Genomic DNA, 115343 nt, shown 5'->3' with positions numbered 1-115343 from the left:
TTGCTAAGCAGTGAACCGTTTAGCTGCCTGGATGCGGGCTGTGGGGAAGGTTACTACCTTCGCCAATTAGCTGACGCTGCGGCTAGCGCGCAGTCACTTTCGCTGATGGGGTTGGATATCTCTAAGTGGGCGGTGCTGGCTGCTGCCAGGCAAGATGCTAAGCAATCACCGCTAAGTAGTTGGGTGGTGGGTAGCAATGCGCACTTGCCGGTGCAAACAGGAACGCTGGATAGCGTGCTGTGCATGTTTGGCTTTCCTGTGGCTAGCGAGTTTGCTCGTGTGCTAAAAACGGGCGGTGTGCTGCTGCAAGTAGAGGCAGGGCCTGATCATTTGCGAGAACTGCGGGAGATTATCTATCCCACATTAAAACCCGAACGTTCGAGTGAGGTGGAAGCACCGGAAGGTTTTTCTAACCAAAGCAGCGAAAGAGTTAGCTACTCGTTAACACTGAAGGGAAGCGAAAAAATTGCCGATCTGTTGGCGATGACACCGCATTTTTACCGGGCCAGCGCCGAAGGGCGGGCTCGCGCGGCGGCGCTTGAGGAGCTAACAGTGACGGTGGATGTGCGAATATTGATATATGCGCGGATATAAGAAAGGGGGGGGGGGCTTAAGTTCCCAACGCAGCATACTCCAAACGCAACATACTCAAAACGCAACAAGGCCCGCATAAGCGAGCCTTGTTATCCGAACCTCGGGAGGTTCGAGCAAACTGCTAACAATAAATGTTAGGAGATTTGCTTGATGTTTGAAGCTTGAAGGCCTTTCTTACCCTGGGTAACGTCAAAAGAGACGTTAGCGCCTTCTTGCAGGGTTTTGAAGCCGTCTGCTTGAATTTCAGAGAAATGGGCAAACAGGTCATCGCCGCCGTCAGAAGGAGCAATAAAACCGAAGCCTTTAGTATCGTTGAACCACTTAACTGTGCCAGTAGACATAGTAAAATCCTTTCGCGCAAAGCGCATTGTAAAGTTCCTGGTATCACCCAGATTAATAGCGGATAAAACAAGGAATACAATTGCAGTCTTGCCGAAAGATTACGTACACGTCTATCTCGTACATTTCTAAATCTTTTTCGTACACTTCTGAAACCATGCTTGCTTGCTAACCAACTGACGCTACAGTGTCATGAATTCTAACGTGTGTCAAAGCCTTTCTGGATTATCTTACCTATGGGGTCAGTGAAAGACGCTATTACCAGCCCATTTTCAATACACTTTCGGTGAAGCCGTTGAAAGCTTCATGCTTTACCACTTGATAGATATCGCTGTGCCACACTAATAGGGTGGGAGGTACTATTAGACCTACCAATTTCCTCAAATCTTTAGGATCTCAAATGACAAGCATCTGGAAGGCCTATTCACAGGCATCATTGATTTTGCGCGTCACTATCGCGCTAGTGCTGGGCGTTGTGGTCGGGCTTGTCGGTGGTGAGGCAGTGGCTGCTTGGTTGGCGCCGTTAGGGGATTTGCTTCTGCGACTACTTACATTTCTGATCGTGCCTATAGTGCTATTCACACTGATGGTCGGGGTAAACCAGTCCCGCGAGGGCAGTGCCGGTCGTGTCGGCGGTAAGGTGTTCGTTTATTACCTGGCATCTTCGGGGCTTGCGATTATGGTGGGCTTAGCTGTTGCCACGCTGTTTAGCCCCGGCAGCGGTATGACCCTGGATGAGAGTGCCAGTTTCTCGGTGCCCGAAAACCCAGGCGTTGTCGATACGCTACTGAATATAGTGCCGGATAATATTATTGGTGCGTTTGCCGAACTCAATATGCTTGGCATTATTTTTACGGCGCTGGTGTTTGGTATTGCGCTGCTAAAAATGCGCCAGTCGGAGCGCCAGCATGCCATGGGGGAACGGCTTTATGGTGTGATTGAAGCTATGAACGAGGTGACGCTCAAAGTGATGTCGGGAGTATTGCACTACGTGCCTATCGGCGTGTTTGCGATTGTTGCAGAGACGGTGAGTCAGCAGGGTTTGGAAACGCTACTCTCATTGGGCGATATGGTGGTTGTACTGTATATCGCCCTGGCTACCCAGCTACTGATTTATTGCGGCATCATGCGACTGTTTGGCGTGAAGCTACGCACCTTTTTCCGCGAGGCCCGTACGCCGATGGCCACGGCGTTTGCCACCCAAAGTAGCTCGGGTACGTTACCGCTGACAGTTAATGCTGCCCACCGCTTAGGCATTGCCAAAAGTATCTATGGTTTCAGTCTGCCGTTAGGGGCTACTTTAAATATGGATGGGGCGGCGATTCGTATCGCCATCTCGGCGGTATTTGCCGCCAACGTGATGGGTGCACCGCTGGATTTCATCAGCATGGTGCAAATAGTGTTGATCGGCACGCTAGTGTCGGTGGGCACGGCGGGGGTGCCGGGGGCCGGTATCATAATGATTGCCACGGTATTTGCCCAAGTAGGCCTACCGATTGAGACCGTCGCACTGCTTACCGCGATTGATGCGCTAGTGGGAATGGGGTGTACAGCGTTAAACGTGACAGGCGACTTGGTCGGCACCTCAGTCATTGCTCGAAGCGAAGGTGAGCAGTTACAGGAAGCGCCCGAAGGCGAAACGCCAGCAGCAGTAAAAGGCTAATCAGCGCAAGTCGTTGAGTTAGTCGTTGAGTTAGTCGTTGAGACAGTCACTAATCCAGCGGAGAACCTACAATGGATAACCGAGAGCTTGGATATTTGACCCGTGCCGTTGAGCTAGCCGAAGAGGCCCTTAACGCGGGGGATGAACCTTTCGGTAGCGTGCTGGTAAGTGCCGAAGGGGATGTCTTGGCAGAAGACCGTAACCGCATTGCCGATGGGGACTCAACTCAGCACCCTGAGTTCTTCCTGGCGCGCTGGGCAGCACAGCATATGACGCCAGAGGCGCGAGTAAAGGCGACCGTTTATACGTCCGGTGAGCACTGCCCTATGTGCGCCGCTGCCCATGGCTGGGTAGGGCTTGGGCGTATTGTCTACGCCAGTTCATCTCAACAGTTGAGTCGCTGGCTTGACGATTTAGGTGTGTCCCCATCGCCAGTCGCGACTCTGCCTATTCAGCAGGTGGTACCTGGGCTCAAGGTGGAAGGCCCGATAGCGGAGCTGGATGAACGAGTTCACGCGTTGCATAAGCGGCGCCATGCCCGCCTGTCTTAATGACATAAAAAAGCCGCCCAAGCATTAGCTTGGGCGGCTTCGTCTTTACTCTACGTGGCTCTCAATAACCGGCTATTAAAACCAGGCTATTAAAACCTAGTGTTTCAATATTACATAAAACGCATGAATGATGCCCGGTACGAAGCCAAATAGCGTTAGAATAATGTTCAGCCAGAAATGCCCTTTAAAACCGACCTCAAAAAATACGCCGAGTGGGGGAAGTATTACGGCAAAAATCATCTTGATTGGATCAGTCGCTGTAAACGCCATGAAGCCTCCTTTGCTTTCATTGGGATAACTTGTACAAGTGTAGGCACGATCAATCTATTTATCCATGCCTTGGCTAGTTCCCTACGACTAGCCGAGTCGACAATCGTTCAATTCCGCCCTTTATTTCGCTCTACGCTGTTTGGGAGAGGCTCCGTGTTCAACCTGCCGTTAAAAGTAACTACCACATCTTTTTGCTTATTAAGCTGCCTTGGTGCAGGCCAAGGCTGGGCTCAAGAGAGTCCCACCGATAGCAATAGCTTGGCCACGCTGGAAGTGACGGCGCCGCGGCTATCGCGGGAGCTTTACGCTACGCCCGCTGCGGTTTCGACGCTTGACCATGAAGCGATTGCTCAGGGCCAGCAGCGGACACGGCTGGATGAGGCGTTAGTGCGCGTGCCAGGGGTGTTCTTGCAGAATCGCGATAATTTTGCCCAAGGCCAACGCATCTCCATACGCGGCTTTGGCGCCAGGGCGCCGTTTGGGGTACGCGGGATTACCGTGATGGTGGATGGTATTCCCTATACGCTGCCGGACGGCCAGGCGCAGCTGGATGCCATTGATCTGGACAGCGCAGAGCGCATCGAAGTGATCCGTGGGCCCTCTTCGGTGCTCTACGGTAACGCAGCGGGTGGGGTAATTGATATCACCACCGCCGATGGGCGCGATAACCCTGGCTCAAGTGTGCGCACCGAAGTGGGCAGCGATGGCTACCGTAAGGCGGTCGTGCAAACAGGGGGCGCTCAGGGGGATTGGTCGCACCATGTGAGTTTCTCAGCGCTCAATGTGGATGGCTACCGGGAGCAGAGCTCCACAGAGAAATACCTGCTGAATGCCAAGCTGCGCCGCGAGTTAGGCAGCGACCGGGCGCTAACCGCGATCATTAATCTGCTTGAAAATCCCCGCTCCGAAGATCCCGGCGCGCTGAACGCGCGTGAAGTGGCGAGTGGCCGTGATCAAGCTGCACCTAATTCGCTGGCGCTAGACGCAGGGCAGAACGTTGATCAGCAGCTTCTCGGATTACAGTACGAAGATTTGTCCGCCGGCACTGGCGAATTCTATTTAAAAGGCTTCGTCGCGCAGCGCGATTTTGAGCAGCAACTGCCCTACGTGGGCGATAGCCGCATCGGCTACCAGCGCGATTACCTGGGCGCGAGCGCCGAGTATCACCATGAAGTCAGCCTGGGTGGCCTGCCGTTGAGCTATATCACCGGTGTTGATGTGGCCCGCCAGGACGATGAGCGCTTTCGCAACGATGTAAACGGCCAAGGCGTTGTCGGCGAGCAGGTGGCGGAAGAGACGCAAACCGCGACCTCGGCGGGAGTGTTTGCCCAGGGTGATCTGGCGCTCACCGAGCAAGTGACGCTCTCCCTCGGTGCACGGTTTGACCGAGTAGAGCTGGAGGTAGATGACCGCTATCAGGACGATGGCGATCAAAGCGGCGAGCAAACCTTCAACGAATGGAGCGGCTCGGCGGGGCTTAGCTATCGTTACCGCCCGCAGCATCAGGCTTATATCAATACCGGTACCGCTTTTGAAACGCCGACGTTCTCAGAGTTTGCTAACCCCGCGGGGGGCGGTTTTAACCCATCGGTGTCGCCGCAAAAAGCCTGGAACCGTGAGGTGGGGCTGCGGGGTTATGTAGAGCCGCTGGCGATGGATTACGATCTAGCGCTGTTTTCAGTACGCGTACGCGATGAGCTGGTGCCTTATGATGACGGCGGCCGCACCTTCTATCAAAACGCGGGCGACACCGACCGGGACGGCATTGAGCTGGCGCTGGGTTGGCAGGTGGCCAGCCAGTGGCGGCTAAATAGCGCCCTGACGCTAGCCCGTTATGAGTTTGATCAGTTCGCCACCCCCACTGAAAGCTTCGCTGGTAACCGTATTCCCGGCCTGCCCGAGCAAACCTGGGTCAACCAGCTAACCTGGCAAGGCCTTGATGAACGTTTTGCTACTCTGGAAACCCAGTATGTGGGCGACTTGGTGGCGGACAACGCCAACGAGACAGAGGTCGATAGCTACTGGCTGGTAAACCTGCGGGTAGGGGATGGTTGGCAGTTGGGTAGCGATACACGGCTAAATGCTTACGTAGGTGTGCGCAATCTGTTTGATGAAGAGCACTACGCCAACGTGCGCTTGAACGGCACCTTTGGACGTTTCTACGAACCTGCTCCTGGGCGCAGTGTTTATGGCGGTTTAGAAGTACGTTTTTAAAAGGTGTTTTTCTAAAAAGCGCTTTTCTAAAAGAGAAGTTTTAAAGGCTTTATAAATAAAAACGGGCGGCGCTCATTGATGAGGCCGCCCGTTCTCGTTGGTGATGACTCTAAACTAACCGATTACTCCGGTAGCGCGTAGCCAATCACATAATCGCCCATCTTGGTACCAAAGGTGCCGTGGCCGCCCGCCGTGACGACCACATACTGGCGGCCATCTTGGCCAGTGTAGGTCATCGGGGTAGCTTGGCCACCTGCCGGTAGGCGAGCTTTATACAGCTCCTCGCCGGTGGTGATGTCGTATCCGCGCAGGTACTGATCCAGCGTGCCGCTCAAGAACGACACCCCGCCTGCAGTGGTCAGCGGGCCGCCTAGCGCAGGAACACCGACGTTCAAACCAATCGGCAGGTCAAACGGCATGCTGTCCCGTGTAGTGCCATTGCGGTGCTTCCATACCACCTCGGCACTTTGCAGATCGATACCGGCTACGTCGCCCCAGGAGGGCGCTTGGCAGGGCAGGCCCAGTACCGAGAGCAGCGGGCCAAGCTCAACGGCATAGGGCGCACCTTCATTAACTTGTAGCCCTTGCTCACTGGCAGAGCCTTGGCCCTCTTCGACTTCTTCGCGGGGCACCAGCTTGGAGACGAACGCCAGATATTTAGCCCCGGTGAAGAGCGCTTGGCGTTCAGGGTCAACCGCGACGCCGCCCCAGTTCATCACCCCCACGTTACCTGGATAAATGATGCTGCCTTCCAGCGAAGGTGGTGTGTATTGGCCTTCGTAGCGCAAGGAGTTGAACTGAATGCGGCACATCATCTGGTCAAACGGTGAAGCGCCCCACATATCGCGCTCGGTGAGCGGCGGTGGCAGCAGGTTAAGCGCTGAGCGCGGCTGCGTTTCGGCGGTCCAGTCGCCTTCCACGGCGCCTTGAGGTGCGGGCACCTCTTCGATGGGTACAATCGGTTCGCCGGTTTCGCGGTTCAATACATACAGGCTGCCTTGCTTGGTCGGCTGAATAACCGCGGGCTGGGTGCCCTCATTAGTCGCCAGATCAATGAGCACCGGTTGTGCCGGTGTATCCATATCCCATAGGTCATGGTGCACAAACTGATAAACCCACGCCACCTGTCCGTCATCGACGTTAAGTGCTACCAGGCCCGCGCTATAAGTTTCATCGTTCTCGGTGCGGTCGGCGCCATACTGGTCAGGCGTAGCGTTACCCATGGGCAGGTAAACGAGGCCTAGCTCTTCATCAACGCTGATCGGTGCCCATACGTTGGGAGAGTTGCGCGTGTAGGTTTCGTCTTCTGGCAGCGGATCGGTGTTGTCGGGATTGCCGCTATCCCAGTTCCACACCAGCTCGCCGGTATGCACATCAAAGGCACGAATAACGCCGGAAGGTTCGTCTGTGGAGCTGTTATCGGTGACGTGTCCGCCTAGAATAACCAGGTTCTCAGTGACCGTGGGCGGCGAGGTGGAGTAGTAGCCGCCTGGAGAAAACTCACCAATGTTGTTAGTAAGATCAATCTCGCCGTTATCGCCAAAGCTGGCACAGCGCTCACCCGTGTCGGCATTCAGCGCAATCAAGCGTGCATCCGCAGTGGGGAGGTAAAGCCTGCGTGGGCACATAACGTCAGTCTCACTGACCATCGTTGGCTGCGTGCTGCCGTTTTCCTCTTCTACACCAAACAGCAGTGACAAAAAGGAGAGATCCAGGCTGAAAATATCGCTGTCATCGAAGATATCGAAAGAGAGCGCTGTCGCACTGCCCGGGGCAACGTCGCTGTTCTCCGCCGCGTCGTTAGGCGTGCGTTCAGTAGCTGAATAGCTGGCCGCATCGTAGTAGGCGAGGCCACGGCAGGTCATATGCGCCCAGCCGGAGAAGTCATCGGCACCCATGGTGCTGATCTCGGGGTCAAATGCCCACAGGGTTTCGCCCGTTTCAGGAGATAGCGCCATCGCCCGACTGTGGGACGTACAGATATACAGGCTGTCGTTCACTTTTAGCGGGGTGTTCTGATTGGTGATCTCCGGGGGCGCGTTGGGGCCCGCTTTGTCACCGGTTTGAATCCGCCATACCTCTTCAAGCTCGGCGATGTTGTCCGGGGTAATTTGATCCAGTGAAGAGTAGTGGGTGCCCGCATTGGTGCCGCCATAGGCGGGCCAGTCATCGCCCGCCACCTGGGCAGGGTTGACGCTATCGGCTGATGTGCGGCTATTCGCCAGCGACCCTTCGATAGTGCCGGGGTCGTTAAACTGACTGGCAATGGCCACGATAACCGCGGCAGCAATGCTGGCCACTAGTGCCAGGCTGCCGCCTTTTGAATGCAGCGGTTTACGCCACCAGGGCAGAAGCAGCAGAATGCCGATTAAGCAGAGAATCGCGACGCGGGGCACTAACTGCCACCAGTCTAGGCCAACCTCCCACAGTGCCCATACTAAGGTGGCGAAAAGAATCAGCGCGTAAAGCCACAGTGCGGCGCCTCGGCGCAGAGCAAATAGAACGCCGCACGCAATAATACTAAGTCCGGCAATTAAGTAGTAGGCGCTGCCGCCTACGCTGACGAGCTTGCTGCCGCCAAAAGCGAGCGCCAAGCCGACAATAAGTAGTAGCAGGCCAACGACAATCGCTGGCCCTTTACCGTGATCGCGCGTGCTTTCTTCCATGAGGTGTCCCCTTGTAGCAACGTACCGACAACGCGCTTTAACCCATCGACAGCGCCGATGGGTTAAAACACACATTTCAGAAAAATGATTTTAATTATCAATTCGCCATTGGTCTAACGATTTGCTGATTATTTTTGGCGATTACCCTACCGCCACTTAGTTGACGTAGCGGCAGGGGGAGGGGTGGGTTTTATAACTTGACCAGCATTTTACCGGTGTTGGCGCCATCAAATAGGGCGAGGAAGGCGTCGGGCGTGTTTTCCAAGCCCTCTCTCACGGTCTCTTTATAGTCCAGCTTACCTTCCGCTACCTGAGGAGCGACTTCGTTCAGGAAGTAGGGGTAACTCGACCAGTGGTCAGCAACAATAAAGCCCTGCATTTTGGCTTTACGCATGATCAGTTGAGCGAGGTTGCTAGGGCCGGGGGTGGGCTCTTTGGCATTGTAACCATCAATCATGCCGCACACGGCGATCCGCGCGCCTTCATTTAGCTGGCTAAGTGCCGCTTCAAGGCAAATGCCGCCGACATTTTCGAAATAGACGTCGATGCCGTTGGGGCTGGCGAGCTTAATGGCCTCGCTAAGCTCGTAAGCGTCTCTTTCCCGGTAGCTGACAGGTTCGACGCCCAATGACTCAAGCCAGGCCAGCTTATGAGCAGCGCCCGCAATGCCGACCACATGACAGCCCTTCGCCTTGGCCAGCTGGACGGCAAGTGAGCCAACCGCACCGCTCGCCGCGCTGACTAAAACGTTGTCGGCAGGTTTGCATTCGGCAATCAGATTTAGGCCAGTCCAGGCCGTCATGCCGGGCATTCCCAATACGCCCAGATAGGCCTGCTCGGGAACGTCGATATCGGGTAGCTTCGTAACACCCTGGGTAGGCAGTTGGGCGATATCCCGCCAGCCGCCCATATGGCTGACTTTGTCGCCCACTTTTAGGCTTGAGTCATTGGTTTCGATAACCTCGCCAATGGCGCCGCCTTCCATGGGCTTGCCGAGCTCAAACGGATCCACATAGGTGCGAATACCGCTCATGCGACCGCGCATATAAGGGTCAACGGAAAGCCAGTGGTTGCGAATGCGCACTTCCCCCTCGGCCAGATCGGGGAGCGTTTGAGTCTCTAGCTTGAACAGCGCTCGGTCGGGTAAACCGTTGGGGTAATCGGTAAGCGAATAAAATTGTGACTGCATAAATGCCTCCTGCGAATACTTAACATGTGTCGAAGTCCTTGTAGCATAGAGACCATTAGCCTGCTTGCAAGTTCGTTAATGTATCGGGAAATGAGTCACATAAAAAAACAGGGCGATCCATTGCTGGTCGCCCTGTCTGTTTACTATCTTGTGTTAATGATGCTTCGTGTGCTGTCGCATTGATTAGGCTAAGGGGTATCACACAACAATCAAGGATGTGTTATCCGTTAATCCAACAGCGTTACCATCACTGGAGCTGTACCGCGGCGAATCATGCCAAGCTTGGCTGCCGCGCGTTTCGATAAATCAATAATGCGTCCTTGAATAAAGGGGCCGCGGTCATTGATCAGTACTTCTACTGCTTGCCCCGTGTCCGGGCGTGTCACCAACACCTTCGTGCCAAATGGCAAGCTCGGGTGGGCGGCGGTCAGTGCCTGCTGGTCAAAGGGCTCTCCACTGGCAGTGGGCGCTCCTTGAAAGCGGTCACTGTAAAAGGAAGCGACGCCTTCCTGTGTTTCTGTCTCGTGTGCAAAAGCACTATTGGCAGCACTACTTGCTATTACCGCTGCCAAACAAATCGTTCGGATCAGTCGTTTTTGGGCTCCCATAGGAGTACCTCGGTTTTGCGTGTTGCGAATCCCGCACTCATGATGAGGTGCCTGATAGGCCTGTCGATACTACCCGTGATACATCGAGTCAGCAAGCTTTGAGAAGATCGATGCAAATAGGTTCAATTTCAAGATTTTTTAATCTTTACCTATGTGGCCTTGGGTTTCAGTGACTTATCCGCCCAGGTATGAAGTGAATCAAGAAATAACTTTGTGCAATGCAGCGTTTTTCATTAAACGCTCACTTTAATGGAGTAAGCGTCTTATAATCACGAATGCTTAACTAATTAATATTTGTCATTGCGACTCAACAAGGAACCGCCCATGGCTAAATCTTCTTCGTTTGCGTTTGTATTGGTGGCGGTTGGTGGCGCCGCCGTTGGTTTTCTCGCCGCTCAAATTATTCCCATGCCAGGGCAGGCCGCCGATGAAGCGCCTGTCGAAAGCGCTGAGGTGACTGATCAAGCGTCGGTTGCCGAGGCGATTGTTGGCCTTGAAAAGCTCACCCTCGATGAGCGCCTGCGTGGTGAAATAACCTCGGCCAGCGAGCTAAACGGTAACGATGGTAGCCGCTTCATGCGCTATGCAATCGCGCTGGAAGAGGGGGAGATTGTTGAGATTTCTCTCAATGGGGCCTTGCAGGGCTTAGTGGCGCTTTATGATGATCAACTACAGCTGCTGGATAATGCCCCTATTGTTCGCCACCGTATCGAAGAGAGCGGCGACTATGTAGTGGTGGTTAGCGGTGCCGATGCCCACAGTTATGGCCCGTTTACAGTCAATAGTCGAACCGTCGAGCTGTCGGATGCCGACACAGTGGCAGTGGGGGAGCCCATCGATAGTTGGCTGCAGGGGGACGCCCGAGATATTACCTTGAACATAGAGGAGGCGGGCCTCTACCAGTTGGAAATGCGTTCTGATGACTTCGACGCCTACCTAGAGATTAAAGGCCCCAATGGTTACGCTCGTGAAGACGACGATAGTGCCGGTGATTTAGACGCGCGTATTGCCGATTTTCTGGAGCCCGGTGAATATACGCTCACAGCACGCAGCGCCTACGGTGATGGCAATGGCGTTTATACGCTTTCAGTAGAGCCTCACGAGTTACCAGGTAATGGTGAGCTGCGCAATGATGGAGCGCTCACTCCCGATGACTCCCTCAACGGTTGGTTTAGCGGTCAGGAGCTTAGCTACCAAGTAGAGGTAGAAGAAGCGGGCATGTACCAGATTGACATGCGCTCCAGCGACATTGACTCCTACCTGGTGCTTGAGGGGCCTAACGGTTACTACCGCGAAGACGATGACAGTGCTGGTAATCTGGATGCCAGTATCGCTGATTTTCTTGCCCCCGGTGAATATCAGTTAACGGCACGTACGGCCTATGGCGAGAGCAGCGGCATGTTTACGCTCTCCATGGAGCCGCGCGATATGCCCGATGTGGATCTACGTAATGAAGGCACGCTTAGCCCTGGTGAATCGCTCAACGGTTGGTACAGCGGTGAACCGCTGACGTACCAGTTGGAGGTGACTGAGAGCTCGCTAGTGACGTTGGAAATGCGCTCTGCCGATTTCGATACCTTTATCGAGATTAGTGGTCAAGGTGTTGCCCTCAGCGATGACGACGGCGCGGGAGGTACCGACTCGCGTCTTCAGGAGCCGTTGTTGCCTGGCACTTACACGGTAAGCGCGCGAGGCTTTAGCGCTGCCGGTAGTGGCTTGTTCGAACTAAGCCTGGAGATGGAGCCGACGAATATTCCCCCAGAGCTTTGATGATTAGCTTTGATGATTAGCTTTAATGATTAGCGTTAATCGATGATGCCCAACGCCCCTATCGCTTATCGTGATAGGGGCGTTGGGCTATTGGCCGGTGGTGAGGAGTGAATTGTGAGGCGTAAATTGTTAGGCGTGATGAGGTCAAATGGTAAGGGATTAACGGCCAGCTTTGAGGCAGCCTACCACCACCAGTACGGCCGCAGCGGGTAAGCGCCAGTCGAGCACGCTCATGCCTGCTAGCACCAGCAGCAGGGCGGCTAGGATCGGCACGCCATAGGCCAGGCTGCCCACCAGACTGGCGTGGCCCCAGCGGAGTGCTTTATCCCAAGCCACCATGGCCACCCCGTAAGGCCCTAACCCCAGGGCGATACCTGCCAGCAAAGCTTCCCCGCTGGGAAAAGCGAGCGAGCCTTCCAGCACCAGACTAGCGGCCACAGCAATAGCGCTGGCGATGAGCAGTAGTCGCGGCAGCAGTGGCGTTAACGCCACTGGCGCTGCTTGGCTTAACCATGAATAGGTCGCCCAGCAGCAGGCGGCCAACAACGCTAGCGCATAGCCCGTGGTGGCACCGCCCAGGCTCCCGCTGATGGCTTGAGGAACCAGCAGCAGCGCTGCACCCGAAAATGCAATCAGCGCGCCGATAACCCCTGCAATTTGCAGGCGGCCAAAACGGCTCCACTGGCTGAGTAACACAAACAGCACCGGCCAAGTGTAGGTAATCAGCGCCGCTTCGGCGGCGGGCGCTAACCGCATGCCAATAAAATAGGTACTGACGGCGCCAAAGATAAGCAGCGGGATACCCACCCAAACACTCAACTGCCAGCCTGCGCCGCAGTTGGCGACCTTAACCCGGCGGCTTAACGGCAGCGTTGCTAATGATCCTGCTAACAGGGTAACGGCGGTTAGCTGTAAGGGCGGTGTCGCTTTGGCAAACTCAGCCAGCAGCGGCGCCGCACTCCAAAGCATCACGGCCACTAACGCCGCACCAACACTGTACCAACGTGGCAATAACGCGGGGGAGTGAACGGGATGCATAAGCGTTCTCCTTGATTAGTAAATGTGCTGAGCAGCATACTCATGATCAACACATCACAATATCGATCTTTTATGATCGTTATCATCAAGGATGGTGATAAATAAGGGGTGATAAATGAAGGCTGATATATGCGCGCTCCCACGTTAGACCTGACGCTGCTGCGAACTCTGGTGGCCATTGCGGACACCGGCAGTGTGACCGCCGCCGCAAAACGGCTGGCGTACACCCAGTCCACCGTGAGCATGCAACTGCAGCGGTTAGAGGCGCAGCTATCGCTCACGCTGCACGAGCGGGAAGGGCGGCGAATACGCTTTACTTCAGAAGGCGAGCGCCTGCTCAGCCATGCCCGGCGGCTATTAGCGCTTAATGATGAGGCGTGGAGCGATATGCAGGCGCGCCAGGTCACCGGAGATCTCACCCTCGGCATCCCCGAAGATTACGCTTCGCTGCTGCCCTCGGTGTTTGCCTATTTTCATCAGCTCTATCCCGCCGTAGGGCTTAAGGTAATCTGCGGCACCAGCGCACATCTCGTCGAGCAGGTGAAAGCTAAAGAGTTGGATCTTGCCCTGGTGACCCGACAACGCAACTCACCGGGGGGCGATGTCATTCGTCGGGAACCTTTACTATGGGCCGTAGGGATGAATCAGCAGCCGCTGCTTAGTGATCCGCTGCCACTAGCGCTCTATTCGCCGGGGGCTGATGTGTTTCGTGAAGTGGCTGAGCAGGCATTGCAATCGGCCGGGCGTAGCTGGCGGGTTGCCTACACCAGCCAATCCATGGCGGGATTGGCGCCGATTGTGACCGCTGGGCTGGCCATCGTAGTGGTGACGCGTAGCATGTTGACTTCGGCGCTTAGGCCGCTGGATGAGAGCAGTGGGCTGCCGGCGCTGCCGATGATTGAATTGGCGCTTCACCGGGCGCCTCACCGTCCATCTGAACCTGGGCGCCGGTTGGCCGAGTTAATACGCGAACAGCTGGCAGTGCCTGAGCAAGCACTATAATCAAGGATTGCTTAGCGTTGATGACCGTGTAGTGCTTTAATCAGCGCAAGGGAGCGTTACTGGCTAGAATGAAGAGCAATTGAAGGCTTTTAGGAGCACTACATGCACGAACTGGATCACTATATCTACCCGCATCGGGTGCTGCACTGGCTGGTGGCTGGCGCGGTGTTGCTCTCCTTGGCAAGTGGCTTAACGTTAGGCTTTTTGGGCTATGAGCGCACCGTTGCTTTAGTCGGCAATATGTTCACAAACCTGCTGTATACCAGCCATAAAACGCTGGGGGTGTTGATACTACTGCTAATGACGTTACGTATTATTACCCGCCTTGCGTTTGTGGTGCCTGACCATGAGCCGCCCCTAAATGCCTTCGAACGGGTGGTGAGTACCAGCGTCCATCACTTGCTTTACATAGCATTGATTGTTATGCCTTTATTGGGTTGGGCGGCAACCGCAAGCGGCGGTTTTCCTGTGGAGTTTTTCCACTGGCATTTACCCGGTTTGATTGGCGAACGCGAGCAACTATCTGAACAGCTGTTTATGTGGCATGAACGTTTGGGATGGGCCATTTTAGGTTTGCTGGTGCTTCACATCGCGGGCGCTATATTCCATTGGAAAATCAAGCGCGATAACGTTATGAAGCGGATGAGCCTGTTTGATTAATGGTGCGGTTTTTTTGACCAAAAGCTAACCCGCCGAGCCGTAGCGGTAACACTCTACTGCTTGGCGCGATTTGACAGCGTACATATGGCTATCGGCTTCACGCAGCAGGCTCTCAAGCGTGGCGTCGTCGGTTCCCTGGCAAGTGCTTACCCCGATGCTCACACCAATACTGACTTGCTCGCCACAGGGGAGTTTGATTGGGGAGCGAATGGCTTCTCCGATACGCGCCTGAATATTTTCAAGCGTATCGTCGGGTTCAATGTTTTCCATGATAATAATGAACTCATCACCGCCAAAGCGGGCGCAGTGATCGCCAGTACGTGCCAGGTGGGCGATGCGCTTAGCTATTTGTTGTAATACAAAGTCCCCCGCCTCATGGCCGTAGTAGTCGTTAATAGGTTTGAAGCGGTCAAGATCGAGCATCAGTAACGCCAGGCGCTGGTTATATTGACGATTACGCTTCAGAACCTCTTCGGCACAGCGCGCCAGCCCGTGGCGATTTAATAAACCCGTGAGCATATCGCAGTTGGCTAATTGCTCTAGCGCGCTGGTGCGGGCGGCGACCTTTTGTTCCAGCACGGTTTCTTGTTTTTTAAGCGCGGTTAGCATGGCAGCCTGAGCCCGCTCTTTTTGCCGTTTGAGTTTGTTAAAGCGCGCTGCCAGCGCAAATGAGAGCAGTAACATTTCTAGCGCCGAACCAATTTGAATGCCGTGTAGGGTAATAAAATTAGCCGGCAGTATGCCCAGGTTGCGCAGCGCAAAGACACCAGCCCCTAACAGGAAGAGCGACCACGCAAATACAAACAGTCGAGCGCTGGGTATGCGTCGTAAGCTGCAGTAGCTGCCGCATATCAGCAGCAGTAAAGCCGCCATGAACCCTGTTACATCCATGATGTGCAGCGCTAGAGGTATCGGCAGCAACAGCGAAGCGATAACGGCCAGCCAGCAGTAGCTGCGAAAGGTGTTTAGTACCTGATGCCAGCGTGGGCAGTATGTTTCCGTGTTAAGGAAGCTCTGCGCAAACAGCGTGGCCATGGCGGAGGCAAAGGTGAAACCGAGTGCCACCAAGCGTGAGGTGTTTTCACCTAGAAAACTCCAGAATATCAGTGTGCCAATGCCGTTAAACGCCAGGATGGCAACCCCAAAGCCAGCGACAAATAGCGAGTAGTGAAGAAATACGCGCTCTTTGAAGCCAAAAAATAGCAGTAAGTTGTATAAACCCATCGCCAGCAGCATGCCGAAGTAAGTGGCCAGCCAAAAGTTATGGCGATCGTTTTGGGCATAAAATGTCTCTGGGGCTAACAAATTATAGCTAAGCATCTTGCTGCCTGAGGCGGCCACATGGGTATACAGAGTGACGGTCTCAAAGGCGGCCAACTCAAGGGGAAAAACCGCCTGGCGGTGGGCGAGCGCGCGCTGTTCAACGGGAACCGCGCTACCGCTGCGTTGCACCTCGCTAAGCTGTTGGCGAAAGGTGTAAAGGGTAACGTAATCCAGGAACGGATACTCAAACTCCACCACCCAACGCTGGGGATCCGGCGAATCGTTGTGAACCTGGGCGCGCAGCCACACATCGCCTCGGGTATAGCCGAAATTTAAATCTTGAGCGTCTTGGGTCGGCTGAAAAGATCGCTGTTGGGCGAGTAAATCGTTAATCGTTAAAGACGCTTCATTGGCTTGCCAGAACTCATTATGAGGGGCAAGTGAATAGCTCTCTTGGCTTGGCGATGCGGATAAAAGAGTATTTGCCTGGGCCCACGGCACAGAAAAAACCGCAAGCAGCAGCAATAAGCCGGTGTAAACACCCGCTTTCAAACGTATTGCATGCATTAGGGTATCGCTTTTTTAGTTTTTACCCCGCTCTCTGTTCCCTGGGTTCCCTTACCCACAGCCGGAGGGGCAGCTCGTCGCCGATCTAATGCACAACCCAATGAAAAAACACGAGTAGCTAACTTTTTATTCGATCCACGATAAGCTCTTTGAGTGTAGTCGGCTTTGGTAAATGGAAGCGTTTAAAACCCTCATACTTAATGAGTAACAAAACTCAAATGTTGGGTAAGTCGTTGAATGAGTTGTCCGCTATGACGCCAAAAATGCCAATAAAGAGGCACCGCTAAAGAGTGGCCGGGAGCAATACTGGTCAATTGGCCGCTTGCCATTAATTCACCGACCTGGAGCTGGGGCATCATGCCGTAGCCGATCCCGGCCACGGCTAAGCGCACAAACCCCTCTGAAGAGGGGCAAAGGTGGTAAGGAAAGCGGCCATGGTAGCCGCACTGGGCAAGGAACTGGTGCTGTAATTGATCATGAGGGCCGAAGACAATGGCGGGTGCCTTTTTAAAAGCCTCATCGCTGGGCCCAGCCGGGAAGTGCCGCGCCACATACTCGGGTGAGGCGAGCGGATGGTAGTGCATTTCGCCCAGCGCCACACAGCGTGCGCCGGCAATTGGCTGCGGTGTTGCGCACAGGCAGGCGGCTACATCGCCATCGCGCAAGCGCTTAAGGCCGACATCCTGGTCTTCGATCACCAGATCCAGCAGTACTCCCTCCTGCTGGCAGATATGTGCGACGGCCTCCGCCCACCAGGTGACCAGGCTATCTGCATTGATGGCGATCCGCAGTCGAGGAGCCTGGTCATCCAGCGTGGGCAGAGAGCCCCGCAGGTCACGCTCTAAAAGCTGTACCTGCTGATAGTGAGTCAAAAGCCGTTGGCCAGCTGGGGTGGGAGCAAGATGAGGGTGGCGCACCAGCACCGGCTGGCCAAGGCGAACTTCCAGCGCTTTAATGCGTTGGGAGACGGCTGATTGAGAGAGTCCCAATACATCACCAGCGCGCTCGAAACCACCGCACTCCACTACGGTCGCCAAGGCGTGAAGCAGTTTGTAATCCAGCATGGTGGTGTTCCCAGAACAGAATAAGTGACATACAGCAAAAAAAGGACGATTAACCCCAGTATTACTCTCTATTTAAACTTAAATAGGATTGAATCTCATAGGTCAATGAATTACATTTCAGGCATGGCTAGCGCACTCAAACTTCCCTGGTTGCCTAGCACTTTATGTGAGTAGTTTCTGTTACGCCACAGCCTAAAGGATACTGTAATGCCCGCCATCATGCTCCGTCGCCCCCTTGCAGGCATCGTTGCGCTTAGCGCGCTGACGCCTTTTGCCTCCGTTGCTTCTGACAAAGCTACTGCTGACAACGCAGCTGCTGACGGCACCGTTAGCGCCGACGCCGTGGTTACCCACTACGCCGACCTGGCTCATGCCAATTACGCCGATGCACTGAGTGCCGCCCAAGGACTGAACGAGCGCATCGACGAATTGCTGGCCAATCCCACTACTGAGACCCTGAACGCCGCCAAGCAAGCATGGCTGCAGGCGCGGGTGCCTTATCAGCAGAGCGAAGTGTTCCGCTTTGGCAATGCCGTGGTAGACGATTGGGAAGGGCAGCTAAACGCCTGGCCCCTGGATGAGGGCATGATCGATTATGTGGAAGGCGACGACTACCAGCATGAGCTGGGCAATGAAGGCGCTACCGCCAATATTATTGCCAACGAGCAAATCACTGTTGGCGGCGAAACTCTGGACGTCAGCGAAATTACCCCGGAGCTCCTCGCCGACCTAAATGAAATTGGCGGCTCGGAGGCTAACGTTGCCAGCGGCTACCACGCCATCGAGTTTCTGCTCTGGGGACAGGATCTAAACGGCTTTGAGGCAGGCAGCGGCGAACGCCCGGTGAGTGATTTTCAAACCGGCGACGATTGCACCCATGGCAATTGCGACCGCCGTCGCACGTACCTGGACGCGGTATCCGACCTGTTAGTCGACGACCTTGAGTGGATGGTGGCCCAGTGGGCACCGGAAACAGAGGGCAACTATCGCCAGGAACTGTTGGTGGAGAGCGATCAGGAGGGGCTGCGCCGCATGCTGTTCGGCATGGGCTCGCTCTCCCTGGGGGAGTTAGCGGGTGAGCGTATGAAGGTAGCGCTGGAAGCCAACTCATTTGAGGATGAGCATGACTGTTTCAGCGACAATACCCACAACTCCCACTACTACAACGGTCAGGGTATTCAGAATATCTACACCGGCACCTATCAGCGCCTTGACGGCAGTGTGGTCGAAGGGCCTTCATTGCAAGACCTGCTGGCTCAGCAAGATAGCGAGCTGGCTGATACGCTTGCTCAGCAGCTCGACGCCACGATGGCGCGCCTCGATGCTATCAAGCTGGCGGCTGAGGCGGAAAGCTCGCCGATGGCTTTTGACATGATGATAGCGCCGGGCAATGAGCAGGGCAGTGAATTAATCAATGCGGCAATCCTTACCCTGGTGGCGCAAACGGGATCCATCGAACAGGCCGCTGGTGAGCTGGGCGTGACGTCTCTGCAGCCTGATGATGCCGGTCACCAGTTCTAGACCGGGCTAGCGTCAACCCTGAGCCGCCGATAGTTGTACTGTCGAGCGGCTCTGTTGCTTTTTGTTGAATGGCTCGCATGCAGTATCATCCTTTTCAAGGTATCACCATGTACCGCTTACCCCGGTCTACTATCCTAGCCAAGTGGCTGCCTGGCACAATTACCCACACCAGTGTCATCCTGGCCCTGCTGGTAGCCCCCTTGCAAGCCGCTGAATCGCCTACCCAGTATCCCATTCAAACGACGCCCATGAGCGGCGGCGATGGCTCGGTGGAGCAGTTTGACCACAATGCCTATTCGCTGCCACTGGGTAATATGTCGATGACCAAGCGGCTGGATTTCAGCGTTGGTAATAGCTTCTTTCGTAACCCCTGGGTGGCGGCTCCCGCCAGCACCGAGGCTCGGGATGGCTTGGGGCCGCTGATCAATACCAATAGCTGCCAAGGGTGCCACCTCAAGGATGGTCGCGGGCATCCGCCCTCGGGGGATGAAAACCCTATTGCGCTCTTTTTGCGCCTTTCGCTCCCGGCTAGCCAAGCGGATCCGACAACGCTTGAACAGCGGGGCGCGCTTCCGGTGCCTAATTACGGCCTGCAGTTACAAACCGCGGCGATTTCCGGCGCACAGCCGGAAGGTAGGCTGGTGATCGAGTATCGCCCGCGAGAGGTCACGTTTGCCGATGGTCACAGCGTTACCCTGCAGGAGCCGCTCTACTCGATTTCTGAGCCCGCCTACGGGGAACTGCCTGCGGAGCTGCAAACCTCGCCGCGGTTGGCGCCGCCGATGATTGGCCTGGGGCTGCTGGAGGCAATTCCTGAGGTTGACCTGATGGCGGCCGCTGACCCAGACGACGCTGATGGTGACGGTATCTCCGGGCGCTACAACCAGGTCTGGGATCTGCGCAGTGGCACTACAATGCTGGGGCGTTTCGGTTGGAAAGCCGGTGAGCCCAGCATTGAGCAGCAGAGCCTACACGCCTTCGCCGGGGATATGGGGCTCACCTCCAAGCTAGTGCCGCAAACCGACTGCATGGAGAGCCAAGGCTGCGATGATTTTCCCAACGGAGGCACGCCTGAAGTCAGCGATGACGTGGCCGACTTCGTGACCTTCTACGCCTCCAGCCTGGCGGTGCCGATGCGCCGTAACCTGGATGACCCAGCAGTGAAGCAGGGTGCCGAACGGTTCAACGCCCTGGGCTGCGCCAGCTGCCATACGCCTCGTCATCGCACTGCGGCGGATGCTGACCGCCTAGCGTTGGCGGATCAGATAATATGGCCCTATAGCGACCTGTTGCTGCACGATATGGGCGACGCCCTGGCCGACCAGCGCAGCGAGTTCAAGGCCGATGGCCGCGAGTGGCGCACCCCGCCGCTGTGGGGGATTGGTTTGGCACAAACGGTTAACCCTCGGGCAGGTTTTCTTCACGATGGCCGCGCCCGTACCCTGGAAGAGGCGATTCTCTGGCACGGTGGTGAGGCGGAAGAGGCCACTCAGGGCTATCGTGCCTTGCCCGAAGACCAGCGCGCTGAACTCATGCGTTTTCTTGAATCCCTATAGGGGTTGTTGAATTGTTGAAAGGCTTGATCGCCAAGGAGTTTATGTGATCGCATCTTTTCGCCGCTTGGGGTTGCTGGCCTGTACGCTCCTGGCTGCACCGCTCTCTTTTGCTACGGACGCACCCACACCGCGGGATATTTGGCACGGCGCAGTGGAGCTGCAGTATGCCGAGCTGAGCGCCGCCACCGAGCGCCTGGAGACCAGCGCCGCGCGTTTCTGTCAGGGCCCCGACGCAGCACTCAGGCAGCGGTTGGAAAATGACTGGCTGGGCGCCTATCAGGCCTGGCAGACGGTGCGCTTTATCCAGTTTGGCCCGGTTGAGCAGAACAGCCGGGGCTGGCAGCTGCAGTTCTGGCCGGATCGCAAAAACCTGGTGGGCCGCAAGGTGAACGGATGGTTAAAAGCCGCCGACGCGCCGGATGCCGAGGCTATTGCCAGCGATAGCGTGGCAATCCAGGGCTTTCCCGCCCTCGAGTACTTGCTTTATGACGACGCGATGGACGAACAGGCCCTTCGCGATCCTGCCGCCTGCGACTTGATGCAGGCCATCACGACGCATCTCGCGGATACCACCAGTGCGCTGCATCGCGACTGGCAGGCCTTTGGCGAGCACTATCTTGATACCTCTGACTACACCGAAGCCACCCTGGCCAGCGCCATCCAGGCCCTTGAACTGCTTGAGGATAAGCGCCTTGGTGAACCCATGGGCCTTAAAGGCGCCCCCGCCAACGGCTACTTGGCGGAAGCGTGGCGTAGCGGCAACTCGATCCGTATGGTAGAGAGCAGCCTGGAGGGCCTGCGTACCGGCTTCCTGCCCGGCCTCACCGCGCTGCTTCGCGAGGCCGACGCGCTGCCCCTCGCCGAGGCGTTTCGTGATCAGTTGGACAAGACGCTCGCCCAAGCCAGCGAGCTGCCGCCGGGCTTGGTGGCCGCCCTGGACGACGAAGCGGCGTTTCGCGGCCTGCAATCGCTTTACCTTGATATTAGCCAACTGCGCCACCTGCTGGGTAACGAGATCGCAGGCGAACTGGGACTGGTGCGCGGCTTTAATTCCAGCGACGGGGATTAAGCCATGCAGCGGCGGCAAGTACTCAAGGTGGGCCTGGGCAGCGTCGCCATGGCGCTGACGCCGCTGAGTTGGGCGCTGCCCGCCCGTGAGGAGGTGGACTGGCTGTTTAGCGCGGTGGATGATCCCAGCGGCGGGCATTTCATCGCCGGTGTGGCGCTGGATGGCCAGGCCCGCTTTATGATTGAGGTGCCGGAGCGCTGCCACGGCGGTTGTTTGCGGCCCGCCTCCCGTCAGGCGGTATTGTTTGCCCGCCGCCCCGGTACACGGATGCACGTGATCGACGGCGACAGCCGCCAACTCGCCCATACCATTGCCGCCGGGGAGGGCTATCACTTCTACGGCCATGGCGTGTTCGACTTGAGTGGGCGCTACCTGTATGTCACTGCCAATCGCCTGGCGGAAAGTGCCGGGCTCGTGCGGGTTTACGACGCTGTCAACGACTACGCCCATGTGCACGACATGCCGCTGGAGGGGATCGGCCCTCACGAGCTTCGGCTGATGCCGGATGGTGACACCCTGGTGATTGGCTTGGGCGGCATTCAGACCCATCCCGACTACGGCCGGGTAAAGCTCAACCTGGACACCATGGCCCCGGCGCTGCTGCTGATGGATCGCCATAGCGGCGAAATTCTGGCCCGTCACGAGCCTTCGCATCACCAGCTAAGCTGCCGTCATCTGGACGTGGCAGCGGACGGCACGGTGATTGCCGGGTACCAGTTCGAAGGCCCCGAGTGGGAGTCCCATCCGTTGATTTGCCGGCTGGATGCCGCCGGGCACTTCTCAGAGCTGACGCTGCCCGATGAGGTCACCGCCAGCCTGCATCACTATATTGCTAGCGTCGCGTTTAGTCGTGTTTCGGCAAACGTGCTGATTACCGCTCCCCGCGGCAATCGGGTACTGCTGCTGGATGCTGAACAAGGTCGTCTGAACGCTAACCTGACACTGCCCGACGCGGCCGGTGCCCGCTGCGATGGTAACGGCGGCTTTCTGGTCTCCTCCGGCCAGGGCGGGCTCTACCGTGTAACGCCGGGCACGGCAGCGCCCGAGCTGCTCGCCAGCCTGGAACTCCGCTGGGATAACCATCTGACCTGATAACACGTAGCATCATTTTGATTAGCCATCTTGATTAACCCTGTTGCATAACGCTTTCTTGGCAAGAGCCGCTGCTGATAGACTTCAGCGCCCTTTACAGGAAGGCAAGGAGTCCCATGGAACTGCTGCGCTTAGTATTTCATCACTACCGTTGGCCCTTTTTAGGCGCCATTGCTTTAAGTCTATTGAGCGCTGGCTTAGGCGTGGGGGTGATTGCGTTTATCAATCAACGGCTTATTGAAGTAGGCAGTATGGCTGCGCTGCCGCAATTTCTAGGTCTGCTGGCGGTGCTACTGGCCGTTACACTAAGTACGCAATTGGCGCTGACCGTGCTGGGGCACCACTTCGTGTTTGACCTACGTTCGCGGCTGGTGAAGCGGATTCTCGATACCGATATTGAGCGCTTGGAGCAGTTGGGTAACGCCACCCTACTGGCCAGTCTGTCCAGCGATGTGCGCAATATCACCATTGGTTTTGTGCGCCTTCCAGAGCTGATTCAGGGTGTAGTGCTGACGCTCGCTTCGGTGGCCTATCTGGCGTGGCTTTCGCCACAAATGGTGGTGATCACCGTTCTGTGGATCGCGTTTACCATGGGTGTGGGCTGGGTGCTGGTGTCGCGGGTGTATCGCCACTTTCGCCTGGTACGTGAAAGCGAAGACAGCCTTTATAAAGACTTCCAGGCCGCCATAGAGGGGCGCAAAGAGCTGGCGCTGAACCGCGATCGTGCCCGGCGTTTTTATGGTGAGCGTTATACCGCCAATGCCCGCGACTATCGTCACCACATTATCCGCGCCGATACCTACCATTTGAGTGCCAATAACTGGTCCAACATTATGATGTTGGGCGCCATCGGCGTGGTGTTTTTCCTCTCTAATGGGTTGGGTTGGGCCAATACCACGGTAGCCTCAACGTTTGCGCTGACGCTGCTGTTCCTGCGCACGCCGCTGATTCAGGCGGTGGGCGCCTGGCCAACCTTAATTAGTGCTCAAGTGGCCTTTGATAAATTGAGCAGCCTGGAGCTAGCCGAGTACCAGTCAAGCTTTGCGGTAGACGATACGCTGACCGATTGGCAGCGCCTTGAGCTGGAGGAGGTTACCTACCACTACCCAGATACTGCCCAAGGCGAAGGTTTCCAGGTGGGGCCGCTTAATATGACCCTGGAGCGCGGTGAGCAGGTATTTCTGATCGGCGGTAACGGCAGCGGTAAGTCGACTCTGGCTAGGTTGCTTTCCGGCTTATACCGTCCTCAAAGCGGTACTATTAAGATTGATGGGCAGGTGGTCACTGCCGATCAGTGGGAAGCATTCCGCGCCCGTTTTGCCAGCGTGTTTACCGATTTCCACCAGTTCGATCAGACCATGGGCCCTGAAGGGCTGCCCGCTGACCCGCAGATTGTCGATACTTGGCTTGAACGGCTGCAGATGCAGCACAAACTGCAGTGGGAAGGGGATCGCGTTATCAACACCCAGCTCTCCCAAGGTCAGCGTAAACGTCTGGCGTTGCTGCTGGCGATTGCCGAAAAGCGCGATATCTTACTGCTCGACGAGTGGGCGGCGGATCAGGATCCGCAGTTCCGGCGGCTGTTCTACCGCGAGCTGTTGCCGCACTTAAAAGCCATGGGCAAAACCGTGTTCGCTATTAGTCATGACGACAGCTACTTCGTCCACGCCGACCGGTTGCTGGAGATGTCGAAGGGGCAGTTAAGCGAGCTGACAGGCGAGCAGCGTGCACGCGCGAGTGAAGATGCCGTCGCGCAAATAAATATTTAAACCGCTTTAACGCATAGCTGCGGTTGAGAAATACGTTTATTTAGCATATGACAATAATTCCTCTTTGATATAGCATTTGTTCTCGTTCTGCTGCTTATGTTGTTGCAGCGACTGTCAACTGCTTCTAATAATAGAGGAAACTATATGTCTCGGCCTTCCCCCTCCTGGCGTACGCTTACTTTTGTCGTGCTCGGCGTAGTGCCGTTGCCTGGAGTTGTTTGGGGGCAATCCTCTCCCAATGACGATGCCTCGCTTGAGACAGTCACGGTGATCGGTGAAGCCACCGCAAGCGGTGATACTCTGTCGCCTGTGTTTGCCGGTGGCCAAGTGGCCACGGGTGCACGTGTTGGCACCTGGGGGCAGCGCAATGCAGCCGATGTGCCATTCAATGTGATTGGGTTTACCGCTGAGCTAATCGACAACCAGCAGGCGGAGACGCTGGCCGATGTGCTGATCAATGATGCATCGGTACAAAGCGGTTACGGCTATGGCAACTACGCCGAAAAGTTTCAAATTCGTGGCTTTGAACTTGATGGCGAAGACATCGCTTACGGCGGACTTTATGGCGTATTACCCCGTCAGGTGGTCGCTACCAATATTGCCGAACGTGTGGAGCTGTTTAAAGGGGCCAATGCCTTTGCCAATGGTGTTTCACCCGGTGGCTCTGGCGTCGGTGGCGCTATCAACATTGAGCCTAAACGGGCCGCAGACGCTCCACTTAACCGACTGACTGCGGGGGTGACTGACAGCGGCTATGTTCAAAGTGGCATAGAGCTTGGGCGGCGTTTTGGCGATGAGCATCAGTTTGGCGTTCGTGCCAGTATTGAGCGTGGCCGGGGTGAAGTCGCGATTGAGGATGAAGAGCGTCGCGCAACCTCCGCCGTAGTGGGTCTGGATTACCGCGGTGAACGCGGTCGTGCCTCGTTGGATATAGGGCATCAAGCTCACACAGTGAATGGCGGTCGTCCGGTGGTCAGGGTTGGGGCTGGCCTGATGAGCATCCCCGATGCTCCCTCAGCAAGTAGCAACTATGCGCCGGAGTGGGTCAATACCGAGTTGAAGACCAATTTTGCGATGCTGCGCGGTGAGTACGAGGTTGCCAACAGTTGGACTGCCTATGCAGCGCTGGGTGGCAGCGACACTCGTGAAAGTGGTATGTATGCAACGCCTGTAGTGAATGCAGTGGATGGTTCCGCCATTATCGGGCAGATGGAAGTGCCTTATCGTGCTGAAAGTATTGGCGGGCAGGCCGGTTTGCGGGGCGCCTTTGATACAGGCGCGGTCAGCCACCAGTGGGACTTAGGCTATTCCAGCGTCTATCGCACTACGCGTTCGGCTTATGAAATGGCTTCGCCGGGTTTACCCACCAATATTTATCAGCCCACTGACGTCTCGTTGCGTGAACCTGTGTTTGCAGGAGGGGATATGAATAACCCGAACCTGCGCAGCCGTACTCGCAATAACGGCGTATCGCTGTCTGACACGCTAGGTTTTCTGGATGATCGGCTGCTGTTTACCTTAGGCGCCCGTTATCAGGAGGTCGACGTCAGCAACTATGATTACGACGGCAACTTTGATGTTAACTTTAACGATACACGTCTTTCGCCAGTATATGGCGTCGTAGTAAAACCGACCGGCTCCCTATCGCTCTACGCCAACCATATCGAAGCACTGCAACCGGGCGATACGGCACCCACCACGGCGGTTAATGCAGGGCAGAGTATCGGTTTGGTTGAAGCTGAACAGAACGAAATAGGCGCCAAACTCGATCTGGGTAACCTGGGCGGTAGTTTGAGCTTGTTTGAAATCGAACAACCCAATGCCTTTATCGACCCTGAGACCAGCATTTATGGCTATTATGGCGAGCAGCGCAACCGTGGCGTGGAACTAAGCGTTTACGGTGAGCCGCTGGACGGTCTGCGCCTGCTGAGTAGCGCAATGTGGATCGATCCTGAGCTGACCCGCACGGACGATGGCACTAACCAAGGCAACGACGCAGTGGGTGTGCCTGGCTATCGTTTAGTCTTGGGCAGCGAGTGGGATATTCCCCAGGCGCCGGGTTGGACACTCAGCGGCCGCGCCGTTCGTAATGGCAGCCAGTATTTAGATGCCGCAAACCAGCTTGAGGTAGGTGCCTGGATCCGCTGGGATCTCGGCGTTCGCTACGCGATGCCACTAAATACCAACACGCTCACTCTGCGTGCCAATATCGAAAACCTCACCGATGAGAACTACTGGGCTTCGGCAACCGGGGGATATTTGACCCAGGGCGAGCCGCGCACGGTTAAGCTCTCCGCTTCGCTCGATTTCTAAACTATCTTCTAAATTATCCCTGGCGGGCTAGCAGCGCTTCGCTGAGCAGTTCAGCGAAGCGCACCGCCGATGGCAAGCCCCCGAAACTCCATACGGCCGGTAGGCGAACGATCCGGTTTTCTTGCACCGCGGGTAAATGTTGCCATAACGCGTTGCTAGAAAAACCATTCTGCATGCCCACTGGCAGCGGCTCAACGACAACGATAGCCGCCTCTGAGTAAGCCAGCAGCTCTTCTAGAGCGGCCGTCGAAAAGCCCCACTGATTGGTGGGTTGTTGCCAAACGTTGGTAAGCCCCAGGCGTTCAATCACCGCCTGAAAAAGGCTCTGCTCGCCAAACACGCGTAAATGCCGTGCGTCGATAAACTGCACTACCAGCAACGGTGGCTGCTCCTCAAGCTGCGCTTTTTGTTGATCCAGGTAGGTTTCGACGGCGTTGATCAGCGTAGTAGCTGCCGCCTGGTTACCGCTTAGCTCAGCTAAGCTATGAGTTGTGTTCTGAAGACGTTGCCATAAAGGCTCGCCCAACTGATAGGTGATTAACCCGGTGACAGGGGCAATGGCCTCAAGCTGGTCGCTTAAGCGCATAAACAGCGGCGAGAGTAGGATATGATCGGGTGCCTGCTGGGCGATGAGTTCGCGGTTAGGCTGCGAGCGAAGGCCCACATCACGCACGTCTTCGGGTAACGCCTCTGCACCCGCCCAGCGCTGGTAGGAGGGAATTTCCGCTAAACCTACCGGTGGATTGTCGAGGGCGATCAGCGTCTCGGCGACCGTCCAGTCCAGGGTCACAACATCCGCTGAAGCCATAACTTGGCTGTTAGCCAGAAAACCGGCGCAGGCTAGCGCTAACAGCCTATTGGGCAGGTAACCTGTCATTGCGCGACGGCGATATTGTGCTCTCCGTTGGGGTGCTTCATGACCTGCATCGGTAGGCCATAAATCGCTTCTAGGGTGCTGTCGCACATCATATCGTTTGGGGTGCCATGAGCGAGCAGGCGACCGCTGTGCAGCGCCATCAGTTCGTCGCAGTAGCGCGAGGCCATGTTGATATCGTGCAATACGATAATAACCCCCAAGTTCAGTTCGTCGCACAGCTTGCGGATCAGCGCCAGCACTTCGATTTGATGGGCGATATCCAGCGCCGCTAGCGGCTCATCCAGCAGCAGGAAACGGCTGCCCTGAGCCAGAAGCATCGCCAGCCACACCCGCTGACGCTCACCACCGGAGAGCGTATCGACCAGGCGGTCGGCAAAGTCCTCGGTGTGGGTGAGGGCAATGGCGCGATCAATGGCATCTTTATCTTTCTGATTGTGGCGCCCCAGCAAGCCGTGCCAAGGGTAGCGGCCAAAAGCCACTAGCTCGCGCCCGGTAAGGCTTTCGGCACTGGGCAAATGCTGGGGCAGGTAAGCCACCTGGCGGGCGAACTCGCGGTTTCCCCAATCACTTAGCGGGCGCTGGTCGAAGTGAATCTCACCTTGGCTGGTGGGCTGCTGCTGGGCCATCAATTTAATCAAGGTCGACTTGCCTGAGCCATTGTGGCCAATCAGGCCGTAAACCTTGCCTTCATGAAAGCTGTGGTCAATGGGATTTAGAATCGGCTTGCCATTAATCTCAAAAGTGGCGCCTTTGACCTCGAACATGAATCACTCCTGGCAATAGGGTTAATAATAATGGCTCCATTCTAGTGCTAATAGTTCTCATTTTTAACAAAAAAATGAAATGATTTCCGTAAGAGAAGGAAAGTGAGGCTTGAGGAAAGCAGCGAAGTGGATAAGCCTCAGCCAGCTAGCCTTTGATTACCCATGGGGGCGTCGGAACGCGCATAGTGGCACTTCAGCCAAACCTCGGCACCGCTTCGCGCTGTTTCCGCGCCGGGCCGCCGCTGCGGGTGCGCCGTAGGCTTACCACACGCTACAAAAACCCATTGATTTAGCTCCGTGCACATCCCGTAGCGAGCGGTAACGAGAACGCGAGTTCAACGAGCGTTTCGAGGCACCCGCGGGAGGCGTCGGAACGACGCCCAGTGGCACTTCAGTCAAAATCCGGCACCGCTGCGAATTGCTCCCGCGGGGTGCAGCTCAAGGGGCGCCCCGCAGCGCACAGTTGTCATAGAAGGCAACTGTGGCGGGCCAATCGCTGAACACGCCGATGACGCCAACATCATTGACGAGGGCATCTAAGGTAATCAGCTTGTCGCCATCACGCTGAATAACATCTTCAGTGGTGCTGTGGTACCACTGGCCGCCTTCCTCCAACGGCCCTGAACGCTCAAGTGTCCAGGTAATCATGGCTAGGCCTGCTTCCCGGGCGCGGCGGGCGTAAAGTGAAGGTTGCAGTCGCTTCGCCTGTTCATCGCTTCCAAAGGCTGGATTTGCTTCGACCAGCATCCAGGTCGGCGGGGCGATGATCTGGACACCACTTTCCACCATCGACTGCATGCTTGGCTGCCATGTATCGGGGTTAGTGTGATCAAAGCCTTCATCGCTGTAGCGACCATCCAGATAAACTGCCTGATTACCAAACTCAGGCTCATTTTCAATCCAGTAACGGACATCGTCCAGGTTGAACGACTGCGGGAACACATCGCTGGGGGGAACGCCTGCCGCTTTGTACTCATCTATCATTTTTTGTGCATATGCCTGCTGCGTGAAGCCTTGTTTTGAATGGCCGGTAAACGGCATCTCGACTTCTGGCGCTTTTAGTTCTGGGGTCATCTGCACCCCAAGCTGCTGAAACAGAGCAATACTGTCGGCATGGCTCATCAATGTGCCGCGGGTAGCATAGAGCTCTGTGCGCCATTCGGGCGTGCCTGCCAGGTACTCTTCAAGGGTGGCGGCATCGGTGTCCACGCCCTCCATGGTGCCTTGCAGGCTACGAAATTCAGCTAACGTGATGTCGCTGGTACAGCAGCGAATATCTGCCGCATTGTTTAGCTCGCCGCTGGTTTCATCAAAAGTGGGAGGCACGCTACATTTTTCAGCTAAGTCGGTTTCGACGATGTTGGTGGTGGCGTGTAAATCGCACTGGGAGTGACGGCAGACAAGCTCCTCATCGGCGGTGAAGGCGACGTCACACTCCAGAATGCCTGCCCCACCTTGGGCGCCGGCAATATAAGATTCGAGAGTGTGTTCAGGAAACTGTAACGGCGCGCCACGATGCCCAATCGCCAAAGGAGACCGCTGCCACTGAGTTTGCTCAGCTGCGCAACTCAATAAGGAGGCTTTCAGTTCACGCTCGTGATCGTTATCCGTGCTCATGTCGTTCACCAGGAACAGTGGGCGCGGGCCCAGCGTTACCTGCTGTGCCGCCTTCACCAGGGCATCATCCCATAACTTTGCGTCAGGCTCTTCTTGAGCGACAGCGGTGTTAGCGGCCAGCAGGCCACCAATGAATAGGGTGGTAGTTAGAAAATCGGAATATGCCATCAGCGCAATTCTCTTTGCCGCGAAGTGGGTGTTCTGAGTGTAGGCAGGTTTTACGCGTTCATCGATGACAACCTTTACACGCTAATGAGAATCATGTTTAATTGATATGTTATCTTATATCAATGCTATTGAAGGAGTTGAACATGCGAAAGGGGATTCATCCTGCCTATGACTACGTGGTGTTTCGCGACACCAGCTGCGGCGCTACTTTCCGGATCCGCTCAACCTGCACCTCAAAGCAGACAATTGTCTGGGACGATGGCAACACCTACCCAGTGATCGACCTGGATGTTTCTAGCGCTTCTCACCCTTTCTATACCGGCGAGCAGCGCAGAGTCTCCGCAGAAGGTCGGGTGGCGCGTTTTCAGCAGCGCTTCGGTTCGGTTTCGCGCCGCTCTTCTGACGCTAAATAGAGGATATGGCGTGCAAGTACTTAGCTCACTCAAATCTGCCAAGAACCGCCATCCCGATTGCCAGGTGGTCAAACGACGCGGGCGTCTCTATGTTATTTGTAAGACCAATCCGCGTTTCAAAGCGCGGCAGGGAGGAAAGCACAAAAAATAAGCGGGAGATGCTTACAACTGTGACTAGTTACATCCGCGAAACATCGTGTGTGCTTTGAGGCCACGTTGATCGTTTATCAGCAGGCCTTTAAACACGCTAGCAGTTGTCCATGCCTCTCGGAGTGTGCCACAAGTAAGCTGTTCCATTGAGTGAGATTCGCCTCACCAGAGAGATCCGTGACGGTGTAGCCAGCCTCTCGGGCAATCACAATTCCGGCGGCGATATCCCAAAACTCAAGCGCCGCGCCTTGAGACCAAAAGGCATCAAAGCGACCTAGACTGAGATAGGCGATCTCCAGCGCCGCCGAGCCGGGGCTGCGGATGCCAGCTACTTGGGGCATGAGCACGGCGAGTTGATTCATGGCCGTCGTGCAGTCGCCTTTAGCGTGGTAAGGCAGGCAGGTGCTTACCAGCATCTCGTTTAATGGGCGCGGTGCTGGCGTAGTGAGCGGCGTCTCGTTGAGGAAAACGCCGGAACCAAGGCTTGCCCACAGCATTTCATCAAGCAAGGGTTGATAAACAACACCGATGATCAGCTCATCGCCCTTAGTGACAGCGATGGAGACAGAAAAGTGGGGCACCCCATGCAAAAAGTTGCTGGTGCCATCAAGAGGGTCAATGATGACGGTATAGTCGCTATCGGTGGGTGTCAGGCCGCTCTCTTCGCCTAAGAAAGCGATATCGGGAAACGCGCTGCTGATACAGTCGATAATGATGTTTTCCGCTGCCGTATCGTAGTAGCTGACAAAGTCTGACGCGCCCTTTTGCTCAAAGGCAATTCGGCCCTTTTGGGAATACCCCTCGCGCAGCAGGGTGCCAGCCTCATAGGCGGCTTGCTTTACCGTTTCGAGTAGGCCATTGCTGCTGTCGAGCATTGTGTTTCTCCTGAGCATTCATCGTGTCTTAGTGAATGGCGGTTATTTACCTGTTCAATGTAACTAACCATTCATGACAAGCCGATGACAGCGGCTAATCGCCAGCTAGTTAAGCCAAGGTCTCCACCTCAAACGCCACAACCTGGCGCTGGGCGCTGGAAAACTCCACGCCGATGAGATGAATGGGTTTGCCGGAGGCGCGGTGTTTATCGGCATAACCCTTGTGTTTAATCTGCTCCAGCGCTTTACCTTCCGGCAACTGTTCCACCACCTTGAACTCGAACAGGTAGATATGCCCGCCAAAGTCCACGCTCATATCCACCTTGCCATGGTGGCTGGCATCTTCCACCGTCACATCCAGCCCTAGAGCCGCAAAGTGGCTGTAAAAGACGCTCGCATAATGCCCTTCGTAGCGGGCTATCGGATTGTTTTTGAGATCGTTGCGGTACCAGTCGTGGGGGAGCTCGGCGTAGAGCGCTTTGAGGTGCGTTTCTAACCCGGCAAGGTCGTGCTGACTTAAATGACGGAACAGCGTACGGCGCTCTCGTGGTGCGTTCTCGACGCCCAGTGACGGCAGCAGTGCATGGTTGAGACTGGTTTCGACTTCGCGGTTAGGAAAGCCCAGGGTGTACTGGCGGTAGCCCAGTAAGGGCTCTTCTACTTGTTGAATGGTCAGGTAACCGGTTTGAAACAGCAGGCCTTCGGTGCTGATCTGGTCGACATCAAACTGGCTGAGCAATTCATACTCGGTTTCCCAATGATCCAATGAGGGGGTAAACACCCCGCGTTGCTTAAGGATGTCGACCAGAAACGTCGGCGTTGCAGACTCAAACCAGTATGGGCCGAACTCGCGTTTCTGAAACAGCAACAGTACGTCGAAGGGGTTGTAGACGGAGGTTACCGCACGTCCACCCCAACGATAACCGTTATACCACTGGCGGATCTCATCGCGATCAAGATCGGGTAGTTCCGGGGCGAAAACTGTATCGATGTCCTCGTCGGTATAGCCGCAAATTGTGCTGAAAGGGGCGTCCAGGGTGATATCGTTGAGGTTGTTCAATCCTGAGAAAAGGCTGACCTTACTGAATTTGGAAACGCCGGAGAGCAGCACGAAGTGCAGGTGGGGGTCGGCGTCTTTAATAACGCTGTAAAGGTTCTTCAGACCCTCGCGCAGTTCCCTGGCGCGATCGGGCACCAGGATATTGTCCAGAATTGGTTTGTCATACTCGTCAATGAGAACAACTACGGGTTGGCCATATTGCTGATGCGCTAGCTGAATAAGCTCCCGAAATCTGCCCGCGATAGTCGTGTTGTCCAGCGTTAAGCCCAGGCGCTTAATTTCGCCGCCCAGCAGTTCATGGATATGCTGGTCAAGTTCTTCACGGCTATGGATAACACCGTCTGAAAAGCTAATACGAATCACCGGGTAGCGCTGCTGCCAGTCCCACCGGTCGTGAATATAAAGCCCTTCAAACAGTGACTGGCGGCCTTCAAACAGGCAGCGCAGGGTGTCCAGCAAGAGACTTTTGCCGAAGCGGCGTGGCCGCGAGAGGAAGTAGTATTTGTTCTGGTTAACCAGACGCTCAATATGCGGAGTTTTATCGACGTAATAATAGTCGCCCTCGCGGATATCCGAGAACGTCTGAATCCCGATGGGTAGCTTACGGCGATGGGCATCCGTCACGGTGGCCTCCAGAGCAAAAGCAGCGATATAGTCAACAGTCTAGCATGGCTACGGTTTGTACTGAGCAGCGACGAGAGTATCAGCGGAAGGGGTGAGTGATTGCGGAAGGCTGAGGTTTAGTGCTTTAGGTAAAAACGCGAGTCACTGGCTTGTATCGGCAGAGGCACTATCAATGTTATCGCTTTCAATAAGGCGGCTAACAAGACTGTCGGCAAAACGCCGAGCGGCAGGTAGTCCTCCCCATGACCAATAATTGACGGGAATAATTGTGTAGTTTCCCTGTTTCACGCTTGGCAAGTGTCGCCACTGACCATCGGAGAGGAGTTGTCTTACGCCTCCGTCGGGGCCATAGGGGCTGTCAAGAAATACCAGCTTGGCGTCGATATCAAATAGAGGCGTTGCGCTGACGGTTGTCATCCCCCATTGGCCTAAATCTCCCTGCCAGGCGTTCTGAAGGCCAAGGCGATTTAACATCATGCCCTCAACGCTTCCTGCGCCATACACGCGGGCATGGCGCTCATCCATCAGGCGCACCAGCAAAACAGGTGAGTCGATACCAGTAAGCGTTCGCTTTAGAGATGTGAAGTGCTCGTTGGACTGCTCGATATAATTTTCCGCAGCGTCGGGTTGTCCAGCCAAATCGCCAAGCTGGCGCGTCAGCTCTTCGATCGTATCCCAGTCGTTATGAACGTCTTCAATATCGGCATGCCTATAAAGCGGGTACTCCTTTACATCAGCAATTTTTCTGAGCCTTGGTAGTAAGCTGGCATGAGCGGGCGGTGAAATCAAAATATGCTGTGGTGGATCGCTTGAAAGCAGTTCAAGGTTAGGGAGGTGACGATAACCGAGGTTAGTCGCATGCGGTAGAATCCCCTCTTGCCGTGAATATGTTTCGTACCCTTCAAGGCCCGACAGGAACTTAGGCGGATGACCAATCGCATTGAGAGTCTCCGCGATTGCGAAATCAAACGTTGCTAGTGGCACCTCACTATTTCCATCGCTGGCCCTCAATACGTTGCTCATCAATAAACTGATGAGCAACGTGATCGATAAGGCCATACTTTTATAACGTGCAGGGTGATAAAAAGGCCTATTTTGATATGTCACGATCATGCCTGTGTTTTGCGGATAAAGAAGCGCCATTATCACCACTGATAAGACGCCGTACCGACAAGACTGCGCGGTTCGCCGTAGAAGCACGCATAGGTGCAGGACTCGATGTAGGTTTCATCGGTCAGGTTGGTCGCATTCAAGGAGAGTAACCATGGGCCCGTCTCATAGCTGACCATGGCGTCCACAAGGGTAAAATCGGGCACTTCGCCATCAAGATGGGCATTAGGAAGCGTTGAACCTACATAGCGTACACCCGCACCCAGTTTTAGCCCTGGCAGACCGAAATCACTGAAGCGATAGTCACCCCATAGCGAGAACTGGTTGTAGGGTGCTTGACCGGTTCGTTCCCCGACTTTTTCGGGAGTGGCCGGGCTGCTTTTTGTGGTTCGGGCATCGGTGTAGGCATAGGCGGCGACCAGGTTGGCATTGAGGCCGATCTCTGTTTTGGCTTCCAACTCGACGCCGCGGGAGCGCACTTCGCCTATTTGTGTCTGGAAAGTGGTGTCGACCGGGTCGGCGACCAGCATGTTTTCCTGGGTCAATTCGTAAGCGGTGGCGGTTAACATAGTATCCCAGCCTTCTGGCTGAAAACGCAGCCCCAGCTCATACTGCTCGCCTCGGGTGGGCTCGAATTGATCGCCATTGCGATCAGTACCCGTTGCCACCTCAAAAGATTGACTAAAGCTGGCGAAAGGTGCCAAGCCATTATCGGCCAGGTAAACGAACCCAACACGGCCGGTGAAGGCCTCATCATCCTGCTGCTGCTCTTGAGAAGGGTCGAAATACCGAGAGGCTTCAGTATCCGTCCAATCCTGACGCCCGCCCAGCATGACGACCCATTTATCGGCAATCTTCATCTGGTTCTGAAGATACAGTCCAACCTGCTCCTTACGGCTCACATTGGAATATTGATTGGGGACACTCTCACCCAATTGTCCACTCCCATAGACAGGATTGTAGATATCCAGGGCAGGGGCGGTCTGCTGGTAACGTTCTGTTTCGTGGCGCTGGCGGACGTAGTCAAGGCCGACCAGGGATGTGTTGGTTGTTGCTCCGGCCTCCCAGTCATACTGCAAGGATGTATCAGAGGAGACCGCCCTGGATGCATCGCGGCGGTCATGGGCGGTTCTGGAAAACAGTCGCCCAGCGGCGCTTTGAGGTTGCTGAACAATACCGACGTTGTCGAAGTTTCTATCCGAGTGGAAACTGCGAAAATTGTGACTGAGTTTCAGGCGATTGGAAAAGTCATGCTCGAATAGGTAGCCGAGGGAGTAACTCTCATTATCGTAGTCATCGAAGCCAGGCTCGCCAACAAATCGCTCCCGAGGAATCTTGCCGTTGGGGTTGGGGAGAATGGTGCCGCTGGCGGGTAGTCCATAGACGTAAGTCGTCTCGTCCCGCTGATACTCGCTGAGGAGGGTCAGCGAAGTATCCTGGTTAGGTTGCCACTTAAATGCAGGCGCAATATAAGTACGATCATCCGGCACGTGGTCGATAAAGGTGCTGCTTTCACGGCGAAGCATGGTTAAACGGTAGGAAAACTCCCCATCTTCATCCAGGGCGTCGGAGAAGTCTGCAGAGACTTGGCGCCGATCAAAACTGCCTACCTGTAGATTAACTTCGCGTAAGGGTTCGCTGGTCGGGCGCTTGCTGACCGCATTGATCAAGCCTCCGGGAGACGCCACACCATAGAGAATCGACGATGGCCCCTTGAGAACCTCCAACCGCTCCAGGCCATAGAGCTCCTGCTGTGCATCGAAGACATTGGCTTGGTATTTGCTGCCATCCCGGTAGCCGTTATACACACTGAAACCGCGGATCATCATGCTGTCATGAGTTGTATCAGCCCCACCTCCGCCGTAAGCGCTCGACACTCCCGCTGTATAGCCCAGCGCTTGGTTAACATTTCGCGCGCCATAATTGCGGAATTCCTGACTACTGACCACGGAGATGGACTGTGGCGTTTCAATGATTGGCGTATCGGTTTTGGTGCCTGTCGCGCTGCGAGTGGCAGCAATACCATGCACAGGCCCTGTCGCTTCTTCATAAAGACGACTTTCTGTGACCTGCAGTGTAGGTAACAAGGTTGAAGATTCACTGCCTGACGATGCGCTCTGTACCGCAACCTGAGCATACACAGCCGTCGAAGCATTGCAGACAGCGACAGCAATGGCGATTGTCAGCCACCGCTTGCGGAAAGTGGGATGGTGCACGAATGTTCTCCTTGCGTTAATATTTTCTATTATTACGAATATTAATCCTTATCATTTGTATTATGAATGGCTTATGGGTGAAGTCAATGCATTGCGGGCATCAGGGGAGGGGAGGCCAAGGAGAAAACGCCTTACGCATAGGAAGGGCGGGGAGGGCTCTATGTAGCCGTTCTAACAACCAGCATATCGTTATAAAAAGTGGGTTAGCTCGCACCGGTTGACTTACTGCGGGTTAACGCAAATAATAATTGTTGCCATTTATTCCGTGGTGTTAATCAAGGCAGGAGGCCGTGCTGTGGATACCCAGACCTGGAGCGCTGAGTTAGAAGACATCTTCGTTAATCAGCGGCCTAGGCTCTGCTGTGTCGCTGCAAGAGTATTGGGCAGTGCTGATCAAGCCGACGATGTGGTGCAGGATGCTTATCTGAAAATTTCAGAAGCAACCACGCTTTTTGAGGTCAAGCAGCCCATATCCTACGTGTCAAGGGTGGTGCGCAACCTCGCCATTGACCGCTGCCGTCGTTCCGTGTTTGAGTCAGCGCTGTTTGCTAAAGAAGAGGAGGGGGATAACGCCTCTTACGCCTCACATTCACCTGAGGTGATTGCGATTGACCGCCAGGCCTTGGCCCAGGTGGTTGAAGCGTTGGACGAGCTTCCAGAGCGTACGCGCCGCGCCTTTGAGCTCTACCGTTCGGGAAGCCATACCCAGCGGGAAGTGGCGCTACAGCTAGGTGTTTCTACCACGTCAGTTAACTTTATGATTCGCGATGCGCTGACTCATTGCCGTCGGTCGTTGCAAGGGCGGTAACGTTATTTAGCGGTGCCCCCTTTGTTTCGCTTTGTTACACTGTTATTGAGTAGCTATAAAGTTGAAACTCTTGGTAGCTAGGTATTAGCAGTTAGATAGCAGTAGCGAGGCTGGACAGTAACGATGGAAAACAATAGCGGCGGCGACGATGCCGTTTGGCAAACAGCGCTAGACTGGCTGATGCGCGAGCATGAGCAGACGTTGAGCGACGCTGATCGCGAAGCGCTGCATACGTGGTTAGCGGCTTCTTCCCAGCATCGCCAAGTGTTTCGTGAAGCAGAGCAGCTCTGGCTGCTAACGGGTTTTATCCCTAGTGGTGATGAGCGCAACTGATACGCCACTGTTTTTTGCTCCTTTTTTTTAATCCCCCCTTAGATTGTCAGGCTAGCTAAATGTGCGCGAGCTAAAGCTGACGACCACCGGTGCCATTTTAGCTTGGCAAAGGTAATGCCGACGAACTGGCGCCCCCCTCCCTTTATTTTTCTATTTTCTTCCCTCCAACACTAAATTTTCTAACGTCTCACTCGTCGTTAAGTAATGAGAAGCAATTGCGTTTTATTTCTCATTCCTTAGGCAACGGTGAGGTTAGACCCATGACAAGCTGTTTTGATCGTGAAGATGGTGTTTTCCGCGTACTGGTTAACCATGAAGAGCAGTACTCCCTATGGCCAGAGTGGAAGGCGATTCCTGCCGGTTGGACGGATACCGGCGTGCTTGGCGATAAGCCAACCTGCTTAGCCTATGTCGAAAAGACCTGGACTGATATGCGGCCACTTTCGCTGCGCCAGTGGATGGATGAGCAGGCCAGCGCCGAGGCGGAGCAGGTGAATGCAGGTTAAGCGTTTAAGGCTGCTCTGCCTGCCCTGCGCCGGGGCCAGCGCCACCATGTATCTGCGCTGGAAACGCCAGTTGCCCGCCTGGGTCGAGGTATATCCCGTCGAATTGCCTGGGCGTGGCGAACGCCTGGGTGAGGCGCTGATCGACGACTTCGAAACCCAGGTGGTACGGCTGTGCGAAGAGCAGGCAACGCGGATGCGCGGCGACTTTGCCCTGTTCGGCCACAGTATGGGGGCGCTGCTGGCCTACGGCATGGCGGCACGCCTGCGCGATGTGGGGCGCCCTCAGCCACGGATGCTATTCGCCTCAGGCAGTGCGGCCCCTTCAATGCGCGACCCAGAGCGTTTGGCGGGGCTGGATAATGACGAGGCCTTAATCGCGGATCTGCGCCAACAGGGCGGTACCCCAGAGGAAGTGTTCGAAAGCCCCGAGCTGCTGCGCCTCACCCTGGATGTGTTGGCGGCGGACTATCGCCTTTGTCGCAGTTTCCGCTATCGCGGCGGTGTGCCATTCGACTACCCGGTCAAGGTTTTCGCAGGCTTTGGTGATGATATCGAGAAGGTGCGTCTGGAAGCATGGCAGCGCGAAGCGGGCGGGGCGTTCTCGCTGAGCTGGTTCGAGGGAGGACACTTCTTTATCCGTCAGCAGCAAGCGGAAGTGCTGGCGGCCATCGAACAGACGCTGACCCTGCGGCTAGAGGAGGTGCCCCATGCAGCGCCTGCGGTTAGCTGAAGGGGTGCCCGAAGGGCTTGAGGTTTGGTGCCTGGCGCTCGACCTTAACGCCCCGGTGGCCGACGACGATGCTCGACTGCTTAGCCGAGTCGAGTGGCAGCGCGCCCAACGGCTCCGCCATCACGCTGATGTCGTGCGCGCTGTGGCGACACGCGCTGCCCTGCGGCGGCTGCTATCAGCGCACACCGGTATAGCACCAGAAAAGCTGGTGTTTACCCGAAACGCCTACGGCAAACCAGCGCTGGAAGGCGCTGATGGGCCTGCCTTCAATGTCTCCCACTCTGGCAATGCCGCCTTGATCGCGCTTGCTCCTGGTGGCGCGGTAGGGGTCGATATTGAGCGTCGCCGACCCGAGGCCGAACTGGCGCCGCTACACGGGTTGGTGCTATCGCCTAGCGAGCAGCGCGACCACATTGGCGGCGCCACGCTGCCCTTTATGGAGCGCTGGGTGGTTAAAGAAGCGGTGCTCAAAACCTTGGGTTTGGGAATCGCTGACCACCTGCAGGCACTCTCGGTTAGCCCATCTTCAGTGCCACCCACTAGCTACTGCCTTGAGCACTCGCTTCCCGTTTTGTCACCTTTGCAAGCATGGCCGCTGCCCGCGCCGAGTGGCTATGCCGCTGCCCTGGGGTATGTCGATTCAGGCTATATCGATCAGGGCTATATCGATAAGGGCTATCTCGATACGGGCCATGCCCCCGCCACCCAGTGCTAACGCTACTTAACGACTTTTTAGGAGATTAATAATGGACAGCCAAAGCACAGCACCAACGCAACCAGCCAACACCATATCCAAACGTCAGGGGCCTGCTGATTCAGAGCTGCCCATTATGATTTCTCCCACCTACCCGGGGCAGCCGCTGCTGGAAGCCTTCGGCGATTTGCGTGCGGATATCGAGTCTCTGGTGACCAGGGTGGGCGGCGTGCTGCTAAGAGGTTTCGATGTTCCCTCCGTTGACGATTTTCAGCAGTTTGCCGCTGCGTTTGGTCATCCGCTGCTGAGTTACGAGTTCGCTTCCACGCCACGTTCAGCGGTGTCATCGGGCATTTATACCTCCACCGAATACCCCGCTCACCAACATATTCCCCTACACAACGAGCAGGCCTATACCCGCGAGTGGCCGATGAAAATCTGGTTCCACTGTGTCACCGCTTCCCCTGAAGGGGGAGAGACGCCGATTGCCGATAGCCGCGCCATTTACCGCCGTATGCCAGCAGAGATCCGCGAGCGCTTTGCCCCCGGCATTCTCTACGTACGCAACTACGGCGATTTCGATATGCCTTGGCAAAAGGTGTTTAACACCGAAGACCGCGCCGAAGTGGAGGCATTCTGCCAACGCGCGGGGATTCGCTGTGAGTGGAAACCCGACGGCGATCTGCGCACCACCCAGCTATGCCAAAGCATAGAGACCCATCCGGTCACCGGTGAACAGGTGTGGTTTAACCAGGGCCATCTTTTCCATGTCTCCAACCTGCAGCCAGAAGTGCGTGAATCGCTCGAAGAGCTGCTCGACCCCGAAGACATGCCGCGCAACGTCTTCTTTGCCGATGGCAGCCCCATTGACGATGCCATCTTCGATGAGATCCGCGGCGTACTGGCCGAAGAAACGGTGATGTTCCCCTGGCAAGCGGGCGATGTGTTGATGCTCGACAACATGCTGGTCGCCCATGCGCGCACGCCCTTTAAAGGGCCGCGCAAAGTCGTCGTCGCCATGGCAGAAGGCCACGGCAACCTCTCCAACGACTGAACATAACGCCTCACCCCACGGCCAGGAGCTCCAGCAGGTACGCATATGAATATTAGGCACGCTCAGACAGCTTTCAGTAACCCATCTTGCAACGACGCAAACTACAACGACGTTTTTAGAAGCTATGTCGAGCATTTAAGTCGACTGGCCCGGGAAAGGCCCAGCGACAGGGCGCTGATTGTGGTGAACGCTCAAGGTGAAATCACCCTCGATTATGCCACCCTGGAGCGGCGTTCCCGCGCTTTGGCCAGCGAGCTACAGCAGCGGTTCCCGGCAGGTGAGCGTGCCTTGATCCTGCTGGATAACGATGAGCACTACGTGGTGGCATTCTTCGCCTGCCTATATGCCAGGGTGATTGCCGTGCCGGTCTTTCCGCCGGAGTCGGCCAAACAGCAGCACCTGGCACGTCTGCTCGCCATTGCCGCCGACTCCCAGGCCGCCTGTGTGCTTACCTCTACGACGATTATCGATGTGGTCGCATCTGCCAGCAAGGGCTTCGGTAGCGCCGAATTGATCCCCGTGGATGCCGTAGATGAGAGCCGCGCGGAACACTGGGTCGAGCATCGCCCCAAGCGCGATGATATCGCCTTTCTGCAATACACCTCAGGCTCCACGGCTACGCCCAAGGGGGTGATGGTGAGCCATGGCAACTTAATGGCCAACGAGCGCGCAATCGAGACAGGTTTCTCGATTGGTGCTGACGATGTCTTCGTTAGTTGGCTACCGCTTTACCACGATATGGGGCTGATTGGCGGCCTGCTGCAGCCTATCTATCGTGGCATCCCCGCCGTGCTGATGAGCCCGACCTTCTTTCTGCAGCGGCCGGTACGCTGGCTGGAAGCGATCTCCCGCCACCGGGGCACCATCAGCGGTGGCCCCGATTTCTCCTACCGGCTGTGCCTTGAGCGCATCCGCGACGAACAGCTTGAGGCACTCGATTTATCCAGCTGGCGGGTCGCGTTCTCTGGTGCCGAGCCGGTACGCCACGCAACCCTCACAGGCTTTATTGAGCGCTTTCACCCGGCGGGCTTCGCCGCTGACACCGCAGCCCCCTGCTATGGCTTGGCCGAAGCCACGCTATTGGTCAGCTGTAATTCACGCGGTACAGGCGTGGTGGGTACGGCTTTTTCGCAACAGTCGCTGGCCGAGGGTAAGGCCGCCTCAGCGGTTGAAGGCAACACGCTGGTGGGCTGCGGCACGCCGGGGCCAGGTCACACAGTCGATATTGTCGATCCAGAGGGGCTTCACTCCCTGCCCGAAGGCGACGTCGGCGAGATATGGGTCAATGGGCCCAGCGTGGCACATGGGTATTGGCAAAACCCCGAAGCCACGGCCAAAACCTTTGTTACCCGGGATGGCGTTAGCTGGCAACGTACCGGGGCTCACGATAGCGACGCTCACGATACCAATGCACAGGGCCACGACGCCCAAGACGATCGCTGGCTACGTACCGGCGATCTAGGCTTTTTACACCAAGGGCAGCTGTATATCGCCGGGCGTATTAAAGACCTGATCATTCTGCGCGGCAATAACGTCTACCCCCAGGATATTGAGAGCGCTATCGAAGCCGAGGTGGAAGCGGTGCGTAAGGGGCGCGTGGCGGCCTTTGCCGTGACTACCCCGGAAGGCGCTGAGGGGATAGGCGTGGCGGCAGAAGTCTCCCGCGGTATGCAGAAGCTGGTGCCCGCCGAGAAGTTGATCGAGGCGCTTAGTGAGGCGGTAGGATCCGCCTGCCATGAGCCCCTTTCTGTCGCGATACTACTCAACCCCGGCGGCCTTCCCAAGACCTCCAGCGGCAAGCTACAGCGCAGCGCCTGCCGTCAAGGCTGGGAGGCGGGCAGCCTGGACGCCTACGCCATTCACGCCTTCGGGCATTTTGTCAGCGGTGGCGACGATGACGCCAGTGATCGAGAGGCATCGCAATCTAGCACAACAGTTGGGAGCGAAACGGAGCAGACGCTAGCGAAGCTCTGGTGCCAAGTGCTGGGCGACAACCAGGTAACGCCAATGGGGAGCAATGCCCACTTCTTTGCTAGTGGGGGTAATTCTCTGGCGGCGGTGAAGCTGGCTTCACGCATTAGCGAGCATTGGGCGATTGATTTCCCTACTAGAGCCGTCATGGAAAAGCCGCGCTTTGGTGATGTAGTTGATGAATTAGAGCGCCGGTTAGCAGATCCTGCGGCCTCCCATCAGGGAGGTGGTCAGAATCCACTGATACCGATTTCCCGCCATGTGGAGCTACCTTTAGCACCTGTCCAGCGTCGGCTCTGGTTAGTTGATCGCTTGGCGAGTCAGGCGGGTGACCGTGAGCGAGCCGCCTACAACCTTCCTGCGCTGTTTTCCCTGAAAGGGGAATTGAATATAGAGGTTCTGGAACGAACCGTTAATACCATCGTTGCGCGGCATGAAGCATTGCGTACCCACTACCCCGAAAGTGAGCGTGGCGATCCCATCGCGGTTATCGAAGATCATCTAAACATCGAACTGCCTGTTTTGGATTGCAGTGATCTTTCAGAGCAAGAACAGCAGCGATATCTGCAAGATACTTTCGCCGAGTATGCGAACACACCATTTGATCTTGCCACTGGCCCTTTAATAAAGGTGGGCTTGCTGCGTTTTGGCGCACAAGAGCATGCCTTGATGCTGACTATTCACCACATTGTGTTCGACGGTTGGTCAACGAGCGTTTTCATTCGGGAATTTGCCACTTTGTACGGGGAATTACTGGAAGGGAAGGAATCCGAGTTACCTGATCTGGGTATTCAGTACGTGGACTATGCCGCTTGGCATGAGAAAGCACTGTCGGGAGAAGCCTTTGAGCAAAGCGCAACCTTCTGGCGCCGCTATCTAAGTGATGCTCCTTCGCTCTCAACACTACCAGCGGACTTCGCCAGGCCCAGCCAAGTATCACATGCTGGGAGCTCCCTGCGCATGGTACTGAGTCCAGACCTATCACAAGCGTTGAACAAGCTTGCCGCGCAGCGTGGCACCACGCTATTTACGCTTCTATTGGCGAGTTTTCAGCTGTTGATGCACCGCCAGACCCGTCAACAAGATCTAGTGGTGGGAACCGATGTCGCCGGCCGTAGCCATCCCGATGTTGAGCCGTTAATTGGCTTTTTCGTCAATGTCATCCCACTACGATCTCGCTTGGCTGATGGCCAGATTGATTTCGATCACTGGCTTGAGCACGTACAGACCAGCGTGCTGGATGCCTTCGATCATCAAACTGTTCCTTTCGACCGGATTGTCGAGCTTTCGAGCATCAGTCGTGAGCGGGATCGTTCCCCCCTGATACAAACCCTATTCGTACTACAAAACACGCCAACCGAGCGGTTCTCACTTCCGGGGCTTGAGGTGGAGGTAATGCCTCAACCCAGGCAGGAGTCGAAGTTCGATATGGCGGTATTCGTTGATGAGAGTGATACCGGACTATCAGTCGAGTGGGTCTACGCAACTGCCTTGTACCGACACGAAACCATCGAGCACTTGACCGGTGCCTGGCAGTCGCTACTAGCGCAAATCGTGGAAGCTCCCAACATGCCCGTTGAGGAGTTTCGCTTACCCCTAATGGAGAAACACGCCATGCAAAACAAGCTTTCAAAAGGTTCCAAACTCAACAAGCTTGGCAGCCTGAAATCCCAGCCAGGTGCGCGACCCTCGACCAACAGTGACTCACCGATACGAACGGCATTGCTCGACGAGAAAAGAGTCTTTCCTCTCGTGATCGAAGCGACGGACGCTGACCTTGATGCAGTTGCCTGGGCCACCTCCCAGCGTGACTTTATCGAGCAACACTTACGCACGCATGCAGGCATTCTGTTCCGTAACTTTGGGCTGACTACACCGCAAGAATTTGAAGCCTTTGCCGAGGCTATCCAGCCGGGCCTTTACGGCAACTATGGTGACCTGCCCAAGAAAGAAGGGGGGCGCAATACCTACCGTTCAACCCCCTATCCCGAGCGCCAGATGATTCTCTATCACAACGAAAGCTCGCATTTGGAGCGCTGGCCGCGCAAGCAACTGTTCTTCTGCGAATTCCCCTCTCCCGTGGGAGGTGCCACACCGATCGTTGACTGCCGGGAGATGTTGCGCCAACTGCCCGCCGATGTGGTGGAGGAGTTCGAGCGCAAAGGGCTGCTTTATGTGCGCACCTTCACCCGCAACCTGGACGTGAGCTGGCGAGACTTTTTCAAAACCGATAGCAAGGAAGAGGTTGAGGCGCGGCTCAAAGAAGCGGGAATTGAGTGGCAGTGGTTGGGTGATGACGAGCTGCAGACACGTACACGCTGCCCAGCGGTAGTCACCCATCCAGTGACCGGTGACCGGGTGTTCTTCAATCAGGTGCAGCTCCACCACGTCAGCTGCCTTGAGCCTGATGTGAAAGAAGACCTGCTTGGCATGGTGGGTCAGGAGCGCCTACCGCGAAATGTCTACTTCGGCGACGGCTCCGTGATTAGCGACGAGATGATGAAGGTTGTCGGAGAAGCCTACGAAGCCTGTGCGGTGCGTTTCGACTGGCGCCGGGGCGATGTGGTGATGGTCGACAACATGTTAGCGGCCCATGCCCGGGATCCCTTCGAAGGGCCACGCAAGATTGTAGTGGCGATGGGAGACATCTATGAGCGCTCGGCGCTGGAAGAGGCCCAAGGGGCAAATGCCGATGCCGAGTTGGTCGGTCAATGAAGTCACGGGGTTTGGGAGTCAATAAATGAATGCGATAACGGAACAGCAGAGCCTTGCCCATTGGCCGCTTAGCCCTGAACAGCGCGCAGTGTTGGTGGCGGCAGAAGCTAATGAAGGTAATACCCAGCAGGCAGCACCGGCGCAGGCGAATGTCATGGTGGTCGATATTCAAGGGACACTTGATAGCTTGCGGCTGGAGCAAGCACTGAGCGACCTTAGACAACAGCATGAAGCCCTGTCTACGGCTCTGAAAAGCGTGGCGGGGTATCGCGGGCTGCGCCACCAAACGCTTGAAAACCTGCCTGCCATCGAGTGGCGGAATGAAGACTTACGCGGCAGCGATGACGAGGAGGCGCTGCTCAACGATGTTCGTGACTATAGCGAAGCACTAAAGCACCGGCCCATGGCTATCGAGAGGGGCGAACTGGTGCGTCCAGCGCTCCTGCGAACTGGCGAAACAACCTGGGTATTAGTACTGGCTGTTTCGGCGTTGGTGGCGGATCGTGGCAGTTTGCAGTCGCTGTGCTCAGCGTTGGTGGATGCTTACGGTCAGAGCGAGAGGGCCGATGATGAGTCGGCGCTACAGTATTCTCAGTTTATCGAATGGCGCGCTTCGCTTGAAAACGACGATGACGCCGAAGAGGGTCGTGAGTATTGGCAACGGCACCAGCAGCATGCCGAGCAGGCAGGAGCATGCCGCTTACCTGCCAGGCAAGCGAACCACCATGATATGCGGGCAGAACATGAATATGTGGCCTGTCAGCTTGAAGCGGATCTAGTGGCGCGTATCGATAGCCTGGCAGACGAGCTTCAAGTATCCGCAGAGGCAGTGCTGCAGGCGGCTTGGTGGGCGTTACTCGCCAGAATTAGCGGCAATGAAAGTGTGATAGGTGGTTGGCAACACGACTGCCGCCAGGATTACGAGGTGATGCAAGGGGCGATCGGGCTCTTCGACAAGGTGCTGCCGGTGCTGGTTGAAGGCGTCGCGGATAGCGACTTCTCTAGCTGGATTGCCCGTTTAGCAGAGCAACTAGAGGCGCATACTCAAGCCCAAGAGTACTGGTCAATTGATGCGCTGCCCGATAAGCGCCACCTCGCAGTGGGGTTCGCATTTTCAGAGGAAGTGAGTGAGCTAAAGTCGGCGGGTTTGCAGTGGCGCTTGCGAGAAGTGCCAGGGCCATCGGCAGAATTTGAACTTGCGTTGCACGTTGGCCGCAGTGAGAGCGGCGCAGTGGCAACTCTCTACACCGACCCATCACGCTATAGCCGAGCGGCGGCCCAGTGCTTGCTGGATCAGTTCCAGACACTGCTTCAGGCGGGTCTAGCCGATCCCGCGCAAAAGCTATTTTCGGTGCCGCTTATTTCCCCAGAGCAACAGCAGGGATTACTGTCGATTGAGGACAGTGTGCTCGACGTGGGCGAACGTAGCGTAGCTACCCATATCGCCGCTTGGGCTGCTTCGACGTCGGATGCTATCGCCATTGAGGAGCAGGGCCGCACGCTGAGCTACGCCCAATTAGAAGCCCGCATTAATGGTATCGCGGGGTGGTTGGATAATCAGGGCGTCAAACATGGAGATTACGTAGCGCTCAACCTGCCTCGTTCCACCGATTTGGTCGTGCTGCTACTGGCAGTATGGCGTGTAGGTGCCGCCTACCTGCCGCTTGATCCAGAGTGGCCCGCAGCCCGTAAACGTCGAGTGCTTGAGGATGCCCAGCCTGCGCTAGTAGTGAGCACTGAATATGGCGAGGCGGAACTCGCAGCACTGGCCTTTCCTGGCATCCGCAGTGTGAGGCTGCCAAGAGAAGTGGAAGGGGCGGGTAGTAGCGCATTGCCGTTTCCAGAGCCTGACCTCAGCGATGTGGCTTACCTTCTCTATACTTCTGGCTCCACAGGCACGCCCAAAGGCGTGGTAATTGAGCATGGTCAACTGCTCAATTACGTAGCCGGTGCCACCAAGGCTATGGGGCTATCGGCATGCCAGCGCTGGGCATTAACCGGGTCGCTGGCTACCGACCTCGGCAATACGGCGCTGTTCGGTGCCTTGTTCAATGGTGCTCGCCTGGTGATCGCTGAGCCTGACGATATGCAGGATGGCGATCACTTTGCGAACTTTATGTCGGCGGCCGATATCGATGCGCTCAAGATAGTGCCGTCTCATCTGGAGGCCCTGCTGGAGTGCGAAGCCCCGCGGTTGCCGAAAACGGTGATTCTAGGCGGCGAGGCAGCTTCTCCTGCCTTGCTTTCGAGCATTGCGCGGATCTCGCCCGATTGCCAACTATACAACCACTATGGCCCTACAGAAGCCACGGTGGGCGTTATGGTGCACCCGGTATCGCTGTCGCAAGATATGGCAGGCCCGCTGCCGCTCACCCAACTGCTACCAAACTGCCGCTATCGAGTGCTTGACGATAACTTGCACGCGACCCCCACCGGCGCCGTAGGTGAGCTGTATCTGGGCGGCGCCCAACTGGCGCGCGGTTATCTCAATAGCGATGCTTCGGCGTTTATCGAAGATCCCTTTATCGCCGGTGAGCGGCTCTATCGCACCGGCGATCTGGCGTGCGTGCTGCCCGAGGGAGGCGTACGCCTTCTTGGGCGAACTGACGACCAGATCAAGTTGCGCGGTTTTCGCATTGAACCAGCGGAAATCGAAAGCGTGTTGCAAGTACAGCCAGGGGTTAAGCAGAGCCTGGTTCGCCTGATGGGCAGGGGCGGTGATAACCAGGAACTCGTAGCGTTCCTAATCGCTGACGCCGAGGTAACGTCCGTTGAGGGTCAGGCCCAGCTTCGCGAGCAGCTCACTGTGCTGCTGCCTGAGCCCATGTGTCCTTCTCGCTTTATACCTGTTGAGCATTTCCCCCGCCTAGGTAATGGCAAGGTAGATACCTCCACGCTGGAAGCCTTGGCCCAAAAAAATGTGGAAAGAAAAAACTTGGTGAAACCCCGGGATGCCGTGGAAGCCAACCTGTGCCAAGCCATGGCCGAGCTGCTTGGTCGTGACGAGGTAGGCATTGATGACGATTTCTTCGAACTGGGCGGGCACTCATTGCTGGTGATTAAACTGGTGGCGCGCATCCGTAAGCAGTTCGGGATCGAGATAGCCCCCGGCGTGGTATTCGATCATCCCAACGCTGCCGAGCTGGGCGCAGCTCTACGTGAGAGTTGTGCTGAGGCCAGCACGAGCGGGCTAGTTGAGCTTGATACTAACTGAGATGCCAAGTTTGCCTAGCAACATCATTCGTAATGCAGTTCAGGAAGAGGGGGTATCGATGAAGGAAGTGGCTCATTCACAAGACGCAACATCACATGGGAATGACAGGGAAGGGCAGGATGGAATGCCTGAAGCAATACGTGAAGGTGATGTATTGCCATTGTCATACTCCCAGCAGCAGCTTTGGTTCCTGCATCGCTATTCGCCGGATATTACCGCCTACAACCAGCCGCGTGCTTATCAGCTTACCGGAAACGTGGATGCAGGGGCGCTAGAGCGCGCCTTTCAAGCACTAATTCAACGCCATAGTGTATTGAGAACACGATTCTTTGAGCACAACGGCGTGCCGCAGCAGGCGGTACTCTCCAGCGTCCCTTTTTCTCTACGTCAAGAAGACCTCTCTGAGCTGGCTGCACCAGAGCAGGACGAAAGGCGGACGCGCTCGATAGAGGAAGTCGCGCAGCATGTTTTTGATCTTGGTGCGCCACCGCTGCTAGTGGCTCGGTTAATCAAGGTGGATGAGCGCCGACACGTTCTGGTTGTTTGCCTTCACCACATCATTTCGGATGCCTGGTCAAACCGCATCATCGAATCCGACCTGAGTGAAGCCTATCGCCAGGCGTTGAGCCAAGACAGAAATGCAAAGCTTCCAAGCTTGCCCGTGCAGTATGGTGACTATGTTCTTCAGCAACATAAGAGAGTGGCGTCGGGCGAGATTGACAAGGAACTTACGTATTGGAATGAGCGTCTTGGAGACGATGTCCCACCGCTGGAAATCACCACGGATCGTATCTACTCCAAACAGCAAGAGTTTCGGGGGGGCGCAAAGCGTTTCGTGTTGGATCGCAGTCTCGCCAGCTCCTTAAAGGCCTTCTGTCACCAAGAGCGCTTTACTCCTTTCGTGCCACTCTTCGCGGCCTGGCAAGTAGTCTTGGCCCGCTACTGTGGACAGCAAGACTTCGCGATTGGAGTTCCGTCGTCAGGTCGCCAGCAAGAGGAGTTTCAGGAAGTCGTTGGCTTTTTCATCACGACACTGCCTTTTCGAGTACGAGTGAATCCAGGCATGACGCTGCGTGACGTATGCCGGCAGGTTAAAAAGGATGCAGTGGGTTCGCTCAATTATGCTGATATGCCGTTGGAGGTCTTACTCGAACAACGGAAAGTAAAGCGGGATCCCGTTCGACAGCCGCTGTTTCAGGTTATGTTTGGTCTCCAGTTCAGATCTGATGAGGAACAGCTTCAGTTAGATGAGGTGTCTATCGAACTGATCGATCTTCCTCAGACGAGTGCAAAGTTTGAGCTGTCTCTGGATATTTTCATCGAACAGGATCAAGTAGTTGGTGCTCTAGAGTTCAATTCCGATCTGTTCGATGATCAGACAATTCATCGTTTAATCGGTTACTACCAGAAAGTACTGAAAACTCTATTAGAAAAGCCGGAAACACAGCTCTCCTCTATCGAACTACCTGACAATGCGGAAAAAGCATTGCTGTTCGATTGGGGAGGCCGCGCAGCAACTGATAATCCGGTCGAACCCATCCATCACGTGATAGAGCGCCAAGCTGCGGCAACCCCAGAAGCCACGGCACTAGTATTCGAAGATCAGTCGCTCAGCTACGCCGAACTTAACATCCGTGCCAATCGTCTGGCCCACTATCTGATCGGTCTAGGCGTAAAACCCGAAACTCGAGTGGGTATTGCGGTTGAGCGCTCTATCGAGATGGTGGTAGGGCTGTTGGGTATTCTCAAAGCGGGAGGTGCCTATGTGCCGCTGGATCCGGATTACCCTGCCGAGCGGTTGACCTATATGGTCGAAGACAGCGGCATTGAGCTGCTGCTTACCCAACGGCACCTGCGCGATATCTTGCCGGTGGCGGGAAGCCTAAACGTTATTGAACTGGATCAGTTGGATGTGACGCATCATGCGTCAACCAACCCACAGGTGGCACTGCACGATGAACATCTCGCCTACGTGATTTACACCTCGGGTTCTACTGGGCGGCCAAAGGGGGCGGCCAACCGGCATAATGCGCTGACTAATCGCCTACAGTGGATGCAGGAAGCCTATGGCCTAACAGCCGACGATGCGGTGCTGCAGAAAACCCCGTTCAGCTTCGACGTCTCGGTATGGGAGTTTTTCTGGCCGCTGATGCAGGGGGCACGGCTGGTGATGGCCCCGCCAGGCGCCCATCGCGAACCGGCACAACTGGTCGAGCTAATCCGTACCCACAACATCAATACGCTGCACTTCGTACCTTCAATGCTTCAGGCCTTCCTGGCGCATGGTGAGGTAGAAGCCTGCACGAGCCTGACGCGTCTGGTATGTAGCGGCGAAGCGCTGCCGGCTGAACTGCAGAACCAGGTATTTGCTCGGCTGCCTCACACGGCGCTCTACAACCTCTATGGCCCCACCGAAGCGGCCATTGATGTTACCCACTGGACGTGCCAAGAGGATGGGCGCAACCAGGTAGCGATCGGTCAACCGATCGCAGGTATTCGTACCTATGTACTGGATGGCGATCTTAACTTGGCACCGCCTGGCGTCGCGGGGGAACTCTATCTTGGAGGCATTGGGTTGGCACGGGGTTACCTACACCGCCCAGACCTTACTGCAGAACGTTTTGTCGCTGATCCATTTGCGCAGGGGGAACGCCTCTACCGCACCGGTGACTTGGTGCGCTGGCGTGACGATGGACAGCTCGAGTATCTGGGCCGTCTCGATCATCAAGTGAAGATCCGCGGCCTGCGTATCGAGCTTGGCGAGATCGAAGCCGAGCTGCTCTCTCAGCCAGAGATCCGCGAGGCAGTAGTGGTCGTCCAAGAAGGCCCCAATGGTTCCAGGTTGGTGGCCTATGTGGTTCCCCAGGCTGATAGTGAACTCGACAGCACCTCATTACGTGAGGCGCTGGGGCAACGATTGCCGGACTACATGGTGCCGGGAGTTGTGGTCGCCCTCGATGCGCTGCCGCTGAATGCCAATGGCAAGGTGGATCGCAAGGCCCTGCCCGCACCTGATTTGGCCGGTAGCTCGCAGTACGAGCCGCCTCAGGGTGAGGTGGAAGAAGCGCTGGAGGAAATCTGGGCTGAAGTGCTTGGCGTCGGTCAGGTGGGTCGCCATGACAACTTCTTTGAGCTTGGAGGCCACTCTCTTTTAGCAACGCAGATATCGGCACGTTTCACACAGCGCTTTGGAGAGGTGTTGCCAGTACGGCTGATATTCGAATATCCGACGCTGGCGCATATGGCAATACAAGTCACGTTAAAACAGGTGAATGCCGATGGTGGTCGCGCGCAGCGGCTCTCCACTATGGATCAACTGCTCAACGAATTGGAAGGGTGAAGCATGGAATTGGACGAAAGAAAGATTGCTCAACGTTTTGCAGAACTTCAGTTCGATGCGCAGCGAAGTTTTCTGAATAAGCTGAGAAGTAGTGGGATCGATTTTCGTGAGCTTCCTATCGTGCCCGCTACCCGAGCTGAGCAATTTCCGTTGTCATATTCGCAGCGTAGCTTATGGCTCACATGGCAGCTTGATCCGGCAAGCCCGGCTTATAACATGCCCGGTGTGTTTCATTTGCAAGGCCCACTGGATGTTGCTGCATTCGAGTCGAGTGTGAATGACCTTGTGACGCGTCATGAAGTACTCCGCACAATATATCCTCAGAGCGAGGATGGAGAACCTCTGCAGGAGATTCTCAGTGGCTGGCAGGTGCCGGTATTACACGATGATTTACAGCACCACACCGAGTTAGATCAGGAAAAAGAACTACAGAGCCTCATTGGCGAATTCTCTCAGCGCCCCTTTGCGCTTGACGTTGAGCCGCCATTCCGCATGGCAATCTACCAACTGAGTACTAGCCACCATGCAGTTGCCATTGTATTGCACCATATTGCTTGTGACGGTTGGTCGATTCAATTGCTCATTGATGAGCTGTTCGAGTTTTATGAAGCCCGAATCCAACAACGTGATGCAGCACTACCTTCGTTACCCATTCAGTTTGGTGATTATGCGATATGGCAGCGGAGTTGGTTCGAGGCTGGTGAAATGGAGCGGCAGCTAAACCATTGGCGCCAACGTCTAGGAGACTCGCACACGCCTATCGATCTTCCTTTTGATCGCCCAAGAGGCACCCTGGAGACATCGAAAGCTGGCCAGTGTCATGTTCAATTATCTCGTGATGTGAGTTCTGGCCTTCGCCAGCTAGCCCGTGAGCATGGCGCTTCTCTATATATGGTGATGCTGTCACTGTTAAAACTGACGCTACATCGTTTCAGTGGACAAAGCGACATAAGGGTAGGTTCTCCAAGTGCTAATCGAAATAGAGCTGAAACTCATGGTCTGATTGGTTATCTGCTTAATGTTCAAGTGCTGAGAACCTTATTAGAGCCTACCAAGGGGTTTACCAGTTTATTAGATGCCGTTAAAGAAGCCGTGCTTGATGCGCAGGACTACCAGGATATTCCCTTCGATACTTTGGTAGAGGCGCTGCAGCCTGAGCGCCAGCCCAGCGTACATCCGTTATTTCAGGTCAAGTGTACTCAACAGAACGAGTTGGAAAGAGAAAAGAGCGTAGGTGACTTAAAAGTATATCTTGAAGGGCTCAGCGGCGGTGATGCTCACTTCGATCTAAGCTTTGATTTTACCGATAACACTGATGGAATTCGCTGCGTCTTCGCTTATGCGACAGCACTGTTTGACGAACAGACAATCAAGAGACTTGCCGAAGCACTACAAAGCCTAGCTGAGCAGGTGCTTAAAGAGCCAAATACATCGTTGGCGTCGCTCGAAATCCCCGCACCCACTTCGGCGCTTGAAGGCAAGCCAACCGCATTTTCTTACGGCAGCGTCACAAAGCTTTGGGATCAAGCCGTCGAAGAACATTCCCAACAACTTGCGATGCAAGATGCACCGGATCATGGCATCACTTATGCCAGCCTGGATGCTCAAGCCCAGCGTCTGGCACGAGCACTAATTGCAAAGGGCGTTGGCCCCGAAGTGCGTGTTGCCATCCACGCCGAGCGTTCGTGTGAATACATACTTGGTATTCTTGCTGTACTCAAAGCAGGTGGGGCCTTCGTGCCCCTGGATCCGCAACTGCCAACGGAGCGTTTGGCCTATCAATTGGCTGACAGTGGCGCCCGTTTGCTGCTAAGTAGTACGGCTTGCGACTGGAGCGATGACGTTCCGGTAATGGCGCTGGCGTTTGCCGATGATATTCCTGCGTCAGTTGAACACGAACTGCCCGTCATCCATCCCCAGCAGACCGCCTATGTGATCTATACCTCTGGCTCCACGGGCAAGCCCAAGGGGGTAGCGGTCAGTCACGGTGCGCTGGCCAATTACGTGCAGGGCGTTCTGGAAGCGCTGGCGCTACCAGAAGGTGCCCGCAACATGGCAATGGTCTCGACGGTAGCGGCGGATCTGGGGCATACGGTGCTGTTTGGTGCCTTGTGCACCGGGCGCACCTTGCATCTTATTTCCCCTGAGTGTGCCTTCGACCCGGATGCCTTTGCGGCTTATATGCGGGAACAGCAGGTGGATGTGCTGAAGATTGTGCCTAGCCACCTGCGGGCGCTGCTGAGTGCGGCAACTCCGGCCGATGTACTTCCCCACGAGCGCCTGATCCTGGGCGGCGAAGCGACCGACTGGGCGCTACTGGTGCGTGTCGCCGAACTCAAGCCAACCTGCCAGGTGCTTAATCACTACGGCCCTACGGAAACCACGGTCGGTATTCTCACCCAGCAAGCCGACATAGCCGATCGAGCTGCCAGCACCCTGCCGATCGGCACACCGCTGGCCAATGCTCAGGCCTATGTGCTCGACCCCTGGCTTAATCCGGTGCCGAAGGGCGTTGCCGGCGAGCTCTACTTGGGTGGCCCTGGGTTGGCTCAAGGTTATCTACAGCGGCTGGGGCAAACAGCGGAACGTTTCGTTGCCAGCCCCTTCCATGCGGGGGAGCGACTCTATCGCAGCGGTGACCGTGTGCGCCAACTGACCGACGGTAGCCTGGAGTTCCTTGGCCGTGTGGATGATCAGGTCAAGATTCGCGGTTATCGGGTGGAGCCGAGCGAGATCGCTGCCCTGCTGCGCGATCAGCCGGGTATTGCGGAGGCCGAAGTCGTCGCGCGGGAGAACGAAGAAGGCCGCGCGCAACTGTGTGCTTATGTGGTTATGGCCGCCGGGAGTGATGTCGATGACGCCGCGTTACTCGCGCAGCTTGGCGAACGCGTGCCTGACTATATGGTGCCCAGCGCCATAGTACGGCTAGAGGCTCTGCCGCTAACCGCCAATGGGAAGTTGGATCGCAAGGCGCTGCCCGAGCCGGTGCAAACCGGTGGTGGCAAAGCCTTTGAAGCTCCCCAAGGAGAAGCCGAGGAGGCGTTGGCAGCGGTTTGGGCTGACGTGATCGGCTGCGAGCAGGTGGGGCGTAACGACAACTTTTTCGAGCTGGGGGGCGACTCCATCCTCAGCTTGCAGATCGTCGCTCGCTCGCGCAAGCGGGGCTACAAGGTAACACCCAAGCAACTGATGGAAGGGCAGACCGTGGCCGCCGTGGCGGCGATGGCCACGCCCCTGGCGGCGGCCGCACCTAAACAAGCGGCTGCACCCGATAAAGTGGCTCCCTTTGCACTGTTGCCGGTGCAGCGCTGGTTCTTCGAGCAGAACTTCGCCGAGCCACACCATTGGAATCAGTCGTTGATGCTGGAAGCGGCCAGTGATGTAGATGCCGCGCTGTTACGGCGTGCCATTGAGGCAGTGGTAGATCTCCATGGCGCTTTGCGGCTGCGCTTTGAGCGCGTTGGCGACAGCTGGCAACAAGCCTATGGCAAGCTAGCCGACGATCTCTTCGAGCACGTGGATTTAAGCGATCATGCGGATCCGGCGCAGGCCATCACTCAGGCCGCCGATGCTGCACAGCGCAGCCTAAGCCTGGCGCGGCCGTTCCGTGCCATCTGGATGGAACTGGGAGGCGAGCGCGGTGGGCGACTGCTGCTAGTGGCTCACCACCTGGTGGTAGACGGCGTGTCGTGGCGCGTGATTCTCGACGACCTGCAAACGGCCTACACGCAGTTAAGTGCAGGCAAGACAATCGACCTACCACCGGCAACCACCTCGCTAGATGAATGGACGCACGCCCTGGCCGACTACGCCACATCGGAGGCGTTGGCTGAGCAACGCCCCTATTGGGAAAGTCTCGTCAAAGAGCCAGAGCCTAGCCTACCGGCACAGAATCTCCAGGGCAGCAACACCGTTGCCGATACCGCCTCGCTCGTTGGCAGCTTGTCTACCGAGGCGACCTCGCAACTGCTGGGGCCGGTGCATAAAGCCTACCGCACCCAGGTGGATGATCTGCTCCTCACCGCGCTGTCGAGTGCCTTATGCCAATGGGCTGAACGAGACAGTGTACTGATCGAACTGGAAGGCCATGGTCGCGAAGACCTGTTCGACGGTGTCGACCTCAGTCGCAGCGTAGGTTGGTTCACTTCCCTCTACCCGGTTCGCCTGACGCCGGGTAATGCGGAGCCTGCTACGAGCCTAAAAGCAATCAAAGAGCAACTTCGCCAAGTGCCTGAGAAGGGGCTTGGCTACGGCGTACTGCGCTATTTGAAAGAAGAGCCCGCGCTGGTGGGTGGCGCCTACCCCCAGGTCACTTTCAATTATCTAGGTCAGTTTGACCGCTCCCTGCAGGGCGATGCGGCCTGGCAGCTTGCCAAAGAGAACGCAGGGCAATCCCGCGCACCGCAAAGCGAGCGCCGTACCTGGATTGAGGTAATGGCCTGGGTTCAAGAGGGCCAACTGCGCTTTGACTGGCATTACAGTCGCGAGATTCACAGTGAGGCAGCGATGCATGCCTTGCAAGCAAGCTTCCAAGCGCAACTAGAGGCATTGATTGAGCACTGTGATAGCGGCGTTCGTGGCGCCACGCCATCGGACTTCCCGCTGGCGGGGCTGAGTCAAGCGCAGTTGGACGGTTTGCCTGTTGCCACCGATCAACTGGCGGATATCTATCCGCTGTCGCCACTCCAGCAGGGCATGCTGTTCCACAGCCTCTACGATGGCAAGGGGATGGCCTACCTCAACCAGTTGCAGGTAGAGATTAGCCACCTGGATGTCGAACGCTTCCGGCGCGCCTGGCAAAACGTACTCGTGCGCCATGAGATATTGCGTAGCGGTTTCCTGGAGCCCGCCGGAACGCCGCTGCAGTGGGTAGCACGCACCGTCGAGCTGCCTTGGTTGGAAGCGGATTGGCGTGAACGCGCGGATCTGTCAGCGGCGCTTGAGAAGCTGGCCGAGGAGCAACGGACGCCATTCGATCTAACAGCGCCGCCGCTGATGCGTTTGGCGCTGGTGAAAATCGCAGATACCCGACACTGCTTTATCTGGACGCGCCACCATCTGCTGCTGGATGGCTGGAGTACTTCGCAACTGATGGGTGAGGTACTGCGCTGTTACGCCGGGGAGGCGCTGCCACCTACAGAGGGGCGCTATCGCGATTATATCGCTTGGCTACAGTGCCGTGACGCTAAGGCCAGTGAAGCCTACTGGCGTGAGTATTTGCAGCGTCTTGATGCGCCTACGCATCTCGTCAGTGCCATGCCTAGACCCCATGAAGCGCAAGCTGGGCATCAAGAGATCACCCTGTCACTGAATAGCACGACCACTCAGCGACTGGAGAACTTCGCCAAAGCGACGCGCATAACGCTCAATACGCTAATGCAAGGCGCCTGGTCGCTGCTGGTGGCCCGTTACACGGGGCAAGATAGCATCTGCTTTGGTGCGACCGTCGCCGGGCGACCTGCGGAGCTACCGGCGGCAGAGCAGTTGATCGGCCCCTTCATCAATACCTTACCGGTCATTGTCTCACTGGATCCCTCGCTGCGTGTCGATAAGTGGTTGCGCCAGTTGCAGGAACAAAACCTGGCGAGTCGCGAACATGAGCATACACCGCTCTATGACATCCAGCGCTGGGCGGGGCAGGGTGGTCAGTCATTGTTCGATAGCTTGTTGGTATTCGAGAACTATCCCGTGGATGCAGCACTGGATCAGAACTTGCCGGGTGAGCTGACGTTTGGCGAGCTGGTCAACCGCGAGCAAACCAATTACCCCGTAACGCTGGTCGTCTTCCAGAAGGAAACGTTGGAACTTTGCTGCAGCTATTCACGATCAAAGCTGGACGATTCTGCTGCCGCGCTATTGATCCAACATCTGGTTAGTGCGCTTGAACAACTGAGCGATTCGGCTACTCAACGAGTCGGGGAAATCGAGTGGTTAAGTGATGAGGAGCGTCAGCAAATCGAGGCGTGGAGCGTCAATGATGAGCACTATACCAAGACCGACCCGATTCACCGTCTGATCGAACATCGTGTCGAGATAACACCTGAGGCCACGGCCGTAGTCTTCGAAGATCAGTCACTCAGCTACGCTGAACTCAATACTCGCGCCAACCAGTTGGCCCACTATCTGATCGGGCTAGGTGTAAAACCTGAGGCTCGAGTGGGCATCGCCATGGAGCGTTCCATCGAGATGGTGGTGGGGCTGCTGGGTATCCTCAAAGCGGGTGGTGCTTATGTACCGCTAGACCCAGATTATCCGAGTGATCGGTTGGCCTATATGGTCGAGGACAGCGGTATTGAGCTACTGCTTACCCAGCAACACCTTCGCGAGTCGTTGCCGGTAGGTGAAAGCCTGAGCGTGATTGAGCTGGATCAGTTGGACATTGCACATCACGTTTCTACTAATCCAGCGGTGGCGCTACACGGCGAGCACCTTGCCTATGTGATCTACACCTCAGGCTCCACCGGGCGCCCCAAGGGCGCAGCTAACCGCCATCACGCGCTGACTAACCGCCTACAGTGGATGCAGGAGACCTATGGCCTAACGCCCGACGATGCGGTGCTGCAGAAGACGCCATTCAGCTTCGATGTATCGGTATGGGAGTTCTTCTGGCCGCTGATGCAGGGGGCGCGGCTGGTGATGGCGCCGCCGGGAGCCCATCGTGAACCGGCACAACTGGTCGAGCTAATTCGTAGCCATAACATCACTACACTGCACTTCGTGCCGTCAATGCTGCAGGCCTTCCTGACCCATGATGAGGTCGAGACCTGCACCAGCCTGACGCGCCTGGTATGCAGCGGCGAAGCACTACCGGCTGAACTGCAGAACCAAGTATTGGCTCGGTTGCCTCACACGGGGCTCTACAACCTGTATGGCCCCACCGAAGCAGCTATCGATGTTACCCACTGGACTTGCCAAGACGATGGGCGCAACCAGGTAGCTATCGGCCAACCGATTGCCGGTATCCGCACCTACGTACTGGATGGCGACCTTAACTTGGCGCCGCCAGGTGTCGCTGGTGAACTCTATCTTGGTGGCGCGGGCTTAGCGCGGGGCTATCTGCACCGCCCTGATCTTACCTCAGAACGTTTTGTCGCCGATCCTTTTGTACAAGGAGAACGCCTCTACCGCACCGGTGACCTGGTGCGCTGGCGTGACGATGGCCAGCTCGAGTATCTGGGCCGTCTTGATCATCAAGTGAAGATCCGCGGCCTGCGTATCGAGCTTGGCGAGATCGAAGCTGAACTGCTCTCTCAGCCAGAGGTGCGCGAGTCAGTAGTGGTCGCTCAAGAAGGCTCCGGTGGTTCTAGGTTAGTCGCTTATGTGGTGCCCCAAGCTGGTAGTGAACTCGATACCGCCTTACTACGTGAAGCACTCGGTCAAAAGCTACCGGACTATATGGTGCCGGGAGTGCTGGTCTCGCTTGATGCACTGCCGCTGAATGCCAATGGCAAAATAGATCGCAAGGCATTGCCCGAGCCGGATTTGGCCAGTGGCTCCCAGTACGAGCCTCCCCAGGGTAAGTCGGAAGAAAAGCTAGCAGCGATTTGGAGCGAGGTGCTGGGTGTTGAGCAAGTGGGTCGTCACGATAACTTCTTCGAATTGGGGGGGCACTCGCTACTTGCTATGCAGATGGTGGCCCGCGTTCACGCTGATATGCGAGCTGAGCTCAACATATCTGAAGTGTTTAAACACCCCCTACTTCGCGACTTAGCAGAATGTATTGCCGTACTAAACAGCAAATACTCCTTTGAGCAGTCGCTCTCCGATATTGATTCCTTCATCGACAGCATGGATACCGTTCAATGAGTCACTTCGATACCCGTCGTATTGCGGAGCGCTTCACCGGATTGTCAGCCGAACAACGCCGTGTGGTTTACGACAAAATTCGTACTCAAGGGTTGGGCATTGGCCAGTTCCCTATTCTTAGGCGCCCTGATTCTCAATTGAGTACTTGCTCACCCTCCTATGCGCAACTGCGCCAATGGTTTCTGTGGCGCTTGGATCCCGAAAGCAGCGCTTACCATATTACTGGCGCTCTGAACCTGAAGGGGTCGTTGGATACTGAAGCACTGGGGGGTAGCTTCGCCGCCTTAATATCTCGTCATGAGGCATTGCGCACGGTGTTCCGTGACGATGGCGATGGCGAGGTGATACAAGTGCTTCAGGCTGAGAGCAACTTTTCATTGCATGAGGTCGACCTTGGCTATATGCCGAAGGGTGAACGAGAATCGGCAATAGAGAGTCAGGTTGATCAGCTTTGCAATGCCCCTTTCGATCTGGAACAGGGGCCGTTGTTGCGGGTGGGGCTACTACACTTAGCAGAAGAGAAGCACTTGCTGGTGGTGGTAATGCACCACATCGTCTCCGATGGCTGGTCGATGCAGTTGATCATCGATGAGTTTGCTGCGGACTACTCTGCTAGGGTAACGGGTGAGACATGGCAGCCGCCAGCCCTGCCGATTCAGTACGCTGATTATGCACTCTGGCAGCGCCAGTGGATGGAAGCTGGCGAGAAAGAGCGCCAGCTCGCCTACTGGCAGACAGAACTTGGCGACGAACACCCAGTGCTGCAGTTGCCGACCGATCGTCCGCGCCGCAACGATGGACATTATCACGTTGCACGTCACCATATGGTGCTCTCAGAGCCATTGATAAGCAGGCTGCGCAAACAAACCCAAGCTCAGGGTGCCACCCTGTTTATGACACTATTGACAGGCTTTCAGGCGTTGCTGTACCGCTATACTGGGCAGGAAGATATCCGGATTGGGGTGCCGATCGCCAATCGTCACCGGACGGAAACTCAAGGTGTAGTTGGGTTCTTCGTTAATACTCAGGTACTGCGTAACCAGCTGAATGGCCGCCTGGGCTTGGCCGAGGCGCTGCAACAGAGCAAGCGCGCGGCGTTGGGAGCACAAGAGCATCAAGATCTCCCTTTTGAGCAGTTAGTAGAAGCGCTACAGCCGGAACGCAGTATGAGCCAGACGCCGCTATTCCAGGTGATGTTTAACCACCAGCGGCAGGATCATGGCGCGTTGCGGACACTACCAGGATTGGAACTGAGCAGTTGGCCACTAGATAAGGGCGAGGCGCAGTTCGAGCTGACGCTAAATGTTGTGGAGCGCACGGATGGCTGCTTAGAAACAAACTTCGTTTTTGCAGAAGAACTGTTCGACTCAACCACCATTGAACGCCTAGCGCAGCACTATGCCGCTATTTTAGAGGCTTTTGCAGAACTGTCAGAGCGAGCGCTCGGCGATATTGATTTGCTTGATAAAGGCGAGCACCTTCAGTTACAGGACTGGGGTAAAAGCTCTCAACGGTATCCCCATGCATCGCTTATCCACCACCTAATTGAACACCAGACTGCGGCAACCCCAGAGGCCACGGCGCTAGTATTTGAGGATCAATCACTCAGCTACGCCGAACTCAACGATCGTGCCAACCGTCTGGCCCACTATCTGATTGATCTAGGCGTAAAACCCGAAACCCGAGTGGGTATTGCTGTTGAGCGCTCCATTGAGATGGTGGTGGGGCTGCTGGCTATTCTCAAGGCTGGTGGCGCCTATGTGCCGCTGGATCCAGGTTATCCCACCGATCGGCTCGCCTATATGGTCGAGGACAGCGGCATTGAGCTGCTGCTGACCCAGTCGGGACTAACGACGAAGCTCCCGCAGCACGAAGGGTTAACTGCTCTCGCATTGGATAGCCTGGACGTTACAGAGCGACCAGCGCACAACCCAGGACTAGCACTGAGTGGTGACAACCTCGCCTATGTGATTTATACCTCAGGCTCTACCGGCCAGCCTAAAGGCGTGCAGCTGTGTCACGCCAATGTGACGCGATTACTTGATGCTACGGCGAGTTGGTTCGATTTTTCCGAGCAAGACACCTGGACACTGTTTCATTCCTACGCCTTCGACTTCTCGGTATGGGAGATATTCGGTGCCCTTTGCACGGGCGGCAAGTTGGTCGTGGTGCCGTTTTGGGTCAGCCGCTCCCCTGAAGATTTCTTCGAACTGCTATGTCGGGAACAAGTGACGGTACTTAACCAGACTCCATCTGCCTTCCGTCAATTGATCAACGTGCCTGGCATCCAAACACGTAAGGATCTCGCTCTGAGGGTTGTCATTTTCGGCGGTGAAGCTCTGGAGCCTGCAATGTTGCGGCCATGGATCGAGTGCTTCGGCGATACGCATCCGCGCCTTATCAATATGTATGGCATCACCGAAACGACGGTTCACGTGACCTATCGCCCGATCACCGCCGCGGATCTGCAGGGGCAGTGCAGCCCGGTGGGCGTCGCTATCCCTGACCTCGGTATCGAAGTGCTGGATAACGATCTTAATCGCGTGCCTATCGGCGTTGTCGGCGAGCTCTACGTATCGGGCGCAGGACTTGCCCGCGGCTATCTCAAGCGCGCCGGGTTGAGTGCCGAACGCTTTGTTGCCGACCCTTTCGATAGCGAAGGTGGGCGGTTGTACCGCACCGGCGACTTAGGGCGCTGGCGTGATGACGGCCAACTCGAGTATCTGGGGCGTGGCGACCAGCAAGTCAAGATCCGCGGTTTCCGTATCGAGCTCGGCGAAATCGAGGCCTGCCTGTTGGCCCGGCCGGAAATTCGTGATGCTGTGGTCGTGGCTTGTTCAGGGCCGGGAGGTGACCGGCTGGTTGGGTATATAGTTGAGGCTGTGGCTGAAGTCGACCTTCAGGTACTGCGCAAACGGCTGCGCCACCATCTCCCTGACCATATGATACCCAGCGCGCTGGTCGCCATGGACTCTCTGCCGTTAACCGCCAATGGCAAGCTTGACCGTGCCGCGCTGCCTGATCCCGACATCAGTGCAGGGAGTGGCGAGTTCGAGGCGCCGTGCGGCGAGTGGGAAGTCGGTCTGGCTGCTCTTTGGTGTGAGGTGTTGGAAATCGAGCGTGTTGGCCGCCACGATAATTTCTTCGAGTTGGGCGGGCATTCTTTGCTCGCATTGCGGCTGATTGCGCGATTGCGCGAACGGGGTCGCGATATTGCCATCCGTGAGTTGTTCGAACATCCGCGTCTAAGCGATTTCGCGCAGGTGCTAGGAGCTACGAACAGCCTCCATAAGGTTGAGGTGCCGCCCAACCTAATTCCTGAGCACTGCGAAACCCTTGAGCCCTGGATGCTCCCTCTGGTATCCCTCAATCGGGAAGCGATTGCGCGCATTGAGTCGACGGTGCCGGGTGGTGGCACCAACATCCAGGATATTTATCCACTGGCGCCATTACAGGAGGGGATTCTCTTCCATCATCGGCTGAACGTCGAGCGTGATGCTTACATCACTTCCTACACCATGCGTTTTGACAACCGTGCCCGCATGGCGAACTTCATCAATGGTTTTAACCAAGTAATGGCGCGTCACGACATCCTGCGCACTGCTTTTTACTGGGAAGGGCTCGACGAACCGGTACAGGTTGTTCTACGCCAAGCACCGTTGCTGGTGGAGTGGATCGAGAAGGCATCCGACAACGGTATTGAAGGCTCGAAGCTGTCTCCACTGGAACGGCTGCGTCATGCCGCCGACCCCGGTCGCTGCCGGATTGATGCGCGACAAGCGCCCTTGATGCGAGCCGTGGCTATCGAGGACACGGTCGATGATAGTTATCTACTGCAGTTACTCATCCATCATCTAATCGATGACAATATGACGGTCAAGCAGGCCGTCAAAGAGATAGCTCTGATCGAGCAGGGGCGTTCCGCAGAGTTGCCCGAGCCAGTGCCGTTTCGCAATTTCATCGCTCAGGCTCGCTTGGGTGTGTCCGATAGCGAGCACCAAGCCTACTTCCACCAGCGCCTTGGCGATCTTGACGAGGGTACACTGCCCTTCGGTCTCAACGACGTTATGGGTAACGGCGATGACATCGACGAGCAGCGCCTGGTGGTGGACGGCGAACTGGCGGCGGCGATTCGCGATCAGGCTCGGTGCCACGGCGTCAGCGCGGCAGCCTTCTTCCATCTCGCTTGGTCGCTTGTAATTGCCAAAGCTACCGGCAAGGACGATGTGGTGTTTGGCACGGTGCTTTCCGGACGTATGCACGGCATCGAAGGCGCTGAACGCGCGCTAGGGGTATTCATTAATACACTGCCGTTGCGCATTACACTGGGCTCCCAAGGTGTCGATGAATGCTTACTGAAAACTCATGATGCACTCTCTGAGCTACTGCACCATGAACATGCCAGTCTTGGTCTAGCGCAGCGTTGCAGTGGCTTACCTGGCGGCGCCCCGTTGTTCTCGAGTTTGTTGAACTACCGCCAGGCTGCCCCTCAAAGAGGAGAGAATGCCGCACCTACTTGGAAGGGGATGGAGACTCTAGGTGGGCAGGAGCGCACCAACTACCCAGTGGGTATGTCGGTGAATGACTTAGGACAGGGATTCCAACTGGTAGCTCAGATTAGCCGCACGATTGGAGCGCAGCGGCTCTGCGATTACATGAGAGCTGCTATAGTCGGCATAGTAGCAAGCCTGCAGCATACACCGCAGCAAGCGATATGCGAGGTCAGCCTGTTAGGAAAAAACGAGCGGCAATTGCTGAGTGGGTGGGGGGAAAGCCTTCACCTCCACCCCGATGCACCACTGATCCACCACTTGGTAGAGCGACAGGCTGCGGTAACTCCAGAGGCCACGGCAGTAGTATTTGAAGATCAGTCACTCAGTTACGCCGCACTCAACGCTCGTGCCAATCGCTTGGCTCACTACCTAATTGGCCTAGGCGTGGAACCCGAAACTCGAGTGGGTATCGCTGTTGAGCGTTCTCTTGAAATGGTGGTGGGACTGCTGGGGATCCTCAAAGCGGGTGGTGCTTATGTACCGCTAGATCCCGATTATCCAAGTGATCGGTTGGCCTATATGGTCGAGGATAGTGGCATCGAACTGCTGCTTACTCAGCAACATCTTCGTGAGTCGTTACCAGTAGCTGAAAGCCTGAATGCCATTGAACTGGATCAATTGGATGTAGCTCATCATGCGTCGACCAATCCAAGCGTGGCACTGCACGGTAAAAATCTTGCTTATGTGATCTACACCTCGGGTTCCACAGGGCAACCTAAAGGGGCGCAGCTATGTCATGCGAACGTGACGCGATTACTTGATACCACGGCACCTTGGTTCAATTTCGACGAGCAGGATGCCTGGACAATGTTCCATTCCTACGCCTTCGATTTCTCAGTGTGGGAGGTGTTTGGGGCTCTGTGTACGGGCGGAAAACTCGTCGTGGTGCCCTACTGGGTTAGCCGTTCGCCGGAGGACTTCCTTGAACTGCTATGCCGGGAGCAAGTGACAGTACTAAACCAGACGCCTTCGGCCTTCCGGCAGTTGACGGCCACCCCCGAACTCTATAACACAGAAGATTTAGCACTGCGTGTAGTGATCTTCGGTGGTGAAGCATTGGAACCGGAAAGCTTGCGCCCTTGGATTGAGCATTTCGGTGATGATCATCCCCGCCTGATTAACATGTATGGCATCACTGAGACCACGGTGCATGCCACTTATCGGCGTGTGACAGCTGAAGATCTGGCAGGTCAACGTAGTCCTATAGGGATCACCCTCCCGGATCTCGGCGCACATGTATTAGATGGCCAGCTTAATCATGTCCCCATCGGGATTTCTGGGGAGCTTTACGTATCCGGGGCAGGCTTGGCACGTGGCTATTTGAACCGCTGTGGCCTAACAGCGATGCGCTTTATTGCTGACCCGTTTGGCTCAGGAGAGCGGCTTTATCGCACTGGTGATTTAGTGCGCTGGCATGAAGACGGTCAGCTTGAGTACCTGGGGCGTATCGACCATCAGGTGAAAGTACGCGGCTTCCGTATTGAGCTGGGGGAGATTGAAGCCCAGTTGCTATCTCAGCCGGAGGTGCGCGAGGCGGTGGTGGTGGCACAAGAAGGTCTCGGCGGCGCTAGGTTAGTGGCTTATGTGGTACCCCAAGCCAACATTGAGCTCGATACCAGCGCTCTCCGCGAGCGATTAGGCCAGTATCTACCTGACTATATGGTGCCGGGAGTTGTAGTTCCCCTCGATGCAATACCGCTGACCTCCAACGGGAAGGTGGATCGCAGGGCGCTGCCTGAGCCTGACCTGGCGAGTAACTCGCAGTATGAGCCTCCTCAAGATGAGGTGGAAGAAGCCTTAGCAGAGGTCTGGTCTGAAGTGTTGAACGTAGAGCGTGTTGGTCGTTACGACAACTTCTTCGAGTTGGGTGGACATTCGCTGCTGGCTCTGAAAGTGCTGGAGAAAATGCGGAATCGTGGTCTGACGACTCAGGTTCGAACCTTGTTCCAATACCCGGGACTGGCAGCCTTTGCTCAGGCTATAGCCCAGAAGCCATTGCGGGATGAAATCATCATCCCGCCAAATCAAGTACCTCTCGATTGCCAAGCTCTTCAGCCTGATATGCTGACGCTAATCGAGCTTAATGTCGAAGAGATCAGCGTGATCGAAGCGGCAGTGCCCGGCGGTGCTAGCAATATTCAGGATGTCTACCCGCTAGCGCCATTGCAGGAGGGTATCCTTTTCCATCACCGGCTGCAGCAGAAAGGAGATGCCTATGTTACTCAACACTTACTCGGTTTTGATTGCCAGGAGCGGCTGGAAGCATTCATTGCCTGTTTCAATAAACTGATTACTCGCCATGACATACTACGTACCGCAGTGCTTTGGGAAGGGCTACGCCAGCCGGTACAGGTAGTGTACCGACATGCCGAATTAGCCCTCGAATGGCTAGACTTGGAGGGAGATGGTTCTCGCTGCGTCTCCGAACAGCTGAATGCTGAGGTGAATCCTGAACACCATCGTATCGAAGTACGCCGAGCGCCAATGCTGCGTGCTGTGGCTGCTCATGATGCTAACCAGAACCGCTGGCTGCTACAACTACCTAGCCACCACCTGATGATAGATCACACCACCCTTGAGCTACTGGTGGAAGAAATTGCCTTGATCCAGCAAGGCCGTGAAAATGAGTTGCCCAAGCCGCTACCCTTCCGCAACTTCGTGGCACAAGCGCGGCTAGGGGTAAGCTCAGCAGAGCACGAAGCTTTCTTTAGAAAGCGGTTGGGCGATGTTGAAGAACCGACAGCGCCCTTCGGGCTACTAGACGTCCGCGGCGATGGCTGCGATATCGAAGAAGTGCGCGTTCCTTTGGAGGTGGAGCTAGCACAGCAGATTCGGCAACAGGCTCAGCGCCATGGTGTTAGCACGGCCAGCCTATTCCATCTAGCCTGGGCCTTGGTGCTCAGCAAAACGACTGGGCATGACGACGTAGTATTTGGCACTGTGCTGTTCGGGCGTATGCAGGGCACTGAAGGGGCAGAACGAGCGCTTGGTATGTTTATCAATACGCTACCGGTGCGTATCAAAATGGGAGCTCAAAGTGCCGATAATAGTCTGCGCCAAACTCACGATGCCCTATCTGAGCTAATGCACCATGAACATGCCAGTCTTGGGTTAGCACAGCGCTGCAGCGGGTTACCTGGCGTAACGCCACTATTCACGAGTCTGCTGAACTATCGTTACAGCGCTCCTCAGAAAGAGAGAGGGATTGTTCATACCTGGGAAGGCATGGAGTTATTAGGTGGTCAGGAGCGTACAAACTACCCGATCACGATGTCGGTGGACGACCTGGGTAACGGCGGCTTCCAGTTAGTAGGGCAGGTTAGTCGCATAATCGGTGCCCAGCGATTGTGTGACTACCTGAGCACAGCCATTTCAGGCATCGTAGAAAATCTGCAAGCGGTACCTCAACAACCATTAAGTGAGATCAGCCTGCTTAGAGCAGACGAACAGCAGTTGTTGAGCGAGTGGGGGGAGAATACGCAACAGTATTCATGCTCTTCTCCAGTCCATCATCTGGTTGAGCAACAGGCTGCGGCAACCCCAGAGGCCACGGCACTCGTATTTGAAGAGCAGTCACTTAGCTACGTCGAGCTTAACACCCGCGCCAATCGCTTGGCCCACTATCTGATCGGTCTGGGCGTAAGATCTGAGACTCGGGTGGGCATCGCTGTTAAGCGCTCAGTTGAGATGGTTGTAGGACTGCTGGGAATCCTCAAGGCGGGGGGCGCCTATGTGCCGCTGGATCCGGATTACCCCGCTGAGCGGCTGACCTATATGATCGAAGATAGTGGCATTGAGCTGCTGCTCACTCAGCAGCATATTCGTGGCCTCTTGCCTGTGACGGAAAACCTTAGCGTTATCGAGCTGGATCAGTTGGATGTAGAGCATCATGCGTCAACGAACCCTGAAGTGGCGCTGCATGGCGAGCATCTTGCCTATGTCATTTATACCTCGGGTTCTACCGGGCGACCTAAGGGCGCGGCCAACCGTCACCATGCACTGACCAATCGCCTACAGTGGATGCAAGACGCCTATGGCTTAACGACCGGCGATGCGGTACTACAGAAAACGCCTTTCAGCTTTGATGTTTCTGTATGGGAGTTTTTCTGGCCGCTGATGCAGGGCGCCCGACTCGTGATGGCGCCACCTAGCGCTCACCGCGAGCCAGCCCAACTGGTCGAATTGATCCGTACCCATGGGATCACCACGCTACATTTCGTACCTTCAATGCTGCAGGCCTTCCTGGCCCATGGCGAGGTAGAAACTTGTACCAGCTTGACGCGCCTAGTATGCAGCGGTGAAGCCCTACCGGCTGACCTGCAGAACCAAGTATTTGCTCGGTTGCCTCACACGGGGCTCTACAATCTCTATGGCCCCACTGAAGCAGCTATCGACGTGACCCACTGGACGTGCCAAGACGATGGGCGCAACCAGGTAGCTATCGGCCAACCGATCGCTGGTATCCGTACCTACGTGCTGGATGGCGATCTTAACTTGGCGCCACCTGGGGTTGCGGGTGAACTCTATCTCGGAGGCATTGGGCTGGCACGGGGCTACCTGCACCGCCCTGACCTTACCGCAGAACGTTTTATCGCTGATCCATTTGTGCCGGACGAGCGCCTCTACCGTACGGGCGATTTGGTGCGCTGGCGGGAGGATGGTCAGCTTGAGTATCTGGGCCGCCTCGACCACCAAGTGAAGATCCGCGGCCTGCGTATCGAGCTTGGCGAGATTGAAGCCGAACTACTCTCTCAGTCGGAGGTTCGCGAGGCAGTAGTGGTCGCCCAAGAAGGCCCCGGTGGTTCTAGGTTAGTCGCTTATGTGGTTCCCCAAGCCGACAGTGAGCTCGACACCAGTTCACTACGTGAAGTGCTGGGGCAACGATTGCCGGACTACATGGTGCCGGGCGTCGTGGTTACGCTTGAGGCACTGCCGCTAAGTGCCAACGGCAAGGTAGACCGCAAGGCCCTGCCCGCTCCGGATTTGGCCAGTGTCTCGCAGTACGAGCCGCCTCAAGGCGAGGTGGAGGAAGCGCTGGAGGAAATCTGGTCAGAGATACTGGGTGTTGAACAGGTGGGCCGACACGACAACTTCTTTGAGCTGGGCGGGGATTCGATTCTCAGTCTACAGATCGTCTCTCGGTTGCAACGGGCTGGTTGGACGGTCACTCCTCGGCAAGTCTTTGAGCATCAGAGCATAGCCCAGTTGGCGCTGAATGCGACCAGTGTACTTGAGGAAGCGCAACGGCGTGAGATTGAGCTTTATGAATTAGCAGATTATCTGAGCAGTGAGCAGATCGAAGCCCTAGGCTTAGACCAGGGCAATATCGAAGATGTTTATCCCCTGTCGCCCACACAAGAGGGGATGTTCTTCCACTCTCTTGAAGCGGAAGAGCCGGGACTCTACGTCAATCAATTGAATGTAGACGTCAGTGGCTTGGATGCCGATAGACTAGTGAGAGCTTGGCAAGCGATGGTCGAGCGCCATGCCACGCTAAGAACGGGTTTCTTATGGCAGGCGGGTATGGCGCGTCCACTACAACTTGTCTTTACTCAAGTGGAGCCAGAAATCGTACAGTTGGATTGGCGTAGTAAGAAAGATACGCTCGAAGAGTCTCTCGCCACCTATGCTGAGCAAGTGCTCAAGCGCCAAATTGACTGGCTGACCCCCCCATTAGCCTGGCTGCATTTAATTCGGCTTGATGATGACCGCTATCAATTGATATGGACTCGGCATCATATCTTGTCCGATGGCTGGTCTGAAGCCCGTCTAATTAACGAGTGGCTGGCCAGCTACGCGGAAGAGCCCTTGGCGGCTGTTGGGAGGCCCTACGGTGACTACATTCGCTGGTTGCAGCGTCAGGATGCCGCTTCGACTCAAGCCTTCTGGATATCGGAACTGGTGGGGCTGGAAGGGCCGACGCTGTTGGCCGAGTCGAGCCGTCAAGAGAGTGGGGCCCAGGGTTTCGCCAAACGCTATACCCGTCTAGGGCGGCAAGATACCGCACTCCTAAGAGCTGCTGCCCAGCGGCAGCGCGTGACTCTAAACACTCTAATACAGGCAGCCTGGGGGGTACTACTGCAGCGCTACTGTCATCAGGAACGGGTGGTGTTTGGCGCGACGGTATCCGGCCGCCCACCGAGCCTGCAAGGCGCTGAGGAGATGGTAGGCCTGTTTATTAACACTATCCCCGTGGCGTTGACGGCGAAGCCTGAGCAGAGTGTGGGTGCTTACTTGCAGAGTGTGCAGGCGACCAATCTGAGTATTCGTGAGTATGAACATGCCGCGTTAGCAGATATCCAACGCTGGTCTGGGTCATCGGGCCGCGCCTTGTTCGACAGTATCATTGTATTTGAGAACTTCCCCGTCGATAGAACAATGCGTGATCAGCAGCGGCATGGTCTGCGCTTTGGTGAGGTTGCCGGGGAAGGCATAACTGGCTACGCGATGGATCTGCAGGTGGTGATCGACGATGAGCTGGAGATTGAGTACTGCTATAGCCGACGGGTCTTCCCAGAGCCGTTCATTGATGAACTGAAATGCGCTATGGAGCTGCTCATTCGTCAGATGGCGGAGTCGCCGGATCGGCCTGTGGGTGAGCTGGAATGGATTGAATCAGCTCGATGGGATGCGCTGAGTGAATTAGGCCAGAGTGGCCGTAGTGGCTTCTCCCGCATGCCAGTGCATCGCCGCATCGCTGCGCATGCGGATACACAGCCAGATAGCACTGTACTTCGTATGGGTGACCAGACTTTAAGCCATGTGCAGCTCAACGCTCAGGCTAATCGCCTTGCCCATTATCTGCGCGAGCAAGGGGTGGAATCCGATGTGCGGGTTGGCGTGGCGCTGGAGCGCTCGCCCCAAGTCATTGTAACTCTGCTGGCCGTGCTCAAAGCGGGCGGCGCTTATGTGCCACTCGATCCGACCTACCCGCCCGAACGTCTGAGTTTTATGATCAAGGATAGTGGCATGGCCCTGCTGCTAACGCAGCACGAGGTACTGCCGCGATTGGCAACGGTGGAGGGTATACCTTATGTGGATTGCGAGGCGCTTGATCTAAGCCGTTATGACGATGCTGATCCCGATGTGGCCGTTCACGAAGAGTCGCTGGCTTACGTAATCTATACCTCGGGCTCCACCGGTATGCCTAAAGGCGTTACGGTGGCACATGGCCCGCTGGCGATGCATTGCCAGGCAATTAGCGAACTCTATGATATGGAACCCGACTCCTGCGAGTTACACTTTATGTCATTCTCCTTCGATGGTGCTCATGAGCGCTGGCTGACAGCCCTGTGCTCGGGGATGAGTCTAGCTATTCGGGAAGAAGAGCTATGGACAGCGGAACAAGCCTATACGGCCTTGCAACACTATCGGGCAGCGAACGTGGCCTTCCCACCGGCCTATTTGAATCAAGTCGCTGACTGGGCAGAAGGGCGTGATGATACGCCACCGGTGGAGCTTTACGTCTTTGGTGGCGAGGCGATGCCCAAGGCGGCCTATGACAAGGCGCGCCGCACACTGCGGCCGCGCTGGTTCATCAATGGCTATGGACCCACCGAAACGGTGGTGACACCGCTGCTGTGGAAGACACCCGCCGAGGAGACCTTTGACTGTGCCTATGCACCGATTGGTCGTCCCGTTGGCGAGCGGTCGCTCTACGTGTTGGACGATAACCTGCAACCGGTACCAAAGGGCGTTGTGGGCGAATTGTATATCGGTGGTTATGGTTTGGCGCGAGGCTATCTTGGGCGTACCGGCTTAACAGCCGAGCGCTTTGTGGCCGATCCCTTCGACACTTTAGGGGGACGTCTCTACCGCACTGGGGATCTGGTGCGTTGGAGAGAAGATGACAATGTGGAGTATATGGGCCGTGCGGATCACCAAGTGAAGGTACGTGGCTTCCGTATTGAGCTGGGTGAGGTAGAGGCACGTGCCCGAGAAATACCTGGCGTGAGTGATGTTGCTATTGTTACCCATGAATCCTCGACTGGGCATCAGTTGGTTGCTTATCTGGTAGCTGATGAGGCGGATAAAACTCGATTAGTGAAACGTGCACGCCGGTATTTCGAAGCACATCTGCCCGACTATATGGTGCCAGCACATATGATGGTACTGACAGCCCTGCCACGTATGGTCAATGGCAAGTTGGATCAGTCGGCGCTGCCTGAGCCGCGGCTGGATGAAAACCGCGAGCACGTGGCCCCCTCTACACCGGAAGCCCGCCAACTCGCTGAGATTTGGCAGGAAGTATTGGGTATTGAGCGAGTCGGTGAAACCGACAACTTCTTCGAACTGGGTGGAGACTCCCTGCTGAGCCTGAAAGTGTTGAGCCGAGTGCGCGCCCTAAAGGAGAGCACGCTTGATTTCAAACTGCGTGATCTGATGCAGAAGCCGACCATTGCTGGTCTGTTGGGGGTGGGAGAAGCTTCGGATGCCTTGCTGGATGGCGTAGTTATGCTCAATGGAGAGAGTCAGGGGCAGTCACCGCTGTTTTGTGTGCATGCTGGTATGGGCACCCTTTACGACTATCAACCGCTGGCACGGCGTTTACAGGGAGTATGCACGGTATATGGACTACCGTGCCGGATGCTAACCGACCCGCAACATTGTGATACATCGCTGGAAGCAATGGCTGATGACTATGCAGCCACTATCCGTCGCTTGCAGCCTCACGGGCCTTATCGGTTATTGGGGTGGTCGCTAGGTGGTACCTTGGCAGCAATGATCGCGGCACGGCTTGAAAAGCAAGCCCAGGAGGTGGGCCTGTTGGCACTGGTCGATCCCTATATCCCTGGTAGCGGCCAGACGAGCGAAGATGACTGGTTGCAGGATTTTGCGGCCTTTGTGTCGGTCATCTTGCCGAGCATTTCATCTGAGATGGTCACCAAGAGTACTCATGAAACGCCCCGTAAGGAGCCAAGCGAAACGGAACTCGCCGCTATGCTGGAACGCCTACTGTCGTCTGATGCGGCCCACGGACGGGAAGGTTATGCCGCTCTGGGTGGTGAAGAGCTGGCACGGATCTTCTGTGTGGCACGCCATCTGAAGAGGCTTTCCCTACAGACCGATACTTTGCCGACGCTGAGCTGTGAAGCGGATTGTTGGTGGTCTGAAGGGCGTCCACAAGAGGAACGGCAAGCGCTAACGCATCAAGTGGGGCAAGCGCCACATCATGCTATTGAAACTTCCGAGGATCACTTCTCGATAGTTTCCTGTGATTCGCTGTTGCTACAGGTGGTGGAAAGACTGCAAGAGGAGCCCCATCCATCAAAGCATGTAGAGGAGAATTTAACGGCCTAACGGCCGGTTTTTGAAAAACTCTTCTCGGCTGTTGGGTTTCGATGGCTGAGAAGAGTCTTGGGGCTGCTGAGGTGGTGCTTTCATTTATGGATGTACCAACTCTTATGGGCGCTGAGTGGTTGGCTGCTCTTGTAACAAGGCGTCGACCAAGTTGTTAGCAAATTGGTATGCTGATGGCAGCGCACCAAAGATCCAGAATGGTGGGACTGTTATTACAGAGTCTTCCTTAACACTGTGGACATGTTGCCATAGTCCATAATTTGAAAGCCGATCCGTTATATCATTAGAAACACCAGCAGGCCCTTCAACAATCACTAGACGGGCCTCAATACCAATAAGTTCCTCAACACCAACCACTGTAAAACCCCATCGAGTTGTTGGCCTGTCCCAGGCATTGGGAAGACCAAGGCGATCAAGTACGGCTTGTGGCAAGCTATTTTCTCCATAAACTCTGATATGACGATCATCTAAAGCACGGATGATCAGAAGAGGCTCTGACCAACTTTTAGCAATAACTTTTAAGTTTTCCATTTCAGCTTCAATAGTGTTTATATAATCTTCTGCCATTTCTGGTTGTGCAATAGATATTGATACATTTCTCGTGAACTCCAAGAGTTCACTCCAAGTGTTCTGATCGCTATCATAAGTTGAAAATAACTGTGTGTTATAATTTTTTGAAAGTCTCTCATCGATTGTAGAAAGATAGGTTTCTGACATTATGACATCAGGGTCAAGCTGTGTGATGATTTCAAGATTTGGTTGGGATAAACCAATATCAAATACGCTTTCTGGAAGCGATCTGATACTGCCCCATTTTTCGTATGATCCTGGTGATAGCATACCTTTTAGTGGGGCGTCAAGAGCTACCAATGTTTCGGCAACAGTCCAGCTGAGTGCTATATAAGTAGGAGGTTCTGAAGCTTGACTAACGGTAGGAAGAGACAGTGAAATATAGCAGGATAAAATGCTTAAAATCTTCGTAGTGTTAACTGCTGGGAGGTTAGAAAAGATCATTTTTCGGCTCTTTATGAAAATAAATCTATTGCTATTTTTAGGAGATTTTAGAAAAGTTTTCTGCACTTTTCAGTGCGGAGTGGTTTCCAGGTTAAAGTGATAGTTTCTCCTCTGTAATCTCGATTGCGAGTCTGGTCTTTTTGTTGGTTTTGCTCTTTTAAAGTCTTCGTATTTTCGTGAAAAAATAAAAATAAAAGATTTAATATTACCTGCGTTTCTGTGGTGAAATATAGTGTAATCATACTCCGTCTATCGACGTTAGCGCTCACAAGCGAAGAATTAGATCAGATATTCAAAGGAGCGTCCACCTTAAGAAATAAAAACCTGTGCAGGAAATTAGCCTGCACAGGTTTGGGTTTGAACGATTAGTATTGATAGCGCATAGTTAGCATGAAATTGCGCGGCTCACCATAGTGATTATTGCGAGAGCGGGCTCTTAATGAACCGAAGTATTTCTCGTCAGTAAGGTTGTTGCCATTAAGTGAAAAATCCAGGTGGCGATTAAAGCGGTATCCAATTAAGCCTGAAAGTAGTGTATATCCATCTTGCTCCCAGTGTGTTTCACCTGACTCTACATAAAAACCGCTAGTATAGTTAAGTCCAGCGCCAACCCTCCATCCTGTGTCAGGGTCGTCAGAGAATTGATAGCGTGACCACAGCTTAAAGTCGTGCTCTGGAGTCTCGGTAGAAAAGTCTCTGCCTTCCTGAACTGGATCCCTTAAGTACTCTGTTTGTGTATAAGCATAACCTGCTGATATATCCAAGCGGGGTAAAGGCTGCCCGCTAACCTCTAATTCAAATCCTTTACTCTCAACTTTCCCCTCAGCAACTGAAAACCCGGGGTTGTCTATATCGGCAACGCTACGGTTCTGATCAGTAATACGGAAGACAGCAGCATGCCAATTGAGTAAACCATTTGAAGATTCACCTTTTAGGCCTAGCTCAAGTTGAGCGCCAGTGCGGGGCTCAAGAAAGTCGCCATTAATGTTTTGTGCACTCTGAGGCTTAAATATATCGGTATAGCTGGCGTATGCTGAGATATCGTTATTTATGTCGTAGATTAAACCTGCATAAGGTGTGAATTCGCTATTAATCTCGAAGTTGTTGGATGAGTTTAGTCGGTCTCTAACTTCCCACCAGCTCATCCGGCCGCCTGCAATAAATGTCGTATTCTCAAGAACAGAGAGGTTCAACTGGCTATATAATCCAGTTTCTTCCGTTTGAGTATTAGTGGTTTCGCTGAGATCAAATGTTGGTCTTGGCGTATTGGGATTAGGGTTTATCAAACTGCGCTGTATAACTTGAGGATCTCCATAGCTCCAGCTGACCTTTTCTTCGGTGACTTTGTGACTGGCCCCCACCATTATATTATGTGTTTTATCAAGAAAAGAAAATGGAGTAGAAATCGTTGCATCTACAAAACTGTCTTTGCGAGGAGTGACAATTTGCCATTGAGCAATATCGATGCTGTCTGTATTAGAGTTTGGGAGGCTAATGCCTGCAGAACTTTGCTGAGTGTCTGTTTCTCGCTCTATGTGATTTGCAATCAGGCGAAAGTTGCCGCCATTATCTAATTGATGCTCTAGCTCAACAAAATACCGCTCTATGCTCTCATCTTTAATATCCCAAAGAGAGCCATGGTAAGTAGAGCGATCAATGTTTAACAACTCGCCATTAGCAAGTTGTGGAAGTCCAAAGTTAGGTCTGGATTCACCAGACTGCCTCATAATGCCAACGGATAAAGTCGTATCCGGCGTTAGATCGTATTCTAGGGTTCCATATCCAAGTGTATTTTCGGCATAAACATGATCAATGAAACTACCCATATCATCATATACCCCGACGAAGCGGCCACGTAGCTTACCTGATTCATCAAGTGCGCCGGTGATATCGACCTCACCGCGATAAGTATCCCAGGAGCCATATGATAGTGTAGATTGAAAACCAAAATTTTCTTGGGCGCGCTTACGCACTAAGTTAACGGTACCACTAGGCTCGCCTGAACCCTGAAGAAGCCCTGAAGGGCCGCGTAAAACCTCCACTCGATCTAGTACAGCAGTATCGAATATAGTATCCGTTACGCCAGCTGCCGTATCTATTGGGCTACCATCGAGCAGCAAAGTATCAATATCAAACCCGCGGGATCTGAAGATTGAAGCTGAAGGACCAAAGCCACTTTTTGTTATGCCTGTGGTTTGTGACATGACATCGCCAAGAGTAGTCATGCCCTGATCATCCATGCGCTCGCGAGTGATCACACTGGCAGACTGAGGAATGTCCCTGAGTGACTGCTCTCGTTTACCAATGGTGACTCGGTTTGAAGTATAGGAGCCGGTATTTTCAGTCGAGGCATCACGCAGGTACTCGCCGGTTACCTGGACGGTCGGTAATGTATTAATCGTTTCGTCGTTTTCCGTCTCTTGCGTTATGGTGCCCTGAGCGAAAGCCGACGGAGCCGCGAATAGCGATGCAGCGCAGGCATTGGCAATGGCCACAGTGAGCAGGTGTCTGCGCAGGCCGGTACGAAGTTGGTGCATAGGAATCCCCTTGCATGATATTTTGTATGTTAATAGTAATTGTTATTATTAGTATTATGTTCTTAATTTGTACGCTCTTGCAACACTCTGTTGCTTAAAAAGGTACCTGTGACTAGAGGCGCTACATTCACCATCCATGTAGTGCCCCATGCGGCGACAACTAGACATCTACTGGGCTTGGCTGGTTACTGAGATGTTGCCGTAGCGCCTTGGCGATATCCGCACGCACCTGACCGGTGGCATCGGGCGTAATGCTGCCCAGGCGTGCGAAGTCGTGCACCATGCCGGGGTAAACAGTCAGTTGTGTATCCACGTTCGCTTGCTGTAAACGGTTCACGTAAGCAATGCCTTCGTCAACCAGGGGATCATGTTCGGCCAGGGCGACGAAGGCAGGTGGTAGGTTGTTGAGCTCCGCAGCCTCTAATGGTGCAAAACGCCAATCGTGGCGTTCCTCATCGCTATTTAGATAGTGGCCAAACATCCACTGCAGGGTGTCTGCTTCCAGCAGGTAGCCTTGCGCGTATCGGCGGTGAGACTCGCTGTCCTGCCAGGCACTGGTGCAGGGGTAGAGCAAAATCTGGCAGCGTGGCGGGTGCCAACCATTATCACGTGCTGACATGCAAAGAGCCGTGGCGAGGGTGCCGCCAACACTGTCACCACCCACGGCGATACGTGAGGTATTGAGCCCTATCTCTTCGCCATGCTTCAGCAGCCAGCAATAGGCATCTTCAGCGTCGTGAAACGCTGTCGGAAACTTGTGCTCGGGGGCCCGGCGGTAGTCGACAGCCAGCACTGTGTAACCAGTCGCTTGAGCGATGCTCTGGCAGAGCGAATCGTGGGAATCCAGGCTGCCCAGTAGATAGCCGCCGCCATGGAAGTAGAGCAGGGTAGGCGATAAAGACTCCTCGCCTTGGTAGCGGCGTAGTTCTATACGGTGTCCATCTCGGCAGGTGATACCCAGTGCCGTTGCATCGTTAGTTATTGGCTCATCAAGCATCTGTGATGATGTCTCGTAGGCAGCGCGTGCCTGTTCTGGTGAGAGCGAGTGGAAGGGCGGATTGCCGCTATCGGTGACCAGATCTAAGAAAGCGGCGACATCAGGATGTAAGGACATAATGGGCGTAAGTCTCGGTGTTAGGGGCCGCTTTGGGAGAGCGGCCATGCGTTGATAGTGCTTGGTTAGTCCGTGCTTACCAGTGATGGAGTTGATGCCTCTGACTGGGCTGCTGGTAACGCCTCATTAAGTACTTCACAAATCTCACTCGTCCGTGCCGCCAAAATCGACAGCAGGGTATCGCTCAAACCATGGGTGGGTTCGCAGCTGCCTTGCAGGAAAATAGCCGGTTTGAACTCAGGCTTGGTGTAAAGCTGATAGTGGCGGTTGACGGCAAAATCAGGCAGGTAGTCCGCAACGGGGGCCAGTAGCCGTTTATGGGTGTCGCGTACATAGCCGGTGGCTAACACCACGGCGTCGTAGCGGGTGATATCCGTATGGCCAGTCTCCAAATCACGCACAAGTAGCTCAACGCCTTCAGTAGTTGCTTCGCTGCCAATAACCTCATGGCGGCGGCGGAAGCGGTGGCGGGCCTGGCCGGTTACTTTTTGCTGGTAGAACACATCGTAAATTTCCTGGATCAACGCGAGATCCGGGGCTGAGTAGTTGGTGCTTTTGTACTCCTGCAGCAGTGCTTCCCGCTGGCCGGTGGGGTTGTTGAACACGTAGTCGGTGTATTCGGGGTTGAAGATTTCGTTAACAAAGGGGCTGTCATCCGAGGGTTTAAAGGCCCATGCCCGGCTAATCAGATCCACTTGAATATCTTCACGACCGTGCAGATCAAGAAAGATCTCAGCGGCGCTCTGGCCTGCACCGATCACGGCAATGCGTTTGGGGGCGTCTTGCTTCGCCAGTTCCCGGAGGTAGTGGCTGGAGTGGAAGACCCGCGGGTCGTCTTTTAGCCCAGCGAAGCATTCAGGCACATTGGGCGCGCCGCCCACACTGATCACCAGTGAGCGAGTGAGCCTTTCCTGTACCGCGCCGCTTTCATCCCGTGAACGAACGCGGAGGTAGGCGACCTCGTCGTTGTCAGTTTCGGGCAGCACTTCAAACACATCCTCTCCGTAGGCGCACTGGTGTTCAAAGTGGCTGGCCGTCCAGCTTAGGTAGTCATTGAATTCGTGGCGGCTAGGGAAGAAGGTCTGCAGGTTGATAAAGTCCTGTAGGCGGCCTTTGCTGTGGAGGTAATTGAGGAAGCTGAAACGGCTGCCTGGGTTACGCGGTGTGACCAGGTCTTTGAGGAAAGAGATCTGCATATGGGCATTTTCCAGCAGCATATGCGGGTGCCAGGCAAAGCAGGGCTGGCGCTCAATAAACAAGGCATCCCGTGCTTGCCCTGAGTGGCGTTGCTCGTCGAGGGCAATGGCCAGAGCAATGTTGGAGGGGCCGAAGCCGATGCCGATCAAGTCGTGAATATGCATAAGAGTCCTCGTGGCTGATGTGTCTATAGGTTGAAGCGTGGGTCGGGTCGTGGCGCTGACCCCGGGTGCGGAGGCAGCGGTATCCAACTGCGCTCGTTAAAAAAGTGTTCGCGTAGCTGCATGCCGAGCATGGCCCGCTTATGGGGGAAATCGAACGCCTTAACGTGGGCGTAACCGCACTGGGCAAGGTTGTGCAGCATCTTGGCGTTATCCACGCGGGGCTCGATCACTAGGCGCTGGGTGCGGCAGTCACCCAGAAACAGGTAGTGCGAGATAGAGGGCATCCAGGCCGCCACATAAGGCCGCCCGCGAAAAGCGGCTTCTCCGATCAGTACGTGCCAGCCGCGATCAAAGTCATCGGCAGCGTAATAAGCGCCGATGCGATCCTCCTTGGCCCAATAGGTCTCGAAGTAGCCGAAGGGTTCGCCGTCGATACAGCCGATCAGCGGTACCACGCTGGGATTTTGCAGCGTGCTCTCCAGCCGCTCGCGGTGCTGTTGCAGATCGCCCTGCTCTTCCCAGAAGTGGGCAACAACCGGATCGTTCATCCAGCGGTTGAAGCGTTCAAGGTCAAGTTCCAGGTCAAGGACGCGAAAACTCAGAGTGGCATTCAGCCAGGGAATATGGCGCTGATAGACCGTGCCGCTGGGGCGCGGCGGGCGGCGTGGATGTCGCTTTCCATTCTCCAAGATGGGTTGCTGTGGGTAGGGGCGCATGGAGGGAGAGGTAAGCCAAAGGGTTGGCAATTGCCAAAATAGCTCCGCGTAGGCCCAGAGTTCGCCATGGCTATCTTTAACGGCGATGCCGGCTGCACACAGGTTGGCATGCACAACAGTGGGTAGCTGAAGGCGTAGTACAACAGTGGCCGGGTAACATGCAAAAGCCCCTTCGATAGCCGCAAGTAACGCCGGGAGTGGGGGGGCGGAGCGCTGCGGCCAGCGCAGCGTCAAGTGATTGCTATCGTCCACCAATGACCATTCAAGACGCTCTTGATCACCCTTAACGAGCAGTGACTGCGTGGTGGCATCGCCAATGACTTGATAGACGTAGCCCTCGGGCCGTGAGAGCAGAGAGGTTTCCGCGGGGCTTTCATAGGGTACGTCTACCTGTGTTTGTGCCTGGACAGAACTGGACACCGCAAAGCTCCTATCAATAAGAACGAATCACAAAAACGAATCGAAAAAAACAAAGAAAAAAAGCCGTAAAAATCACCTGCCACGGGGCGGCGTTACTGACTTCCTTATCTAAGGACGAATGAGAATGAGGCTTGTTTACATAAAAATTGATTAACTTTTTGCGGGAGTGATTCGTCTTTAGAGGTAGCTGCCGGTTTTCAATTGCTTTCCAATCGCTTTCCAACGAGGTGAATGTGCTTTCCTATCTGTTTCGTCGAACCCGCGGGCTGATGACCGCCGCTGCGCTGGCCAGTATTCTCTCGGGGCTTTTCAGCGTGCTGTTGATAACCCAAATTAATGCCGCGTTAACCAGTGATGCCACCAGTCGCGCTAGTGCGGCCTGGGCCTTCGCGGGCATTGCCGTGGCGTTAATGCTCTGTCGAATGGTGTCGACGGCACTGTTTGAGCGATTGGGGCAGCGTGCCCTGGCGGAGTTACGCAGTTTTATCGCCCAGTGTGTGGCCAAGACGCCCTTTGCTCAGTTCGAGCGCGTGGGCAGTGCGCGGATCCAGTCGGCGCTCACCGAGCACAGCAACAACGTGGCGGTACTGTTCGTTAGCTTGCCGGTGATTTTGACCAATACGGTTATCGTGGTGGGGTGCTTGGGCTATCTGGCGATGCTGTCATGGCAGGTGTTCTTGTTTGCACTGGGGGTGATTGGCTTGGGCGCTGTCGGCTACCACTTGGTGCACTTACGCGCCATTCATTATCTCCAGAGTGCCTCGTCAGAGCAGGATCGTTTGTTTGGTCATTTCCGCGCGCTGACCGATGGGGCGAAAGAGCTGCGGCTGCACCAGCGCAAGAGCCGGGTCTTTATGGATCAAATACTGGGGGAGTCGGTTGAAGGCGTGCGGCGGCTGCGTACCTATGGCATGTCGCTGTTCGTAATCTCGACCAGCTGGGGGCAGTTCCTGATGTACGCCTTCATTGGCTTGGTGCTGTTTGTGTTGGCCGGCGATGGGCCTAATCAAACCCAGGTAATGACCGGCTTTGCCCTGGTGTTTGTGTTTATGGTGACGCCCCTTGAAGGGTTGCTGATCAATATTCCGCGGATCAATATGGCGCGGGTAGCCGCTAGCCGAATTGATGACATCACCCGCGAGATGCCCCAGGGGCAGGAGAGGCAAACATCACCACCGTTGCCTGATTTTCAACGGCTTGAATTGCGTGACGTCACCCATCAGTACTACCACGAGCAGAGCGATGATTTCTTTGAACTAGGGCCGGTTAATTTAAGCTTTACGCCGGGGGAAGTGGTGTTCCTGGTTGGGGGTAACGGCAGCGGCAAAACCACGCTGGCCAAAGTGGTGGTGGGACTTTATCCGCCGGATGGTGGCGAGGTGTCGCTCAATGGCGAACCTGTCGAGGCGGATGGCTGGGATGCCTACCGGCAGCTCTTCTCGGTCGTCTTTTCTGACTTCCATCTTTTCGAGCGCCTGCTGGAAGCACCGCGGGAAGATCTCGACGAAGAGGGCAACCGCCTGCTGGCCAAGCTGCATCTGCAGCACAAGGTACGGGTTGAAAACGGCGCGTTCACCACCCAGGCGCTCTCCCAGGGCCAGCGCAAGCGCCTAGCGTTAGTAGTGGCCTACCTGGAAGATCGGCCCTTCTTGGTGTTTGACGAATGGGCCGCGGATCAGGATCCGTTATTCAAAGAAGTGTTTTACACAGAGGTGTTGCCCGAGCTAAAACGCATGGGCAAGGCAGTGCTGGTGATTACCCACGATGATCGCTACTTCCACCTCGCGGATCGGTTGGTGCGACTGGAGAGCGGCAAGCTGTTGGCGCCAGAGCAGGTGGTTGGGGAGGGTGCCAAAATAGAGAGTATCGTTTAAGCTGTATAGGAAACCGAGGAGGATGATCATGAATACCCAGCTAGATCCTATCGTTTCGGAATTCGAGACGCAGGAACAAGCCGATAGCTATGATCGTTGGCTCAAAGCCAAGGTTCAGCACAGCATCGACAACCCAGGCCAGGGAATGCCCCATGATCAGGTCATGTCTAAGGTTGATGCGATCATAGCCGACGCGGAGCAACGCCAAAGCGGCGGGGTGCAATGAGTTTGCCGATATACTGGTATGATGAGGCGATTCACGACCTGCTTGAACTCGTTACGTACATTGCTGAGCGCGATCCTCAAGCTGCCCGGAGGTTGCGCTCTCGTATTGAAGCAGCTGTCTCTTTAGTGGCTGAGCATCCGTATTTACATCAAGTGGGCCGCTTGCCGGGGACGCGGGAAATAGTGGCTCACCCAAACTTTATTGTGATCTACCAAGTGACGAATCGCATTGAGGTCATATCCGTGGTTCACTCTCGCCAAAATTATCCCTGACGCCAATCCGCCGCTAATACGAACTGCTAAGCCAAGGTCTCCACCTCAAACGCGACAATCTGGCGCTGGATGCTGGAAAACTCCACGCCGATCAGGTGTATGGGTTTACCGGAGGCGCGGTGCTTATCGGCGTAGCCTTTGTGTTTGATTTGCTCCAGCGCTTTACCTTCCGGCAGTTGCTCCACCACTTTGAATTCAAACAGATAAATATGCCCATCAAAGTCCACGCTCATATCCACCTTACCGTGGTGGCTGGCATCTTCCACCGTTACATCCAGCCCCAGGGCCGCAAAGTGGCTGTAAAAGACGCTCGCGTAATGCCCTTCGTAGCGGGCAATCGGATTGTTGCGGTACCAATCGTGGGGGAGTCCAGCGTAGAGCGCTTTGAGGTGAACTTCTAACCCGGCAAGGTCGTGCTGACTTAAATGACGGAACAGCGTTCGGCGCTCGCGTGGGGCGTTCTCGACCCCCAGTGACGGCAACAGTGCGTGGTTGAGGCTGGTTTCGACTTCGCGATTCGGAAAGCCTAGGGTGTACTGGCGGTAGCCAAGTAAGGGTTCTTCTACCTGCTGAATGGTTAGATAGCCGGTTTGAAACAGCAGGCCTTCGGTGCTGATCTGGTCGACATCAAACTGGCTGAGCAGTTCATACTCGGTTTCCCAGTGATCCAATGAAGGGGTAAATACCCCGCGCTGCTTAAGAATATCGACCAAAAACGTCGGTGTTGCGGACTCAAACCAGTAAGGTGCAAACTCGCGTTTCTGAAACAATAGCAGTACGTCGAAGGGGTTGTAGACGGACGCTACCTCACTGCCACCCCAGCGGTAGCCGTTATACCACTGGCGGATAGCCTCGCGATCAAGGCCAAGTAGCTCAGGGGCGAAGACCGTGTCGATGTCGCCATCGGTATAGCCGCAAAGCATGCTGAAGGGAGCATCCAGGGTGATATCGTTGAGGTTGTTCAATCCCGAGAACAGGCTGACCTTACTGAACTTGGAAACGCCGGTCAGCAGCACGAAGTGCAAGTGTGGGTCGGCGTCTTTAATAACGCTGTAGAGGTTCTTCAAGCCCTCGCGCAGTTCACGGGCGCGCTCGGGGGCCAGGATATTGTCCAAAATCGGCTTATCATATTCGTCAATCAGCACTACCACCCGCTGACCGCACTGTTGGTGGGCGGCGCGGATAAGGGCGGAGAACTCGCCAGGGATATCAGTTTTATGGTGCTGGGTAATGCCGAGCTGCTCGCGTTGAACCCTTAACTGCTCACGGATACGCTCGTCCAGCCCTTCACTGCTCTGCATCACGCCATCGGCAAAGCTAATACGAATCACCGGATAGCGTTGTTGCCAATCCCACCGGTCGTGGATATAAAGCCCTGCAAACAACGCTTGGCGGCCTTCAAACAGGCAGCGCAGGGTGTCCAGCAACAGGCTTTTGCCGAAGCGGCGTGGCCGCGAGAGGAAGTAGTATTTGTTCTGGTTAACCAAGCGCTCAATATGCGGAGTTTTATCGACGTAGTAATAGTCGCCCTCGCGAATATCCGAGAATGTCTGAATCCCGATGGGGAGCTTACGGCGGTGGGCATCCGGCATGGTGGCCTCCAGAGCAAAAACAGCGATACGAACAGCAGTTTAGCATGCGCATTGGTTGAAGCGCCTAGTCACGAAAAAGTGAGTGAAAAGATGTTCACCGGCCGCTTCCCCCCACCATACGCGCCAACACTTTATCCTTGAACCAGAAGCGGTGAATCAGTGCCATCGCTATATGGCCGATGACTAACCCACATAGCAGCCACGAGAGTGGGCCGTGAAGCAGATCGGCGGGTGCGATCATCCAGGTGATGTCGCGCTCGGCTTCGGGCAGTAGCTCTAGGCCATAAAAGCGCAGCGCGCCGCCGCGGCCGTACTGGCGTAGAATGGCGAAAGCGGGTAGCCACAACAGCAGCGCATAAAAGGTGATATGCACCAGGCGCGCCATGCGCCCACCCAATCCAGGCGGCTGGGATGGGCGCTGCTTGCGGTTGACCCATGCCCAGCCAAGGCGCGCTAGGGTCACGATCAGAATCAGAAAACCTAACGAACCATGAGGCCCGATGTTCGCCAAAAATAGCGTAATCGCGTTTTCGCCCATCCCTCCCCAAACCAGTAACACAGTAAACTGCAGCGTGACCAGCGCGGCGGTCAGCCAGTGCAGCGCACGGCTTATGCGTCCGTATTGGCTGGGGCTGTCTCGCCAGCAAATAGGCGTTTGGGCTGGCTTGCTGATGTGATCACTGTTTAGCGCCGTGTTGTTTGCCGCTCCTTTACCCATTGGCCTTGCCCTGGCGCCAGTAGCCCATGCTGGTGACGTACTGTTTGGGTAGCCCGCACTCGTTAACCAAATAGCGGCGCAGCTTCATAGCCACTTTGGTTTCAGCGGCGATCCAGGCGTAGAAGGGCGCGCTATCGTCCAGGGTGGCGGGTTCCCAGAGCGGGCCGTCCTCATCGTCGCTTTCATTGTTGGTCGTGGCGCTGGTAGTAGTGCTGGTAGTAGCGTTAGCAGGCGTGCCGCCTAGCGCTTGAATTTCCCTATGCAAATCGATATCGCGCAGTGCTCTCATCAGCAGATCACCGTGTTGGCAGCCGTGCTCGGCATCGCGGGCCAGCCAGTGCAATTTGGCGGCTTGGGCCAGCGGCTGCACATCGTCGCTGCGGGGTACTTCGAACAGCGCTTCGACCCTGGGCTTTAAAGGCAGGTCATCGAGGGTTTCCAGAATACCAGCGGCGGCGGGGAGGGCGGTTTCATCGGCGATGATCAGAATGCGGCGCACGTTCTGAGGTGGCTTCCACTCATAGCCCAGTTTAATACCCTCTACGCTAGCGTTAGGGGCTGTCATGGCAAGGCGGTCGCCGGGGCGGGCGCGCATTGCCCAGTGTGAGGCGGGGCCATTGTCACCATGGAGCACAAACTCTACATCCACCTCTGCTTTTTCCGCGCGTAGGGCTCGGATAGTGTAGCTACGTGCAGAGGGGCGCTGGGCGTCCGGCAGAGCACGGTAGGCGCCGTACCAGTCGTGTTCTTCCAACTTGGCAATCTCGAACAGCGGGTCGAGACTGCCACCACCTTTGGGGAAAAATAGCTTGATGCGCTGATCCGGGGCGTAGGTCGCCATGTGCCCTACGTCTGGGCCGGTAAAGGTGAACCTGACGAGCGAAGCGCTGACCTGGGTGCGCCTCGCCAGGGTGATATCGAACAGCTGGTAGTTATGTTTGGCTGCCATGGTGGGTATCTCCATTAGGTATTCATTAAACAGGGAGTCAATTGTAGTGCTAATTATTATCATTTAGAATCGTTGTCAATAATTCAACCATTAACTTCCAGAACTACTTAAGGCTAAGACAATGACGCTGCTGCCTATCACGTCTCTTTTGGCGAACTATTTGGTTATCACAAAAGGGTGCTCGCTATGCTAGGTGCCTCGCAAGTTGCCCAACGAGTGGGCGGAATGTCGCCCGCGAAAGCCTGCCTGTTGCTTAGCCTGCCGATGGCGGTGCTATTTTGGATTGGCCTAGAGGGGCAAGGCGGTTTTGCGCTGGGCTTGCAGGCGTTAGTAGCGCCTTCCTTTGAGAACGTTGATGAGCTGCTGCTCTACTACGCTTGGTGGCCGCGTCTCTCAATCGCGCTGCTGGCCGGGGGCGGCTTGGGACTGGCGGGCGTACTCATGCAGCAGGTGTTGCGCAACCCGTTAGCCTCGCCGACGACATTGGGGGTGGCGTCGGGCGCTAATTTGGCGTTGATGACCGCCACCTTACTGGCGCCGGGGCTGCTTGTAGTCGGGCGCGAATGGGTAGCCTTGCTGGGTGGCACGTTGGCAGTGGGGCTGGTTTTTCTGCTCTCCTGGCGGCGCGGTTTGGCGCCGATCGTGGTGGTGCTGGCGGGGCTGGTGGTTAATCTTTATCTGGGGGCGCTCTCGACGGCGCTGCTGTTGTTTAACCACGAGGCGCTCTCGGGGCTGCTGATTTGGGGCGCGGGGTCGCTGGCGCAAAATGGCTGGGACGGCGTGGCGATTCTCTGGCCACGGTTGGCGATTAGCTGTGTTGCCGCCTGGTTTTTGCTGCGCCCCCTGGCGGTGCTGGAGCTTGATGATGCCAGCGCCAAGAGCCTGGGGGTTTCGCTGACCTATCTGCGCTTTGCGGGCATGGGGCTGGCGGTATTTATTACCGGTAGCATTGTTAGCGTGGTGGGCATTATCGGCTTTATCGGCTTGGCCGCGCCCAATATTGTGCGTATGGCCGGAGCGCGCCGGTTAGGCCCACGGCTGATATGGTCGACTCTATTAGGGGCGGTGCTGCTGGCGACGACAGACCTGCTGCTCCAGCAGTTCGGCGGCATGGTGGCGGCCTTTATCCCCACCGGGGCGATTACCGGAGCCCTGGGGGCGCCGCTGTTAATGTGGCTGATCCCACGCCTGAAACTCCAGGGCGATCAGCCGCCTAAAGGGGCGGGTGTTTTCGCCCATCGCCATCCGGCGCCTTCTCGTTTGGCCACCGGTTTAATCCTCGCGCTACTGGGCGCCACACTGCTTGGGCTGCTCGTTGGTCAGGGTGTTGATGGTTGGTACTTGTTGTCGCCGGATAACTGGAACGTGATGCAGTGGCGCTTGCCGCGAGTGATGGCAGCCGCCGCCAGCGGCTTAATGCTGGCGATTGCCGGGACGATTCTGCAGCGCCTTTCCGCCAACCCTATGGCCAGCCCTGAAGTCTTGGGTATTAGCGGGGGTTGTGCCATTGCACTGATTCTGGGGATTTTCCTGCTGCCCGCACCCACCAATATGATGCTGATTGGCGTCGGCACTCTGGGGGCTTTCGCGACATTGGTGGTGTTGGTGGGTATCAACCGCAAGAGCGGTTATCTCCCCGAGCGTTTGCTACTTACCGGGGTGGCTGTCAGCGCGCTGTTTGATGCGGTGCGCAGCGTGATGCTGGCGGGTGGCGATCCGCGCGGTCAGCAGGTGATCGCCTGGCTGGCGGGCTCTACCTATTATGTGGATATCACCAATGCTGTCGTTGTCGGCGGTATTGCCGCTGTACTGGCACTGGTTACGCTGCCGTTTACCCGCTGGCTGGATATCTTGCCGTTAGGAGCCCCTACCGCCAAGGCGCTTGGGGTAACGCTGAACCGTGCTCGCCTGGCGCTGCTATTGCTGGTGGCGCTACTCACCGCCTGCGCCACCCTGGTGGTTGGGCCGCTGTCGTTTATCGGCTTGCTGGCACCGCATATGGCGCGTTTGGTGGGCTTCTCCCGGGCAGGGCAGCATCTGCTGGGGGCGGCGTTGATTGGTATGCTGTTGATGGTGCTGGCGGATTGGGTCGGCCGGCAGATTATTTTCCCTTATGAGATACCGGCCGGTTTGGTCGCCTCCCTGATTGGTGGCGCTTACTTTATGTGGGGGCTGCGGCGGCTATGAGTAACGTGGCGATCAAAACTAGGGAGCTTTCAGCAACGGTGGATCCTGCGGAGGCGCTGTTAGCGCTCTACCGCCAGCCACCGCTGGACAACCTGAAAGCCCCAGCGTTTGGTCAGCCTGATGAACCGACGCTGGCAGTCTCTGCGTTGCTAGATCGAGACTTCTTAAGTGAGCAACTGGCGCGCTACGGCCGCAGCCACGGTGAAGATGCCGACCGCAAAGCCGTCGCTTCAATCTGGTCGAAGTATCATTTCAGCAGTGTCTCGATCCCGACGCTGGTGGCCAATCTGCTCCTCGGTTACGCGTTGCCGGTGGGTATAAACGAACTACGGCTGGCGTTTGGCGATAAAGGACAGACCGGGCGTATCTGGTTGCCACACGGCGGCTTCCCGCTCTCCTCTAAAGCGCCCCAGGCGCGCTTTAGTACGCTATTTGACGATCACTGTGCGCCACTCATTGAAGTGCTGGCCGCGGTCTCCGGTCTCTCGGCCAAGGTGTTCTGGAGCAACCTTGGCCACTACGTGGAGTTCGTGGGGAAGACCTGCTCGCGGCTTCCGGAATTCAGCGGCGCGGGTGACCCGCTGCTGGATTACCTCGATACCAAGACGCTCCCCGATGGGCGGCGCAACCCGCTCTACCAGCCAGTGCGCTATCTGGAATTGGGCGGGGAAACGCCTGCTCGTGTGCGGCGTCTGTGCTGCATTAAATACCGGCTACCCGGCGAGCCGCTTTGCGGCGGCTGCCCGCTAAAACCTGAAAATAAGCCGGCCAGGCGTCGGCGCTAATCTTTCGAATCGCCAAAGGAGCCTTGTCATGGAACTGTTGAGGATTGTATGGCGTGATTACCGCTGGCCGTTTGTGGCCGTGGTGCTGCTTAGCCTGGCAAGCGCCGGGCTGGGCATTGGTGTCATCGCCTATATCAATCAACGGCTGCTGGGTACCTTCACCGACCCCTGGCGCATCCTGCCAGAGTTCCTGGGACTGATAGCGCTGTTACTGGTTATTACCCTGACATCACAGTTGGCGCTGACCACGCTGGGCCACCATTTCGTTTACCGGCTGCGGGGGCAGTTGATCAAGCGAATTCTGGATACCAATATCGAACGCGCCGAACAGATTGGCAGTGCGCGCCTGTTGGCGAGCCTCTCCACCGATGTGAGTTCAGTGACTGTTGCGTTTATACGCTTGCCGGAACTGGTACAGGGTGGGGTGCTGACGGTAGGCGCCACGCTCTACCTGGCGTGGCTTTCGCCTGCCATGCTGGGCGTCACCGCGCTCTGGGTGATCGTGACTATTTTAATTGGTATACGCTTGGTGGCCCGGGTCTATGGGCATATGGCCAAACTGCGCGAAATACAGGATCGTCTCTACGCGGATTACCAGTCGGTGATCGAGGGGCGCAAAGAGTTGGCGCTCAATCGCGACCGTGCCGAATGGTTGTATCGCGATGTCTACACCCCGAACGCAAAGGATTGTCGGCGCCATTTTATTCTTGGCGATACCTATCATCTGAGCGCGGTGAACTGGTTCAACATCATGATGCTGGGGGCGATTGGCCTAGCGTTCTTTTTGGCCAACGGCCTGGGCTGGGCATCGGTGCAGGTAGCCACGACGTTCTCACTCACGCTACTGTTTCTACGTGGGCCGCTGATGCAGGCCATTGGCGCCTTTCCGACGCTGATTAATGCCCGGGTGGCGTTCGAAAAAATCAGCAGTTTAGACCTGGCCGAGCATCGTGAGGCATTCGGTCACTCTGCGCTGCGCCACAACTGGCAGACGCTTACCCTGGAGCAGGTCAGCTATCGCTACCCGGATGAGGAGTCCCGGCCGGGCTTTGCTATCGGCCCTATCGATCTGACCTTACAGCGCGGCGAGGTGGTGTTTCTGATTGGTGGCAACGGCAGTGGTAAATCGACCCTGGCGAGGCTTCTAACCGGGCTCTATCAACCGCAAAGCGGCTGCGTACGGGTCGATGGCATGCCGCTGCGGGAAGAGGACTGGACACGCTATCGCCAACACTTCTCGGCGATTTATACCGACCTGCATCTATTTGACCGTTTGATGGGCCCCGCGGGCGAGTCACCCGACCCGGTGCTGATGGAAGAGTGGCTGGCGGCACTGGGCATGCAGAGTAAGCTCGACTTCGACGGTGATCGCATCACCAACATTAACCTCTCTCAGGGCCAGCGCAAGCGCCTGGCGATGCTGCTGGCGGTGGCTGAGCAGCGCGATCTGCTGTTGCTAGACGAGTGGGCCGCCGACCAGGATCCCCAGTTCCGGCGGGTGTTCTACCGTGAGCTGATACCGCAGCTAAGGGCGCTAGGCAAAACGCTGGTAGTGATTAGCCACGACGACCACTACTTCGACCAGGCCGACCGCCTGCTGGAAATGCGCCAGGGTCAGTTGGTCGAACTTACCGGCGAACAGCGTGAAGCGGCCAGCCGCGATGCGGTGGCGAGGGTGAATGGGTGAAAGCGAAATGGCTAACCCTCAATCAGCCGAGCCGAGGCTGGTTCTGGCTGGCTATAGACATTTTTATTACATAAGAAAAACTAATACCCCATTAGCAGGATGATTTTTAGTTATCAGTGCTCCCCGTTACCTTAGTGTCAGTTTGATCAACGCGACGCATATTCTGACACTGGGAGCTGGGCAATGTGGGAAAGTTATATCACCGGGCTGGTGGTGAGCGGCGGCATTATCATGGCGATTGGGGCGCAAAACGCCTACATCCTTGGGCTGGCTATTCGTCGTGAGTACCACTGGTGGTCGGCGGGGCTGTGTATAAGCGCGGATATTATTCTGCTCACGGCAGGCATGTTTGGGGTGAGCGCTTTTCTGCTGACGATGCCCAGCGCTATGGAAGTCATGCGCTGGGTGGGCGTGGCGTTTTTAAGCTGGCTGGCGGCCCAGGCGTTGTTTAGAGCTTTTAGCGGGCGGCAGGGGCTACGTGCCGGAGCGGGCAAATCGCGCAGCTTAACCAAAGTGATTTTCGCCACTCTTGCTGTCACTGTGCTTAACCCCCAGGTTTACCTGGATACGCTGCTGCTGATACCCGCCATTGGCGCTCAGCAGGAAAGCGCCGGTGTGTTTGTGGCGGGGGCATCTACGGCTTCCATACTGTGGTTTAGCCTGCTGGCCTGGGGCGGTGCCGCGCTTTCGCCCTGGCTCTCGAAGCCTATCGCGTGGCGCATTATCGATGGCCTGATTGGCTTGATGATGGCTGGCATCGCCGTGCATCTCGCTTTTAATACCGGCTGAAATAGCTCTCTATTACCGCGATGGTCGTATCTATACACGCATCTGTTTAGTCCTTTACTCCATGAACCAGCGGCGTGCGTTGTGGTAACAGATATCCGCAATGATCCTATCAAGCAGTTTGTCATCATTGGGTGCCAGTCCCTCAGAAACCCAACGCCCGACGATGCGGCAAAGCAGCCTTCTGAAATACTCATGCCGGGGAAAGGATAAAAAGGATCGACTGTCCGTTAACATGCCGGTGAATGTGGACAGTAACCCCATCTGAGCCAGTTGGTTCATCTGGTTTTCCATGCCGTCAAGCTGGTCATTGAACCACCATGCAGTACCTGCCTGAACTTTGCCTGCAATGCCACCGCCTTGAAAGTTACCCGCCGTGGTGACGATGATGGGGTTTTTACTGGGATCCAGCGCATAGAGAATGGTGCGCGGCAGCTCATAGGTGCTATCCATTCGATCCAGTAATTTGTTTAACGGCTCGGCGATGGGCTTATCCTGAATGGAATCAGCCCCTGAGTCGCTGCCAGCTGCGCGGAATATTTGCGTACTGTTATTGCGCAGCGGCCCTATGTGCAATTGCATCACAAGGTCTGCCCGCGCGTACGCACGGCCCAGCTCTACCAAGACGGCCATACGGAAGCTCTCTGCTTCGTTTGGCGTTAAGGCTTTGCCCTGGCGGCCTTTCTCCAGAATGGCATCAAGTTGACTACTGCTTAGTTCATCAGCTTGCCCTAGCTGTCCGATACCGTGATCGGCGGCACGGCAACCGTTGGCAATGAAGTACGCCAAACGATCCGTAAGTGCGCTGACCAGATGCTCGAAGGTGTTGATGGGCTGTCCGGTTAGGCTCTCCAGTTTTTCAATATAGGCACTGAACCCTGCGCCTTCGATGGCCAGCGCGCGATCCGGGCGAAAGGTAGGCACCATTGAAAGCCCGCCTCTGTGCGGCGAGGCAGCAAAGGCTTGGTGGTGCTCAAGGCTGTCGAGGGGATCATCGGTGGTGCCAATGAGTTCGACCTTCATCTTTTTCAACAAACCCTGGGCGTGAAAATCAGGCTGGCTCAGCTTTGCTTGGGTGGTTTGCCAGATATCTTCTGCGCTATCGCCGTTGATAAGCTTGCCCTCATCACCAAAGTAGCGCCACAGTTCGAGATGGCTCCAGTGGTGCATAGGGTTGCCAATCGTTTTAGGGAGAATCTCGGCAAACGCCTGAAACTTCTCTTTGTCTGTTGCACTGCCGGTAATGTGAGATTCAGGAACGCCTGCCCAGCGCATCACGCGCCATTTGTAGTGGTCATGGCTCAGCCATAGATCGCCTAGGTTGTCCCAACGGCGATTGTTAGCCACCTCTTCGGGTGGCAGATGGTTGTGGTAGTCAATAATAGGTAAGTCCGCTGCCACATCATGGTAGAGGCGGCGTGCTGTCTCTGTATCCAGCAAGAAATCAGCATGTAGGAAAGTACTCATAAAGCATCCTTCTCATCATGATTGTGCATGGTGATGAAACCACCCCGCTCGATGATTTGGCCGCCATAGCTCAAGGGGCGGTTTTCACCTGCGGGCAGCACAATGTTGAGCTGTGAAAACGGGAAAGGCATATCGCCAGCATGGCTGATGTGCAGTTCCAAGCCATGCTCATCGCCGCTAAGCAGCAGAGAGGTAACACAGTGCGGACCATCTTTGCTCTCGCCGTCATCGTCATAAATAAGCGAGGTGCAGGAAAACGCCCCTGACATGGGAAATAGTGCCAAGGTTCGGCCAACTTGCGCCTCCGGCGTTGCTTTCATGGCTTCATTAGCAAGCGGCAGTATTGATCCAGCCTTAACAAACAGCGGCATATCAGCCAATGAAACCGGCTTCTCGAACCAGGTTCCAGGAGCATGCAGTTGACCAGTCCAATAGTCCCACCAGCCTGTCTGGTTGTCGGGCAGATAGACGCGTCGCTTATCCGCACCTTGCTCAACCACAGACGCCACGAGTAAATCTCGGCCTAGCAGAAAATCGTCGGTGTCTGCATAAGTTTGGGCGTCATGTTCATGATCGAGAAAGGTGGGGCGCAGCATGGGTTCGTGGTGGTTTACCGCCTGCCAAAGGCAGGTATAAAAATAAGGCAACAAGCGGTAGCGGAATTGGATAGCTGTACGAATGCCGTCTGCAACGCTGGGGTGCGTCCAAGGCTCAGTCACAGAGCCATCGTTGTTCCAGCTGTGAATGGAGAACCGAGGATGAAATACGCCGTTCTGAACCCAGCGGAGTAAAAGCTCTGGTTCAGGCTGGGGGCCTGCGAACCCGCCGACATCGTGGCCAATGTTGTAGATGCCCGAAAGCGACAACCCCAGCCCCATACGGATATTCCAACGCAGGCTCTCCCAACAAGTTTTGTTGTCCCCAGTCCAGGTCTGGGCGAACTGCTGCAGGCCCGCACAGCCTGATCGCGTCACAACGTAGGGGCGCTGCTGGGGCGTGTGTTGAGACTGTGCTTCCCAAGAGGCATGAACCATCAACAGCGAGTGCAAAGGCCGGATCAGTCCTACCTCGATCGCTTCACCAAAGCCAACGCAGCGAGCGCCATGATCCCACACTTCAAATTCGTTGTTATCATTCCAGGTCGACGTAATGCCGAGGTTAAGCAGTTGCTGAGTGACGTTCTCTTTCCACCAGCTGAGCGTATCGGGATTGGTGAAGTCTAGGTGAGAGCCTTCATCGTCCCAGAAGCTTGAAAGCTCCGGCTGGTCAGATTCACTGTCTTGGATAAATAGTTTATGTTGCGCTGCTTCCTGGTAACGCGGGTGATTCTTTAACAAGCAGGGTTTGATATTGGCGATTAATCGAACGCCGGCATCATTAAATGATTTCGTCAATGCGGTGGGTTCAGGCACCTTGTCGTTATTCCAATGAAACACATAACGCTTATCTGCAATGGAGGTGTAACCCGAAGAAAGATGAAAGCTGTCGCAGGGGATCGCCTCGTTCTCCAGTTTGCGCAAAAAGCCAATGAGCTGATCCTGAGCGTTGGGTGCATCCGTATAGGCCATAGTTGACCCGGAATAGCCCAGCGACCAGCGCGGCGGAAATGCCATCCCCCCGGTTAACGCAAGCTGGCTCTTCACCAGGTTTAGAAGCTGTGGCGACCAGCGGAAATAGTAATCCAGGTCGCCATCATCGGCCGTAAAGGAACGATAAGGGGCGTGGTAGTTATCAAGCTCCTGCCCTATGTTCAACACACAAGTGTTCAATGTGTCGTAGAAGATACTAAAACTACCGGTGGACGCGGTTTGGGTAATGGTGAAAGGCAGGTGTTTATACAGCGGGTCGGTGCGCTCTGCGTCATACCCCATGGCATCCAAGCTGCGCATTTCGAAACGCCGCCCCGTCCGCTCCAGCAGCCCAGCCTTTTCGCCCAAGCCATAAACCCGCTCATCGGGGTGCCGACGTAAAAAGTGGGCGTGGGCATGGTTCTTAACGCCCAGCATATAAGCGCCCGTGGGTCTGTCTTCAGCTAAATACCTCCAGCCCTCATTCACGTAGGCTTCCCACCTAAAATGCAACGGCTGAGAGACGGTGAGCCGTAAGGCACTGGTCTCGATCTGCAGCTGGCCATCCGACCACCCAAGCTTATACTGGGGACAACTGAACCCCATCACCGAATCACGTGATCGGCCCTTTGGTAAGGTGTTGCCGTCCGGGTTTACTGTCCATGAGCGGTTAAGACGCCATACGCCTTCCTTTAGGAGGCGTACGCGGAACAATGCATTCTCTAGAATGTTGATGCGGATAATATGCCTATCGCCCACTCTCAGGTGCACGGTCGTGTCGTCGTGGTGCTCCAGGCGCCAGTTTTTTAAGGTTTTCATTGTTTATCCTTTGATTCCTGAATTCAGGATTTAACGGTGGTCATCACCTGGAACCAACTCGTTAATAACCTAAAATAAGCTGGGGCAAAAATAAGCTGATTTGTGGAACGAAGGTCACCAGTAGAACAATGGCTATCAAGGCTAAATAAAATGGCAGAATTGGTTTCATCACTTGACTAATACTCACGCCACTGATGGAGCAGCCAACAAAAAGTGCTGAGCCCACTGGCGGGGTACAAATACCGACGCAGAGATTGATCGTCATTATTATCCCAAAGTGCACAGGGTCTATACCGATATCCTGCATCACTGGCATAAGGATAGGAGTGAAGATAAGCAGTGCCGGAGTCATATCCATAAAAGTACCAATCACCAGCAGTACGACGGTAATGCACAGCAAAATGATGATCGGATTATCGGAAATACCGATCATAAAAGAAGAGATCGTTAAAGGTATGTCGCCGAACGCCATGGCGCGAGACATGGCAATTGAGCAGCCGATTAAGAATAATACGATAGACGTTGTGACGACCGAGTCGATAAAGATCTTAGGAAGATCCGTTACACCTATTTCTCTGTACCAACATAAAGACAGTAAAAGTGAATACGCAACAGCGATCGCCGAGGCTTCAGTCGCCGTAAATACGCCACTAATAATACCGCCAATCACCACAACAATAAGGCCTAAAGGCAATATCGCCCGGCGTAATGCTAATTTAACTTCAGCAAGAGAGGGTTTCTCCGCGACGGGGTAGCCCTTTCTTTTAGATATGATGCCTGCCACCACCATTAGGGATAAGCCCATGATGATGCCGGGGATATAACCTGCCAAGAAAAGCGCTGCTATCGACGTGCCACCAGTAATGAGCGAGTAAACAATGAGTGTTGTGCTGGGAGGAATCAATAGCCCCGTAGGACAAGAGGTGACGTTAACGGCTGTCGAAAAAGCAGGATCATAACCCTCCCGCTTCTGGATGGGCGCCATCACGCCCCCAACAGCTGCCGCCGAAGCTACGGCTGAGCCGGATAAGGCGCCGAACAGCATATTGGAAATGATATTGACGTGGGCAAGCGACCCGGGGAGTCTTCCAGCAAGCACTTTGGCTAAATCGATAAGGCGAAGTGCGATACCACCTCGATTCATAATGTTGCCAGCCAAAATGAAGAAGGGGATGGCTATTAACGTAAAACTATCAAGCCCCGAGGCGATTTGCTGGGCAACAATGCTGAAGGATTGATCAACGCTCATGAATAACAGGAAGGTGAGTGTCGCAGATACGCCAATCGCGAACGCAATGGGTATGCCTAAGACCATTAAAAGCGCGAACGACCCAAAAAGCACCAGGACTGTTATATTCATATTAATCTCTCTCTTGTGAGGCAGGTGCTTGTTGCGGATCGATAGTGAAGCCGCCTTCCGACTTGGGGTTAAGCCAAACCCGTCCTAAAAAGATAAAACAGTAAAAAATGATGATCAGTCCCGAGACCGGAATGGGGCCATATACATAGCCCATGGGGAGTCTCAACGTGGGGGTTATTTGGCCTGATGCCAGCGTTCGGGAGACCATTTGCCAACCGCCCCACACCATTACAAAGAAGGCAAAGCCAGCAACGATTAACAATATGAGTGTGTTGAGTAACTGACGTGAGCGGCCGTTTAAGGCAAGAGGCAATATATCAATGGCGAGGTGTCGAGCTTGACCAAAGGTATAGGCCCCGCCCAACAGTGCTAACCACATAAACAATAATCGTGCGATTTCGCTTGTGCTTGTGCTCGGTGTTCCTAATACATATCGGGATAACACCTGCCACATTACACTGGCGACGATGATCACTAATATTAAAAAGACAGCCGAGCCAAGCACATAGTCCAACGTGCGTTTCATACGGAAGACCTCTGGTTTTATTTTTGTGTATCGCCGACTAGCACCATACTCCCTAGTCATTATGCAGAGAGTCGCTGCTACCGCAAAACATGTCAACCAATTTGTCTTATTGGTTGACATGATGCGGTGGGTAAGCCATCTTTTGTCTGCTAAGAAGAAAGTTGATGCCCTCAATAGAATGGCAATCTGCTTTCATGAAAGACAACCTGGGAGAGTCAACAAATGACAATAAGAAATTTTTTGAGTCCTGCCATTATGGGGACAGCCTTAATCTCAGCGACTACTTTGGTACACGCCGATACTCTACGCCTGAATCACAACAACCCCGAGGATCATCCGACCCATGTGAGCATGCAGTATATGGGCGAACGCCTTACTGAGCTCACTAATGGAGAGCTCAACATTCGCGTGTTTGCCAACGCCCAGCTTGGCACTCAACGAGAATCCATGGAGCTGGTGCAAAACTGCATATTGGATATGGCGCGTAGTAATACGGCGGAACTTGAAGCGTTCGAGCCAATGTATAGCGCCATGAATTTACCCTTCATTTTTGAAAGCGAAGAGCATTTTGAACGGGTCATTAACGGAGATATTGGCCAAGACATACTCACTTCCTCGAAGGGCAAAGGCTTCCTGGGTGTTGCCTTCCTGACGGAAGGAGCGCGCTCTTTCTATGGTGATCGTGCGGTTTACTCACCGGAAGATCTAAGCGGTATCAACGTGCGGGTGCAACCCAGCCCCTCAGCAATACGCATGGTGGAACTGCTGGGCGGTAACCCAACCCCCATTGATTGGGGTGAGCTCTATAGCGCACTTCAGCAGGGGGTCGTCGAAATGGCGGAAAATAACCCGACAGCCCTGACTAATGCCCGGCATGGTGAAGTGGTTAGTCACTTCTCTCTTAATGAGCACACCATCATCCCTTCTGTGGTCGTTATCTCCGAGTGTGCCTGGAATAAAATGACTGAAGATCAACAGCAGGCGTTACAGCAAGCAGCCTCTGAAGCTCAGGCGTTTCATTCAGAGTCATGGAACAAAATTGCCAGGGAAGCTCTGGAAACCGCTGAGACTGAGATGGGAGTTGAGATTAATGAAGTAGATAAAGCGCCCTTTATTGAAGCGGTCATGCCTATGCACGATGAGGTGGCCAACCAATCTGCCGAGTTGGCCGACCTAATCAGCCGAATCAAGGCAGAGGCTAACTAAAACCGCTGCAGGGGAGGTGGGAGATGCTAGAGCGATCATCCTTGGCTGAGAATGCCCTAACGTCGTTACATGACGAAAAGTATGATGTGCCGTTGAATCTGCAAAATCTGAACCACTCCACAATGGTGTTCACGAAAGGCCGCACGTCTACGTCGCTTAACGGTAGTTGGAATTTTTGCGTGGATTTGCTTGATACAGGTCTGCGTCAAAAATGGTATGAAATGCAGCCGGCCGACCCTGCTGATCGCACTGAACCCTGGGACTACGACCCATTTATGGGTGAATCCATCCCGGTGCCCTCAAACTGGGCCATGCTAAAGGAGAAATGGTACTTTTTTGAGGGTAGCGCCTGGTACACCAAAAAGCTGGGTCAAGAACTAGCTAAAAAGCTGGCTAAGAAACGGGATAGCGACGCTGAATCAGACCAACGCTACATCCTTAGGGTCGGTGCGGCTCAGTACGACTGTAAAGTATTTCTTAACGGTAAATTCCTAGGCAATCACTATGGCGGCTCGACACCCTTCTACGTTGAGTTGACGGAGGACCTTGCCGAAGAAACCAATTGGCTGATGCTCTGTGTCAATAATACCCGTACGCTGGATCGCGTACCGATGCGCAATACAGACTGGTTTAATTACGGTGGCGTTTACCGCGAGGTTGAGTTATTTAGCCTACCCAAAGAGTTTATCCGCGACATGTTTATTCGCCTTTCCCAGGATGGCATGGCGATAGACGTTGATGTAGTTGTTGATGGATCCGGAATTTACCATGCCCATCTTGAGATACCTGAATTAGGCATTGCCGAAGAGATTGGTATTGAAGATGGCAAAGGCACTTGCCGAATAGCAGCAGCGCCAGAGCTTTGGTCGCCTGAAAACCCACGCCTTTACAACGTGATACTCACGGCTGGCGAGGATCGCATTACTGACAGTGTCGGATTCCGCTCTATCGTTCGCCAAGGGGTCGATATTCTTCTCAACGGTGAGCCTATCTGGCTACGCGGCATTTCTGTCCATGAGGATGATGACACTTACGGAAAGGTAACTTCCGAAGAGGACATTCGCAGACGGCTCACTCATGCGAAAGAGCTTGGGTGCAATTTTCTGCGCCTCGCGCACTACCCCCACCATGAACGGGTCGCTGAGCTTGCCGATGAGCTGGGCTTTTTACTCTGGCAGGAAATCCCCGTTTACTGGGCCATCGACTTTGATAATCACAACACGCTTAGAGACGCTAAAAATCAGCTTATTGAGTTGATTAAGCGTGACCGCAATAGAGCTAGCGTCATTATCTGGTCGATTGGAAACGAGAACCCCGATACGGATAGCCGTCTGGCTTTTATGCGCGACCTGGCTGAAACAGCACGTCTCAATGACCCCACGCGCCTAGTAGCTGCGGCGTGTCTGATTAATCATGCAAAGTTAAAAATCGAGGATCGGTTAGTCAACCATTTAGATGTTATAGGCATTAATGAATATTACGGTTGGTACGATGAAAACTTTGACGACCTATACGCCATCGGAAAAAATTCTGACCCTGATCGTCCTGTTGTCATTTCTGAAACGGGGGCGGATGGCGATAACTCATCTCAAGGCCCATCTGAAGGCCTGTTCAGCGAAAAGTATATGGCGGATGTTTACCGGCGGCAGATTGATACGCTGCAAAAGCTAGCTTATATCAAAGGCATTTCCCCCTGGATTTTATACGACTTTAGAGTCGAACGAAGACAAAATATCTTCCAGAGAGGATTCAATCGAAAAGGGCTAATCGCTGCTGATAAATCTACTAAAAAAGAAGCATTTAATGTCCTGGCTTCTTTTTACCACTCTATAAAAGATTAAAAATGGAAATGAAATCTAATGCATAAAGGTTTACGGCGTTACCAAGAGCTGGCTCGCGACCTAAAGATTTTGATTCAGCAGAAAGGGTATAAAGTCGGCGATCGTATTATGACTGAGCGTCAGATTTCAGAGGCGCTGAACGTGGGCAGATCTGCAGCACGGGAAGCCATACTGATGCTTGAAATTGAAGAGCTGGTTGAAGTGAGAAAAGGCTCTGGCATCTATTTGCTTTCCGACAGTCACTCGGTAGCACAGCCTGTGGTGGATGATATAGGACCGTTTGAACTGTTGCAGGCAAGGCAACTTTTGGAAAGCAGCATCGCCGGCTTTGCCGCGGTGTCAGTGACCAAAAACGATATTGTACGCATGCGGGAAGCGCTTGATATGGAGCGCAAGGGCATTGAAGAGAAGAATAACGACTACTCCAGTGATGAACTATTCCATCGTCTGATAGCGGAGGCGACCCAAAACAGTGTGCTGGTCGATATGGTTTCTGAACTCTGGGCGAAAAGAGACCAGAGCTTGATGTGGGCCAGACTGCATGAGCGGATATTCGATACCAACTACCGCGAAAAATGGCTAAAGGATCACCAGGATATTCTTTCTGCACTGCAGCTAAAAGATGCCGAAGGGGCGCGTAAGGCGATGTGGCTTCATTTAGAAAACGTCCGAGACACCCTGATGGAGCTTTCCGACGTGGAAGACCCGAATTTTGACGGTTATCTGTTTAACAAGAGCACTATTTAATAAGCATATATAAATAAGCATATAGGGGAGAAGGTTGATGAAACATACATGGCGCTGGTTTGGGCCGGACGATCCAATCAGCTTGTCGGATGTACGACAGGCGGGCTCGACTGGTGTTGTGACCGCTCTGCATCACTTACCGAACGGTTGTGTGTGGTCCTTGAGTGAAATCATGGAACGCAAAGCTGTTATCGAAGCTGCGGGGCTTGAGTGGTCAGTGGCAGAAAGCATTCCTATACATGAAGATATCAAGACGCATGCCGACGGTTGGGAAGCACTGGCTGATGCCTGGGCAGAAAGTGCCATTAATCTTGCCGAGACTGGCATAAAAACCATCTGTTACAACTTTATGCCGGTACTCGATTGGACCAGAACCTCCTTGCGCCATGAGTTACCCGATGGCGCCTTATGCTTAAGGTATGACGCGCTCAGTGTTGCTGTATTTGACCTCTTTATTCTCCAGCGCCCAGGCGCAGCGGCAGATTATGATGAGAAAATCCAGCAAGCCGCCCAGGCTCGCCTTGCTGAAATGAACGCAGATCAGGTTGAGGAACTCACCAATACCATTATTGCAGGCCTTCCCGGCTCTGAAGAGAGCTACAGTCTCGATAGCTTTAGAGATCGGCTCGCTGCTTATCAGGATATTAGCGCGGACGGATTGAGAAAAAATCTCGCTGCGTTTTTGTCGCGAGTCATTCCCAAGATAGCGTATACAGGTGTCCGGTTGGCTATTCATCCAGACGATCCACCGTATTCTCTATTCGGGTTGCCGCGCGTGGTCTCAACCGCTCAGGACTTGAGGGATATCGCCAATATGGTGTCGTCCCCGGTGAACGGATTTACACTCTGCACCGGATCGTTGGGCGTGCGTCGTGATAATGATGTTATTGCAATACTGCAAGAACAGGCAGATAGAGTTCACTTTTTACACTTACGAAATACTACACTGGAAGCAGATGGGGCCAGTTTTCACGAAGATGCCCATTTAGACGGCGATACCGATATGGTTCGCCTTGTCGATATCATTTTGGCTATTGAAGAAAAAAGAGGGGAGCAACTTCCCTTCCGGCCAGACCATGGCCATGCGATGTTGAGCGATTTGCGCAGTGACTTTAAGCCTGGCTACCCGGCAATCGGGCGTTTGCGCGGCATGGCCGAAATTCGTGGAGTTGAGCGTGCGCTTCGATCCAAACGGGGCGATTGAAGCAAAAAAAATCTGGAGATAAGTCGTTAATGGTTTACGTCGTGGGCTAATAGGCATATCAGTTGCCTTTCACCCACAGGCCTAGCCTTTAATGTCGGCTGAAATACGCCTCCATCACCGCGATAACCTTGTCGATGTCCGCGTCATGAATATCGCGGTGAGTAACGAAACGCGTGGCGTAAAGTAGCTCAATCAATATGCCGTGCTCTTTGAGCCAGGCGGAGAGCGGCTGAACATGTTCGTCGGGGAAGTGCGCGAATACCATATTGGTCGCTTGTGAGGTGATTTCGACGCCAGGCAGTCTCGCTAAGCCCTCTGCCAGTCGCGCTGCACGACGGTGGTCGTCGGCTAAGTCTGCTACGTGATGATCCAACGCATACTGGCAGGCAGCAGCGATAATGCCGGATTGGCGCATTCCGCCACCCACTACTTTACGCCAGCGTCGTGCGCGGTCGATCAGTGCTTGCGAGCCTACCAGGGCCGAGCCGATAGGGGAGCCCATACCTTTAGAAAAGCATAGCGACACGCTATCAAACGGCAGGCACAGCTGCTTGAGCGAGGTGTCCGTGGCTACCGCGGCATTGAAGAGCCGAGCACCGTCTAAGTGTGTTGCCAGCCCACGCTCCCGGGCCAGTTCGGTGGCTTTCAATACGTAGTCTGCGGGCAGCACTTTGCCGCCAATGGTGTTCTCCAGCGCCAGCAGCTTGGTGCGCGCAAAGTGAAAATCAACGGCTTTAATCGCGGCGTTTATTTTCTCAAGCGGCAAGCTGCCATCGGGGGCATTTTCAATAGGTTGTGGCTGAATGCTGCCTAACACTGCCGCGCCACCGCCTTCATAGCGATAGGTATGGGCAGACTGCCCCACAATGTACTCATCGCCGCGCTCGCAGTGGGCCATGAGTGCCACCAGGTTACTTTGCGTGCCGCTTGGGAACAGCAGCGCCGCCTCTTTGCCTGTCTGCTCGGCCAGATTGGCTTGAAACGCGTTGACCGTCGGGTCATCGCCCCATACATCGTCACCCACCGGCGCGGCCAGCATGGCATCTTTCATGGCGGGGGAGGGGCGAGTCACCGTGTCACTGCGTAGATCAATCATGCGGAACTCCTTTCTGAGCCTTAATTTAACTAATGAGGGCAGCCACTTAGGGACGCTTTATCGAGCAAGTTGCTAGGAACCATCTATGGTTAACAGCATACTTCAACTCTCTCTAGTATAGGCAACCCGATGGATCTAAAAAGTGGCTATCCCTTTTGGGCGGTAAAGAACGGATTATTGAAAACCTTTCCTCAACTGACTCGCGATCATCAGTGTGAAGTTGTTGTGATTGGCGGCGGCATTACGGGCGCGTTGATTGCTGATGAGCTAAGTCGCAAAGGCCACCACGTGGTGGTGCTTGAGCGCCGGGATGTGGGGTGGGGCAGCTCAGCCGCCAGCACCGCTTTACTGCAGTATGAAATCGACGCCCACATGACAGCGTTAGCCGAGCGCTATGGGGAGGCCGACGCTGTGCGTGCTTACCGTGCCTGTGCCGAGGCCATTGGTGAGCTTGAGTCTTTGGCGGCTGAGCTGGGCAATGTGGATTTTGAACGTCAGCAAAGTCTTTACTATGCCAGTAACGAAGAGGATGTTGCGCCCCTCAAAGAGGAGTTGGCGCTGCGCCAAAAACATGGGTTTGAAGCCGAATGGATGGAGCGCGAGGCTATTTTTGCAGAGTACGGCTTTGTGGCACCTGGCGCTATTCTTACTCAGCTAGCCGCCACGATTGATCCTTATCGTATGGCGTATCAGCTGTTTTCCAGGGTGGTCGAGCGCGGGGGAGAGGTATATGACCGCACGCAAATGGAGACGATAACGCCGGACGACCATGGGGTCACGCTGACATTGGCCAATAGTGCCAAGCTGCGCTGCCAGTACGTGGTGATGGCTGCAGGGTATGAGTCGCAAGCCTGGCTGCCAGAAAAGGTGGCCGACAATCTCAGCAGCTATGCGCTTATCACTGACCCGCTACCGCCAGAGGCCTTGGGTAAGTTACGCCACACCATGGTATGGGAGTCGGCGAGGCCTTACCTCTATATGCGCACTACCTGCGATGGGCGACTCCTCGTGGGCGGAGACGATGACGACGAAGATATTCCCAAGCGCCGCGACGCGAGGGTAGAAGAGAAGGCCGAGGGGCTGGCAGCTAAGATAGAAGCGCTATGGCCTAGGCTAGATATTAACCCCACATTCTCTTGGGGCGGTACCTTTGCGGAAACCGGCGATGGCTTGCCTTTTTTCGGGCCTCATGATGCCCTGGGCCCACGCGTACATTTCGCCATGGCCTATGGCGGCAACGGCATCAGCTACAGCATGATAGGCGCCAAACTGCTGCGAGCGCTTATTGAGGGTAGAGAGCACCCTTTGGCGGAGCTGTTTTCATTTAAACGACTGGCCAAAATAGCCTAGCCTAAATGCAAGAACCGGGTAGCGAGCAAGTTTAAAACGCGTATATCTTAACGGATATTCATAAGGATAGCGGGTAATGGGCCACCAACTTTATTTGCGTGCACTGGAGCGCAACGACCTGCGCTTTGTTCATGAACTAAACAATAACCAGAGCATTATGTCGTACTGGTTTGAAGAGCCTTACGAGTCATTTGATGAGCTGGAGGAACTGTATAACAAGCACATCCATGACAACGCCGAACGGCGCTTTGTCGCGGAGGACAGCCATGGAAATGCCATTGGCCTGGTAGAGCTGATTGAGATCGACTACATCCATCGCAGCGGCGAGTTTCAAATCATTATTACCCCGGATCACCAGGGGAAAGGGTTTGCCCGCTCCTTAATTCGCCAAGCATTGCACTACTCATTCACAATTCTAAACCTACACAAGGTATACCTCATTGTGGCGGTGGAGAACGTTAAAGCGATCCATCTTTACGAAGAGAGTGGTTTTATTGAAGAAGGCCACTTGGTGCAGGAGTTCTTTATCAATGGCAAGTACCGCGATGTAAAGCGGATGTATATCTTGCAGGGCACCTACCTAACCCAATTGTCAGAACAGCAAGAAGAGAGTGGCGAGTGGGCCTAGAGTGAGGCAGTGTTGCCCGTTTACTATATTGTTAGTAGCAACCTGTACTCCCGCTAGGTATCACCGGGGTGAATTTAGCAGGAGTACAGGTTCCTTCATCTTACTGGAAGGAAGCTTCTAGGCGCTCTGCACGATCACCCGCAGCTGGGTGGCTGGAAAAGACGCTGCTGTCATTGCCGTATTTGGCTTCTAGCTTGCGTAGGGCTGCAACGGATGCCTCTGCATTCAGATTGTGGCGCTGCATTAGCTCAATGGCATAGTCATCAGCTTCATTCTCTTGGCGTTGCGAGAACTGAGCATTGACAAGCTTTTCGCCCAAATCACCAAGCTCAGAGCTTGAAAGTGCGGCGGCGGTGGTGCTGCCACTAGCAGCAGCTGCTTCACGTGCAGCGGACGCGGCATAGGCAACCTGGAAAGCACGTTTGGAGTGCCCTAACGCGACGTGTCCGATCTCGTGGGCGATAACGTAGCGTACTTCATCATCGGTCATCTCATCCATCAGTGCGCTATGCAACCGGATGGAGCCGTTGGGTACCGCAAAAGCATTAACGTCGTCTAAATGATAAACGTTATAGTCAAGCGTATGGCCGTCGACTGTTTCTAAGCCCTGGGTTAGCTTCGCCAAACGTTGTGCATACTGACTGTCGTCTGCAACAAGGCGGTTTTGAGAATCCAGCTGGGCAATGGTTTGATCGCCAAGTTGTTTCATTTGCTGATCCGACATCGTGGCAGCACCAGCGAAACTGGAGCCCGCAGACATCAGGCCTCCCAGATCAGCGCCTGATTGACAGCCGCTAAGAGCGAGAGTCGCCGCTAAAGCTAAAGCATAAGATGTTTTGCGAACCAAAAAAGGTGTTTGCATCGTCCGTTCCTTCGTCAATGTGCGTGCATAACAAGAAGAGTCTGCACGTTGAGTATTGCGCCTTTATTAGCCAAACTAATATTAGACTATTCCTTTGTATAACTCCATACCCTGCCGTGAAGAAGATTAGTAAGATCGGCTACTGCGATCTTAACGTGGCGCTTAAAATCATTACTTCGCTAGGTATGGCGCTCATTGTAGCTGTTTTAAAATTAGATAAAGTTAAATTAACCGAGGCAGTAGCGTATGTTAAAGAAGTTCATCTTGACGAGAGGAACCGTTTGGGAGAGCGCTGTTTCTTGAGCGGGTGCTACTTATCAATGGAAATGTAGCAATGTCAAGCATGGCTGTGTAAGGGATAACTATCTAAGTAATAGATACATCTTTCCGGCCATGTAATCCGGCCCGTTCATTAGTAGCGAAGCTTAACAATTCAACTGGTTGTAAGGCTTAAAAAAAACGCCTCGTATCAACGAGGCGTCGTATCGAGCTGAACAGGATGCTGGTTCTATGTTTAACGCAGGTAAGCCTTAATAGCGTCAAATGCCGCACGCTGTTGTAGAGCGCATTCCGCCCACACTTTCATAACATCAACTTCTAACGTTTGCGGTGAGTTGGCTAGGTGTTGCATGGCGTTCATTCCTCTTGCAGGGGGCAAAGAAAACCTTGAGATTTTGTTGTAAAACCTGATGCTGTAAAAAGCCTATGCTGGAAAAGCCTATGTCGTACACAGCCTATCTTGTGCATAGCAGCAATTCTGTTTTTTGAGATATTAAGAGCTTTTTCTACGAAGAGCTAGTCCTAACGATGTAGGTCATTTGCCATTCTACGTAAGCTATGGCTTACAAATTCCCGTGGGCTGATATTAGGTCTTTGAATGGAAAGGGCTTTCATAAGCATAAAAAAGCCGGAAATTTTTCCGGCTTCGGTGATTATCTTTGGTCTTAAGGGTGCAAAAGCGCCTGAATTAGCCTAAGTAGGCTTTCAACGCTTCGACTGCGTCACGATGCCACTGAGCATGCAAGCTCCAGAACTCTAGAACTTCATTATCGCGTGCAGGGGGGGTTATTAAAAAAGTCATTGTGCGGTCCTCCTATTGGGACTACACCTCCATTGTAGCTTATTTTTGTTGCGATGCAGCATAATTGTAGTGAGGAGTGATTGGGTAGAGGGAGCGTAGCGCATACTTTGCATTCTTCAGCTAGGCTAAAGGGTGAGCTATCACTTATTTCAAAGTTGCGAAAGGAGTCGCTAATGAGCACCAATGTTGCTGAAATTATGGTGGAAACTCTCAGGAAAGCAGGCGCTAAACGCTGTTATGGCGTGGTGGGAGACACGCTGAATCACTTCACTGATGCCCTGCGACAAAGTGACCTAGAGTGGATCGGTGTTCGACATGAGGAAGTGGGGGGCTTGGCAGCCGGGGGAGAGGCCTATCTTACCCAGGAGTTAGCGTTGTGTGCCGGCTCCTGTGGGCCTGGCAGCCTCCACTTCGTGAATGGGCTGTTTGATGCCCATCGTAACGGTTCGCCGGTGGTCTTTATTGCAACACAGGTGCCTCTTAGCGAGACGGGGAGCAGCTTCCCCCAAGAAGTGGATCAATCTCGCGTGTTTGAGCAGTACAGCGTTTTTTGCGAAACCCTAAACTCGCCCGAACAGGCGCGCCGCATGACCGCGCTTGCGGCGCAAACAGCGCTAGCCAAGCGCGGTGTCGCGGTGTTGATTGTGCCTGGCGATATTTTTACTCAAACACCGCATAACCAGCTTGCCTATCGTGCGCACTGTTTTAATTACTCACTGCGCCCCACTGCTGAGGCGTTGGTGCCTGCCGTACAACAGCTCAATAAGGGGGGCAACATCACCATTTTTGCTGGCGCTGGGTGCGAAGATGCCCGGGAGCAGGTTATTGCACTGGCAGAAATACTTCAGGCGCCCATTGCCTGGACTTCACGCGCCAAAGATTTTATTGAGCATGACAACCCTCACCAAGTCGGCATGACCGGTGTTTACGGCCTCGAGGGCGGATACCATGCGGTAGCCGAATGTGACACGCTGTTACTACTTGGCTGCAACTTTGCGTTTAGCCAGTTTTACCCTGAGAATGCAGTAATTATTCAGGTAGATCATGATCCTGCCCAGATAGGCAAGCGATACCCTGTAGATGTAGGGATCATTGGCAGCGTGCGTGATACCTGCGAGGCGTTTTCCCAAGCTGTCGAAGCAAATGCCAGTAAGCGCTGGCTGGAGAAGTGTCGCAAGCGCTACCTGAAATCACTGGAAAAATCGGCCCACAAAAGTAACGATGATGGGCTTATTCACCCGCAAGAGCTAACGCTGGCGATTGACCGCCTGGCCAACAGTGATGCACTTTTCACTGCCGATACCGGCAGTGTGTATGTGTGGATGTTGCGGCACATTCGAGCTCTGGGTCAGCGCCGTACCCTGGCAAGTTTGCAGCATGGCACTATGGCGAACGCCTACCCCCAAGCAATGGGGATTCAACTGGCTTACCCTGACCGTCAAGTCATTGCTATGTGCGGCGACGGTGGCCTCACCATGTTAATGGGCGACTTGCTAACCCTGGTGCAGCGGCGCATTCCACTTAAAATCGTGGTTTATAACAATAGCTCATTGAGCTTTGTAGAGCTGGAACAAAAAGTAGAAGGGCTGCTGGATGCTTACACTGAGCTGGAAAATCCTGATTTTGGCCGTGTGGCACAAGCCATGGGGCTATGGGGTAAGCGCGTAGAGCACGAAGACCAGCTTGAAGATGCTATTGACGACTGGCTGGCCTACCCCGGCCCGGCGCTTTTGGATGTTGTGGTCAACCCAATGGAGTTAGTGATGCCGCCTAAAGTGGAAGCGGGTCAAGTGGCCTCTACGGCACTCTACTCAGCAAAAGCGGTGTTAAGCGGCCGCATGGACGAGGTAGTGCATCTGGTTAAAAGTAATTTTCTGAAGCGTTGATCGACTCTTGCTAGAGGTTGAGGTTGCCGGGCTTCAAGTCGTTTTTTGATTCGATCGGATTGAGTAATGTATCGATAAGGAGCCTTATGCGTCTGCGTATTTTGTCTGATCTACACTTGGAATTTTTTGACGGTAACCGCGAACTGCCTGAGGTGGATGCCGATGTCGTGGTTCTGGCAGGGGATATTCATCATAAGAGCGAAGGCCTTGAATGGGCGCGTCTCCGTTTTCCGCATACGCCGATTATCTATGTGCCCGGTAACCATGAATTCTACGGTACTTGCATGCCGCTGCTACGTGATGAGCTAGCACTCGAAGCAGAGCGGCTCGACATCGAACTGCTGGATAATCGTGCCGTCACCCTCAATGGCGTACGCTTTTACGGCACTACGCTATGGACTGACTTTGCGCTGTACGCCGGTGACCCAACGCAAAACCCCGCCGATACTGAGTCCAAGGCGCTACGCTACATGCCCGATTTTAAAATCGTTGAAACCTCGCCCGGAGTAACGTTCACACCTCAAGCGAGCCAGCAGATGCACGCTGAAGCACTCGTTTGGCTTGAAGGCGAACTGTCCCAGCCATTTGACGGTCCAAAAGTGGTGGTTAGCCACCACGCCCCGCTGCACGACTGCATCCCTGGCCAATATTTAGGTGATGCGCTTTCCCCCGCCTTTGCTTCCCATCTGCCTCATCTCATGGGAAAGATGGTTATATGGGTGCATGGGCATGTCCACGAACCCGTGGACATTCTGCGCAACGGCACGCGTATTATTGCCAACCCCGGTGGATACCCTTATGAGTTTACTCCAGAACTGTTTAAGCCATATTGTATAGTTGAAATTTAAAGACAAATATAATCAGTGACTTATGGCTATTGATGGGATGTTTATCAATAGCTGATAGGCATTCCGATAAGTGCTACTTTGGTTTAATTTTTAGCATTGCCGCTTGCACCTGAAAGGCATGCTACATATCTTCTTGTTTGTATGATGTATGACTTACTGCGCTAAAGCAAAGATCCGCCTAGCCGTAACAGTGAAGCGTACTTTTGTGAGCAAAGTAACGTGCGATTTCTAAAGTTGACCGATATTCAACGTCTTTTAAGAGCTTTCAATTGATCAACAAGGGCTGTGGTTGTCTGCCCTGGTCATATTTATGCGGCAATGAGCGGGATGCTGATCTGCACGCTACAGCCGCCTAATGGAGAATTATTTATGTCGAGCCACGACACTCCCACGATAACCGAGATGCAGGTCGTTCCCGTCGCAGGGAGGGATAGCATGCTACTCAATATCGGTGGAGCGCACTCGCCGTATTTTACCCGCAACTTGGTCATTCTCAAAGATAGTCACGGTAATGTGGGGGTTGGCGAAGCCCCCGGTGGTGAGACGATTCAGACATCGCTTCAACAGTCGCGAGAGCTGGTAATTGGGCAATCAATTGGAAAAATGCGCTCCATGATTGCTTCATTGCACAATGCTGGAAGGAGTGCCGATTTTGAGGACTTTGGCAAAGGATCCTGGACATTTGAACTGCGTATCAATGCGGTTGCCGCGCTTGAGGCTGCGTTACTTGATTTGATGGGGAAGTTTCTGGGCGTGCCGGTGGCAGAGCTCTTAGGTAACGGCAAGTTGCGTGATAGCGTTGATGTCTTGGGATACTTATTCTTTATCGCTGATGGACATGCTACGCCGTTGGATTTCCGCCGTGGCACCGAGGGCTTGGATCACGATTGGTACCGCCTGCGTGACGAGGCGGCCATGACGCCGCAACACATCGTTGAGCTCGCTCAAGCGGCTCATGATCGATACGGCTTTAAAGACTTTAAGTTAAAAGGCGGGGCCCTGGCTGGCGAGCAAGAAATAGCGGCCGTAACGGCGCTGCACAATGCGTTTCCGGACGCGCGCACGACGATTGACCCTAATGGTGCCTGGTCGCTCAAAGAGGCGATTCAGCTATGCAAGAACCTACACGGCGTGATCGCTTACGCAGAGGATCCTTGTGGGGCCGAACAAGGCTTCTCAGGCCGCGAGATTTTAGCAGAGTTTCGCCATGCCACCGGATTGCCAGTCGCTACCAACATGGTGGCCACCAACTGGCGGGAAATGGCCCATGCGCTGATGTTGCGGTCAGTCGATATTCCTCTGGCCGATCCGCATTTCTGGACGCTTTCCGGTGCCGTACGTGTCTCCCAGCTTTGCCAGGATCACGGTATGACCTGGGGGTCGCACTCCAATAACCACTTTGATATTTCTCTGGCCATGTTTGCCCAGGTGGGAGCTGCCGCCGTGGGGCGCACAACCGCGCTTGATACTCACTGGATCTGGCAGGAGGGTGATGCTCGCCTAACTCGCAAACCGCCGGAAATTGTGGATGGCAAAGTGGCTGTTACCGATGCGCCGGGGCTGGGTGTAGAGATCGATATGAAGGCCATTGAGGAGGCTAATAAGCTCTATCGTTCCCTGCCTGCTGGTGCTCGGGATGATGCGATGGCAATGCAGTATTTGATAGATGACTGGACGTTTGATCCGAAAAAGCCAGCGTTGGTGCGCTGAGTGAATACCCTAAATGTGACAAAGAAGGACATTACAATGAAAAAATTAGTACTCAATTTATCTATTGCGACTGCGATGATGGCCAGTGCCGGTGCATTTGCCGAATACCCTGAGAAAAACATCGACATGATCGTGCCTTTCTCTGCCGGCGGTGGTAACGATACCTTCGTTCGCGCACTACAGCCGCTACTGGAAGAAAAGCTCGATACCAACTTGGTCATCCGCAATATCTCGGGCGGCGGCGGCGCCGTGGGTCTTACGCGCGCTCAAGCATCAGATGCTGATGGCTACACTTTAGCGGCTGCCAGTAACGCATTGCTGACCCTGGAGGCATTGGGCAACGTTGACTTTACTTATGAAGATTTCGATTTTATCGCCAAGATCCTTGAGGAGCCCTATGTCATCGCCGTCGGTGAAGACAGCGAATACGCCGATCTAGACGCGATGGTCGAGGCCGCTAAGGAAGGCGCCTCAGTGAGCGTAGGGGTTTCGGGTGTAGGGTCATCCGCTCACATCGCGGCGGTGGCGTTTGCTGATACCGCTGAAGTCGATTTCAACTTTATTCCCTATCCTGGCGGTTCTGAGACTATCTCCGCTGCCATGGGGGGGCACGTGGATGCCGTGGTGCTCGGTGGAGCAGAGCTTCGCTCGGCGCTAGAGTCAGGCCGATTGAAAGCCTTGGGTATGTCTTACAACGAGCGTAGCGAGTCGTTGCCCAATGTCCCTACTTTCCAGGAGGAAGGTTACGATCTGTCCCTGACAGTATTTCGCGGTATCGCGGGTCCTGATGGCCTTCCTGAAGAGGTCAAGGAAAAGTGGGTTAGCGCCATCAAAGAAATTGTAGAAGAAGGGACTTTCGAAGAGACAGCCTCGAACCTGGGCTTAGATATCGTTCCGCTGTATGGGGATGAACTAGAGGCGTTTATCGCCGAGTCGGCGGAAGTAATGAAAGAGAGTGCTGGTGATTTGGCGGCTGAATAAGATAAGGAGTCAGTGACTGATGGCTAAAGAAATAGGTAAACCGATTTTCGATCTGTTTCTCGTAGTGGCAGCTGGAACTGGATTTTATATGGCTACTACGCTGCCAGCAGTCAGCATGGCGGGGGGGCTTACCCCCGCTACATTCCCAAAGTTGATTTCTGGCTTGATTTTTTTATGTGCCGTGCCCTGCTTAATACGCGATTCTTACGAATGGCTTGCCGCAAGGCGGGGGCGTGACGAGGCCATAACCCTGAATACTATGCCTTCCAAGAAAGGCATGATGCAGTGGCTGATCATCGTGGCTTTGATTATTGTTTATATCAATTTGTTCGAGCGACTTGGATATATTGTGAGCACAGCGCTATTTTGCTTCTTTAATGTCGTTTGTCTTATTGCAGCGAGTGGTGAATTTCAGAAATTAAACAATAGCCGTAAATTGCGAAACTTGACAGCGTATACAATTTTCTCGGTCGCATTGTCATTGGTTATTTATTATGTATTTACCGAACTGTTCAATATCCCGCTACCGGATTGATAAAGGAGAAGTGAGATGCTGATGGGATATATGGAAGGTTTGGGATTAGTCTTTCAGTTCGGAACATTACTGGCAATAGCTGGGGGAACCTTCCTTGGGATCATCATGGGGGTACTGCCTGGCTTAACATCGGCGATGGCGATAGCGCTATTATTGCCGGTAACCTTTGGCATGCCACCTGTGATGGGTATCGGTATGCTGCTAGGCACTCTTTGTGGCGCTGGTGCCAGTGGCTCGATACCGGCCATATTGCTCAATATTCCAGGGACACCATCCTCGGTCGCGACCACGTTTGATGGCTTTCCAATGGCACAAAAGGGCGAAGCGGGGCGAGCATTAGGCCTAGCAATCGTCGCCTCTTTTCTTGGCGGTGTGGCGAGCATGGTGGTGCTGAGCCTTCTTGCTCCACCTATCGCTGAGTTTGCGTTGCGTTTTGGGGCGGCAGAGTACTTTTCCCTAAGTGTTTTTGGACTGGTAATCATTGCTTCCGTGGCGGGAAAATCCCTACTAAAGGGGTTAATTGCAGGCCTAATAGGCTTCTTTTGTTCTACGATCGGTACTGATCCTATAGCGGGGGTGGATCGTTTTACCTTTGGGCAACTTTCTCTATTGACTGGGATAAATCTCCTACCGGCGCTGATTGGGTTGTTCGCAGTCTCGCAGGTACTTAAGGACGCTTTCGATTATGATCCGTCCAATAAGCTCCAAAACAGTCCCCACAAAGTCGATATCGCGCGACCCCGGTTTCTTGAGACGTTGCGCAATTGGCGTGCGCTTCTCGTCGGTATCGTGTCTGGTTCTGTCGTGGGCCCAGTGCCTGGTGCGGGGGGCAGTATCGCCTCGTTGGTAGCTTATGACCAAGCGCGCCGTTTTTCTAAAACGCCTGAGAAATTTGGCAAGGGGCATGGTGCTGGCGTTGTCTCAGTTGAGAGTGCAAACAATGCATTGTTAGGTGGGGCATTAATTCCTACGCTTGCGCTGGGTATTCCTGGTGAGGCGGCAACAGCTGTTCTCTTGGGTGGTTTAATGATTCAAGGCGTTACGCCGGGACCAATGCTATTTGAAAACCAGGGCGGCATCATTTACGGGATATTTCTAGCGTACTTAGTCGCCAATTTTTTCATGCTTATCATTATGTGTTTAGGCATCAAGCTGTTTGTTCGTGTCCTGCTAGTCCCAAGAAAACAGTTGATATCGGCCATCATTGTTTTCTGCTTTATCGGTGTATATGGAGTTGATGGAGATGTGTTTAATCTTTATATAATGCTGGCATTTGGTTTGCTTGGCTATTTTCTTAACCGATATGGCTTCGGGACCGCTCCCGTTATTCTAGGTCTAATTCTAGGGCCTATAGCGGAATCAAACCTGAGGCGTGGTTTGCAGGTATTCGGAGGCGATTGGTCACCGTTTTTCACACGCCCCATTAGCGTTACCTTTTTAGTTATCGCCTTTGGGCTGCTGGTGCTGACACTGTGGCAGAACTATCGCTCACGTCAGAAAGAGGCGAACTCTGCCGCTACCTGAAGCCCATGGGCCGCCATGTGAGGCGGCTAGGGTATTGGAGCCCACTCGAAGAAGTGGGCTTTCTTATAGTGCGCCAGGCATGGCGCGCAGCGCCTTGACTGGCGCTGTTCCTGGGGGTGGTGCCTCAGGATGACTTGGGGGTGAAAGTCCCCTGCACGCCCGGCAAGGGGAAGTGCTAGCCGACGGCAAG

General features: G+C 54.8%; 74 protein-coding genes (1 of these 74 running past the window's edge). 45 read left to right on the top strand and 29 right to left on the bottom strand.

Annotated elements, in window-relative coordinates; translation table 11 throughout:
* Nucleotides 1-594 carry the 3' portion of a putative RNA methyltransferase gene (locus tag QT231_RS11580; protein WP_308337013.1) on the top strand. Its footprint begins 273 nt before the window's first position, so 594 of the gene's 867 nt are visible here — the last part of the coding sequence; its start codon lies beyond the left edge, outside the window; it ends in the stop codon at nt 592-594.
* A 134-nt stretch (nt 595-728) separates the two neighbouring features.
* Here QT231_RS11580 and QT231_RS11575 read toward each other — a convergent pair whose 3' ends face one another.
* Nucleotides 729-935 (bottom strand): cold-shock protein, encoded by a 207-nt coding sequence (locus tag QT231_RS11575; RefSeq protein WP_007111402.1) that lies wholly within the window; start codon nt 933-935, stop codon nt 729-731.
* 398 nt (nt 936-1333) lie between these two features.
* On the opposite strand from QT231_RS11575, the gene QT231_RS11570 reads away from it, so the two are divergent.
* Both QT231_RS11570 and QT231_RS11565 read left to right on the top strand, forming a co-directional pair.
* Nucleotides 1334-2596 (top strand): dicarboxylate/amino acid:cation symporter, encoded by a 1263-nt coding sequence (locus QT231_RS11570; protein ID WP_308337012.1) that lies wholly within the window; start codon nt 1334-1336, stop codon nt 2594-2596.
* Nucleotides 2597-2667: 71 nt separating this feature from the next.
* On the top strand, nt 2668-3147 hold the full coding sequence (locus tag QT231_RS11565) for a nucleoside deaminase (protein ID WP_308337011.1): 480 nt from the start codon (nt 2668-2670) through the stop codon (nt 3145-3147).
* Between the two features lie 96 nt (nt 3148-3243).
* Here QT231_RS11565 and QT231_RS11560 read toward each other — a convergent pair whose 3' ends face one another.
* Complete coding sequence (locus tag QT231_RS11560; RefSeq protein ID WP_009722289.1) at nt 3244-3417, bottom strand: YqaE/Pmp3 family membrane protein; 174 nt, start codon at nt 3415-3417, stop codon at nt 3244-3246.
* A 153-nt stretch (nt 3418-3570) separates the two neighbouring features.
* Here QT231_RS11560 and QT231_RS11555 point away from each other — a divergent pair, with 153 nt between their 5' ends.
* A complete protein-coding gene (locus tag QT231_RS11555) occupies nt 3571-5631 on the top strand; it encodes a TonB-dependent receptor (RefSeq protein ID WP_308337010.1) in 2061 nt (686 codons plus the stop codon).
* 122 nt (nt 5632-5753) lie between these two features.
* On the opposite strand, the gene QT231_RS11550 is transcribed toward QT231_RS11555, so the two are convergent.
* From QT231_RS11550 to QT231_RS11540, 3 genes are all read right to left on the bottom strand, one after another.
* Nucleotides 5754-8297 carry a glucose/quinate/shikimate family membrane-bound PQQ-dependent dehydrogenase gene (locus tag QT231_RS11550; protein WP_308337009.1) on the bottom strand — a complete coding sequence of 848 codons (2544 nt, stop codon included), beginning with the start codon at nt 8295-8297 and terminating at the stop codon, nt 5754-5756.
* 190 nt (nt 8298-8487) lie between these two features.
* Complete coding sequence (locus tag QT231_RS11545; protein WP_308337008.1) at nt 8488-9486, bottom strand: NADP-dependent oxidoreductase; 999 nt, start codon at nt 9484-9486, stop codon at nt 8488-8490.
* Between the two features lie 227 nt (nt 9487-9713).
* Entirely contained in the window at nt 9714-10094 is a 381-nt protein-coding gene (locus QT231_RS11540; RefSeq protein ID WP_308337007.1) for a septal ring lytic transglycosylase RlpA family protein, read from the bottom strand.
* Between the two features lie 324 nt (nt 10095-10418).
* Between QT231_RS11540 and QT231_RS11535 the strand changes: the two genes are divergently transcribed.
* Nucleotides 10419-11864 (top strand): hypothetical protein, encoded by a 1446-nt coding sequence (locus tag QT231_RS11535; RefSeq protein WP_308337006.1) that lies wholly within the window; start codon nt 10419-10421, stop codon nt 11862-11864.
* A 159-nt stretch (nt 11865-12023) separates the two neighbouring features.
* Here the strand turns inward: QT231_RS11535 and QT231_RS11530 are convergent, their stop codons facing one another.
* Nucleotides 12024-12902 (bottom strand): DMT family transporter, encoded by an 879-nt coding sequence (locus QT231_RS11530; protein ID WP_308337005.1) that lies wholly within the window; start codon nt 12900-12902, stop codon nt 12024-12026.
* Nucleotides 12903-13031: 129 nt separating this feature from the next.
* On the opposite strand from QT231_RS11530, the gene QT231_RS11525 reads away from it, so the two are divergent.
* Nucleotides 13032-13904: a LysR substrate-binding domain-containing protein gene (locus QT231_RS11525; RefSeq protein ID WP_308337004.1), complete on the top strand. Its 873-nt coding sequence runs from the start codon at nt 13032-13034 to the stop codon at nt 13902-13904.
* 102 nt (nt 13905-14006) lie between these two features.
* Entirely contained in the window at nt 14007-14564 is a 558-nt protein-coding gene (locus QT231_RS11520) for a cytochrome b (protein ID WP_308337002.1), read from the top strand.
* 24 nt (nt 14565-14588) lie between these two features.
* Here QT231_RS11520 and QT231_RS11515 read toward each other — a convergent pair whose 3' ends face one another.
* Nucleotides 14589-16394, bottom strand: a complete 1806-nt coding sequence (locus tag QT231_RS11515) for a diguanylate cyclase (protein ID WP_308337001.1) — start codon at nt 16392-16394, stop codon at nt 14589-14591.
* 197 nt (nt 16395-16591) lie between these two features.
* Nucleotides 16592-17458, bottom strand: coding sequence for a LysR family transcriptional regulator ArgP (locus tag QT231_RS11510; RefSeq protein ID WP_308337000.1), 867 nt, complete (start codon nt 17456-17458; stop codon nt 16592-16594).
* A gap of 207 nt (nt 17459-17665) precedes the next feature.
* On the opposite strand from QT231_RS11510, the gene QT231_RS11505 reads away from it, so the two are divergent.
* The 6 genes from QT231_RS11505 (at nt 17666) to QT231_RS11480 (ending at nt 26778) form a co-directional block, all read left to right on the top strand.
* A complete protein-coding gene (locus tag QT231_RS11505) occupies nt 17666-18979 on the top strand; it encodes an imelysin family protein (protein WP_308336999.1) in 1314 nt (437 codons plus the stop codon).
* A 68-nt stretch (nt 18980-19047) separates the two neighbouring features.
* Entirely contained in the window at nt 19048-20535 is a 1488-nt protein-coding gene (locus tag QT231_RS11500; protein WP_374694388.1) for a di-heme oxidoredictase family protein, read from the top strand.
* Nucleotides 20536-20578: 43 nt separating this feature from the next.
* Nucleotides 20579-21604: an imelysin family protein gene (locus tag QT231_RS11495; protein ID WP_308336997.1), complete on the top strand. Its 1026-nt coding sequence runs from the start codon at nt 20579-20581 to the stop codon at nt 21602-21604.
* A 3-nt stretch (nt 21605-21607) separates the two neighbouring features.
* Complete coding sequence (locus QT231_RS11490; protein ID WP_308336996.1) at nt 21608-22696, top strand: DUF1513 domain-containing protein; 1089 nt, start codon at nt 21608-21610, stop codon at nt 22694-22696.
* Nucleotides 22697-22812: 116 nt separating this feature from the next.
* Nucleotides 22813-24465: a multidrug ABC transporter permease/ATP-binding protein gene (locus QT231_RS11485; protein ID WP_308336995.1), complete on the top strand. Its 1653-nt coding sequence runs from the start codon at nt 22813-22815 to the stop codon at nt 24463-24465.
* A 144-nt stretch (nt 24466-24609) separates the two neighbouring features.
* On the top strand, nt 24610-26778 hold the full coding sequence (locus QT231_RS11480) for a TonB-dependent siderophore receptor (RefSeq protein WP_308336994.1): 2169 nt from the start codon (nt 24610-24612) through the stop codon (nt 26776-26778).
* A gap of 13 nt (nt 26779-26791) precedes the next feature.
* Here the strand turns inward: QT231_RS11480 and QT231_RS11475 are convergent, their stop codons facing one another.
* The 3 genes from QT231_RS11475 to QT231_RS11465 form a co-directional block, all read right to left on the bottom strand.
* Nucleotides 26792-27586 (bottom strand): ABC transporter substrate-binding protein, encoded by a 795-nt coding sequence (locus tag QT231_RS11475; RefSeq protein ID WP_308336993.1) that lies wholly within the window; start codon nt 27584-27586, stop codon nt 26792-26794.
* A 65-nt stretch (nt 27587-27651) separates the two neighbouring features.
* Nucleotides 27652-28419 (bottom strand): ATP-binding cassette domain-containing protein, encoded by a 768-nt coding sequence (locus QT231_RS11470; protein ID WP_308336992.1) that lies wholly within the window; start codon nt 28417-28419, stop codon nt 27652-27654.
* A 438-nt stretch (nt 28420-28857) separates the two neighbouring features.
* Complete coding sequence (locus QT231_RS11465) at nt 28858-30204, bottom strand: glycerophosphodiester phosphodiesterase family protein (protein WP_308336991.1); 1347 nt, start codon at nt 30202-30204, stop codon at nt 28858-28860.
* Between the two features lie 143 nt (nt 30205-30347).
* Here QT231_RS11465 and QT231_RS11460 point away from each other — a divergent pair, with 143 nt between their 5' ends.
* Nucleotides 30348-30617: a type B 50S ribosomal protein L31 gene (locus tag QT231_RS11460; RefSeq protein ID WP_064236152.1), complete on the top strand. Its 270-nt coding sequence runs from the start codon at nt 30348-30350 to the stop codon at nt 30615-30617.
* 10 nt (nt 30618-30627) lie between these two features.
* Nucleotides 30628-30768 carry a type B 50S ribosomal protein L36 gene (gene ykgO / locus QT231_RS11455; protein ID WP_082072625.1) on the top strand — a complete coding sequence of 47 codons (141 nt, stop codon included), beginning with the start codon at nt 30628-30630 and terminating at the stop codon, nt 30766-30768.
* 76 nt (nt 30769-30844) lie between these two features.
* On the opposite strand, the gene QT231_RS11450 is transcribed toward ykgO, so the two are convergent.
* The 4 genes from QT231_RS11450 to QT231_RS11435 form a co-directional block, all read right to left on the bottom strand.
* Nucleotides 30845-31642 (bottom strand): inositol monophosphatase family protein, encoded by a 798-nt coding sequence (locus QT231_RS11450; RefSeq protein WP_308336990.1) that lies wholly within the window; start codon nt 31640-31642, stop codon nt 30845-30847.
* Between the two features lie 109 nt (nt 31643-31751).
* Nucleotides 31752-33326, bottom strand: a complete 1575-nt coding sequence (locus QT231_RS11445; RefSeq protein ID WP_308336989.1) for an ATP-binding protein — start codon at nt 33324-33326, stop codon at nt 31752-31754.
* A gap of 141 nt (nt 33327-33467) precedes the next feature.
* Nucleotides 33468-34469 (bottom strand): ABC transporter substrate-binding protein, encoded by a 1002-nt coding sequence (locus tag QT231_RS11440; protein ID WP_308336988.1) that lies wholly within the window; start codon nt 34467-34469, stop codon nt 33468-33470.
* A 2-nt stretch (nt 34470-34471) separates the two neighbouring features.
* Nucleotides 34472-36652 (bottom strand): TonB-dependent siderophore receptor, encoded by a 2181-nt coding sequence (locus QT231_RS11435; RefSeq protein WP_308336987.1) that lies wholly within the window; start codon nt 36650-36652, stop codon nt 34472-34474.
* A gap of 295 nt (nt 36653-36947) precedes the next feature.
* Here QT231_RS11435 and QT231_RS11430 point away from each other — a divergent pair, with 295 nt between their 5' ends.
* From QT231_RS11430 to QT231_RS11380, 11 genes are all read left to right on the top strand, one after another.
* Complete coding sequence (locus QT231_RS11430) at nt 36948-37460, top strand: RNA polymerase factor sigma-70 (protein ID WP_308336986.1); 513 nt, start codon at nt 36948-36950, stop codon at nt 37458-37460.
* Between the two features lie 123 nt (nt 37461-37583).
* A complete protein-coding gene (locus tag QT231_RS11425) occupies nt 37584-37793 on the top strand; it encodes a DUF4880 domain-containing protein (RefSeq protein WP_308336985.1) in 210 nt (69 codons plus the stop codon).
* 260 nt (nt 37794-38053) lie between these two features.
* Nucleotides 38054-38299, top strand: a complete 246-nt coding sequence (locus QT231_RS11420) for an MbtH family NRPS accessory protein (protein WP_064236157.1) — start codon at nt 38054-38056, stop codon at nt 38297-38299.
* A complete protein-coding gene (locus QT231_RS11415; protein ID WP_308336984.1) occupies nt 38289-39029 on the top strand; it encodes an alpha/beta fold hydrolase in 741 nt (246 codons plus the stop codon). Before QT231_RS11420 ends, QT231_RS11415 begins: the two co-directional genes overlap by 11 nt.
* Nucleotides 39007-39744: a 4'-phosphopantetheinyl transferase superfamily protein gene (locus tag QT231_RS11410; RefSeq protein ID WP_308336983.1), complete on the top strand. Its 738-nt coding sequence runs from the start codon at nt 39007-39009 to the stop codon at nt 39742-39744. Before QT231_RS11415 ends, QT231_RS11410 begins: the two co-directional genes overlap by 23 nt.
* A 31-nt stretch (nt 39745-39775) precedes the next feature.
* Nucleotides 39776-40777, top strand: coding sequence for a TauD/TfdA family dioxygenase (locus tag QT231_RS11405; protein WP_308336982.1), 1002 nt, complete (start codon nt 39776-39778; stop codon nt 40775-40777).
* Between the two features lie 45 nt (nt 40778-40822).
* Nucleotides 40823-45463: a condensation domain-containing protein gene (locus QT231_RS11400; RefSeq protein WP_308336981.1), complete on the top strand. Its 4641-nt coding sequence runs from the start codon at nt 40823-40825 to the stop codon at nt 45461-45463.
* Nucleotides 45464-45488: 25 nt separating this feature from the next.
* Entirely contained in the window at nt 45489-48677 is a 3189-nt protein-coding gene (locus QT231_RS11395; RefSeq protein WP_308336980.1) for an amino acid adenylation domain-containing protein, read from the top strand.
* Between the two features lie 124 nt (nt 48678-48801).
* A complete protein-coding gene (locus QT231_RS11390; protein WP_308336979.1) occupies nt 48802-52017 on the top strand; it encodes an amino acid adenylation domain-containing protein in 3216 nt (1071 codons plus the stop codon).
* A 3-nt stretch (nt 52018-52020) separates the two neighbouring features.
* Nucleotides 52021-59823 (top strand): non-ribosomal peptide synthetase, encoded by a 7803-nt coding sequence (locus QT231_RS11385; protein WP_308336978.1) that lies wholly within the window; start codon nt 52021-52023, stop codon nt 59821-59823.
* Nucleotides 59820-73676, top strand: a complete 13857-nt coding sequence (locus QT231_RS11380) for a non-ribosomal peptide synthetase (RefSeq protein WP_308336977.1) — start codon at nt 59820-59822, stop codon at nt 73674-73676. The genes QT231_RS11385 and QT231_RS11380 overlap by 4 nt, the downstream gene beginning before the upstream one ends.
* 102 nt (nt 73677-73778) lie before the next feature.
* Here the strand turns inward: QT231_RS11380 and QT231_RS11375 are convergent, their stop codons facing one another.
* From QT231_RS11375 to QT231_RS11355, 5 genes are all read right to left on the bottom strand, one after another.
* Entirely contained in the window at nt 73779-74690 is a 912-nt protein-coding gene (locus QT231_RS11375) for an ABC transporter substrate-binding protein (protein ID WP_308336976.1), read from the bottom strand.
* Between the two features lie 365 nt (nt 74691-75055).
* The gene (locus tag QT231_RS11370) at nt 75056-77227 is read right to left on the bottom strand and encodes a TonB-dependent siderophore receptor (protein WP_308336975.1); all 2172 of its coding nucleotides are present in this window, start codon (nt 77225-77227) and stop codon (nt 75056-75058) included.
* A 160-nt stretch (nt 77228-77387) separates the two neighbouring features.
* The gene (locus QT231_RS11365; protein ID WP_308336974.1) at nt 77388-78341 is read right to left on the bottom strand and encodes an alpha/beta hydrolase; all 954 of its coding nucleotides are present in this window, start codon (nt 78339-78341) and stop codon (nt 77388-77390) included.
* A 65-nt stretch (nt 78342-78406) separates the two neighbouring features.
* A complete protein-coding gene (locus QT231_RS11360; protein WP_308336973.1) occupies nt 78407-79702 on the bottom strand; it encodes a lysine N(6)-hydroxylase/L-ornithine N(5)-oxygenase family protein in 1296 nt (431 codons plus the stop codon).
* Nucleotides 79703-79725: 23 nt separating this feature from the next.
* Nucleotides 79726-80838, bottom strand: coding sequence for a GNAT family N-acetyltransferase (locus QT231_RS11355; protein ID WP_308336972.1), 1113 nt, complete (start codon nt 80836-80838; stop codon nt 79726-79728).
* A 233-nt stretch (nt 80839-81071) separates the two neighbouring features.
* On the opposite strand from QT231_RS11355, the gene QT231_RS11350 reads away from it, so the two are divergent.
* Genes QT231_RS11350 through QT231_RS11340 form a run of 3 tightly spaced genes read left to right on the top strand, consistent with a single transcriptional unit; the run spans nt 81072 to nt 83210 of the window.
* Entirely contained in the window at nt 81072-82712 is a 1641-nt protein-coding gene (locus QT231_RS11350) for a cyclic peptide export ABC transporter (RefSeq protein ID WP_308336971.1), read from the top strand.
* Between the two features lie 28 nt (nt 82713-82740).
* Nucleotides 82741-82938: a stability determinant gene (locus QT231_RS11345; RefSeq protein WP_215093921.1), complete on the top strand. Its 198-nt coding sequence runs from the start codon at nt 82741-82743 to the stop codon at nt 82936-82938.
* Nucleotides 82935-83210 carry a type II toxin-antitoxin system RelE/ParE family toxin gene (locus QT231_RS11340; RefSeq protein ID WP_308336970.1) on the top strand — a complete coding sequence of 92 codons (276 nt, stop codon included), beginning with the start codon at nt 82935-82937 and terminating at the stop codon, nt 83208-83210. Before QT231_RS11345 ends, QT231_RS11340 begins: the two co-directional genes overlap by 4 nt.
* A 26-nt stretch (nt 83211-83236) precedes the next feature.
* On the opposite strand, the gene QT231_RS11335 is transcribed toward QT231_RS11340, so the two are convergent.
* The 3 genes from QT231_RS11335 to QT231_RS11325 all read right to left on the bottom strand — a co-directional run bounded on the left by QT231_RS11335 (nt 83237) and on the right by QT231_RS11325 (nt 86469).
* The gene (locus QT231_RS11335) at nt 83237-84802 is read right to left on the bottom strand and encodes an ATP-binding protein (protein ID WP_308336968.1); all 1566 of its coding nucleotides are present in this window, start codon (nt 84800-84802) and stop codon (nt 83237-83239) included.
* Between the two features lie 94 nt (nt 84803-84896).
* Complete coding sequence (locus QT231_RS11330; protein ID WP_308336967.1) at nt 84897-85520, bottom strand: cytochrome b; 624 nt, start codon at nt 85518-85520, stop codon at nt 84897-84899.
* Nucleotides 85513-86469, bottom strand: coding sequence for a siderophore-interacting protein (locus QT231_RS11325; RefSeq protein ID WP_308336966.1), 957 nt, complete (start codon nt 86467-86469; stop codon nt 85513-85515). The genes QT231_RS11330 and QT231_RS11325 overlap by 8 nt, the downstream gene beginning before the upstream one ends.
* 186 nt (nt 86470-86655) lie before the next feature.
* Here QT231_RS11325 and fhuB point away from each other — a divergent pair, with 186 nt between their 5' ends.
* From fhuB to QT231_RS11305, 4 genes are all read left to right on the top strand, one after another.
* Nucleotides 86656-88656 carry a Fe(3+)-hydroxamate ABC transporter permease FhuB gene (gene fhuB / locus QT231_RS11320; RefSeq protein ID WP_308336965.1) on the top strand — a complete coding sequence of 667 codons (2001 nt, stop codon included), beginning with the start codon at nt 86656-86658 and terminating at the stop codon, nt 88654-88656.
* Nucleotides 88653-89441 (top strand): siderophore-iron reductase FhuF, encoded by a 789-nt coding sequence (gene fhuF / locus QT231_RS11315; RefSeq protein ID WP_308336964.1) that lies wholly within the window; start codon nt 88653-88655, stop codon nt 89439-89441. The genes fhuB and fhuF overlap by 4 nt, the downstream gene beginning before the upstream one ends.
* A gap of 28 nt (nt 89442-89469) precedes the next feature.
* Nucleotides 89470-91128, top strand: a complete 1659-nt coding sequence (locus QT231_RS11310) for a multidrug ABC transporter permease/ATP-binding protein (protein ID WP_308336963.1) — start codon at nt 89470-89472, stop codon at nt 91126-91128.
* Nucleotides 91129-91311: 183 nt separating this feature from the next.
* Nucleotides 91312-91917: a LysE family transporter gene (locus tag QT231_RS11305; protein ID WP_308336962.1), complete on the top strand. Its 606-nt coding sequence runs from the start codon at nt 91312-91314 to the stop codon at nt 91915-91917.
* A 54-nt stretch (nt 91918-91971) separates the two neighbouring features.
* Here the strand turns inward: QT231_RS11305 and uxaC are convergent, their stop codons facing one another.
* The 4 genes from uxaC to QT231_RS11285 form a co-directional block, all read right to left on the bottom strand.
* Nucleotides 91972-93381: a glucuronate isomerase gene (gene uxaC, locus QT231_RS11300; protein WP_308336961.1), complete on the bottom strand. Its 1410-nt coding sequence runs from the start codon at nt 93379-93381 to the stop codon at nt 91972-91974.
* Nucleotides 93378-95768, bottom strand: a complete 2391-nt coding sequence (locus tag QT231_RS11295; protein ID WP_308336960.1) for a TIM-barrel domain-containing protein — start codon at nt 95766-95768, stop codon at nt 93378-93380. The genes uxaC and QT231_RS11295 overlap by 4 nt, the downstream gene beginning before the upstream one ends.
* Nucleotides 95769-95829: 61 nt before the next feature.
* Complete coding sequence (locus QT231_RS11290) at nt 95830-97128, bottom strand: TRAP transporter large permease (RefSeq protein WP_308336959.1); 1299 nt, start codon at nt 97126-97128, stop codon at nt 95830-95832.
* 1 nt (nt 97129) lies between these two features.
* On the bottom strand, nt 97130-97654 hold the full coding sequence (locus QT231_RS11285) for a TRAP transporter small permease (RefSeq protein WP_308336958.1): 525 nt from the start codon (nt 97652-97654) through the stop codon (nt 97130-97132).
* 222 nt (nt 97655-97876) lie between these two features.
* Here QT231_RS11285 and QT231_RS11280 point away from each other — a divergent pair, with 222 nt between their 5' ends.
* The 4 genes from QT231_RS11280 to uxuA are packed head-to-tail and all read left to right on the top strand — an operon-like array spanning nt 97877 to nt 102652.
* Complete coding sequence (locus QT231_RS11280; RefSeq protein ID WP_308336957.1) at nt 97877-98860, top strand: TRAP transporter substrate-binding protein; 984 nt, start codon at nt 97877-97879, stop codon at nt 98858-98860.
* Nucleotides 98861-98883: 23 nt separating this feature from the next.
* Nucleotides 98884-100701: a glycoside hydrolase family 2 TIM barrel-domain containing protein gene (locus QT231_RS11275; RefSeq protein WP_308336956.1), complete on the top strand. Its 1818-nt coding sequence runs from the start codon at nt 98884-98886 to the stop codon at nt 100699-100701.
* An 18-nt stretch (nt 100702-100719) separates the two neighbouring features.
* Nucleotides 100720-101448 carry an FCD domain-containing protein gene (locus QT231_RS11270; RefSeq protein ID WP_308336955.1) on the top strand — a complete coding sequence of 243 codons (729 nt, stop codon included), beginning with the start codon at nt 100720-100722 and terminating at the stop codon, nt 101446-101448.
* A gap of 37 nt (nt 101449-101485) precedes the next feature.
* Nucleotides 101486-102652 (top strand): mannonate dehydratase, encoded by a 1167-nt coding sequence (uxuA, locus tag QT231_RS11265; RefSeq protein ID WP_308336954.1) that lies wholly within the window; start codon nt 101486-101488, stop codon nt 102650-102652.
* Nucleotides 102653-102740: 88 nt separating this feature from the next.
* On the opposite strand, the gene ltaE is transcribed toward uxuA, so the two are convergent.
* Nucleotides 102741-103748, bottom strand: coding sequence for a low-specificity L-threonine aldolase (gene ltaE, locus QT231_RS11260; RefSeq protein ID WP_308336953.1), 1008 nt, complete (start codon nt 103746-103748; stop codon nt 102741-102743).
* 177 nt (nt 103749-103925) lie between these two features.
* Here ltaE and QT231_RS11255 point away from each other — a divergent pair, with 177 nt between their 5' ends.
* Both QT231_RS11255 and speG read left to right on the top strand, forming a co-directional pair.
* Nucleotides 103926-105098 carry an FAD-dependent oxidoreductase gene (locus QT231_RS11255; protein ID WP_308336952.1) on the top strand — a complete coding sequence of 391 codons (1173 nt, stop codon included), beginning with the start codon at nt 103926-103928 and terminating at the stop codon, nt 105096-105098.
* A 76-nt stretch (nt 105099-105174) separates the two neighbouring features.
* Entirely contained in the window at nt 105175-105726 is a 552-nt protein-coding gene (gene speG / locus QT231_RS11250) for a spermidine N1-acetyltransferase (RefSeq protein ID WP_064236179.1), read from the top strand.
* Nucleotides 105727-105826: 100 nt separating this feature from the next.
* Here speG and QT231_RS11245 read toward each other — a convergent pair whose 3' ends face one another.
* The gene (locus QT231_RS11245) at nt 105827-106486 is read right to left on the bottom strand and encodes a M48 family metalloprotease (protein ID WP_308336951.1); all 660 of its coding nucleotides are present in this window, start codon (nt 106484-106486) and stop codon (nt 105827-105829) included.
* Nucleotides 106487-107842: 1356 nt separating this feature from the next.
* Between QT231_RS11245 and QT231_RS11240 the strand changes: the two genes are divergently transcribed.
* The 6 genes from QT231_RS11240 to QT231_RS11215 all read left to right on the top strand — a co-directional run bounded on the left by QT231_RS11240 (nt 107843) and on the right by QT231_RS11215 (nt 115153).
* Complete coding sequence (locus QT231_RS11240) at nt 107843-109555, top strand: thiamine pyrophosphate-dependent enzyme (RefSeq protein WP_308336950.1); 1713 nt, start codon at nt 107843-107845, stop codon at nt 109553-109555.
* An 86-nt stretch (nt 109556-109641) separates the two neighbouring features.
* On the top strand, nt 109642-110403 hold the full coding sequence (locus tag QT231_RS11235; RefSeq protein ID WP_308336949.1) for a metallophosphoesterase: 762 nt from the start codon (nt 109642-109644) through the stop codon (nt 110401-110403).
* A gap of 369 nt (nt 110404-110772) precedes the next feature.
* The gene (locus tag QT231_RS11230; RefSeq protein ID WP_308336948.1) at nt 110773-112113 is read left to right on the top strand and encodes an enolase C-terminal domain-like protein; all 1341 of its coding nucleotides are present in this window, start codon (nt 110773-110775) and stop codon (nt 112111-112113) included.
* A 36-nt stretch (nt 112114-112149) separates the two neighbouring features.
* The gene (locus QT231_RS11225; protein WP_308336947.1) at nt 112150-113094 is read left to right on the top strand and encodes a tripartite tricarboxylate transporter substrate binding protein; all 945 of its coding nucleotides are present in this window, start codon (nt 112150-112152) and stop codon (nt 113092-113094) included.
* A 19-nt stretch (nt 113095-113113) separates the two neighbouring features.
* Entirely contained in the window at nt 113114-113629 is a 516-nt protein-coding gene (locus QT231_RS11220; RefSeq protein ID WP_308336946.1) for a tripartite tricarboxylate transporter TctB family protein, read from the top strand.
* A 15-nt stretch (nt 113630-113644) separates the two neighbouring features.
* Nucleotides 113645-115153 carry a tripartite tricarboxylate transporter permease gene (locus QT231_RS11215; RefSeq protein WP_308320227.1) on the top strand — a complete coding sequence of 503 codons (1509 nt, stop codon included), beginning with the start codon at nt 113645-113647 and terminating at the stop codon, nt 115151-115153.
* Nucleotides 115154-115343: the final 190 nt, after the last annotated feature.

This window comes from Halomonas sp. SpR1 (genome assembly GCF_031010175.1).
Lineage (GTDB): Bacteria > Pseudomonadota > Gammaproteobacteria > Pseudomonadales > Halomonadaceae > Vreelandella.
The sequence above is the reverse complement of the archived record's forward strand: the minus strand, read 5'-3'. Positions and strand labels throughout refer to the sequence as shown.

Excerpts from the sequence above, each read along its gene's own strand:
- QT231_RS11515 (WP_308337001.1), bottom strand. The coding sequence starts at position 16,394 with ATGCATGCAATACGTTTGAAAGCGGGTGTTTACACCGGCTTATTGCTG.
- QT231_RS11475 (WP_308336993.1), bottom strand. The coding sequence starts at position 27,586 with ATGGCTTCAGCGGATGTTGTGACCCTGGACTGGACGGTCGCCGAGACG.
- QT231_RS11460 (WP_064236152.1), top strand. The coding sequence starts at position 30,348 with ATGCGAAAGGGGATTCATCCTGCCTATGACTACGTGGTGTTTCGCGAC.
- QT231_RS11270 (WP_308336955.1), top strand. The coding sequence starts at position 100,720 with ATGCATAAAGGTTTACGGCGTTACCAAGAGCTGGCTCGCGACCTAAAG.
- QT231_RS11505 (WP_308336999.1), top strand. The coding sequence starts at position 17,666 with ATGCCCGCCATCATGCTCCGTCGCCCCCTTGCAGGCATCGTTGCGCTT.
- QT231_RS11410 (WP_308336983.1), top strand. The coding sequence starts at position 39,007 with ATGCAGCGCCTGCGGTTAGCTGAAGGGGTGCCCGAAGGGCTTGAGGTT.
- QT231_RS11420 (WP_064236157.1), top strand. The coding sequence starts at position 38,054 with ATGACAAGCTGTTTTGATCGTGAAGATGGTGTTTTCCGCGTACTGGTT.
- QT231_RS11425 (WP_308336985.1), top strand. The coding sequence starts at position 37,584 with ATGGAAAACAATAGCGGCGGCGACGATGCCGTTTGGCAAACAGCGCTA.
- QT231_RS11240 (WP_308336950.1), top strand. The coding sequence starts at position 107,843 with ATGAGCACCAATGTTGCTGAAATTATGGTGGAAACTCTCAGGAAAGCA.
- QT231_RS11400 (WP_308336981.1), top strand. The coding sequence starts at position 40,823 with ATGAATATTAGGCACGCTCAGACAGCTTTCAGTAACCCATCTTGCAAC.
- QT231_RS11510 (WP_308337000.1), bottom strand. The coding sequence starts at position 17,458 with ATGCTGGATTACAAACTGCTTCACGCCTTGGCGACCGTAGTGGAGTGC.
- QT231_RS11465 (WP_308336991.1), bottom strand. The coding sequence starts at position 30,204 with ATGGCATATTCCGATTTTCTAACTACCACCCTATTCATTGGTGGCCTG.
- QT231_RS11530 (WP_308337005.1), bottom strand. The coding sequence starts at position 12,902 with ATGCATCCCGTTCACTCCCCCGCGTTATTGCCACGTTGGTACAGTGTT.
- uxuA (WP_308336954.1), top strand. The coding sequence starts at position 101,486 with ATGAAACATACATGGCGCTGGTTTGGGCCGGACGATCCAATCAGCTTG.
- QT231_RS11565 (WP_308337011.1), top strand. The coding sequence starts at position 2,668 with ATGGATAACCGAGAGCTTGGATATTTGACCCGTGCCGTTGAGCTAGCC.
- QT231_RS11440 (WP_308336988.1), bottom strand. The coding sequence starts at position 34,469 with ATGGCGCTTCTTTATCCGCAAAACACAGGCATGATCGTGACATATCAA.
- QT231_RS11385 (WP_308336978.1), top strand. The coding sequence starts at position 52,021 with ATGGAATTGGACGAAAGAAAGATTGCTCAACGTTTTGCAGAACTTCAG.
- QT231_RS11480 (WP_308336994.1), top strand. The coding sequence starts at position 24,610 with ATGTCTCGGCCTTCCCCCTCCTGGCGTACGCTTACTTTTGTCGTGCTC.
- QT231_RS11340 (WP_308336970.1), top strand. The coding sequence starts at position 82,935 with ATGAGTTTGCCGATATACTGGTATGATGAGGCGATTCACGACCTGCTT.
- QT231_RS11365 (WP_308336974.1), bottom strand. The coding sequence starts at position 78,341 with ATGTCCTTACATCCTGATGTCGCCGCTTTCTTAGATCTGGTCACCGAT.
- QT231_RS11575 (WP_007111402.1), bottom strand. The coding sequence starts at position 935 with ATGTCTACTGGCACAGTTAAGTGGTTCAACGATACTAAAGGCTTCGGT.
- QT231_RS11215 (WP_308320227.1), top strand. The coding sequence starts at position 113,645 with ATGCTGATGGGATATATGGAAGGTTTGGGATTAGTCTTTCAGTTCGGA.
- QT231_RS11380 (WP_308336977.1), top strand. The coding sequence starts at position 59,820 with ATGAGTCACTTCGATACCCGTCGTATTGCGGAGCGCTTCACCGGATTG.
- QT231_RS11485 (WP_308336995.1), top strand. The coding sequence starts at position 22,813 with ATGGAACTGCTGCGCTTAGTATTTCATCACTACCGTTGGCCCTTTTTA.
- QT231_RS11545 (WP_308337008.1), bottom strand. The coding sequence starts at position 9,486 with ATGCAGTCACAATTTTATTCGCTTACCGATTACCCCAACGGTTTACCC.
- QT231_RS11415 (WP_308336984.1), top strand. The coding sequence starts at position 38,289 with ATGCAGGTTAAGCGTTTAAGGCTGCTCTGCCTGCCCTGCGCCGGGGCC.
- QT231_RS11245 (WP_308336951.1), bottom strand. The coding sequence starts at position 106,486 with ATGTCTGCGGGCTCCAGTTTCGCTGGTGCTGCCACGATGTCGGATCAG.
- QT231_RS11285 (WP_308336958.1), bottom strand. The coding sequence starts at position 97,654 with ATGAAACGCACGTTGGACTATGTGCTTGGCTCGGCTGTCTTTTTAATA.
- QT231_RS11295 (WP_308336960.1), bottom strand. The coding sequence starts at position 95,768 with ATGAAAACCTTAAAAAACTGGCGCCTGGAGCACCACGACGACACGACC.
- QT231_RS11230 (WP_308336948.1), top strand. The coding sequence starts at position 110,773 with ATGTCGAGCCACGACACTCCCACGATAACCGAGATGCAGGTCGTTCCC.
- QT231_RS11570 (WP_308337012.1), top strand. The coding sequence starts at position 1,334 with ATGACAAGCATCTGGAAGGCCTATTCACAGGCATCATTGATTTTGCGC.
- QT231_RS11325 (WP_308336966.1), bottom strand. The coding sequence starts at position 86,469 with ATGGCAGCCAAACATAACTACCAGCTGTTCGATATCACCCTGGCGAGG.
- QT231_RS11330 (WP_308336967.1), bottom strand. The coding sequence starts at position 85,520 with ATGGGTAAAGGAGCGGCAAACAACACGGCGCTAAACAGTGATCACATC.
- QT231_RS11370 (WP_308336975.1), bottom strand. The coding sequence starts at position 77,227 with ATGCACCAACTTCGTACCGGCCTGCGCAGACACCTGCTCACTGTGGCC.
- QT231_RS11290 (WP_308336959.1), bottom strand. The coding sequence starts at position 97,128 with ATGAATATAACAGTCCTGGTGCTTTTTGGGTCGTTCGCGCTTTTAATG.
- QT231_RS11305 (WP_308336962.1), top strand. The coding sequence starts at position 91,312 with ATGTGGGAAAGTTATATCACCGGGCTGGTGGTGAGCGGCGGCATTATC.
- QT231_RS11395 (WP_308336980.1), top strand. The coding sequence starts at position 45,489 with ATGAATGCGATAACGGAACAGCAGAGCCTTGCCCATTGGCCGCTTAGC.
- QT231_RS11345 (WP_215093921.1), top strand. The coding sequence starts at position 82,741 with ATGAATACCCAGCTAGATCCTATCGTTTCGGAATTCGAGACGCAGGAA.
- QT231_RS11560 (WP_009722289.1), bottom strand. The coding sequence starts at position 3,417 with ATGGCGTTTACAGCGACTGATCCAATCAAGATGATTTTTGCCGTAATA.
- uxaC (WP_308336961.1), bottom strand. The coding sequence starts at position 93,381 with ATGAGTACTTTCCTACATGCTGATTTCTTGCTGGATACAGAGACAGCA.
- QT231_RS11535 (WP_308337006.1), top strand. The coding sequence starts at position 10,419 with ATGGCTAAATCTTCTTCGTTTGCGTTTGTATTGGTGGCGGTTGGTGGC.
- QT231_RS11390 (WP_308336979.1), top strand. The coding sequence starts at position 48,802 with ATGCCTGAAGCAATACGTGAAGGTGATGTATTGCCATTGTCATACTCC.
- QT231_RS11520 (WP_308337002.1), top strand. The coding sequence starts at position 14,007 with ATGCACGAACTGGATCACTATATCTACCCGCATCGGGTGCTGCACTGG.
- QT231_RS11405 (WP_308336982.1), top strand. The coding sequence starts at position 39,776 with ATGGACAGCCAAAGCACAGCACCAACGCAACCAGCCAACACCATATCC.
- QT231_RS11540 (WP_308337007.1), bottom strand. The coding sequence starts at position 10,094 with ATGGGAGCCCAAAAACGACTGATCCGAACGATTTGTTTGGCAGCGGTA.
- QT231_RS11275 (WP_308336956.1), top strand. The coding sequence starts at position 98,884 with ATGCTAGAGCGATCATCCTTGGCTGAGAATGCCCTAACGTCGTTACAT.
- QT231_RS11360 (WP_308336973.1), bottom strand. The coding sequence starts at position 79,702 with ATGCATATTCACGACTTGATCGGCATCGGCTTCGGCCCCTCCAACATT.
- QT231_RS11525 (WP_308337004.1), top strand. The coding sequence starts at position 13,032 with ATGCGCGCTCCCACGTTAGACCTGACGCTGCTGCGAACTCTGGTGGCC.
- speG (WP_064236179.1), top strand. The coding sequence starts at position 105,175 with ATGGGCCACCAACTTTATTTGCGTGCACTGGAGCGCAACGACCTGCGC.
- QT231_RS11490 (WP_308336996.1), top strand. The coding sequence starts at position 21,608 with ATGCAGCGGCGGCAAGTACTCAAGGTGGGCCTGGGCAGCGTCGCCATG.
- QT231_RS11235 (WP_308336949.1), top strand. The coding sequence starts at position 109,642 with ATGCGTCTGCGTATTTTGTCTGATCTACACTTGGAATTTTTTGACGGT.
- QT231_RS11225 (WP_308336947.1), top strand. The coding sequence starts at position 112,150 with ATGAAAAAATTAGTACTCAATTTATCTATTGCGACTGCGATGATGGCC.
- QT231_RS11220 (WP_308336946.1), top strand. The coding sequence starts at position 113,114 with ATGGCTAAAGAAATAGGTAAACCGATTTTCGATCTGTTTCTCGTAGTG.
- fhuB (WP_308336965.1), top strand. The coding sequence starts at position 86,656 with ATGCTAGGTGCCTCGCAAGTTGCCCAACGAGTGGGCGGAATGTCGCCC.
- ltaE (WP_308336953.1), bottom strand. The coding sequence starts at position 103,748 with ATGATTGATCTACGCAGTGACACGGTGACTCGCCCCTCCCCCGCCATG.
- QT231_RS11550 (WP_308337009.1), bottom strand. The coding sequence starts at position 8,297 with ATGGAAGAAAGCACGCGCGATCACGGTAAAGGGCCAGCGATTGTCGTT.
- QT231_RS11335 (WP_308336968.1), bottom strand. The coding sequence starts at position 84,802 with ATGCCGGATGCCCACCGCCGTAAGCTCCCCATCGGGATTCAGACATTC.
- QT231_RS11375 (WP_308336976.1), bottom strand. The coding sequence starts at position 74,690 with ATGATCTTTTCTAACCTCCCAGCAGTTAACACTACGAAGATTTTAAGC.
- QT231_RS11470 (WP_308336992.1), bottom strand. The coding sequence starts at position 28,419 with ATGTTCGAGGTCAAAGGCGCCACTTTTGAGATTAATGGCAAGCCGATT.
- QT231_RS11450 (WP_308336990.1), bottom strand. The coding sequence starts at position 31,642 with ATGCTCGACAGCAGCAATGGCCTACTCGAAACGGTAAAGCAAGCCGCC.
- QT231_RS11500 (WP_374694388.1), top strand. The coding sequence starts at position 19,048 with ATGGCTCGCATGCAGTATCATCCTTTTCAAGGTATCACCATGTACCGC.
- fhuF (WP_308336964.1), top strand. The coding sequence starts at position 88,653 with ATGAGTAACGTGGCGATCAAAACTAGGGAGCTTTCAGCAACGGTGGAT.
- QT231_RS11310 (WP_308336963.1), top strand. The coding sequence starts at position 89,470 with ATGGAACTGTTGAGGATTGTATGGCGTGATTACCGCTGGCCGTTTGTG.
- QT231_RS11280 (WP_308336957.1), top strand. The coding sequence starts at position 97,877 with ATGACAATAAGAAATTTTTTGAGTCCTGCCATTATGGGGACAGCCTTA.